This is a genomic window from Gillisia sp. JM1, assembly GCF_000424645.1.
Taxonomy (GTDB): Bacteria; Bacteroidota; Bacteroidia; order Flavobacteriales; family Flavobacteriaceae; genus Gillisia.
In genome coordinates, this window is sequence record NZ_AUKH01000007.1 from 230,685 (window position 1) to 346,027 (window position 115,343).

Annotated in this window: 100 protein-coding genes and 2 pseudogenes (2 of these 102 cut by a window edge); 52 read left to right on the forward strand and 50 right to left on the reverse strand. The window is 35.5% G+C overall.

The window, feature by feature from the left end; genetic code table 11:
* From bioA to H033_RS0101075, 11 genes are all read right to left on the reverse strand, one after another.
* Positions 1-1,193: the 5' portion of an adenosylmethionine--8-amino-7-oxononanoate transaminase gene (bioA, locus tag H033_RS0101025; RefSeq protein ID WP_026836662.1), read on the reverse strand. 73 nt of this gene lie to the left of the window's left edge; only the first 1,193 of its 1,266 coding nucleotides appear in the window; the start codon lies at positions 1,191-1,193; the stop codon falls past the left edge of the window.
* 28 nt (positions 1,194-1,221) lie between these two features.
* A complete protein-coding gene (gene bioD / locus H033_RS0101030; RefSeq protein ID WP_026836663.1) occupies positions 1,222-1,845 on the reverse strand; it encodes a dethiobiotin synthase in 624 nt (207 codons plus the stop codon).
* A complete protein-coding gene (locus H033_RS0101035) occupies positions 1,838-2,254 on the reverse strand; it encodes a putative signal transducing protein (RefSeq protein ID WP_026836664.1) in 417 nt (138 codons plus the stop codon). The genes bioD and H033_RS0101035 overlap by 8 nt, the downstream gene beginning before the upstream one ends.
* Positions 2,251-3,414: an aminotransferase class I/II-fold pyridoxal phosphate-dependent enzyme gene (locus H033_RS0101040; RefSeq protein WP_026836665.1), complete on the reverse strand. Its 1,164-nt coding sequence runs from the start codon at positions 3,412-3,414 to the stop codon at positions 2,251-2,253. The genes H033_RS0101035 and H033_RS0101040 overlap by 4 nt, the downstream gene beginning before the upstream one ends.
* A gap of 280 nt (positions 3,415-3,694) precedes the next feature.
* Complete coding sequence (gene mnhG / locus H033_RS0101045) at positions 3,695-4,114, reverse strand: monovalent cation/H(+) antiporter subunit G (RefSeq protein ID WP_026836666.1); 420 nt, start codon at positions 4,112-4,114, stop codon at positions 3,695-3,697.
* Complete coding sequence (locus tag H033_RS0101050) at positions 4,111-4,383, reverse strand: cation:proton antiporter (RefSeq protein ID WP_026836667.1); 273 nt, start codon at positions 4,381-4,383, stop codon at positions 4,111-4,113. Before H033_RS0101050 ends, mnhG begins: the two co-directional genes overlap by 4 nt.
* Positions 4,380-4,856 carry a Na+/H+ antiporter subunit E gene (locus H033_RS0101055; protein WP_034885986.1) on the reverse strand — a complete coding sequence of 159 codons (477 nt, stop codon included), beginning with the start codon at positions 4,854-4,856 and terminating at the stop codon, positions 4,380-4,382. Before H033_RS0101055 ends, H033_RS0101050 begins: the two co-directional genes overlap by 4 nt.
* On the reverse strand, positions 4,846-6,378 hold the full coding sequence (locus H033_RS0101060; protein ID WP_026836669.1) for a proton-conducting transporter membrane subunit: 1,533 nt from the start codon (positions 6,376-6,378) through the stop codon (positions 4,846-4,848). Before H033_RS0101060 ends, H033_RS0101055 begins: the two co-directional genes overlap by 11 nt.
* Entirely contained in the window at positions 6,375-6,728 is a 354-nt protein-coding gene (locus H033_RS0101065; protein WP_026836670.1) for a Na+/H+ antiporter subunit C, read from the reverse strand. The genes H033_RS0101060 and H033_RS0101065 overlap by 4 nt, the downstream gene beginning before the upstream one ends.
* 3 nt (positions 6,729-6,731) lie before the next feature.
* Complete coding sequence (locus H033_RS0101070) at positions 6,732-7,145, reverse strand: Na+/H+ antiporter subunit B (RefSeq protein WP_026836671.1); 414 nt, start codon at positions 7,143-7,145, stop codon at positions 6,732-6,734.
* Positions 7,146-7,176: 31 nt separating this feature from the next.
* Positions 7,177-9,483, reverse strand: a complete 2,307-nt coding sequence (locus tag H033_RS0101075; protein WP_026836672.1) for a putative monovalent cation/H+ antiporter subunit A — start codon at positions 9,481-9,483, stop codon at positions 7,177-7,179.
* 510 nt (positions 9,484-9,993) lie between these two features.
* Here H033_RS0101075 and H033_RS22420 point away from each other — a divergent pair.
* From H033_RS22420 to H033_RS0101095, 4 genes are read left to right on the forward strand one after another with little or no spacing between them, the layout of a single operon-like run.
* Complete coding sequence (locus tag H033_RS22420; protein WP_410503513.1) at positions 9,994-10,215, forward strand: hypothetical protein; 222 nt, start codon at positions 9,994-9,996, stop codon at positions 10,213-10,215.
* Complete coding sequence (locus H033_RS0101085) at positions 10,199-10,723, forward strand: hypothetical protein (RefSeq protein WP_026836674.1); 525 nt, start codon at positions 10,199-10,201, stop codon at positions 10,721-10,723. Before H033_RS22420 ends, H033_RS0101085 begins: the two co-directional genes overlap by 17 nt.
* A gap of 3 nt (positions 10,724-10,726) precedes the next feature.
* Positions 10,727-10,936: a helix-turn-helix domain-containing protein gene (locus H033_RS0101090; protein WP_026836675.1), complete on the forward strand. Its 210-nt coding sequence runs from the start codon at positions 10,727-10,729 to the stop codon at positions 10,934-10,936.
* A 51-nt stretch (positions 10,937-10,987) separates the two neighbouring features.
* Complete coding sequence (locus tag H033_RS0101095) at positions 10,988-12,760, forward strand: M61 family metallopeptidase (protein WP_026836676.1); 1,773 nt, start codon at positions 10,988-10,990, stop codon at positions 12,758-12,760.
* A 442-nt stretch (positions 12,761-13,202) separates the two neighbouring features.
* Here the strand turns inward: H033_RS0101095 and H033_RS0101105 are convergent, their stop codons facing one another.
* The 6 genes from H033_RS0101105 to H033_RS0101130 all read right to left on the reverse strand — a co-directional run bounded on the left by H033_RS0101105 (position 13,203) and on the right by H033_RS0101130 (position 22,498).
* Positions 13,203-13,490 (reverse strand): FoF1 ATP synthase subunit delta/epsilon, encoded by a 288-nt coding sequence (locus H033_RS0101105; RefSeq protein WP_026836678.1) that lies wholly within the window; start codon positions 13,488-13,490, stop codon positions 13,203-13,205.
* An 81-nt stretch (positions 13,491-13,571) separates the two neighbouring features.
* Positions 13,572-15,083, reverse strand: a complete 1,512-nt coding sequence (atpD, locus tag H033_RS0101110; RefSeq protein ID WP_026836679.1) for a F0F1 ATP synthase subunit beta — start codon at positions 15,081-15,083, stop codon at positions 13,572-13,574.
* A gap of 300 nt (positions 15,084-15,383) precedes the next feature.
* Positions 15,384-18,143, reverse strand: coding sequence for a TonB-dependent receptor (locus H033_RS0101115; RefSeq protein WP_026836680.1), 2,760 nt, complete (start codon positions 18,141-18,143; stop codon positions 15,384-15,386).
* Positions 18,144-18,233: 90 nt separating this feature from the next.
* Positions 18,234-20,084 carry a glutamine--fructose-6-phosphate transaminase (isomerizing) gene (glmS, locus tag H033_RS0101120; protein ID WP_026836681.1) on the reverse strand — a complete coding sequence of 617 codons (1,851 nt, stop codon included), beginning with the start codon at positions 20,082-20,084 and terminating at the stop codon, positions 18,234-18,236.
* A 3-nt stretch (positions 20,085-20,087) separates the two neighbouring features.
* Positions 20,088-21,671 carry a DUF4270 domain-containing protein gene (locus H033_RS0101125; protein WP_026836682.1) on the reverse strand — a complete coding sequence of 528 codons (1,584 nt, stop codon included), beginning with the start codon at positions 21,669-21,671 and terminating at the stop codon, positions 20,088-20,090.
* Between the two features lie 14 nt (positions 21,672-21,685).
* A complete protein-coding gene (locus H033_RS0101130; protein ID WP_026836683.1) occupies positions 21,686-22,498 on the reverse strand; it encodes a glycogen/starch synthase in 813 nt (270 codons plus the stop codon).
* 101 nt (positions 22,499-22,599) lie between these two features.
* Here H033_RS0101130 and panC point away from each other — a divergent pair, with 101 nt between their 5' ends.
* From panC to H033_RS0101160, 6 genes are read left to right on the forward strand one after another with little or no spacing between them, the layout of a single operon-like run.
* Positions 22,600-23,451: a pantoate--beta-alanine ligase gene (panC, locus tag H033_RS0101135; RefSeq protein ID WP_026836684.1), complete on the forward strand. Its 852-nt coding sequence runs from the start codon at positions 22,600-22,602 to the stop codon at positions 23,449-23,451.
* 9 nt (positions 23,452-23,460) lie between these two features.
* Positions 23,461-23,811 (forward strand): aspartate 1-decarboxylase, encoded by a 351-nt coding sequence (gene panD, locus H033_RS0101140; protein WP_026836685.1) that lies wholly within the window; start codon positions 23,461-23,463, stop codon positions 23,809-23,811.
* Between the two features lie 3 nt (positions 23,812-23,814).
* Positions 23,815-24,780 carry a YbhN family protein gene (locus tag H033_RS0101145; RefSeq protein ID WP_026836686.1) on the forward strand — a complete coding sequence of 322 codons (966 nt, stop codon included), beginning with the start codon at positions 23,815-23,817 and terminating at the stop codon, positions 24,778-24,780.
* A gap of 37 nt (positions 24,781-24,817) precedes the next feature.
* Positions 24,818-25,966 carry an alpha/beta hydrolase gene (locus tag H033_RS0101150; RefSeq protein ID WP_026836687.1) on the forward strand — a complete coding sequence of 383 codons (1,149 nt, stop codon included), beginning with the start codon at positions 24,818-24,820 and terminating at the stop codon, positions 25,964-25,966.
* A gap of 41 nt (positions 25,967-26,007) precedes the next feature.
* Positions 26,008-27,372: a DNA repair protein RadA gene (gene radA, locus H033_RS0101155; RefSeq protein ID WP_026836688.1), complete on the forward strand. Its 1,365-nt coding sequence runs from the start codon at positions 26,008-26,010 to the stop codon at positions 27,370-27,372.
* A 42-nt stretch (positions 27,373-27,414) separates the two neighbouring features.
* Complete coding sequence (locus H033_RS0101160; RefSeq protein WP_026836689.1) at positions 27,415-28,548, forward strand: M23 family metallopeptidase; 1,134 nt, start codon at positions 27,415-27,417, stop codon at positions 28,546-28,548.
* Here H033_RS0101160 and H033_RS0101165 read toward each other — a convergent pair.
* The 5 genes from H033_RS0101165 to H033_RS0101185 form a co-directional block, all read right to left on the reverse strand.
* A complete protein-coding gene (locus tag H033_RS0101165) occupies positions 28,545-29,579 on the reverse strand; it encodes an aldo/keto reductase (protein ID WP_026836690.1) in 1,035 nt (344 codons plus the stop codon). The two genes, H033_RS0101160 and H033_RS0101165, sit on opposite strands and share 4 nt — an antisense overlap.
* Before the next feature lie 41 nt (positions 29,580-29,620).
* Entirely contained in the window at positions 29,621-30,400 is a 780-nt protein-coding gene (locus H033_RS0101170; RefSeq protein ID WP_026836691.1) for an exodeoxyribonuclease III, read from the reverse strand.
* A 94-nt stretch (positions 30,401-30,494) separates the two neighbouring features.
* A complete protein-coding gene (locus tag H033_RS0101175) occupies positions 30,495-33,485 on the reverse strand; it encodes a GEVED domain-containing protein (protein WP_026836692.1) in 2,991 nt (996 codons plus the stop codon).
* 121 nt (positions 33,486-33,606) lie between these two features.
* A complete protein-coding gene (locus tag H033_RS0101180; protein WP_026836693.1) occupies positions 33,607-35,145 on the reverse strand; it encodes a glycine--tRNA ligase in 1,539 nt (512 codons plus the stop codon).
* 64 nt (positions 35,146-35,209) lie between these two features.
* Positions 35,210-36,091, reverse strand: coding sequence for a hypothetical protein (locus tag H033_RS0101185; RefSeq protein WP_026836694.1), 882 nt, complete (start codon positions 36,089-36,091; stop codon positions 35,210-35,212).
* 62 nt (positions 36,092-36,153) lie between these two features.
* Here H033_RS0101185 and H033_RS0101190 point away from each other — a divergent pair, with 62 nt between their 5' ends.
* Both H033_RS0101190 and H033_RS0101195 read left to right on the forward strand, forming a co-directional pair.
* Positions 36,154-36,834 carry a ComF family protein gene (locus tag H033_RS0101190; protein ID WP_026836695.1) on the forward strand — a complete coding sequence of 227 codons (681 nt, stop codon included), beginning with the start codon at positions 36,154-36,156 and terminating at the stop codon, positions 36,832-36,834.
* A gap of 45 nt (positions 36,835-36,879) precedes the next feature.
* A complete protein-coding gene (locus tag H033_RS0101195; RefSeq protein ID WP_026836696.1) occupies positions 36,880-38,490 on the forward strand; it encodes an Ig-like domain-containing protein in 1,611 nt (536 codons plus the stop codon).
* Here H033_RS0101195 and H033_RS0101200 read toward each other — a convergent pair.
* The gene (locus H033_RS0101200; RefSeq protein WP_034885990.1) at positions 38,477-39,250 is read right to left on the reverse strand and encodes an amidohydrolase; all 774 of its coding nucleotides are present in this window, start codon (positions 39,248-39,250) and stop codon (positions 38,477-38,479) included. The two genes, H033_RS0101195 and H033_RS0101200, sit on opposite strands and share 14 nt — an antisense overlap.
* A gap of 103 nt (positions 39,251-39,353) precedes the next feature.
* Between H033_RS0101200 and H033_RS0101205 the strand changes: the two genes are divergently transcribed.
* On the forward strand, positions 39,354-39,872 hold the full coding sequence (locus H033_RS0101205; RefSeq protein ID WP_026836698.1) for a DUF1440 domain-containing protein: 519 nt from the start codon (positions 39,354-39,356) through the stop codon (positions 39,870-39,872).
* Positions 39,873-39,937: 65 nt separating this feature from the next.
* On the opposite strand, the gene H033_RS22255 is transcribed toward H033_RS0101205, so the two are convergent.
* The 5 genes and pseudogenes from H033_RS22255 to H033_RS22425 all read right to left on the reverse strand — a co-directional run bounded on the left by H033_RS22255 (position 39,938) and on the right by H033_RS22425 (position 43,649).
* Positions 39,938-40,081, reverse strand: a complete 144-nt coding sequence (locus H033_RS22255; RefSeq protein WP_262489295.1) for a very short patch repair endonuclease — start codon at positions 40,079-40,081, stop codon at positions 39,938-39,940.
* A gap of 3 nt (positions 40,082-40,084) precedes the next feature.
* Positions 40,085-40,249 (reverse strand): annotated as a pseudogene (locus H033_RS21900) (very short patch repair endonuclease); the annotation flags it as partial.
* 124 nt (positions 40,250-40,373) lie between these two features.
* Entirely contained in the window at positions 40,374-42,056 is a 1,683-nt protein-coding gene (locus tag H033_RS0101220) for an SWIM zinc finger domain-containing protein (protein WP_026836699.1), read from the reverse strand.
* 136 nt (positions 42,057-42,192) lie between these two features.
* Entirely contained in the window at positions 42,193-42,951 is a 759-nt protein-coding gene (locus H033_RS0101225) for a hypothetical protein (RefSeq protein WP_034885992.1), read from the reverse strand.
* Between the two features lie 291 nt (positions 42,952-43,242).
* A pseudogene (locus H033_RS22425) lies at positions 43,243-43,649 on the reverse strand (very short patch repair endonuclease).
* A 16-nt stretch (positions 43,650-43,665) separates the two neighbouring features.
* On the opposite strand from H033_RS22425, the gene H033_RS0101235 reads away from it, so the two are divergent.
* Positions 43,666-44,445, forward strand: a complete 780-nt coding sequence (locus tag H033_RS0101235) for an Eco47II family restriction endonuclease (RefSeq protein WP_026836701.1) — start codon at positions 43,666-43,668, stop codon at positions 44,443-44,445.
* Here H033_RS0101235 and dcm read toward each other — a convergent pair.
* The 4 genes from dcm to H033_RS0101255 form a co-directional block, all read right to left on the reverse strand.
* Complete coding sequence (gene dcm, locus H033_RS19305) at positions 44,440-45,726, reverse strand: DNA (cytosine-5-)-methyltransferase (RefSeq protein WP_034885993.1); 1,287 nt, start codon at positions 45,724-45,726, stop codon at positions 44,440-44,442. The genes H033_RS0101235 and dcm overlap by 6 nt on opposite strands.
* 120 nt (positions 45,727-45,846) lie before the next feature.
* On the reverse strand, positions 45,847-46,590 hold the full coding sequence (locus tag H033_RS0101245) for a succinate dehydrogenase/fumarate reductase iron-sulfur subunit (RefSeq protein ID WP_026836702.1): 744 nt from the start codon (positions 46,588-46,590) through the stop codon (positions 45,847-45,849).
* 70 nt (positions 46,591-46,660) lie between these two features.
* The gene (locus tag H033_RS0101250) at positions 46,661-48,664 is read right to left on the reverse strand and encodes a fumarate reductase/succinate dehydrogenase flavoprotein subunit (protein ID WP_026836703.1); all 2,004 of its coding nucleotides are present in this window, start codon (positions 48,662-48,664) and stop codon (positions 46,661-46,663) included.
* A gap of 11 nt (positions 48,665-48,675) precedes the next feature.
* Positions 48,676-49,338 (reverse strand): succinate dehydrogenase cytochrome b subunit, encoded by a 663-nt coding sequence (locus tag H033_RS0101255; protein ID WP_026836704.1) that lies wholly within the window; start codon positions 49,336-49,338, stop codon positions 48,676-48,678.
* Between the two features lie 307 nt (positions 49,339-49,645).
* Here H033_RS0101255 and H033_RS0101260 point away from each other — a divergent pair, with 307 nt between their 5' ends.
* From H033_RS0101260 to H033_RS0101270, 3 genes are all read left to right on the forward strand, one after another.
* On the forward strand, positions 49,646-50,563 hold the full coding sequence (locus H033_RS0101260) for a DnaJ C-terminal domain-containing protein (RefSeq protein WP_026836705.1): 918 nt from the start codon (positions 49,646-49,648) through the stop codon (positions 50,561-50,563).
* Complete coding sequence (locus H033_RS0101265) at positions 50,560-50,850, forward strand: chaperone modulator CbpM (protein WP_026836706.1); 291 nt, start codon at positions 50,560-50,562, stop codon at positions 50,848-50,850. Before H033_RS0101260 ends, H033_RS0101265 begins: the two co-directional genes overlap by 4 nt.
* 131 nt (positions 50,851-50,981) lie before the next feature.
* Positions 50,982-52,274: an aminopeptidase P family protein gene (locus H033_RS0101270; protein ID WP_026836707.1), complete on the forward strand. Its 1,293-nt coding sequence runs from the start codon at positions 50,982-50,984 to the stop codon at positions 52,272-52,274.
* 897 nt (positions 52,275-53,171) lie between these two features.
* Here H033_RS0101270 and brnQ read toward each other — a convergent pair.
* Positions 53,172-54,458 (reverse strand): branched-chain amino acid transport system II carrier protein, encoded by a 1,287-nt coding sequence (gene brnQ / locus H033_RS0101280; protein WP_026836709.1) that lies wholly within the window; start codon positions 54,456-54,458, stop codon positions 53,172-53,174.
* Between the two features lie 133 nt (positions 54,459-54,591).
* Between brnQ and H033_RS0101285 the strand changes: the two genes are divergently transcribed.
* Together H033_RS0101285 and H033_RS0101290 are read left to right on the forward strand one after the other, a co-directional pair.
* Positions 54,592-55,353: an alpha/beta hydrolase gene (locus H033_RS0101285; protein WP_051227739.1), complete on the forward strand. Its 762-nt coding sequence runs from the start codon at positions 54,592-54,594 to the stop codon at positions 55,351-55,353.
* 71 nt (positions 55,354-55,424) lie between these two features.
* Positions 55,425-55,685, forward strand: a complete 261-nt coding sequence (locus tag H033_RS0101290; RefSeq protein WP_026836711.1) for a hypothetical protein — start codon at positions 55,425-55,427, stop codon at positions 55,683-55,685.
* Here the strand turns inward: H033_RS0101290 and thiL are convergent.
* Positions 55,682-56,740 carry a thiamine-phosphate kinase gene (gene thiL / locus H033_RS0101295; RefSeq protein ID WP_026836712.1) on the reverse strand — a complete coding sequence of 353 codons (1,059 nt, stop codon included), beginning with the start codon at positions 56,738-56,740 and terminating at the stop codon, positions 55,682-55,684. The two genes, H033_RS0101290 and thiL, sit on opposite strands and share 4 nt — an antisense overlap.
* Positions 56,741-56,984: 244 nt before the next feature.
* Between thiL and H033_RS0101300 the strand changes: the two genes are divergently transcribed.
* The 13 genes from H033_RS0101300 to hflX all read left to right on the forward strand — a co-directional run bounded on the left by H033_RS0101300 (position 56,985) and on the right by hflX (position 67,935).
* The gene (locus H033_RS0101300; RefSeq protein WP_026836713.1) at positions 56,985-57,314 is read left to right on the forward strand and encodes a HesB/IscA family protein; all 330 of its coding nucleotides are present in this window, start codon (positions 56,985-56,987) and stop codon (positions 57,312-57,314) included.
* Positions 57,315-57,532: 218 nt separating this feature from the next.
* Complete coding sequence (sufB, locus tag H033_RS0101305; RefSeq protein WP_026836714.1) at positions 57,533-58,978, forward strand: Fe-S cluster assembly protein SufB; 1,446 nt, start codon at positions 57,533-57,535, stop codon at positions 58,976-58,978.
* A gap of 8 nt (positions 58,979-58,986) precedes the next feature.
* Positions 58,987-59,361 carry a hypothetical protein gene (locus H033_RS0101310; protein WP_026836715.1) on the forward strand — a complete coding sequence of 125 codons (375 nt, stop codon included), beginning with the start codon at positions 58,987-58,989 and terminating at the stop codon, positions 59,359-59,361.
* A 39-nt stretch (positions 59,362-59,400) separates the two neighbouring features.
* A complete protein-coding gene (gene sufC, locus H033_RS0101315) occupies positions 59,401-60,153 on the forward strand; it encodes a Fe-S cluster assembly ATPase SufC (RefSeq protein ID WP_026836716.1) in 753 nt (250 codons plus the stop codon).
* A 204-nt stretch (positions 60,154-60,357) separates the two neighbouring features.
* Positions 60,358-60,462 (forward strand): four helix bundle protein, encoded by a 105-nt coding sequence (locus tag H033_RS22345; RefSeq protein ID WP_316928611.1) that lies wholly within the window; start codon positions 60,358-60,360, stop codon positions 60,460-60,462.
* Between the two features lie 183 nt (positions 60,463-60,645).
* Positions 60,646-61,962: a Fe-S cluster assembly protein SufD gene (sufD, locus tag H033_RS0101325; protein ID WP_026836717.1), complete on the forward strand. Its 1,317-nt coding sequence runs from the start codon at positions 60,646-60,648 to the stop codon at positions 61,960-61,962.
* A gap of 170 nt (positions 61,963-62,132) precedes the next feature.
* Positions 62,133-63,371, forward strand: a complete 1,239-nt coding sequence (locus H033_RS0101330) for an aminotransferase class V-fold PLP-dependent enzyme (RefSeq protein ID WP_026836718.1) — start codon at positions 62,133-62,135, stop codon at positions 63,369-63,371.
* 159 nt (positions 63,372-63,530) lie between these two features.
* Positions 63,531-63,962 (forward strand): hypothetical protein, encoded by a 432-nt coding sequence (locus H033_RS0101335; protein WP_026836719.1) that lies wholly within the window; start codon positions 63,531-63,533, stop codon positions 63,960-63,962.
* Between the two features lie 38 nt (positions 63,963-64,000).
* Positions 64,001-64,423: a SufE family protein gene (locus H033_RS0101340; protein WP_026836720.1), complete on the forward strand. Its 423-nt coding sequence runs from the start codon at positions 64,001-64,003 to the stop codon at positions 64,421-64,423.
* 1 nt (position 64,424) lies between these two features.
* Positions 64,425-64,748 (forward strand): SUF system Fe-S cluster assembly protein, encoded by a 324-nt coding sequence (locus tag H033_RS0101345; RefSeq protein ID WP_026836721.1) that lies wholly within the window; start codon positions 64,425-64,427, stop codon positions 64,746-64,748.
* 37 nt (positions 64,749-64,785) lie between these two features.
* Positions 64,786-65,298, forward strand: coding sequence for a DUF2480 family protein (locus tag H033_RS0101350; RefSeq protein WP_026836722.1), 513 nt, complete (start codon positions 64,786-64,788; stop codon positions 65,296-65,298).
* A gap of 5 nt (positions 65,299-65,303) precedes the next feature.
* Positions 65,304-66,203, forward strand: coding sequence for a DUF3078 domain-containing protein (locus tag H033_RS0101355; RefSeq protein ID WP_026836723.1), 900 nt, complete (start codon positions 65,304-65,306; stop codon positions 66,201-66,203).
* Positions 66,204-66,705: 502 nt separating this feature from the next.
* Positions 66,706-67,935 carry a GTPase HflX gene (hflX, locus tag H033_RS0101360; protein WP_026836724.1) on the forward strand — a complete coding sequence of 410 codons (1,230 nt, stop codon included), beginning with the start codon at positions 66,706-66,708 and terminating at the stop codon, positions 67,933-67,935.
* A 207-nt stretch (positions 67,936-68,142) separates the two neighbouring features.
* On the opposite strand, the gene H033_RS0101365 is transcribed toward hflX, so the two are convergent.
* The 3 genes from H033_RS0101365 to H033_RS0101375 form a co-directional block, all read right to left on the reverse strand.
* Positions 68,143-68,553: a hypothetical protein gene (locus H033_RS0101365; RefSeq protein WP_026836725.1), complete on the reverse strand. Its 411-nt coding sequence runs from the start codon at positions 68,551-68,553 to the stop codon at positions 68,143-68,145.
* Between the two features lie 77 nt (positions 68,554-68,630).
* On the reverse strand, positions 68,631-70,025 hold the full coding sequence (locus H033_RS0101370; protein WP_026836726.1) for a DUF5689 domain-containing protein: 1,395 nt from the start codon (positions 70,023-70,025) through the stop codon (positions 68,631-68,633).
* A gap of 19 nt (positions 70,026-70,044) precedes the next feature.
* Positions 70,045-72,855, reverse strand: coding sequence for a carboxypeptidase-like regulatory domain-containing protein (locus H033_RS0101375; RefSeq protein WP_026836727.1), 2,811 nt, complete (start codon positions 72,853-72,855; stop codon positions 70,045-70,047).
* 96 nt (positions 72,856-72,951) lie between these two features.
* Here H033_RS0101375 and H033_RS0101380 point away from each other — a divergent pair, with 96 nt between their 5' ends.
* Positions 72,952-74,031: an endonuclease gene (locus tag H033_RS0101380; protein ID WP_026836728.1), complete on the forward strand. Its 1,080-nt coding sequence runs from the start codon at positions 72,952-72,954 to the stop codon at positions 74,029-74,031.
* Positions 74,032-74,622: 591 nt separating this feature from the next.
* Here H033_RS0101380 and H033_RS0101385 read toward each other — a convergent pair.
* The 9 genes from H033_RS0101385 to H033_RS0101435 all read right to left on the reverse strand — a co-directional run bounded on the left by H033_RS0101385 (position 74,623) and on the right by H033_RS0101435 (position 87,960).
* Positions 74,623-75,699: a PA0069 family radical SAM protein gene (locus tag H033_RS0101385; RefSeq protein ID WP_026836729.1), complete on the reverse strand. Its 1,077-nt coding sequence runs from the start codon at positions 75,697-75,699 to the stop codon at positions 74,623-74,625.
* 704 nt (positions 75,700-76,403) lie between these two features.
* Entirely contained in the window at positions 76,404-77,186 is a 783-nt protein-coding gene (locus tag H033_RS0101390) for an enoyl-CoA hydratase/isomerase family protein (protein WP_026836730.1), read from the reverse strand.
* Between the two features lie 348 nt (positions 77,187-77,534).
* The gene (locus tag H033_RS0101395; RefSeq protein ID WP_026836731.1) at positions 77,535-78,926 is read right to left on the reverse strand and encodes an IS4 family transposase; all 1,392 of its coding nucleotides are present in this window, start codon (positions 78,924-78,926) and stop codon (positions 77,535-77,537) included.
* Positions 78,927-79,157: 231 nt separating this feature from the next.
* On the reverse strand, positions 79,158-80,621 hold the full coding sequence (locus H033_RS0101400; protein ID WP_026836732.1) for an ATP-binding protein: 1,464 nt from the start codon (positions 80,619-80,621) through the stop codon (positions 79,158-79,160).
* A gap of 47 nt (positions 80,622-80,668) precedes the next feature.
* Positions 80,669-81,217, reverse strand: a complete 549-nt coding sequence (locus H033_RS0101405) for a CopD family protein (protein ID WP_026836733.1) — start codon at positions 81,215-81,217, stop codon at positions 80,669-80,671.
* 5 nt (positions 81,218-81,222) lie between these two features.
* The gene (locus H033_RS0101410) at positions 81,223-84,351 is read right to left on the reverse strand and encodes a WD40/YVTN/BNR-like repeat-containing protein (protein ID WP_026836734.1); all 3,129 of its coding nucleotides are present in this window, start codon (positions 84,349-84,351) and stop codon (positions 81,223-81,225) included.
* A gap of 192 nt (positions 84,352-84,543) precedes the next feature.
* Complete coding sequence (locus H033_RS0101420; protein ID WP_026836735.1) at positions 84,544-85,908, reverse strand: MATE family efflux transporter; 1,365 nt, start codon at positions 85,906-85,908, stop codon at positions 84,544-84,546.
* Positions 85,908-86,942, reverse strand: coding sequence for a ferrochelatase (gene hemH / locus H033_RS0101425; protein WP_026836736.1), 1,035 nt, complete (start codon positions 86,940-86,942; stop codon positions 85,908-85,910). The genes H033_RS0101420 and hemH overlap by 1 nt, the downstream gene beginning before the upstream one ends.
* A 112-nt stretch (positions 86,943-87,054) precedes the next feature.
* Positions 87,055-87,960 carry an AraC family transcriptional regulator gene (locus H033_RS0101435; RefSeq protein WP_026836737.1) on the reverse strand — a complete coding sequence of 302 codons (906 nt, stop codon included), beginning with the start codon at positions 87,958-87,960 and terminating at the stop codon, positions 87,055-87,057.
* A gap of 199 nt (positions 87,961-88,159) precedes the next feature.
* On the opposite strand from H033_RS0101435, the gene hemA reads away from it, so the two are divergent.
* The 6 genes from hemA to hemF are packed head-to-tail and all read left to right on the forward strand — an operon-like array spanning position 88,160 to position 93,325.
* A complete protein-coding gene (gene hemA / locus H033_RS0101440) occupies positions 88,160-89,413 on the forward strand; it encodes a glutamyl-tRNA reductase (protein WP_026836738.1) in 1,254 nt (417 codons plus the stop codon).
* Positions 89,413-90,324: a hydroxymethylbilane synthase gene (gene hemC, locus H033_RS21725; protein ID WP_026836739.1), complete on the forward strand. Its 912-nt coding sequence runs from the start codon at positions 89,413-89,415 to the stop codon at positions 90,322-90,324. Before hemA ends, hemC begins: the two co-directional genes overlap by 1 nt.
* A 5-nt stretch (positions 90,325-90,329) precedes the next feature.
* Positions 90,330-90,992: a uroporphyrinogen-III synthase gene (locus H033_RS21730; RefSeq protein ID WP_026836740.1), complete on the forward strand. Its 663-nt coding sequence runs from the start codon at positions 90,330-90,332 to the stop codon at positions 90,990-90,992.
* Positions 90,989-92,014 (forward strand): uroporphyrinogen decarboxylase, encoded by a 1,026-nt coding sequence (gene hemE, locus H033_RS0101455; RefSeq protein WP_026836741.1) that lies wholly within the window; start codon positions 90,989-90,991, stop codon positions 92,012-92,014. Before H033_RS21730 ends, hemE begins: the two co-directional genes overlap by 4 nt.
* A 6-nt stretch (positions 92,015-92,020) precedes the next feature.
* A complete protein-coding gene (locus tag H033_RS0101460; RefSeq protein ID WP_026836742.1) occupies positions 92,021-92,416 on the forward strand; it encodes a hypothetical protein in 396 nt (131 codons plus the stop codon).
* A 6-nt stretch (positions 92,417-92,422) separates the two neighbouring features.
* A complete protein-coding gene (gene hemF, locus H033_RS0101465) occupies positions 92,423-93,325 on the forward strand; it encodes an oxygen-dependent coproporphyrinogen oxidase (protein WP_026836743.1) in 903 nt (300 codons plus the stop codon).
* A gap of 664 nt (positions 93,326-93,989) precedes the next feature.
* Here the strand turns inward: hemF and H033_RS0101470 are convergent.
* On the reverse strand, positions 93,990-97,595 hold the full coding sequence (locus H033_RS0101470; protein WP_026836744.1) for an ABC transporter permease/M1 family aminopeptidase: 3,606 nt from the start codon (positions 97,593-97,595) through the stop codon (positions 93,990-93,992).
* Between the two features lie 2 nt (positions 97,596-97,597).
* Positions 97,598-98,473, reverse strand: coding sequence for an ABC transporter ATP-binding protein (locus tag H033_RS0101475; protein WP_026836745.1), 876 nt, complete (start codon positions 98,471-98,473; stop codon positions 97,598-97,600).
* 230 nt (positions 98,474-98,703) lie between these two features.
* On the opposite strand from H033_RS0101475, the gene hemB reads away from it, so the two are divergent.
* The 7 genes from hemB to H033_RS0101510 all read left to right on the forward strand — a co-directional run bounded on the left by hemB (position 98,704) and on the right by H033_RS0101510 (position 104,545).
* Positions 98,704-99,678: a porphobilinogen synthase gene (gene hemB, locus H033_RS0101480; protein ID WP_026836746.1), complete on the forward strand. Its 975-nt coding sequence runs from the start codon at positions 98,704-98,706 to the stop codon at positions 99,676-99,678.
* Positions 99,679-99,738: 60 nt separating this feature from the next.
* Positions 99,739-100,095: a hypothetical protein gene (locus H033_RS0101485; RefSeq protein ID WP_026836747.1), complete on the forward strand. Its 357-nt coding sequence runs from the start codon at positions 99,739-99,741 to the stop codon at positions 100,093-100,095.
* Positions 100,096-100,282: 187 nt separating this feature from the next.
* Positions 100,283-100,771 carry a hypothetical protein gene (locus tag H033_RS0101490; RefSeq protein ID WP_231367526.1) on the forward strand — a complete coding sequence of 163 codons (489 nt, stop codon included), beginning with the start codon at positions 100,283-100,285 and terminating at the stop codon, positions 100,769-100,771.
* Between the two features lie 313 nt (positions 100,772-101,084).
* The gene (locus tag H033_RS0101495) at positions 101,085-102,185 is read left to right on the forward strand and encodes a CNNM domain-containing protein (RefSeq protein ID WP_026836749.1); all 1,101 of its coding nucleotides are present in this window, start codon (positions 101,085-101,087) and stop codon (positions 102,183-102,185) included.
* On the forward strand, positions 102,169-102,639 hold the full coding sequence (locus H033_RS0101500; RefSeq protein ID WP_026836750.1) for a methylated-DNA--[protein]-cysteine S-methyltransferase: 471 nt from the start codon (positions 102,169-102,171) through the stop codon (positions 102,637-102,639). Before H033_RS0101495 ends, H033_RS0101500 begins: the two co-directional genes overlap by 17 nt.
* A 39-nt stretch (positions 102,640-102,678) precedes the next feature.
* Positions 102,679-103,842 carry a serine hydrolase domain-containing protein gene (locus H033_RS0101505; protein ID WP_026836751.1) on the forward strand — a complete coding sequence of 388 codons (1,164 nt, stop codon included), beginning with the start codon at positions 102,679-102,681 and terminating at the stop codon, positions 103,840-103,842.
* On the forward strand, positions 103,832-104,545 hold the full coding sequence (locus tag H033_RS0101510) for a 3'-5' exonuclease (RefSeq protein ID WP_026836752.1): 714 nt from the start codon (positions 103,832-103,834) through the stop codon (positions 104,543-104,545). The genes H033_RS0101505 and H033_RS0101510 overlap by 11 nt, the downstream gene beginning before the upstream one ends.
* Positions 104,546-104,953: 408 nt before the next feature.
* Here H033_RS0101510 and H033_RS0101515 read toward each other — a convergent pair whose 3' ends face one another.
* Positions 104,954-106,507 carry an aldehyde dehydrogenase family protein gene (locus tag H033_RS0101515; RefSeq protein WP_026836753.1) on the reverse strand — a complete coding sequence of 518 codons (1,554 nt, stop codon included), beginning with the start codon at positions 106,505-106,507 and terminating at the stop codon, positions 104,954-104,956.
* Between the two features lie 88 nt (positions 106,508-106,595).
* The gene (locus H033_RS0101520; protein ID WP_026836754.1) at positions 106,596-107,132 is read right to left on the reverse strand and encodes a 3-hydroxyanthranilate 3,4-dioxygenase; all 537 of its coding nucleotides are present in this window, start codon (positions 107,130-107,132) and stop codon (positions 106,596-106,598) included.
* 399 nt (positions 107,133-107,531) lie between these two features.
* On the opposite strand from H033_RS0101520, the gene H033_RS0101525 reads away from it, so the two are divergent.
* The 6 genes from H033_RS0101525 to H033_RS0101550 form a co-directional block, all read left to right on the forward strand.
* The gene (locus H033_RS0101525) at positions 107,532-108,635 is read left to right on the forward strand and encodes an isoaspartyl peptidase/L-asparaginase family protein (protein ID WP_026836755.1); all 1,104 of its coding nucleotides are present in this window, start codon (positions 107,532-107,534) and stop codon (positions 108,633-108,635) included.
* Between the two features lie 157 nt (positions 108,636-108,792).
* Positions 108,793-109,626: a phospholipase A gene (locus H033_RS0101530; RefSeq protein WP_026836756.1), complete on the forward strand. Its 834-nt coding sequence runs from the start codon at positions 108,793-108,795 to the stop codon at positions 109,624-109,626.
* Positions 109,627-109,716: 90 nt separating this feature from the next.
* A complete protein-coding gene (locus tag H033_RS0101535) occupies positions 109,717-110,205 on the forward strand; it encodes a GbsR/MarR family transcriptional regulator (RefSeq protein ID WP_026836757.1) in 489 nt (162 codons plus the stop codon).
* Between the two features lie 37 nt (positions 110,206-110,242).
* Complete coding sequence (locus tag H033_RS0101540) at positions 110,243-111,367, forward strand: efflux RND transporter periplasmic adaptor subunit (protein ID WP_026836758.1); 1,125 nt, start codon at positions 110,243-110,245, stop codon at positions 111,365-111,367.
* A 21-nt stretch (positions 111,368-111,388) separates the two neighbouring features.
* Positions 111,389-114,532 (forward strand): efflux RND transporter permease subunit, encoded by a 3,144-nt coding sequence (locus tag H033_RS0101545; protein ID WP_026836759.1) that lies wholly within the window; start codon positions 111,389-111,391, stop codon positions 114,530-114,532.
* Between the two features lie 22 nt (positions 114,533-114,554).
* Positions 114,555-115,343, forward strand: partial view of an efflux transporter outer membrane subunit gene (locus H033_RS0101550; protein WP_026836760.1) — the 5' portion only. Its footprint extends 618 nt past the window's final position; only the first 789 of its 1,407 coding nucleotides appear in the window; its start codon is at positions 114,555-114,557; the stop codon falls past the right edge of the window.

The window sequence follows — 115,343 nt, forward strand, 5'->3', positions numbered from 1 at the left end:
GCTAAGATATATATGGTATTGCCAAGCGGTCTCAAAAACACTCCATTACCCATAAAATGCTGAAAGAGCTTATTTCTTAAGTTGCCATATCGCTCCATTTCCACATTAAGTTCAAAAGCGAGAATAACCCCTAATTGCCTAGGATTTGTAACTTTTGGATGATCTTTAATCTCTTCTAAAAAACCAGAATGTGAATGGATCACTTTCTGTATGTTTTGCTGAATTTCTTCTGAATTCAATAATTCTATTCCTGCCAAGGCAGCAGTACATGCCAATGGATTTGCTGTATAAGTATGGCCATGGAACAAACCTTTTGCAATATCATTGTCATAAAAGGCATTAAAAATTTTCATGGAACATGAAGTAATAGCCATTGGGAGCAATCCCGCAGTAAGCGCTTTAGACATGCAAATGATATCTGGTTGCTCTTCCATATATTCTGAAGCGAAATTCTTTCCGGTTTTCCCAAAACCGGTCATTACCTCATCTGCAACGATTATAATCCCATTTTCTCTGCAAGTTTTTAAGATCGCATTCAATCCATCTGCATCATGCATTTTCATACCAGCGGCACCTTGCACAAGAGGCTCATATATAAATCCTGCAATTGCATTCTCTTTTATCAAATTCTCTAAATTTTGAAGAACTTCAGGGTTATTTTCACCATTGGGAGTAGGAATACGAACCACCTCCAAAAAATGATCTTCGAAAGCGCCGTTATAAACTGAAAGCCCAGAAACTGACATGGCGCCAAATGTGTCTCCATGAAAGCCTTCTTCAAAAGCCAACATTACTTTTCTCTCGTTCCCTAAATTGAAATGATATTGCAAGGCCATTTTGATCCCAATTTCAGTAGAAGTAGAGCCATTATCGCTAAAAAATAACTTTTCTTGGTTTGCAGGTAAGATCTTGATTAGCTCTTCAGAAAGTTGGATTGCTGGTTCATGTGTAAATCCGCTAAATACAACTTGATCTAGTTTCAGCATTTGTTCAGCAACTTTACTTGTAATGTTAGGATTACAATGCCCGTACATAGCGGTATACCAACTGGAAATCCCGTCTATATACTCCTTCCCGCTCTCATCCCAAAGTTTCACTCCCTTTGCCTTCACAATTGCAAGGGTGTCTGGGGAGGTTTTATGCTGAGTTAAAGGATGCCAAAGGTGCTTTTTGTCTCTTTCAGATAATTTCATTTCTTAATACTTAGGGATAAATATGTTTTTAAAGAGTCTTCAGGTTTTCGTGAAAAATAGCAGCATATTCCTTAATTACATTTCGATCAAAATAAGGTTCATTTTCTATTCTTCCAATAAACTTAACACCTGTCATTTCCAAGATCACTTTTTCTGTGCTTTTATTTTCATCTCCATTAAAAATAATTCCAGCAATGCTTAACCCTTTACTTTTTAAAACTTGAATGCTAAGAAGGGTATGATTGATACTTCCTAAATAATGCCTTGAAACAAGAATAATCTTATCTGTGGGCAAAATAAGATCTACAATGGTTTCTTTTGAATTTATTGGAACTAATAAACCGCCAGCGCCTTCAATAACAAAATCTTTAGATGTTAAGGGACGTTTTATCTTTTTGGCAATTAGCTTAACCCCATCTATTTCTGCCGCTGCATGCGGACTCATCGCTGATTTTAATTTTACCCCTTCAGGATAGAAAAAACTTTCCTCATTAGAAATGAGTTTTTCCACCTTTATTGAATCACTATTTTCTAGATCTCCAGCCTGAATTGGCTTCCAGTAGTCTGCTTTTAAAGATTCAGTAATAATGGCCGATGCAATAGTTTTACCAACATCTGTTCCTATACCGGTTATAAAATAAGTGTTATTCATCTAAATTAAATTTTTGTTTACAGGTTTCACACCTGTATTCGTAGCGTGTATAAATTGGTAAGGCTGTGGTTAAAAAGGAGAACAGAAAAAAGAACATAGATTTAAGTCCTCTAACATTGGTGAAAAGTTCCACTTTCTGGCTACCACAAACTGGACATTCAATTTCATGCCCATTATCATCTAAAGAATATTCACTTATGGTGTTTAAGATCTCTAGCGCTTTAGCTTCATCTTCCTGCCAAACCTTTAGTTTTACTCCTCCAATCGCATTACTCACCAATGGATCTGTATCTACCGTAAACTGGTCGTATAAAAAAACTTCGATTCCTTCTGCCTCTAATCTGGATTTGATTATTTGCGCTTCCGAAGAGTATTGAAATACCGCTATTTTGGAAAAGGTTTCTTTCATTTTATAAAAGTAGCCAATAGTTCAAGAAGATCCTTTATCTCTTCTTTTGAATTGTAACTATGCAAACAAAACCTAAGTCTTTCCTTACCCTGCGGGACTGTTGGACTTAAAATAGCTTTTACGTTGAAACCTTTATTTTGAATTTGATTTGCAATATTTTTAACCTCATCATTACCAGAAACTATACAACAATGTATCGCAGAGGTGCTTTCAATAAAATACTCCTGAAGATCATGTCGGTCTAGTTCATAATTAAAAAACAGGATATTCTCTTGAAGGAGTTTTAATTCTGAATTAAATTCACTAGAATCATATTTCTCTAAACTTTCATATGCAGTAATGATAGCAGCTATGGAATGTGGGGAAAGTGCCGTGGTGTAAATAAAGCTTCTAGAGAAGTTCACTAAATACTGCACAAGTAACTCACTACCTAAAATTACTGCGCCATGTACTCCAAGTGCTTTTCCAAAAGTTACAATTCTGGCAAACACCATTTTCTCCAATCCTAAATCCTGAATTAGTCCTTTTCCTTTTTCGCCAGAAACTCCTACTGCATGAGCTTCATCTACTACCAAATGATAATCCCTTTCTTCCGCAAAATTCGCAAAAGCTTTTAGATCTGGACTATCCCCATCCATAGAAAACACTGATTCGGTGACTATGTAAATTTCAGAATTTGTTTCCGAGGTAATTAGATTCAGTCTTTTTTTTAGATCTTCAAGATCATTATGATTGAATTTATAAGCTTTTGCATTGCTCATCCTAATCCCATCCCGAATAGAGGCATGTGCCAATTCATCGTAAAAAATGAGGTCTCCTTTTTGAGGAATGGCTGAGAAAAACCCAATATTAGCATCATAACCAGAATTAAATATCAAAGCAGCATCGGCTTTATGAAAATCTGCGATCTGCTTTTCGGCAACAGGATATAATTTATGATTTCCAGAGAGTAATCTCGAGCCTGTGGCTCCATTTTGAAGGATATTATATTCCTCCAGAATTCTCTGAGTCTTAGAAAATAATTCAGCATTTCCTGCAAATCCCAAATAATCATTAGACGCAAAATCTATCAAATTATTGGAATTACCCAATTCCCTAAAAGCATTTTGTTGCTTTCTGTTTTCAAGGCTTTTCTCTAATTTTAATGGGAATTTATGCATCGCGCTAAATTACAACATTCATAAATCTAAAAAATATGGAATTACTAGAATTTAGTATGCATATTGGTTTAATAAGATTGTCAGGATTATTAGTTGTTGCATGTACTGTTTCTTCAGCAAAAACGAAGTGTAAAAGCATTCCTACAGCTGCAACAATTTTGCGCAGGCAAAGGCTACTTTAGATATTGATAGTAATTATTATGATACCTATTCTTTCGAGATCTTAGAGCGAAAATTACTTCAGAAGAAAAATAAAGCTTTATATGAACAGAAAACAGATCTATTTAAGAGGTTTTTTTTTGATCAATTCCTTTTCCTTTTTTTTACTCTCCTTTAATTCTTCTACATCTTCACTTTTTAACTCCTGAGTGACTTTATCATATTTCCCTTCCAAATCATTCATAATAGAGTGTTTCCATAATTTTACCCCAGAAAAATAACTCGCCCTCCCAATTAAATGTGCACTTATGGGAGCAGTAAGGAGAATAAAAAGAATAATTGCAAAAATTCTTGTAGTAATAGAAAAATCCTGAAAATGGATTGCAGCTGCTAAAAGCAATAATCCAATACCCAAAGTAGCCGCTTTTGTAGTAACCGAAATTCTTAAATAAGCATCTGGCATTCTTAATAGACCAATGCAGGCAAAAAGAATGAAGATAGCTCCGGATAATGAAAATATTGCAACAAAAATATCTGTCATTTTTTATTTCTTTTTTGAATATAATACGAAAAGGCAACTGTACCCAAAAATGCTATAAGCGCTAATATCATTGCGACATCTAAAAAAGATGGCCTATTTGTTAATATACTATACCCAGCAATAAACCCAATTCCTATTGTAATAATAAGATCTAAGGCAATGATCCTATCTACAATACTTGGCCCCTTTAAAAACCTCCAGAGAATAAGCAACATCGAAATTGATAGAATAGGAATTACGATGTAAAATATAAATTCATGTAATGTCATCTCAATATCTCTAGTATACGTTTTTCAAATCCGTTCTTGATACTATCTATAAATTTCTCTCTTGAAGTTATATACATAGTATGTACATATAATACTTTACGATCATCTGAAACATCCAAACTCAAAGTCCCAGGAGTAAGGGTTATCATATTTGCAAGAAGTGTGATCTCCACATTTGTTTTTGCTGAAAGCGGAATTTTCACAATCCCCGGACTCATGTTATAGTGAGGCGTCATTACCTCATAAGCCACTTGTAAATTAGCCTTAATAAGTTCGTATAAAAAGAAGAATATAAAAGCAATCACTTTTGGCAGAATCTTGAAATATTTCGCATTTCCAGAGCCTGTGGTAATCATCCTCAACGTGAAGAAACTAAAAGCAAACCCAAATAGATAATTGGCAAAGGTGAATTCTCCCGTAAGAGCTACCCAAATACCCATTAATATTATGTTGGATAAAAATCTATTCTTCATGATCTATTATTTGTTCTTTTCCCAATACCGCTTCAATATATTGTTGATTATCCATCAGCTCGCCAGCAACTCTAGAAGATACTTGCTGGATATGCTCTGCTCCAAATCCAATATACAAAGATACCAATGATAAAAATATCATAGGCGCAATCATTTGAGCCTTTCTTATCGTTTTTAATTTATCAAAATATCTAAAATTCAAACGTACCGGTAATTCTTTCTTTTCTTTCCAAACAACACTTGCCCAAACCTTTGCAATTACAATAAGTGTAATTAAACTCGCAAAGATGATCGCTACTACAACCCACCATCTTTCGGCTTGGAATCCAGCAATGATCAAAGAAATTTTTGGCCAGAAACCAGATAACGGAGGAATCCCTACTAATGAGAATAATGGGATTGCAATCAATAAACTCAACTTAGGATAATCTGCATACAATCCTCCTAAATTTCTGATACTGTTAGTGCCTCGCATTCTAAATATCAATCCACTTACCATAAAAAGATTTGTCTTTACAATGATGTCATGGATTAGATAAAATATGGTTCCCGCAATGGCCACTTCAGTAAATAAGCCTAAACCTGCAATCATATATCCAATATGACAAATGATAAGATAGGAAAAAACTTTCCTTAAATTATTCTGAACCAAAGCCCCAAGACCTCCACTAAACAGCGTGAGTACGGCCATAATGAGAATAATGTTTTCTATAAATTGATCTCCTACAAATATTAAGGTAAATACTCTAATTAAGGCATATACTCCAACCTTAGTTAACAAACCTCCAAATATTGCTGCAACGGCAGATGGTGGGGTATGATAGGAATCTGGTAGCCAAAAGTAAAGGGGAAACACAGCTGCTTTAATCCCAAAGGCAACCAGAAATAATATCGCGGTGATAGATACTAATCCTCTATTTTCTATGGCTGCAACTTTTAAGGCGAGATCTGCCATATTTAGTGATCCTGTAAGACCATATAATACTGCAATTGCAGTAAGAAAGATCATGGAAGCTAAAATATTAAGTGTAAAATATTTTACTGAACCTTCCAATTGTGCTTTTTCGCCACCAAGGGTAATAAGAACAAAAGAGGAAATTATTATAATCTCAAACCAAACATATAAGTTGAATATATCTCCGGTTAAGAACGCTCCATTTAATCCTAGGAGCAGAAAGTGAAAGATAGGGAAATATCCAAATTTCAATCGAGCAGCAACTACCGAAGCCGAAGAAAAACTGGACACTGCCAGCCCCGAGATCGCGGTTAGCAACACCAATGTAGCCGAAAGTGTATCTGCTACAAATATAATCCCAAATGGTGGTTTCCAATTCCCTGCCAGAACGATTTGTGTTCCATTTTCCCAGATATAACTGAATAACCAAATAGAAACCCCAACATTAATGACGCTCCCAACAATGCTGATTACACGTTGCCAAGAAATTTTTCTCCAGCAAAACATCAAAACGATGCTTAAAAACATTTGAAGCAATAGTGGGTATAATACTAACTGTTGTGTCATGAATCTTTATCTATTGTATTCATTTCATCTAAATCGTCTGTTTTCACCACTTTATAAGCTCTTTTAACCAGAATTATTGCAAAGGACTGCAATCCAAAACTAATTACAATTGCAGTTAAGATAAGAGCTTGTGGAACGGGATCTGCATATACAGATTGAAATACATCTGAATCTGCAGGAATAATTGGAGGACTTCCTTTTACAACTCTTCCAAGTAGAAATATGAGCAAATTTGCACCATTTCCCAAAATAATTATTCCGAGTATCAGCTTAACAAGACTTCTACGTAAGATCATGTAGATCCCCGCTGCGTATAATACTCCAATTAATATTGCTAAAATTACTTCCATGAATTAAGCAGATTCTGTGATTGTAAATATGATGGTTAAAGTAACTCCTACTACCACTAAATAAACTCCAAGATCAAAAAACAATGCTGAGCCCAAAGAACCTATTACTGGTAATTGATCTGGATACCATATCCCTGTCATAAATGGTAGATCAAAAAACAGCACTGGGGTTACACCAGCTAGAAATGCCAATGCTAAACCTACCGGCATTAAAAATCCTGGGTGTATTTTAAGCAGTTCTTTGGTGTTATCTAAGCCTCTGGCAAAGGAATGTAGTACAAACGCAATAGAGGCTATCAATCCGCCTACAAATCCTCCTCCTGGAGAATAATGACCCCTTAGCAATATAAATATTGAAAACATAAGCAAAAGCGGCAAAAGGTAAGTAGATGCTGTTCTTAAAATTATTGTTTTCATCTTTATTAATTTTTATCTATTTCAGATCCCATTATCGCTGATCGGATTTTTTCAATCTTAACTTTAGCAATGCAAAAACTCCAATTGCTGCAATTGCTAGCACAGAAATTTCAAGCATAGTGTCCGATCCTCTAAAATCCACTAAAATAACATTCACTACATTTTTTCCGTGTGCTAGGATATATGCATTTGCGGCATAATAGTCACTCACTTCCTTATTTACCGGTTCTGCTAAAACTTCTAGAATTAGCAGGGTTATAATGGTTCCAAAAGCAAGTGAAAGTACACCATCCCGAATCCTCATCTTATAGTCTGATAATTTGAGATATTTTGGTAATTTATAAAGCACCAATACAAAAAGAATCACCGTAAGCGTATCTATAGAAAACTGGGTCATTGCTAGATCTGGAGCGCTATAAATTACGAATAAGATACAAATGGCATAACCTATAATACCCATTGATGCAACAGCAGCCAGTCTTGATCTTGTAAATACTGTATATCCAATGGCGACAAGCATTACAAGTGAAGTTGCCGCTTCATAAAAAGTAATAGGAGAAAAGGAATTGAAATCTACAGCATAGTTGGCAGTAGTAAATAAAGAATAGCCTGTTAATGCAATAGTAAATACCATTATAGTAGCGACATAATTTCTTAAATAACCATTCTGAAACAAATTTGTCCAGCCATTGGAAAACTTAAAGAAAAAAGCCCACGAATTCGTTACGATGGTTTGAGGGGAAAACTTTTCGAATTTAGCTATCCAAATTTCTAGTTTTTTTGTTGGTTTCAAGGTAAAATATAAAACTGTCCCTAAGGCTATAGTGATTACACTCAGCAATAAAATAACATTAAAACCGTGAAATAATTTTAAATGAATATCCTTTTCATCCAATCCCATAGAACTAACCATCGGTTTTATCAAGGAACCTTCAATTAGTCCAGGAAAAATTCCAAACACTATACAACCAACAGCCAATATCACTGGGGGAAGCCACATTAAAAAACTGGGCATTTTGGTGTTCTCAAATCTTTCGGGAAGGGCTCCTGTAAATGGTTTTATACCAGTAACAAACCCAGCATAAAGCAATAATATTTTGGTGATCACAATTAAGCCCGTCAAAAGGAGGGCCATATTACCAAAATGGAAAGTAGATTCGTAGGTGAGTTCTTTTCCTATAAATCCAATTGTTGGAGGTATTCCTGCACTAGAAAGCGCAGCTAAAAATCCAGCGATTGCGACCGGGAATAAAACTTTTCTTAATCCGCGTAAAACAGTTGTATCTCTTGTCCCGGTTTGGTGATCTATAATACCTGTAACCAGGAAAAGTGTAGCCTTATATAAAGCGTGTACAATAATAAATACCGCTGCCGCAGTAAGCGCATCTACCGTACCTTGACCAATTAAAAAGACCAAAATTCCTAATGCCGAAATGGTCGAATATGCTAGTACCCCTTTAAGATCTGTTCTGAAAAGGGTGTGAATAGCGGAATAGACCATAGTGATAGCCCCAACAATAATTAAGGTGGTATTCCAAAATTCATGATCTCCTAATACTGGAGTTAATCTCATTAGAAGATAGATCCCTGCCTTTACCATCGTTGCAGAATGCAAATATGTAGATACAGGAGTTGGTGCTTTCATTGCTCCCGGTAACCAAAAATGGAAAGGGAATTGCGCCGATTTTGTAAAGGCAGCTCCAAAAATGAGTGCCACTATTAATATATAATACGGATTAGAAGCTATCTCAGGATTCATTGTTAGCATTTCTGCAATGCTATAAGTTCCTGTTATAGATCCTAAAAATAATGATCCAACCAATAAAGAAAGACCTCCAATTCCAGTAATTGCTAAGGCTATTATAGCAGATTTTCTTGATTCCCTACTCGTATTATTAAATCCAATTAGGAAAAATGACGAGATACTAGTTAGTTCCCAAAAAACAAAAAGTGAGATAAGATTATCGGATAGCACAAGACCGAGCATCGCGGCCATAAACATGCTTAGATATCCATAAAACCTATCCAGATATTTGTGACCCATTAAATATGCAGAAGTATATACAAAAACCAGAAATCCGATTCCGGTGATCATTAAGGAAAACAGAAGGGACAGTCCGTCTAAGGTAAAACCAAGATTTACACCAAAAGCTGGAATCCAGGAGTGAAATTGAGTAATGACTTCTCCATCAGAAATTCGCCCAATAAATTGAGCAAAGTATACAAATAGTGCCAATGGAATCCCTGCAGCCAGAATGGAAATTCTTCCTTTAAAAAATTTCCCGGTAAATACCAGGAATATAGAAAAGGCAAAACCTAAAAGTATGGCTAATAGCATAGGTGACTAAAAATTCAATTTCACGCAAATATAATAGTTATTATCGAGGAATGGGAACACTAGCCCCATATAAAATTAAGATCATTTAACAAATTCCATTCTGCTTTTTAGCACGTAAAATTATCTAAAACATAAAATTAATTATTGTTAATCAATAATTTTTTATTAGGTTTGTTATTGATAAACGATAAATTATGAAGCCGCTTATTTTATTAAAAACCATTCTTGATATACTATTAATTCTCCTCATTTTTGGAACCATTCTTTTCATAATTCTAATTAGTGTCCTCCTTTGGATTCCTAAGGAATCTATACCTTTTCGAATACATGAAGATTTAATTGAATCCTTAAATACTCAAGCTTATACAATCTTGAGTCTCGTAATTCTAAGCCGAATTATTTTTATTTATACCATAATCAAATTCAAACATCTGGTCCGGTTATTCTTTAAAGGAGATTTTTTTACTAAGGAGCAAATTAGGATTACCGATATTATCGGTAATCCTAATTATTATAGTTGCAATTCTTAATACAATACCTTCTTTTATTTACAAAACTTTCTTTGAAGAAAGTCCGAGGACAGTAACATATGGCCTCGCTAACATCGATTCTTTCTGGTTTTTACTTGCTGTTGGACTTTTTTTTATCTTTTTAAGCAGAATATTCGATAATGCCAGAATATTGAAAGAAGAAAATGAATTAACTGTACAAAAATATGGAATGGCATCTTAAAGTTATTCTGACAATTATTAATTTGAGTATTCTTGGTTATTTTATCTATTGTTTAATCTGGTTTATAGCTTTATTTTCTCCATTGCTTTCCGAAGACTTAACACTACAATCTGTTATCAAAGAAGAATATTTTTCTAAAGGTTTGGACCTTGCTCCTTATTATATTGGATTGGCTTTTGCTTTTCTTAATTTATTACTACATCTGTATCTAATCGACAAGTTACTTCTTGCAAGAAAGGTGGTTGCCAAAATTTATTCAGGAGTAATCATCTACCAAAATCAGCCGTCAGATTTAAAAAAAGTTGGAGCCGGATTCATTGTATTTGCAAAATTAAAATATTCTTTGTTGATGATCACTGGAGTTTTTTTTTATAATGACATCCATATTTTTATTGCTGCGCTACCTCAATTTCTACTCTTTTATCTCCTAGGAAAACTCATGCTGATAATTGCAATAATATCCTCCAAAAGTGAAATTCTTCAACAGGAAAATGAATTAACTGTCTAGATCATGTCTATAATTATAAACTTAGATGCAGTATTAGAAAAAAGAGGCATGAAAAGCTATGAACTGGCTGAAGCCATAAACATTACCACCGCCAATCTATCTATACTCAAAACAGGTAAAGCCAAAGCAGTTCGGTTCTCCACTTTAGAAGCCATTTGCAAAGTTCTGGAATGTCAACCTGGAGATATTCTGGAATATATCGATGAAGATTAATTAAAGACTTTAGCTTATTCCTTATTTTAGAGCCTAAAACCTAATATTACTATGCGCAAATTTTTATTTCTACTGCTTATTTCTGCTGTCTCATTCGCTCAAACCAACACTTACGAGATCTCTTTCGATAATGCAGTTCATCATGAAGCCAACATAAAAGCAACTTTTCCTAATGTTAAATCACATGAACTTGTTGTTTCCATGAGTAGATCTTCACCGGGAAGATATGCTATTCATGAATTTGCTAAAAATGTCTATGCATTTAAAGCTACAGATAGCAAAGGAAACAAATTGGAATTGACAAGAAAGGATCCATATTCCTGGAATATAACTGGACATGACGGTACCGTGAATGTAGAATACACACTATTTGGAAATCGGGCAGACGGCACCTATTCTCAAATAGACAACACACATGCGCATTTAAATATCCCTGCAACTTTTATGTATGCAGAAGAACTGCAGCACAGACCTTTAGAAATAACCTTCAATTCTCCAGAAGGTTCTAACTGGAAAGTTGCTACCCAACTTAAGCCAGTCGAAGGAAATACGTATATGGCACCAGACATGTATTATTTCATGGATAGCCCAACCGAGTTGAGCGATTTCAGCTTGAGAGAATTTAAGTTAGACGGAAAGAATATTCGATTTGTATTACATCACGATGGTACTGATGCGGAATTGGATGAGTATTTCGATCAAGTAAAGCGAATAGTACAACAAGAAAAACAAGTTTTTGGGGAATTACCAGACTACGATTATGATGAATATACCTTTATCGCATGTTACTTACCTAATGTATCCGGAGATGGAATGGAGCATAGAAACAGTACTATTTTAACTGATACCGAAGGTTTAGCAGATGGGGGAATGAAAGGGAATATAGGCACTGTTTCCCATGAATTCTTTCACTCATGGAATGTAGAGCGAATTAGACCTAACGATCTGGAAGCATTCGATTTTTCTGAAGCTAACATGTCTGGATCTTTATGGTTTGCTGAAGGTTTCACTAGTTACTACACCAATCTAATTCTTCATAGAGCCAATATTTTGACTGCTGAAGAATACATCAAGAGCTTAAATGGCACTTTTAACTACGTTTGGAATTCTCCAGCACATCAATTTTTTAATCCAATAGAGATGAGCTACCAAGCTCCATTTGTAGATGCAGCAACGTCAGTAGATCCTGTAAATAGAGAAAACACTTTTATCTCGTATTATTCCTACGGAAGCGTTCTGGGCTTAGCATTAGATCTAAACCTTAGAAGTAAAGGTTTAAATTTAGACGATTTTATGAAGCAGGTTTGGAATACCTACGGAAAAACAGAGGTTTCCTATACTATTGAGGATCTACACGAAAGCCTTGCCAAATATGCAGGAGCTGCAGTTGCAGATGAATTCTTTGGAAATTATATCTATAAAAGCGAAATGCCTAAGTATGCTGAGCTATTTAAAACAGTGGGTTTAAAGCTGACTCAAGATGTTGATAAAGGATATTTTGGAGCGTCACTGAAAGCTAATGACAGTTTAATACAAATAGCTAGCAATCCTAAAATTGATAGCCCGGCTTATAATGCGAATTTAACTAGTGGAGATCAAATAACTACTGTGAATGAAGATCCTATTTCCTCCATGGAAGATTGGGAGAATATCATAAAAGAAAGCAAACCCGGAACTGTACTGAATATAACTTTCTTGAGGGATGCTAAGCAAGCTAAGTCCAAGGTTACACTTTCTAAAGATCCAACTTATAGCATCAATATAGATGAGAATGCCGATAAAAAAGCAAAAAAAGCAAGAGAGGCTTGGTTAGCGACAAAATAAAAAGAAGCCTGACTCAGGCTTCTTAGAAAATAGCTTTCAAGAGAAAGATCCTTCGACAGGCTCAGGATGACCGTCTAACTTGATTGTCATTCCTACGAAGGAGGAATCTCTTGTAAACACAAATTCTGCTTCGTTGAGATCCTTCGACAGGCTCAGGATGACATTCTTTTTATTTGTCATTCCGACGAAGGAGGAATCTCTTAAAAACACAAATTCTGCTTCATTGAGATCCTTCGACAGGCTCAGGATGACATTCTTTTTATTTGTCATTCCGACGAAGGAGGAATCTCTTGTAAATACAAATTCTGATTCATTGAGATCCTTTGACAGGCTCAGGATGACAACATTTTGTCACATTGAGCATGTCGAAATGTGAGCTTTATATGCAACAAAAAAGCCTGTTGAAATTCAACAGGCTTTTTAAATATAATTATATAGCTAATTAATCAGCTAATACGATTGCTTTATTATCTTTCATTTCAAGCACACCACCTTTAATTGGGTAGAAAAGTACATTGTTAGCTTCTTTTCTAAAAGCTGAAGAAAGACTTTTTAGCATTTCCGGGCTTGCCGCAGCTAAATCGATCTTTACTTCTCCTTCTACTAGAAGTGAAACAATTGCAGTATGATGATTTAACATCTGAAATTCACCATCCATTCCGGGAACTCTTACCGACACTACTTCTGCACCAAATACAACTGCTTCCGGAGTAACTATTTCTAAATACATATTTTTTAGTATTGAGTAGTTAGTATTAAGTAATTAGAAAAATGATTTCTCAATTCTAATATCTCAAACCTAAATACTAGTTTATGATTCAGCCAACATTTTATCTCCTGCCTCAATAGCTTCTTCAATAGAACCTTTAAGGTTAAAAGCAGCTTCTGGATATTTATCTAATTCTCCATCCATGATCATGTTAAATCCTTTGATGGTTTCTTTAATATCTACCAATACTCCTTTTAATCCTGTAAACTGTTCTGCAACGTGGAATGGCTGAGATAAGAAACGTTGTACACGTCTTGCTCTATATACCGCTTGCTTATCTTCTTCAGAAAGTTCTTCCATCCCAAGAATAGCAATGATATCCTGTAATTCTTTATAACGTTGTAACAACTCTTTTACTCGTTGTGCACATCTATAGTGCTCTTCACCTAAAATTTCAGCAGTAAGAATTCTTGAAGTAGAATCCAAAGGATCTACCGCAGGATAAATACCAAGCTCTGCAATTTTACGAGAAAGTACGGTTGTAGCATCCAAGTGAGCAAATGTTGTTGCTGGTGCTGGATCTGTTAAATCATCTGCAGGTACGTAAACCGCTTGTACAGATGTAATAGATCCATTCTTTGTTGAAGTAATACGTTCCTGCATCGCACCCATCTCTGTTGCTAATGTAGGTTGGTATCCTACCGCAGATGGCATACGTCCAAGAAGTGCAGATACTTCAGATCCCGCTTGTGTAAAACGGAAGATGTTATCTACGAAGAAAAGTACATCTTTCCCTTGTCCTTCTCCTGCTCCATCACGGAAATATTCAGCAATGGTAAGTCCAGAAAGTGCAACACGTGCACGTGCTCCTGGTGGCTCATTCATTTGTCCGAATACGAAAGTTGCTTTAGATTCTTTCAAAGCAGCTTTATCTACTTTAGACAGATCCCATCCACCTTCTTCCATAGAGTGCATGAATTCGTCTCCGTATTTAATAATACCAGACTCCAACATCTCTCTTAAAAGGTCATTTCCTTCACGAGTTCTTTCTCCAACTCCAGCAAATACTGAAAGCCCACCGTGACCTTTTGCAATATTATTAATTAATTCTTGAATTAATACGGTTTTACCTACTCCGGCTCCACCAAATAAACCGATCTTTCCACCTTTTGCATAAGGCTCGATTAGATCTATTACTTTAATTCCTGTATATAATACTTCTGTAGAAACAGATAAATCTTCAAATTTTGGAGAATCACGGTGAATTGGCAAACCAGCATCACCTGCTTTTGGCAAAACATCCAATCCATCAATAGGATCCCCGATCACGTTGAATAAACGCCCATAAACTTCTTTTCCTATTGGCATTTGAATTGGAGCTCCAGTTGCTACTACTTCTACTCCACGGCTCAATCCATCGGTTGACTCCATGGCAATGGTTTTTACAGTGTTTTCCCCAATATGGGACTGTACCTCCAACACCAAAAGAGAACCATCTTTTCTGGTAATTTCTAAGGAATCGTAAATATTTGGCAAATCAGCATTATCTGCGTTGAAAACTACATCAACAACAGGGCCTATAATTTGTGCAACTTTACCTGTGATTTTAGACATTATCTAATTCTTTATGTTTAATATTGAAATCTTTAAAATATGTTGGATAAAAATGAATTTATCTTAACCTATTTTCAGGCTGCAAATATAGTTTTTTCTTTATAAAATCATATAGGCTAAAGCACAACTTTTTTTGAAGAATCTAATTTGCATGTAATTGGAAGCCTATAACAATACTAAAACCAGCTACAGAGATATAATTAGCTAAACATCAGATGCGTTTTAAACAAAAAAAACTCTTTAGAATATTGTTCTAAAAAGCTTTTTTCGATAATGAAGAATTCAATAAGTAAAATAAATCTATAGATTATTGAAGGTAATGGATGCATAATACTGCTGACCGATATGGCCGGTACCAAAAGCTGTGAAATATTCATTCCCTCCAATATTGGTAGCTCCCAACTTAAAGGTGGATTTAATAGATGGTACTTTATAATTTACTTGTGCATCTACTACAGAGTATGCAGGCACTTTACCATCTGCGAAAGTTCCTTGCCATAAATAGGTATCACTCCATCTGTAATTCACATTGAAACCGAAGTTGGTAAATACCTCTGTATTTCCGAAAGAAACCTTCACCTTATGGTTTGGCGTATTAAAGCTGGTTCTAAAATCTGGTGCAGAGGATTCATCGAAATCTTCCTTGGAATAGGTATAATTTCCATCAAGATCAAAATTCCCAAACACCTTTGTTCCCAGACCAATAGTTGCTCCGTACGACTTCACATCTGCTGAAGAATTGGTGTAAGTTTGGTAGGCCTTGAAATCGCTTTGTTGTAATGCCAACAAAGAAAGAGCATTGTCTCCTACCTCGCCATAAAAAGGCACTAACACGGTTTCATTAGAAATGAAATCCTGGTAGGTATTGTAATAGGCATTTAAGTCTATGATCACTTTTCCAGTTCTTCCACGGTATCCAACTTCAAAAGCAGTTACTTGTTCTGGCTTCACAATTTCTACATCAGATTTTGCAGGTGCTCCTGTTAACACAGAATTCAAAGAAAAAGAATTTTCATAAGCTGCTCTACCAACAACAGTAGCAGTTGGGCTACCAGTGGCCGCTGCTCCAACTCCGCTTAACGTAAAGGTTCTAACATCTCGATCCAAATTAGATTCGGCAGAACCTACCAATATTGCTCTTCCGGCATCCAGGCCTATAAATAGATCCTGAGTAGTTGGATATCTAAATCCTGTTTGCACCGAGGCCCTAAAATTATGAGATCTATCGGCCCCTGCGGTATAACCTGCAGAAAGTCTTGGAGAGAAGTTTCCATCAAATAATTCGGATTTATCATATCTAATAGATCCTGTTAACTTCAATCTCTCTTCCAATAATTTTTTCTGAATTTGGGTATAAACACCATATTCTGAATATTTAATTGGCCCGTCTGAATCTGTAAATATTGTTCCAGATGAATTTAGCTTATATTGCCTGTATGATCCTCCAACCTGGATATCTGCAAAATCCTGAGTAATATGAGAAAAATTATAATTTGCATCTGCATGTCTTAATTGAGTTGCATCTTGGAATTTAGATCCCGTGGCAAGATTTGGATCACTAATAACCTGATTAAAAGCATTCTGAAATTCTACAGTGCCCGGAACCAATCTTCCGGTATCGGCAGTCTGTCTAGCAAAAGCATGAGCTTGTTCTTCAGGAAGGCCTTGACCCCTTGCGCCTAAAAATGCTCCTGCATATTGCCCAAACCATTGCTGATCTGATTTCCAAAGTCTATTTATATTGATCGCTGTAAAACGGGTGTCATAGGAATCACCGGCATCTTCATCGGTTATATAACCTCTAACAAAGAAATTATCATTCCCGACTTCAATCTTATGTTGTTGCAAAAAGAAATCATTTAAAGCATATCTATTTGCTCCTTGGTAGATTGTAGAACCAATTCCCACTTTTCCCAAATAGCTTATTTCAAAATCATCGGCAAAAGGTCTATAGTGCAGCGCTGTATCAAATTTTATACTTTCTGCATTATAATCGGTAAGACTTGGTTCTGCATATCCAGTTCTACTTACATTTTCACTAGGCAACAAGGCTACAGCTTCCGCGGGAATTAAGCCCGCCGCAGCTAAGGATTGACCAACTCCTCTAATATTTGTGCTAACTTCATCTCCGTAAATATTCAACCCATCATAATTAGGGTCGGCTCTGGTATTTCCAGGACTTAAAACATCTACTTCGCTTACGGCAAACCAATCGGTTCCTTTTAGATAGGAGAAATTAGCTTTAGCTGCAAATTTATCAGAAAATTTATGAGCAACTCTTACACCAAGATCATAAACAGGGTTGGTGCCAGCTGCGTCTTGCGAAGTTATTCCTTGTTTATAATAAGCACTAATTCCTGGAAAATCAAACGGATTCTTACTAGTCATAAATAAGATCCCATTAAAAGCATTTGCTCCATATAGAGCAGAGGATGCTCCAGGAAGTAATTCTATACTATTTACATCCAGCTCTGTCATCCCTAAAAGATTTCCTAATACAAAATTTAGCGCAGGAGAAGAATTGTCCATTCCATCTACAAGTTGAACAAATCTGGTATTTGCAAAGGTTGCAAAACCACGGGTGTTCACAGATTGAAAGGTTAAACTACTAGTATTCACATCTACCCCTTTAAGGTTTTCAAGTCCCGCATAGAAAGTAGCGGCAGTGGTATTTTTGATATCCTTAATCCCGAAACGCTCAACGGTCACAGGCGATTCAAAAATCCTTTCTGGAGTTCTAGAAGCCGAAACCACTATCTCATCTAAAGCATCTCCTTCTAATAATGTAACGTTTACAACCTGGTTATTGGAAGTAATAGAAACCGACTGCGTTTCATATCCAACATTACTAATTTGTAGATTAAATGGAGGGGTTTGGGAGACAGTAAGAATAAAGTCTCCATTAAGATCTGAAACCGTTCCTTGGGAAAGTTCAGGAACCGATATGTTGGCTCCCATAACCGGGGCATTATTATTATCTACAATTCGTCCCGTAACCGTAGTCTGGGCGTGAGTGATAAGACAACATAAAAAAATAAAAAGGATCAGTGATTTTTTCATATTCTGATTTTGAGTTAGTTTACTTAACAATTTAGCTAAATAAACCCCTCAAAATCAGAATACAATAAAAACCTATTAACAGGATGTTAACTATTCAACAGTTACAGATTTAGCCAAGTTTCTTGGTTGATCTACATTTTTACCAAGCATCACTGCAATATGATAAGACAGCAGCTGCATTGGAATGGTAGTTAATAAGGGAGTTAAAGACTCTATGGTATCTGGCACTTCAATTACATAATCTGCAAGTTCCTTTACTTCTGTATCTCCTTCTGTAACAATTCCAATAATTTTTCCTTTTCTGGATTTTATCTCTTGTATATTACTTAAAACCTTATCGTAGTGACCCATTTTGGTAGCAATAACGACAACCGGCATCTGCTCATCGATTAAAGCAATAGGTCCGTGTTTCATTTCGGCTGCCGGATATCCTTCAGCATGAATATAAGAGATTTCTTTAAGTTTTAATGCTCCTTCCAAAGCGACTGGGAAATTATATCCTCTTCCTAAGTAAAGACAGTTAGATACATCTTTATATTTGAAGGCTATCTCCTTTATGTGCTCATTCGTAGTTTCTAAAACTTTTGCAATTTTAGCAGGAATAGCTTCTAACTGCTGCAAGTGATATCTAAAATCTGAATCAGAAATCGTACCTCTATATTTAGCTAATTTTAAAGCCATTAAGGTAAGCACAGTGATTTGAGTGGTAAAGGCTTTTGTTGAGGCAACCCCTATTTCTGGACCCGCATGTGTATATGCTCCTGCATGAGTTTCTCTAGATATTGAGGAACCTACGACATTACAAACTCCAAACACAAACGCTCCCTTTTCTTTAGCAAGTTTTATAGCAGCCATTGTATCTGCAGTTTCTCCACTTTGCGAAATCGCGATCACTACGTCATTTTCATAAATAACTGGATTCCTATATCTAAATTCTGAAGCATATTCCACTTCTACAGGAATTCTAGCAAGATCTTCGAAAATATATTCTGCAACCAGACCTGCATGCCATGAGGTCCCACATGCCACTACCAAAATTCTTTTAGCTTTTGCTATGCGTTCAATATTATCGTCTACTCCAGCCATTCTAATAATGCCTTCATCTACCAACATTCGCCCTCTATAAGTATCTGTTATAGCGCTAGGCTGCTCATAGATTTCTTTCAGCATAAAGTGATCATAACCTCCTTTTTCGATCTGCTCTAAGTTCAACTGCAATTCTTGAACATAAGGATCTACTAAAGTATCATCGTGTATTTTTCTAACTTTGATTTCTTTACCAAGTCTCACTACAGCCATTTCTCCATCTTCAAGATAAATAGCATTGTTCGTGAACTCAATAAATGGTGAAGCATCTGATGCTATAAAGAATTCATTTTCTCCAATTCCAATTGCTAATGGGCTCCCTAATCTTGCAACAACTAATTCGTTTTGTTTTCTTTTATCAAAAACCGTGATCGCGTATGCTCCGATAGTTTGATTAAGTGCAATTTGCACTGCCTTACCTAGCTTCACATCTTCATTGATCATCACATCTTCAATAAGGTTTACCAATACTTCTGTATCGGTATCAGATTGAAAAGTGTAACCCCTTTTTACTAATTCTTTCTTAAGAGAAGAATAATTTTCTATAATCCCGTTGTGGATTATCACAAGATTTTCTGAATTAGAATAATGTGGGTGTGAATTTACATCATTTGGAACACCATGTGTTGCCCAACGTGTATGGCCTATTCCTACATTTCCAGCTTTGGAAGTAGTACCGTTAAATTTAGCTTCTAGATCAGCTACTTTTCCTTTGGTTTTACAAAGATTTAACTCTTTTCCATCAAACAATGCAATTCCAGCACTATCATAACCTCTATACTCTAATCTATGCAATCCTTTTATTACTATAGGATAAGCTTCTCTATGACCTATATAACCTACAATTCCGCACATAATCTAATTGTTTACTTCTGTATAATAAATATTAAATTTTAATCTTTTTTCCGCATTAGGAGATAAATTTCCATGCAACACAGTTCCTTCAGGAGAAATAACAGCTGCACTTGGAACTCTTGAAATACTGTCTATCGGAGTTTTTAAAGCAGAATTTCTTACCAAATTAATGTTTTGAGTAACTACTAGACCCAAGTTTACATTATCGAAGTCGTTATTTAAAACATTCTTTACATGCTCGGTTATTCTAATTTTATAACTAATTCCTGCGCCAGTTTCATCTCTTTCTAACCTACTTGAATGTGTAATGAGAGAATTTAAAGGGCTTAAATTGTTTAGGCTAGGATCTATTAAATAATCGAATAGTTGCTCATTGGTTTTCAAATTGTATAAGTAAATTCTTTCTGGCTCAGCTTCAGCACCTGGAGCTCTGTCCTGATTTACAAAAAAGCTTAGGTTCGCTTCATTAATCAACCAATTATTAGCTCTTAATTCTGCTAATTCCGCTTCATCTTCAAACAATTTGATAACCGTAACTGCTCCTTCTCCACCTTTTAAAAACAAATTCTTAGCTCCAACCTGAGCATTAGTTTCGGCAATTTCTGAAATGATTTCTGTTGGGAAATCTTGAGAAAACGCATTTACTATATTAGGCCCAAAATTCAATTTATACGAAGAGGCTTGTCCTACCATTTCTGTAATATCACCATCCCCATCAGAATCTAACGCATCTGCAACTTGAGAAGTATAATAAATAGTAATTCCCGCATCTGGGTTAGTAATAGAATTGAAATCAAGCAATAACATATTACCACTACCATTTAATGGCTCAGCTTTAAAATAGAGTCCTCTAATAAAGTTGTTGAAATTGTTATTATTAGAAAGTTCTAAAGATCCTTCCTTATTAATAATGTTCTCTTGAAAAAATTGTACTGGTAAATTGACTCTAAGTCTTGGAGTAGCGCGAACAGTATCTAATTCGTTGTCCTGATTGAACTCCCCATGCACAACCTCTTCTTTTGAGGGCAAAAAATTTTCATTCGTATACAAAGGAGCACCAACTAAATTATTTTCAAAAACTGAGCCTTGATCTGAATAGTATTTTTGAACCGATGCAAAATCTGCATCTGGATCAAAATTATTAAGGAAAAAATTGGATCTGCTAACCGTCAACTTGTAGGGAGCATTACCAAAAAGAGAATCCAATTGATAAATAGGGTTTCCATCCTCACCCGCTTCTAAAGCAGTACTAAAATAAGGAAGTGTTAATACCACACTGTCCACAACAGCTTCTTTTCCAAATTGGGGATTAGTACTAGTTAAAGACAATTGAGTTAAAACACTCGCAACTTGCTGCCCATAAACAGGCTCATTATAAACTCCTAATTTATTAACAGGAAGTCCATTTGTCTGAACTGGCCCAATCTTTTTGCTATAACCAATTACTCCAGCCTCATATAAGGGGATGGAATCAAACTGACCAATAAGCCTACCGCCAATGGAATTAAAATCGTTATCACATGAGGTAAATACTAAAGCCAACAGCAATACTATTGGGACTAGACGTGCTCTTTTCAAAAAAATCATTCGGTATAAATTACTTATTGTGATAGAACTTCAGTGTTGTAAAAATCTTGGTATGCAGTAGAAAATTCTTCCGGAGTTTTATAATCTAAAACCGGCTTTTCTAATTTCTTTAAGTACTTTGATAATTCTGCCGGAATATCATCTCCGCCAATAATTACTGCATCAGAGTTATCTATTGCAGTTTTCATCAAGTTAACATAAGTTGGTTTTTTCAAATGCTTTACATTATCTGTATCCAACCCATCGAAAAGAATTTTCTTATGCATGTTTGTATCTAACGACTCATCGAAACTTTGATTGTACACAGAGGTAACAATCTTTGCGCCAGAAAATAAAGGCTCGTTTCCGTAGTAGTTTCTTAGATATAGTGGCAATAATGAAGACAGCCAACCATGAACGTGTATTATATCTGGAGACCAGTTCAATTTCTTAACTGTTTCTATTACTCCTTTAGCAAAGAAAATTGCTCGCTCATCATTATCTGGAAATAAATTTCCTTCCTCATCTGTAAGTGTTGCTTTTCTTTTGAAATAATCCTCGTTATCTATAAAATAAACCTGCATCCGCTCTTTTGGGATAGATGCTACCTTAATAATTAACGGCATATCCAAATCATCGATCACCAAATTCATCCCAGACAATCTAATCACTTCATGCAATTGATGCCTTCTTTCATTGATGTTGCCATAACGCGGCATAAAAATCCTGATTTGTCCTCCTAATCCATTTACCATTCTGGCAGCTTCAAAAGACATAGATGATATATCGGTTTCGGGCAAGTAAGGAATAACTTCAGATGATACGTACAATATCCTCTTATCTTTCATAAATATTTTGCTTTTGCGAATAAAAAACACGCAAAATTACAAAATTTTATGCAGTTTGCCCGTAATATATTAAGTTTGCACGCTGTTAATTTTATAAAAAAATGCAGATTATCAAAGAGAAAGCACCCTTAAGAGAGGTTATTTCTAAATTAAAATTAGAAGATTCCTGCATAGGATTCGTGCCCACAATGGGCGCATTGCATAATGGGCACCTGTCTTTAGTTAGACAAGCAGCTTCAGTTTGCGATGTGGTAATCGTGAGTATTTTTATTAATCCCACACAGTTCGATAACGCTACAGATCTAGATAATTACCCAAGAACACTAGATTCTGACACTCAAAAGTTAAAAGAATTAGGCCTTAACTTGATTATTTTCACTCCAACAACTGCCGAACTCTATAATGATGAAATTGTTTCTGAACATTTTCAATTTGATGGTTTGGAATTTGAAATGGAAGGGAAATACAGAAATGGACATTTTGACGGAGTTGGGACAGTTGTAAAAAAACTTTTTGAGATCGTACAACCCGATAAAGCGTTTTTCGGAGAAAAAGATTACCAGCAGTTACAAATAATAAAAAAACTTGTTAAGCACTACCAACTTTCTTTAGAAGTAATAGGCTGCCCTATCTCTCGAGAAAACAACGGCTTAGCAAGGAGTTCCAGAAACGAACGACTAAGCCCAAAAATTCGACTTGAAGCATCATTTATACACGAAACGCTCTTGAAAGCTAAAGATAAATTTGGCACAGAAAGTGCAAATCAGATATCACAATGGGTTGAAAATGAATTTACATCTCACCCATATTTTAACTTAGAATATTTTGAGATTGCAGATAGTGAAACTTTAAAGCCAATAACAAAAAACCTTGGCGATCAAAAATTTCGTGCATTTATCGCTGTATATTCTGAAAACATTAGGCTTATAGACAACATAGCTTTAAATTATTAATAAAATTGTATGTTAATTCACGTAGTAAAATCTAAAATACACCGCGTAAAATGTACCGGCGCCGATCTTAATTATATTGGAAGCATCACCATAGACCAAGATCTTATGGAAGCTGCTAATATTATTGAAGGTGAAAAAGTTCAAATTGTAAATAATAATAATGGAGAGCGCATAGAAACGTATGCAATTCCAGGCCCAAGAAATTCTGGAGAAATCACTCTTAACGGTGCCGCTGCAAGAAGAGTCGCCAAAGGGGACATCCTTATTCTTATTACCTATGCCATCATGGAGTTGGAGGAAGCTAAATCCTTTAAACCTGCTTTGGTTTTCCCAAACGAAGAAAACAATCTCTTAAATTAATTCTTGAAGAAAACTACAATCAAATTTTTAAAGATCGTACTCCCGCTTTTGCTGGGAGTTTTTTTGATCTGGTTTTCAATTAGAAACTCTACTCCTGTAGAAAGGAAAGAACTTCTGGATAATATTAAATCTGCGAATCCAATTTTTATCCTGATTTCTATAATTTGTGGTTTGCTATCGCATCTTTCTCGAGCTTATAGATGGAAATTTCTTCTCGAGCCCCTAGGCTACAAACCAAAGTTTTTAAACAGTTTTATGGCTGTTATGGTTGCTTACTTGGCAAATTTCGGGATCCCTAGATCTGGAGAAGTCCTTAGAGGTGTAACTATTTCAAGCTATGAAAAAGTCCCTTTTGAAAAAGCTTTTGGAACAATAATTTCAGAAAGAATAGCCGACTTCATTATGCTTTTACTAGTAATTGCAGCTGCCATGATCTTTCAAACAGAATATCTTCTAGCTTATTTTGAAGAAAATAATATCAATCCGTTTTTTACAATTGCAATCTTACTTGGAATTTTAGCAGTGGGAGTGTTCGTTTTAAAACTGATTAGAAATTCTAAAATTGGGATCTTCAAAAAGATTAAAAAATTTGCTAAGGGCCTCCTAGAAGGAATGCGAAGTATCCTAAAAATGAAGCAAAAAGGAGCTTTTATTTTTCACACCCTATTTATTTGGCTAATGTACATTTCTATGTTCTATGCTTTAATATTTACAGTTCCAGAAACTTCCGGACTTCCTTTTGGAGTGGTATTATTAGCTTTTGTAGTAGGTTCTTTCGCCGTTTCGGCTACTAATGGAGGGATTGGTGTATATCCTATAGCAATTGGAGCAAGTCTTATGCTGTTTGGAATTAGCAAACAGGGAGGAGAAGCCTTTGGGTGGATTACTTGGGGAACACAAACCTTGCTAATTATTATTGTAGGAGGATTGTCATTTTTGTTTCTTCCTATTTATAATCGTAAAAAATAAAAAACCTATATTGTGCATGACAATTAAAACTTGACCTATGTACAAAAAATTACTTTTAATCTGTCTGTTTATTGCCCCTAACCTATTTACAGCACAAACTATTTACAAATCTTTAAAATCCTCAAAACTAGGCGAAGAAAGAGAATTAAAAATCCAGCTTCCCCGAAATTACGAGAATAACAAAGAAAAATCCTATCCCGTACTCATCGTTTTAGATGGAGATTATTTATTTGAACCTGTCGCAGGAAATGTAGATTTCTATTCCTATTGGGAAGATATTCCAGAGATGATTGTTGTAGGAATCAATCAAAGTAACACTAGAGATTCAGATGCTTTTTATGATGACCAACGTTTTTTACCTTCAGAATCTGGAGCGAAATTCTTTGAATTTATAGGTATGGAATTAATGACCTATTTAGACTCTCAATATCGCACGGCTCCTTTTAGAGTGATCATGGGACATGACTACACCTCGAATTTCATTAATTATTATCTTCTCAAAGAAAGTCCGCTTTTTCAAGGCTATATTAATATTAGCCCAGATCTGGCACCAGAAATGGCAAATAGAGTTACAGCTGCTTTAACTAAATCTGAAACTAAGATCTGGTATTATCTTGCCACTGCAGAGGAGGATATTCCTTCCTTAAAAGAAGATATTTTAAGTTTCGATAATCAACTGAAGAATATCAAAAACGAAAATTTAAAGTATAATTTCGATAATTTCCCAGAAGGGTCTCATTATACATTGGCTGGAAATGCCATTCCCAAAGCCATAGAGCAGATCTTCGAAGTCTACAGACCTATTTCTATTTTCGACTATAATCGAGTTCTTCTACAAACATCTGTTTCTTCTTATGACTATTTGGTTGAAAAATATGAGAGTATCCAGACCTTATTTCATGTTAACAAACAAATCAGATTAAACGATTTTATGGCTGTATACAATGCTATAGAAAAAACTAAAAAATGGGAAGAGCTTCATGATCTATCTAAACTTGCAGAAGAGCATTATCCAAAAACTATGCTCGCAACTTATTTTGAAGCTAGATTTGAGGAAGAAACAGGGAGTCCAAAAAAAGCAATGCGTAGTTACCAAAAAGGATACGGACAAGAACCCATTTCTTTTTTAACAACAGATTTTATGCTCGATAAAGCAGATAAAATCAAGCAAGATTTCGGATATTAACCGCTTCTTAACAAAGATCAAATTTTCATTCCAATTAAATTATGGCGAAGGTAAAAACCACATTTTATTGTCAGAATTGTGGCACTCAACATTCCAAATGGCAAGGACAATGTTCTGCTTGTAAAGAATGGAACACGCTGGTAGAAGAAGTGATTCAAACTCCAGATAAAATCGATTGGAAATCAACTACTGTTAGGGAAGCGAAAAAGGTTTCTAAACCTCTAAAAATTGCAGAGATCGAAGTTTCTTCAGAAACCAGATTGGACACTAACAATTCAGAATTAAATAGAGTTCTAGGTGGAGGAATTGTTCCAGGATCTCTAACCTTATTGGGAGGAGAGCCAGGAATTGGAAAGAGCACCTTATTATTGCAGATCTCACTTCATTTGAGCCATAAAACTTTATATGTCTCCGGAGAAGAAAGTCAGCAACAAATTAAAATGCGGGCAGAACGCATAAACCCGAATCCTGCTAATTGTTATATACTTACGGAAACTAAAACCCAGAATATCTTTAAGCAAATTGAAGCCTTACAGCCTGAAATTGTAATAGTAGATTCCATCCAAACCTTACATAGCGATTATATAGAAAGTTCTCCTGGTAGTATCTCTCAAGTTCGAGAATGTACTGCAGAATTAATAAAGTTTGCAAAAGAATCAGGGGTGCCTGTAATTTTGATCGGGCACATCACCAAGGAAGGAAGTATTGCTGGCCCAAAAGTGTTGGAACACATGGTAGATACCGTTTTACAGTTTGAAGGTGATAGAAATCATGTATATAGAATTTTGAGAGCCAATAAAAATAGATTTGGATCTACTCATGAGTTGGGGATTTATGAAATGTTAGGTAGCGGATTAAGAGAAGTCTCCAATCCTTCTGAAATATTGATCTCTAAAAATGACGAAGGATTAAGTGGAACTGCAATTTCTGCAACCTTAGAGGGCATGCGCCCACTAATGATCGAGATCCAAGCATTGGTAAGCTCTGCCGTTTATGGAACACCACAGCGCTCTACTACGGGCTACAACGCTAAGAGATTAAATATGCTTTTAGCTGTCCTAGAAAAACGCGCCGGATTTAGATTAGGGGCAAAGGATGTTTTCTTGAATGTTACCGGAGGAATTAGTGTTGATGATCCGGCGATAGATCTTGCTGTTATCGCTGCTATACTTTCCTCTAATGAGGATATTGCAATCCCTAAAGATATTTGTTTTGCTGCTGAAATTGGTTTAGCAGGAGAAATTAGACCCGTGCCAAGAGCAGAGCAACGTATTATTGAAGCTGAAAAATTAGGCTTTTCAAGTATTATGATCTCTACACAAACTAAACTTCCTAAAACAAACTATGCTATTAAAATACAGAAAGTAGCTAAGATTGAAGATGTGGTAAGCTATTTATTTGAATAATCTGGCATAATTACTGTGTTTCACAACTCAAAAATTGGAGCAATGTACAGTAGAGTTTTATGGCTGCTTTTACTCCTTCTAATTCTAGAAGGCTGTTCCGAAATTAATAAAGCCAAAGACATACTCACGAATCCCTCTGCACGACAAGTATACCAAAGGGATTTAAAAATTAATGATGAGTTGTTTGCAATCTGGAAGTCAGAAAAAGAAAAGTCGATAGAAAATAATAGCGTCTCTATTAATTTGCCATATCGCGAATCTGGTAAATTTTTCCCTAAAAGTTTTTCTGTTTATTCTTATTTAATAGAACTTCATAGGGGAGATTTTCTTTCTGTAAAAATTCAGCAAGATTCTACATCATCTCTGACTTTTATTGATGTTTTATCCGTTGAGAATTCAGTCTATAAAAATATTAAAAGTTCAAAATTTGGAGAACAAACACTGCAATTCGAAATTGAAGAAGACAATCTTTACAAGGTTGTAGTTCAGCCTGAAATTGACGCCAGTTCATTTTTTATTATAGAGATAGAAAGGTCTCCATTGTATCTTTTCCCCGTTGCAGGAGGAAAAAACAGTGATGCGCAAAGTTTTTGGGGAGCCCAGCGAGAAGGCGGAAAAAGATCACACGAAGGAATTGATATTTTCGCAAAACGCGGCACGCCTGTAATTGCAACCGTAAATGGCAGAATTACTTCAAGCGGTGAGAAAGGTTTGGGAGGAAAACAGGTGTGGTTGCGCGATATCAAAAGAGGACAATCTATATATTACGCGCATTTAGACAGTATCGCACCTATTAAAAAGTATCAGGTTGAGGCTGGAGATACACTGGGTTTTGTGGGAAATACAGGAAACGCCAGAACCACCGCACCGCATTTACATTTTGGAATTTATCGCAGATATGGAGGAGCAATTAATCCTTACTATTTTATTAAGCAGAATGATTATAAGTTCCCTGAAAAAAGTTCCTTTTTTCCTGAAGATCAGCTGGCAATAGTTAATAACACCGCAAACTTAAGAAATTCCAATTCAGTAAAAAATTCTGAAATTATTCAAAAGCTTTCTGCTGGAGACACGATCCATATTTTAGGAAAAACTGAAGACTGGTATCATATCAAAGCCTCAAATTCTAAGATATCCTCTTTTCTTCATTCTTCTCTGGCAACACCAATGAATTAGGGAGCGGGATTGGGGATTGCTTCGTGTACTTCGTTTATTTCCTGAATGATTTTGTCTGAAAGTTCTAACTCTATACTCCCAATATTTTCTTTTAATTGATCTAGCGTCGTCGCTCCTATAATATTGCTGGTCACAAACGGCTGCATATTCACAAATGCCAATGCCATTTGCGCAGGTTTCAGTTGATGATCGTTAGCGATCTTCACATATTTTTCAATAGCCTTCACCGCTTGAGCATTACCATATCTACTGTATTGAGGAAACAAGGTTAATCTCCCTTTTGCATTCTTATCTTTTAAATATTTCCCACTGAGAGAACCCATTCCTAAAGGTGAATAAGGAAACAAGCCAACATCTTCCCGATGATAAATTTCAGTTAGGCCTATTTCATCTTTTCTATTGAGTAAACTATAAGGATTTTGTACTGTGATGATTTTTGGAGCTCCATTCCTAGCCTCTTCCAAGCATCGCATCACACCATAAGGAGATTCATTAGAAAGTCCAATCTTTCTGATTTTTCCCTCCTTGATGAATTCATTTAAATTAAATAGGATCTCTTTAAAATTATCTTCCCATTCTTCAGATGGATCATCCTTATAACCCCGTTTTCCGAAGAAATTAGAATTTCTTTCAGGCCAGTGTAATTGATATAGATCTATATAATCTGTCTGTAATCGCTTTAAACTCTTAGAAAGCGCATCGTTCAACGCAGCTTTAGAAAAACCTAAGTTGGGCCTAATATGAGCCATCGCTTTTCCTGGCCCAGCAATTTTAGTTGCCAAAACTACTTTATCCCTATTCCCAGTTTTCTTAAACCAAGTTCCTATAATTTTCTCTGTACTTCCCTGAGTTTCTTTACTTGCTGGAGTGGAATACATTTCAGCAGTGTCAATAAAATTTACGCCTTGCTCTAAAGCATAATTTATTTGGGCGTGACCTTCTTCTTCTGTATTCTGTTGGCCCCATGTCATAGAGCCAAGACAGATCTTGCTTACTTTAATGTCGGAATTAGGAAGACTAGTGTATTTCATTATAAGGGATTAAATTTCTTCTGAAGAAGATTTAAAAAGTTTTAGTTTGCGTAATTAGATTCAATTTCCAATAACACTGGGCAATGGTCACTATGCATAGCATCCTGAAGGATCACAGCACGTTTAAGCTTTGTCTCCATAGGCTTAGAAACCAAATTATAATCTATGCGCCAACCTTTATTATTTGCACGTGCGTTAGCCCTATAACTCCACCAAGAATATTGATCTACTGCTTCTTCATTAAAATGACGGAAGGAGTCTATAAAACCGCTATTCATAAAACCATCTATCCACTCTCTTTCTACAGGAAGAAATCCTGAGGTATTTTTTAATCTTATTGGATCGTGTATATCTATGGCTTCATGGCAAATGTTATAATCACCACAAATAATTAAATTCGGAATCTGAGTTTTTAAATTATCTATATATTGCTGAAAATCTGCCATATATTGAAGTTTTAGCTCCAATCTATTAATATTAGTTCCTGAAGGAAGATAAAGGCTCATTACTGAAAAACCATCAAAATCTGCACGAATATTCCTACCTTCAAAATCCATGTAATCTATTCCTGTTCCATATTCTACATGTTTTGGCTCGTGCTTGCTCAAAATAGCTACGCCACTATATCCCTTTTTTTGGGCTGGATACCAATAATTGTATTTATAGCCAGCATCCTCAAATACACTAAGATCCAATTGGTCTTGGGAAGCTTTAATTTCTTGTAAACAAACAACATCGGGATTAGCCGCAGATAACCATTCTATAAAGCCTTTTCTAATAGCTGCTCTAATTCCGTTAACGTTATACGATATTATTTTCATAAACTTTTAAAGTTTCTCAATTTAATAAATAGCATATGCTTTCAATTATTTTGAAGATAAATTAATGTGATTTTAATAATGATAAGTGTGGAAATTACTTAACCAAGAAACGTTTTACAATTCCTACATCCCTAGTTCCAATTCTTAATAGATAAACTCCAGTTGCCGCGTAAGACATATCTATATCATATTGATAGCCTCGTCCACTTAAATTGTTTACCTGATTTTCGATCAATTTTTGACCGAGTAAATTATGAACGGTAATTCGTAAAGGTTGGTCAAATTCAGTTTCTAAGAATATGTTATAAATACCATCTCTAACATCTGGATTAGGGCTTTGTTCAACAATCTCAAGATTCGCTTCATTCAAAAGAAAATCATCAATATTTAAAGTTGAATCTGTAATTCTCACCGTGTAATCGTGGGTAGTACCAAAATCCATCACACTACAAGGATTATTTAAATCGCCTCCAAAACTTGTATCTCCAGCACGAACCCTTAATAAATGCTGACCTAAAGGAGCATCTGCTGGCAAATTAAAGTCGAAAGAAAAAGCCGTATTGGCAGCCGGTATATTTTGAGCAGATATCACCCTTTCAGAATCATCGAAAGCACCATTATCATTAAGGTCAATCCACATAGAGAATTTTTCGTCTTGTGGATTATCAAAAAGTGTTTTTACTGTAACCGTATATGAGCCTATAGAGCGGTCTAAATCGGTAGAAAAACCAATAAAATCGGCATAGCCATTAGTACAAGGTATCCGCTCATTTAAAATATCGCCAAGTTCAAAATACGATAATCCATCTCCAAAACTAGTACAGTCAGAGCCTACAGGAATACAATTTAAATTAGCTACAGATTTTGTTTTAGAATTATTGGTGTTATCTTGATCTTCTTCCAAATTAGTTTCTGCAAAAATTAAATATCTACCAGAAGTAGAAAGATTTGCACTTTGAGAGAATGTATAAACCGCATTTTCACCTACCGGAATCGTTCCTGGAAAAACTTCATTTATTTTTCTATTATTCTCTATTCTATATGCAACAGGGATATTGGATTGTGGTTCCCCTCCAAAATTTTCAATGGTAACTGTAACATCTTCTGATGCGGTTAAATTGAGACCAGTTCTTGGAGAATCTATGGAAGTAATCCCTACATCTTTAGCAAATAAATTCTTAACATCGATCGTGAGAGCATCATTATTCTCATTCTCATCGGTATCTAAATTTGTGGTAGCAACGAACGTATATGTTTGACCAATAGTTCCAAGGTTAGCATTTGTAGCAAATGTAAAATCTACAGAGCTTGTTCCAGGAACGGTACCTGTGAAAGTTTCAGTGATAACGGTTCCTCCATCTACAGAATAACTTACGGGAATATTAGTTTGAGAGGAGACTCCAAAATTTCTAATTGTTACGGTTACCACTTCCGAAGAAGTTAAAGTTGCATTAATAGGTTTTACCAAGGCAACTATACCCACATCGTTTATGAAATCTGGAGCAAGTTTAAAAACTCCCACTCTGTTCTTTCTATCTGGATTGTCAAAATATTCTCCATTATGCCAAAATGTTAGATCGTCTGCAGGATCCACCGTTAAATGCGCATAATCACCATACCTAGTGGAAGGATCGGCACTAATTCCATTTACAATAACTTCTTCCTTAACGGTCATGATACCTTTAGGATCATTTTTAAACCTTCCTGTATATCTAATTGAAGGATAAATTGGAGTTTCGGGACTATCGTCCAAAATTGTAAATCCTAAACCAATATTTCCTTGGGCATCCATACCTATACTACCGGAAAATCTGTCACTTTTAGTTGGAGCATACGTTCCTTCTTGGTACACGATCCAGAGCCCACCGTTGGATGGCTGTCTTAATTCGTACCATCGTATTCCGGCATGTTCTGCAGCAGTTGCGTCTACATCTACCACAAAGTTCAAAACAGCAGTGTTGTAAGTTGGAAACCTTCTATACTGAGTCATATACATCATCGTAGCCTGTAAAGCATCTACATCTGGAGCATTATCTGGTTGTGCTAAATTAGAGAAGGCACCTCCATCGAAAGTTGCAATGAAAGGAGTAACTCCATTTCCTGTTCCTAATTCTTGAGATTCAGCAATTATAGAATTTGCAGGTGAATTCCAATCTACATTAATATTCCACAATTTCAAATGATCTTCAGAAACACCAGCCCAAGCATCATCTTGTAAAAAGATAATAGGAGAATTTCCTCTTGGTGGAAGTTCTCCTCCCATGGCATGAAAACCTGCGGGACTATAAAAACCATTCGTTCTAATCCCAGGCAAAGGAAAAGAAATAACTTTAGCACTCTCCCCTACCAACATTCTATCGCGTTCAAAAACGTAAATCACCTGACTAGTACTTGCCGTATTTGAATTCTTGTTTGTGGTAACATAATACCCGTCACTCCAAACCGAAATTTTTGGATAATCCGGCAATGCCCCATTTGTAGGAAATCTATAGGTATTCCAACCACCATTTACAGGATCGGAAGTTTGTGAAATTGCAACTAAAAAACTTTCTGGCGTATCACTAAATTGAGTGATCAAAAAACGGTCTGCAAATTCATCATAAAGGATTATAGGATCACCTAAATTTTCATTTGTAAATTCCCCTCCAATACTTGAAAGACTTGCTGGAGCTACAATTTGATTTCCTAATTTGTCGAAAATTGAAAATGCCGAATTATAACCATTTACATAATGATTTGGCCCTGCAGCTCCCGTAGGATCTGTGGGTGTAGATCTGGTAACCGCAGCATCAAAAGTAAAAATAGGTGCTTTGGATGGCAATTCTCCCATTTTAGATTGAAGTGCCGCATCTTGTGTTTTTGGAAGACCTTTTCCGGGAACCACTTTATTAATTCCTCTATTCCTTGGATTTACTAATTTATATTCTGTAGAAGGTGCCTTCATTTTTCTGGTAGAAATTGCCGTTACAGGAATTGCCATTGCAGAATCTATATATATAGGCCCGGCTGTTTCTCTTTTTTGCGCGAAGGAATGAAGGGAAAAAAGCAGGAAGAATAGCGCTATATAGGGTATGTTTTTAATCATAATTTAGATCAAGAAGTGACAATTTTACTCTGCCTTAAAAATAAGCAATTATAAAATAAAAGAGGCTATTAATATTATTAACTGCCTCTAATTCTATTTGTAAAAAAAAGAAAATGAATGCCTACTCTGTCATCCAGTGTTTAAAATCTATCTCCTTTTTTATAAGATCTGCCAACTCTGAGATCGCAACGCGTTTTTGTTCCATAGTGTCCCGATATCTAATTGTTACAGAATTATCTTCTAAAGAATCATGATCTACCGTAATACACAATGGCGTACCAGCAGCATCTTGTCTTCTATATCTTCTCCCAATAGCATCCTTCTCATCATATTGAACTTTGAAATCCCACTTAAGATCATCTATGATTTTTTGAGCCATCTCTGGTAAACCATCTTTCTTAACAAGTGGTAATATAGCTGCTTTTGTAGGTGCTAAAATTGCTGGAAGTTTTAATACCGTTCTGGAAGAACCATCCTCTAAGGTTTCTTCCTTTAAAGATGAAGAAAGAACCGCTAAGAACATTCTATCAAGACCTATTGAAGTTTCTATTACATAAGGCACATAATTCTCATTCAATTCTGGATCGAAAAATCTAAGTTTTTTACCCGAGAATTCTTCATGTGCTTTGAGATCGAAATCTGTTCTAGAATGAATTCCTTCCAATTCTTTAAATCCGAATGGAAAATTGAATTCTATATCGGCTGCGGCATTAGCATAGTGCGCTAATTTCTCGTGATCGTGAAATCTGTAATTTTCTTCTCCTAAATTCAGTGAATAATGCCATTTAATACGTTGCTCTTTCCAGTGCTCGTACCATTTCATCTCATCTCCTGGACGCACAAAAAATTGCATTTCCATTTGTTCGAATTCCCGCATTCTAAAAATAAATTGTCTTGCAACAATTTCATTTCTGAAGGCTTTCCCTATTTGAGCAATTCCAAATGGAATTTTCATCCTTCCTGTTTTCTGAACATTTGCAAAGTTCACAAAGATCCCTTGTGCAGTTTCAGGTCTCAAATAAAGGTCTGTAGAAGTATCTGCAGAAGCACCCATTTTGGTGCCAAACATCAAATTAAACTGACGCACTTCTGTCCAATTACGAGAACCAGTATCAGGGTCGGCGATTTCCAATTCTTCAATTAAAGCCTTTACATCTTCAAGATCTTCTTTTGTTAGAGAACTTGCCAAACGCTCTAGGATTCGTTTTCTATCTGCTAAATATCCAACAACTCTTGGATTTGTAGAAACAAATTCTTCTTCATTAAAAGCATCTCCAAAGCGTTTCTTAGCTTTAGCAATCTCTTTTAGCGCTTTGATGTTCAGTTTTTCAGCATAATCTTCTACTAAAACATCTGCGCGGTATCTTTTTTTGGAATCCTTATTGTCTATTAAAGGATCTGTAAAAGCATCTACGTGACCAGAAGCTTTCCATGTTTTTGGGTGCATAAGTATAGAAGCGTCAATTCCCACAATATTCTGATGCAGTTGCACCATACTTTTCCACCAGTACTCTTTAATGTTCTTTTTTAGCTCAGCTCCATTCTGACCGTAGTCGTAAACAGCACTTAAACCATCGTATATCTCACTAGACGCGAAAATATATCCATACTCTTTAGCATGGGAAACCACGTTTTTAAATAAATCTTCTTGTTTTGCCATAGCGCAAAAATAAAAAAACCGCCTAGATTAAAGTCAAGGCGGTTTGTGAAATTTAAAATTTTAATTAATTAAGGTTGAAAGAAGAGGTTCCAATTAACTGAGCTCCTTCATAAACATATACTTTATAAGTACCGTCTAGTAATTTATCTCCTTGAGTTTTAGAAAGTATACACACATCCAACTCTTGATTTTCGTAAAAAACAGTAGAGGTAGCGCTGTACATCATTACTCCACCATCATGCTTTACTGCAATCTGGTCTCCTACCAATTCGTTTTCAGGATTATAAACCTGAACATACATAGTTTTTTCTCCGGATGGAGCCAAATCGTTAGAGCTAATAGTAAAACAAGTTCTTACTTGGTCTATTCTACGTATTTTATCATTCTCTATTAATTTCCCGCTATTCCTAACAATAACTCCTTCACCTTTAAGAGAAGTGATCTTTAATTGAGAAGCCTTGTCTACCTTAGTAGATAAGCTTTGATTGTTAACTTTTAAGGAATCTGACAATCTCACTTTTTGAGCCAATACCGTGTTAGTACTATCTATAGTCACTGCCATCATTCGGTTTTGATTGCTCAAACTATCTACAACTCTAAATAATCTGTCTTTTTCAGTTTTTAAAGCTCCAATCTCTCTTCTATATCTAGAAATCAATACCAGATTTGCTTCAGAGTCTTTTACGGAATCCAATAGTCTAGAGATGCGCTCTCTAGCATTTACCATATCTTGGTCCATTACCTCGTTGGTTGCAATTGCTTCATCGTATTTAACAATCAAGTCATTCAACTCGTCCTCAATAACAGTTTTTTCTTTTACTAGTATTGCTTTATTTTCTTTTTCTTCATTATAAAACTTAACCGTGTAAATACCTAGTGCCACTAGAGCTACGGCCAAAATACCTGTTAAAATCTTAAGAGCGGTATTGCTTTTTGTTTCGGTCATATTAAATGTGATTTAGTTTGTAATTTAATGGTTTAATTAGCGAAATTACAATACATTAACTAATGTTTCAAGATTTAATTAATTTATTTTACCCAAACATCTGCCAAATTTGCGATGCGGAATTGTATAAAAACCAAAATATTCTTTGCACTAATTGTGTAAACGAACTTCCTATCACTAATTTTCATCTAGATAACGAAAATCCTGTAAAAAAAGTATTTTATGGCCGAGTACCTATAGAAAATGCCACTTCTCTTTTAGTTTTTAAGAAGAAAAGCAATGTTCAGAAATTGATACATCGATTGAAATATAGAGGTCATCAAGAAATTGGATCTTATCTAGGCGCTTGGACTGGGGCAGAACTCGCTAAAACAAATTCTTACGAAGGTATAGACCTTGTGATCCCGGTGCCGCTGCATAAAAAGAAACTTAGATCTAGGGGTTTCAATCAGGTAGAAGAATTTGGGAAAGAGATCGCTGCAGCACTTAATATAGACTACGTGGATGATGTTCTTTTGAAGACCTCTTTCTCAAAAACGCAAACACTCAAAACAAGGCTTGCTAGATGGGGAAATATCGAAGAGAGTTTTGTGTTATTTAATTCTGAAAAAATTAAAAACAAACACATCTTGCTGGTAGATGATCTTATTACTACCGGCGCTACTCTGGAAGCCTGTGCAGAGATTCTTTTGGAAGGAGAAAATGTAAAAATCAGCATTGCCACAATGGCTTTTACAGCATGACTAAAACAAAAAATAATTGTTTCTTTGCTTAAAATTTCGGCTTAAATGAAAAAATATTTTTCAGGATTATTGATGATTCTTATTTCCTTCACATTATTGCAATGTGCAAAGAAAGGAACTCCACAAGGTGGGGATTTAGATACCGAGCCTCCAAAATTCTTAAGAGCAACTCCTGAAAATTATTCGACTCAATTCAATAAAGAGGAAATTAGGATCTATTTTGATGAATACATCAAGTTAGCCGATGCGCAAAAACAGATCATCATTTCTCCTCCAATGGCGATTAAACCAGAAATCACTCCACTAGGTTCTCCCAGTAAATATATCAGAATCAGGTTAAATGATACACTCAGAAAAAACACTACCTACTCCATTAATTTTGGAAAAAGCATTATAGACAATAACGAAGGGAATCCTTTGCCTTATTTTAAATATGTGTTTTCTACAGGAGACTACATAGATTCCTTATCGGTGGCAGGAACGGTTTCTGATGCACTTCTTAAAGAAGCAGATCCTTTTATTTCTGTGATGTTATATGATGCAGATGAGACCTACAACGACTCTTTAGTGTTTACTACTCCACCAAGATATATAACCAATACCTTAGATAGCCTTAGAAGTTTCGAACTTACCAATATTAAAGAAGGCAAGTATCATTTGGTGGCTGTTAGAGACCTAAACAACGACTATAAATACAATCCTGGGAAAGAAAAAATAGCATTTTTAAAAGAGACAATTTCTGTACCCACAGACACGTCTTATAATTTACAATTGTTCAAAGAAAAAATTGCATTTGAAGCAGGCCGACCTAAACAGGTTGCTAAACAAAAAATACTAGTTGGTTACAAAGGAAAAACAAACCTAGATAGTATCTCTATAGATCCTTTAAATACAGTGCCATCAGATTTTGAATATCGCTTCACGAAAGTTGTAGATAAAGACAGTTTGTACTTATGGTACAAGCCTATTGTGGAAACAGATAGCTTGAGATTCAAATTCAATTCCCAAAAAGACACTACCAGTTTGATCGCAAGGATTTCAGATATGAAGGCTGATTCCTTAGTAATTAATACAGAACCTTCGGGCACCTTAGAGTTTAATAAAGATTTTCTCATAAAAGCAAACACCCCATTAACAACTAAGGATGATAGTCTTATTAAGATACTTAATAAAGATTCTCTTGAAGTTGCTTTTACATCAGAACTTAAGAATTTAGAGAATTCTATTCATATTAAGTTCAATAAAAATGAAAATGAAACCTATAGTATCCAGATACTCCCAGGAGCGATTACAGATTTTTTTAACGCCGCAAACGATACGATATATAGAACATTGAAGACAAAAACATTTTCTGATTATGGTAATGTTCGTTTGAATTTGCAGAATGTAAAAAGTTACCCGATCATCGTTCAACTTACAGATGAGAAGGGAGTTATAAAAGCTGAAATAAAATCGGAAGATCAAAGCAATATAGCTTTTGAATTGGTTCCTCCAGGGGAATATTTAATTAGAGTGATTTACGATTCTAATGCGAATGGTATATGGGATACAGGTAATTTTTTACTTAAAACTAATCCAGAAGAAATCATCTATTTCCCTGATTTTCTAGAGGTAAGACCAAACTGGGATATCAACCAGACCTTTATTCTAAAGTAAATTTATCACGATCTTGAAGAAATTTAAATTTCTTTCGGGTATCCAAAAGCTGTTTTTTATCCAAAGTCACAACTTTGGTAAACGCTGCTTCTTCTTGATTATTTAAAGGTTTTCCTAAACTGTCATAGACTGCAGAATGGCCGGTATATTCGTGATTATTTACATCTAAACCTGTCCTGTTTACACCAGCACAATAAGACATGTTTTCTATAGCTCTGGCTTGCAACAATACATCCCATGCTAGGATCCTTGGTTTAGGCCAGTTAGCCACATAAATTAATAGATCGTAATCTTCAGTATTCCGTGCCCAAACAGGAAATCTAAGATCATAACAAATTAATGGGCATATTTTCCACCCTTTATATTCTACCTGCAGCCGCTCATTCCCCGCGGAATAGGTTTCATGCTCTTTTGCTAAGGTAAAGGTATGGTGCTTATCATATTTCTGGAAAGTGGCGTCAGGAAAAACAAAATACAACCTATTAAAATATTCGTCTTTTTCTTTGACAATAATGCTTCCGGTAATAGCTGCGTTCTTTTCGCTTGCAACTCGTTGCATCCATTTTAAAGTAGGACCATTTGGAGATTCTGCTAACTTTTCAGCATTCATAGAAAAGCCAGTGCTAAACATTTCCGGGAGTATAAAAAGATCTACCTCGGTATTGACAGATTCTATTTTTTCTTCGAATAGTTTCAGGTTCTTTTTAATATTCTCCCAAAACAGATCTACTTGTAGTAAGGCTATATTTAAATTTTCCATATCTTGTAAAATTATAAAAAATAAGATTCTGGCTATTAAATACGTGTTAAAAGATTGGAAGGAAATTAGAATATAAATAGCTTTATTCTCAAATTGATCAGATATGAATTTAGAAGCTTTTTTACAGAAAGATACTTATACGTCTAATACCTCTCGCGGGCTTATTTCAGGATTTGTTGGAGGTTTGGTGGGTACTGCTGTAAAAATTCTAATAGAAGAATTTCTTCCTGTTAGAAAGATAGAGCAGAAATCGGCACAGTTAAAGATCGTTGATGATCTTTCTACTAAGATCACTGGAACTCCTATAAGTGCAGAAAATGAAGCTTTAGCCGAGCAGTTGGTAAATTTTCCTTTTGGCGCAAGTATTGGAGCTGCTTATGGGTACGGTAAAAAAGATAATGATGTTATGAATATTGCAGATGGAGTGATCTTTGGGGCAACCACGTGGATTTCTACCCACGAAACCTCTTTACCTCTTGTTGGACTTGAACCTAAGTCCAAAAATATCCCAATTAAAATGCAGGCAAACGAGCTTTTTGCTCATATTGCTTTTGGTATCACAACAGAATTTGTGAGAAGTTTTGTTAACGAGCGAATGAAGCGATCTCAAAATAATCTATAAAAAAATCCCGAAGCAAAACTTCTGGGTTTTTTTAATGCTAGTATGGAATTACTTTATACTTGTTTTTAAATTAATTTATTTGCGTCTAGATGCTTTAGAACTATATTTAGAAAAGCTTGTAAGTCTTTTTTAATTTCATTCTCCCAAAACCTAAAAATTGTAAATCCATTTTCTTTAAGGGAAAAATTTACTCCTTTGTCCCTCTGCATATTTCATTCAATTTTAGCAATCCAAAATTTTCTAATGCTCTTAATCTTATCTCTCTTTTCCTTCCAATTGTAACCATGCCAAAAGTTACCATCAATAAATATTACCGTTTTATACTTAAGAAGCACAAGATCTGGTTTTCCCGTTAAATTTTTACAGTTTATTCTATAGCGATAGCCAGCTTTTCTAAAAAGCTATTTCGTTAGGAATCTTTAGCCTTGATTAGTAACAAATACTGGCTTTTTGAGCTTTGCCCAATTTTGTGGAATAAACGGCTTAAAATGTAATTTTCATTTACACTCGGGTTAATTCGTCCATCAATGCTTTTCGCTGTGGATATTGTTTTCTAAATACTTCTATTAATTCATTAACTTGGCCATTTCCTTCTAATTTTTTCATTCTACGTAAATACCTACAAGCTGTTTTATAATGGTTTCTACCGATATATTTTTCAATATAGTTAGTAATTCTTTCACTATAAAGTTCAATTAGTTCAGAAGAATAATCTTTTGATAAATATTGTTCATTCTGCTGAATATTCTCCATAGAAAGGTTTTGTTTTAGCATAAGAAATAACCTATCCCACCATTCTTCATTTATGTAAATTTTTCGAATTAACTCTGAATAGGTCCATCTTTGATTAGGGGTTATTTCTACAATTATTTCTTCTAAAAATGGATGCCAGTTTTCATCCTCAATATTATCTTTTAAGATTTGATAATAATCCTGTTCGGGATGAAAGTTGACAATAAATAAAAACCTTGCGTATTCAATAATTTTGCAAGTTTCTTTTTGAACTTGGGCTACTTTGAGTAACCAATTGTACCATACCTTTACTAATCCCGGTTTGTCTTTTTCATCACATTTAATTCCATCTTTAGAAAGCCCTATAACTCTTTCAAAGTTTTTGCTTTTAAACGCTTTTTCTATCTCTGTTGTTCTAATTGATGGATTTGAAATATACTCATCGATATACTTTTCAACTTCTTTTTCATCTTTGAATTTTCTCAATAAATTCAATTTAAAAGATTGAGCTCTTTCTTGTTCGTATTGACCATTGATGGTGTCCAAACAAGTAAGAATAATATCTGCGTCATGTTTTTCATCAATTAATTCTGCTGCTATTCGGAGTATTCCCAAATGCCAATCCCAATCTTCAAATAAGTTATGTTTAAAGGATGAGATACAATATTCAAAGATTTCTTGTTTAAGTGTTCCAGAAAGTTTTTCTTGGGTTAATTTTGAAAGCAATTCCATTGCAGATTCTACCAAATAACCTAAATCTCCATTGCTATCATCGCCATATTGAAAAGCTTCGGTGATTTCTTCCAATAAAGCGGTTGATATAAAAAATACATTATTAAAGTTTTTATTCACCAAATATTTTTCGGCATTTTCTAAAAACGGTTTAGTGGTATTAACAACGTATATCATCTCCGACCAACCAATCCAACCGTTTCTTCCTGCGGCTGTTTGCAATATGGAATGAATTTGTTTTTGGTAAAACTCTTTCGATTGGTTTTGCCTCAAATGAGCAAAGGATGCTAAAAAGTAGTCTCTAAACTTCTTGTCTTTCTTGCTGTTTTCCTGTACAAATTTCATGAGTTCTTTATGCGAAATTGTTTTTAGCAATTCATTTACTTGTTGAGAAATGGCCTTTGTTTTTTTCTTTTTTGGAAGTGTGAAATCAGGATTAGTTAACTCCAATTTATCTTGTTGTAAATGGAAAATCACTGCAACTATATGCTTACAAACTGCTCCCATATCATATGGACAATCGCAATTATGCACTACAACAATATTATTGCTAATTTTTAATTGAACCGTATACTCGTTGGTACCAAAAACAGTAGCTTCATATTCACCAGCTGTTATTTCAGAAATTTCTGAAATTGCTCCACTTTTAAAATAAGAAAGTCCTCTTTTAAGGATATGCTCTTCAATGAATTGCTCCATTTCCCTTATTGGTATTCTCATATAATCAAACTATTGAATTATCTGTTACTTTTTATAATCAAACCTCTAGGAGCAAGCCCGCCTGAATCAATTCATTTAGGACAGGTAACGGGAAACCTGCCCAGCCGGTCAGGCGGGTTAAACCCTTAGTGAGGGATTAAAATATTTTGGAAATTGGCCTTCTTTCTAAATCATAAATTTCAGTAGAAATTATAACTTGGAACCATTGTTTAAACATTTTGTAATTACGCCTCTGAGGCCATTCTTTCTTGTTAGCATGCCATTCGTTTAATTCCATTTTAAAGAACCTATCATATTTATTTTTGAGCCAATCTTCCACATTCTTTATATTTTCATCTATTAGATATATATTAGACTCATCATTATCAATTTTATCTTCAGGATAAAGAGCGTTAATCCAATCAAAAAACGGTTGTAATGGTTTTATAACAATTGCTTTTCGGTCTATGTAATTCTCTTCAAAATCGTCTGATGTATTATTCCTTTCAATATCCTCTAACATAGAAGCCAAATAGGGCTCTTCTTCTTGTGTAATGACCGCTAAAATGGGATCACTATCTGTTCCTTTTAGTTCGTAATCTATAATGAAATTGGTATACTTTCTAAAACTAGCAATTTTGTAGTCAATCATTTTGCTTAATAGGGCAGTATTTAAATCTTGCTCTGAAGCAGAAGCGATTATTTTTTTAACTTCTTTTTCATTCATTACAATACTCAAGTTCCCAAAATTACATGCAGCTATTGCTAATTCAAAGATATCTTCAATAAACTCTATTTCCTTAATATCATTTTTGAAATTGGCTATAAATTTTTCCAATAATTCAGAATACTTTACATCCTTGTTTTGTGTAAACTTTGTATTTCCAAATAGACTAATTACTTTGTTATTTTTCATAATCTTAAATGCGTTAAATTTATCTCTCCTTGCTTGTTTAATGTAAGTTTAAACACATTTAAATTTTCGTGGATGGAGGTTATAAAATGCTTTACTATCTTGTTATCAATAATTACATCTAAGCAGATTAACGTTTCTTTTTCTCCATCTATTGCGAATATAATTTCATTTTTTTAAATTTTGCTTTCTTGGCTAGAGTAATTGAGTTTAAATTTATCTTGACAGTATAGTCGTTAAATTCTTAGGTGGCTTTTCTAATATGGCCATTTTTAAATTCTTATAAATTTTGCTTCAAATTATCTTCACTAAAACCCTAAAAACTGTATACCCATTTTCTTTAAGGGGAAAATTTACTTCTTTATGCCTTTGCATATTACGTTCAATTTTAGGAATCCAAAATTTTCTATTGCTCTTAATCTTATCCCTCTTTTCCTTCCAATTGTAAACATGCCAGAAGTCACCACCTATAAATATTATGGTTTTATGTTCATTAAGTACAAGATCTGGTTTTCCAATAATTTTTCATAGTTGATCCTATAACGATAGCCGGCTTTCCATAAAGCCTTTCTAAATATTATTTCAGATTTGGTGTCTTTAGATTTAATTTTTGACATATGCTTAGGCCTGGCTCTAGTCTTGTAGAAACCAGATTCTTCATTAAATCTTGGGACTTTTATTTTATTATCTTCGTAATTCATAACTTCCCTTTAAAATATGAATAATATTTCCAATCAAAAAAATAAGTATGTTGATTTTGTTGAAGATGAACACTTATTAAAGTGTATTTCAAATTTATTCAACTCTTATTTAGAGGCTAAAAAAGAATTTACTAAAAAGAAATTTTACAACAATAAAGTAGACATTTTCAAATTGATGTTTGATTCGAAATTCAATGATTTAAACCAAGAGAACTTATTGAAACTTGAAATGTCTAGACAAATCGACAAGTCGGTTAATAATGCAATTGGCACCTTTCATGAAGAAATTCTGGGGGGAATAAGGGGTTATCAAAGTGGTAAGAATAGTGGCTATGATATAAAATCTGATGACGATTCTATTTTTGCTGAAATAAAAAACAAACATAATACAATGAATAGTAGTTCTGCCGAAAGTGCTTTTCAAAAACTTGCTAGATTTGCAGATGATCATAGAAAAGCAAACTGCTATTTAGTACAGATATTAACTAAAAAAAGTTTCTCGAAAAAGTGGGAGGCTATTATAAATGGAAAAGAATATAGCCATAGTAGGGTATATTTAATTTCTGGAGATCAATTTTATTCCCTTTTAAGTGGTGATCCCAATTCTTTTTTTAAACTATATAAAGTATTACCTATAGCTATCGCAGATTTCCTAAAAACTATTGATCCTAAAATTGAAAAAGAAAATTCTATTATAGAGGACATTTCAAAAAGTGCAACAGCCTCAAAGAGAACCGTTTTAGAAGAAATAGCTTTTGAAAATTTCTATTACTATCAAGGATTTAAAAATCTATAGTTCCACTGAAACTTCTTGTTCTTTTAATTCAACTTTCTGAACTGATTGATTAACCAACAATTCTTTATTTAAAAAATTGATTATTGAATATCCAATCTCTTTTGCCAGGTTAACAGGCACTGCATTTCCAATCTGCTTATATTGTTGGGATATTGAACCCTCAAACATCCATTCATCTGGAAAAGTTTGAATTCTCGCATATTCCCGAACCGTAAATGGCCTAGTTTCATCAGGGTGACAACGTTCGGTTTGTTTTTGTGCAGGACTACATGTTAATGTTAGGCAGGGTTCATCCCAACCAATTCTTCTAGCCATTCCGGTTTTCCCTCCTCCAAGATAAAAACTTTTTTGCATATACTCTTTCTGAATATCTAGTGGCAAATCACGCCAATAGCCCTTTGGCGGAATTAAATCCAAAACATCTTTTTTATGTTGAGGGTATTTTGCTCCGTCAGATTTTGGGACTTTCTTAGGAAATAGAACTCCCTTTTTTAAAGCGTCTTTTAAAGTATAAATTTCGGAAAATGGTTTTGGATATTGATATTCAACATCAATATCCTTTCTAATAGCCACAAGAATCAATCGTTCTCTTTTTTGAGGGACATTGTAATTTATGGCCTTTAAAACCTTTACTGGAGTTACAACATTATAACCAATTTCATCTAATATGGAAATCATTCCCTTTAAAGTATTCCCATTATCATGATTAAAAAGGCCTTTGACATTTTCGCCTATACAAATTTTAGGCGTTATTTCTTTTACCGCTCTTGCAAATTCATAAAACAATGTCCCTCTGGCATCTTCTAATCCCAACTTTTTTCCTGCATAACTGAAAGCTTGGCATGGAAATCCACCGGTAACCACATCAATTTCATTTTCATACTTAAAAAAACTCATTTTCCTAATGTCGCCTTCAAGCACTTGCCAATTTGGTCGATTACTTCGTAAAGTTTTACACGCCCATTTATCTATTTCATTTAATGCTTTACATTTTAATCCAGCTTTTTCTAGACCAATGGCTAAACCGCCAGCTCCCGCAAAAAGTTCTAAAACTGAAAATTCTTTTGATGGTACTACAAAATTCCCATTATCGACTTTTTCAAAATATGATTTGAACTCAGGAAAAATTTCTAGCTGTTCTTTTGAATATTTTCTGTAATTACTAATAGGCTCTCTTACAGCAGAAAGCTTGCCGTCATTATCCCAACGGCGGAGAGTGTCCGGATTTTTATCCAAAATTTCAGCAGCTTCAGAAACTGAATAATATTCTTTTATAACCATGTTATGCAACCTTATATATGGTTACAAAAATAATGGTTTTAATGGATTAAAAAAGTATTGTTAACAAAAAAATCCCGAAGTAAAACTTCGGGATTTTTTTGTTATGTATCAGGTATGAATTTACTTCACACTTGCTTTTAAATACTCTCTATTCATTCTTGCAATGTTCTCTAAAGAAATTCCTTTAGGACATTCAAGCTCGCAAGCTCCGGTGTTAGAACAGTTTCCAAAACCTTCCTTGTCCATTTGCTCTACCATTGCCAAAACACGTCTGTCTGCCTCTACTTCTCCCTGAGGAAGTAATGCGAACTGACTAACTTTTGCTGAAGTAAATAGCATAGCACTTGCATTTTTACATGCAGCTACACAAGCCCCACATCCAATACAGGTTGCAGCATTAAAAGAATCGTCTGCATTTTCCTTTTCTATTGGAATCGTATTCGCATCGATGGTGTTTCCCGAAGTGTTTACAGAAATATACCCATAAGCCTGCTGAATTCTATCGAAAGCCGTTCGATCTACTATAAGATCTTTTATTACCGGAAATGCTTTTGCTCTAAAAGGTTCGATAACAATAGTATCTCCATCTTTAAAAGTACGCATATGCAGTTGGCAAGTGGTAATAAACTTATCTGGACCATGTGGTTCTCCATTGATCTGTAATGAACACGAACCGCAAATCCCCTCACGACAATCGTGATCAAATTCTACTGGCTGCTCACCTTTATTTACCAACCCCTCGTTAAGTACATCTAACATTTCAAGAAAAGACATATCTCCGTCTATTCCGTCAATGTTATAATCTACCATTTTACCTTTAGCTGTGGCATTTTCTTGACGCCATATTTTTAATGTAAGCTTCATAATCTTTTAAAGTATTGAGTATAGAGCTAGTAGTATTGAGAACTAACTTCTCAATACTACTAGCTCTATACTATTTATAACTTCTAGTTTTCAATTCAATATTTTCGAATATTAATTCTTCCTTATGAAGAATTGCATCGCTTGGTTTTCCTGTGTACTCCCATGCTGCTGCATACTTGAAGTTTTCATCATCTCTAAGCGCCTCACCATCTGGAGTTTGATGTTCTTCTCTAAAATGCCCACCACAAGATTCTTCTCTGTGTAATGCATCTTTTGCGAAAAGCTCTCCTAATTCAAGGAAATCTGCCACTCTTCCTGCTTTTTCTAATTCGGCATTCTTAGTATCTGCAGATCCTGGAATATTTACATTCTTCCAGAAATCCTCACGTAATTCAGCTATTTCCTTAATAGCCTCGTTAAGATCTACAGCATTTCTAGACATTCCACATTTGTTCCACATGATCTTACCTAATTTCTTATGGTAAAAATCTACAGAATGTTGTCCACCGGCATTCATCAATCTATTAATTTTATCTGAAACCTCTTTTTCAGCCGCATCAAATTCTGAAGTATCAGTTGGGATCTTGCCTGTGCTAATATCTTGAGCTAGATAATCTCCAATAGTATACGGCAATACAAAATATCCATCTGCTAAACCTTGCATTAAGGCTGAAGCACCAAGTCTGTTTGCTCCATGGTCAGAGAAATTTGCTTCTCCGGTTGCATAACATCCTGGAATTGTGGTTTGCAGGTTATAATCTACCCAAAGTCCACCCATGGTATAGTGCACCGCAGGATATATCATCATCGGAGTTTTATATGGATTCTGATCTACGATCTTCTCGTACATCTGGAATAGGTTCCCGTATTTAGACTCTACAACGTCTTTCCCTAATTTTATTATTTCTTCTTTGGAAGGGTTTTTATATCCGGCAGTGAATGCTTCCTCTTTTCCGTAGCGCTCAATGGCACTAGCAAAATCCAAGTAAACGGCTTCTCCTGTTTTATTTACTCCAAAACCAGCATCACAACGTTCTTTTGCAGCTCTGGAAGCTACATCACGTGGCACTAGGTTTCCAAAAGCTGGATATCTTCTTTCTAAGTAGTAATCTCTTTCGTCTTCAACTAAATCTGTTGGCTTTTTCTTACCAGCACGAATTGCTTCTGCATCTTCCTTTGTCTTCGGAACCCAAATTCTACCATCATTCCGAAGAGATTCAGACATCAAAGTCAATTTAGACTGATGATCTCCAGAAACAGGGATACAGGTTGGGTGAATTTGTGTGTAACATGGATTTGCGAAAAATGCCCCTCTACGGTGCGCTCTCCAAGCCGCCATAACGTTACTACCCATCGCATTAGTAGATAAGTAGAATACGTTTCCGTATCCTCCTGAAGCTAAAACCACTGCGTGAGCAGAATGACGCTCTATTGCTCCAGTTAGCATATCTCTGGCTATAATTCCTCTTGCTTTTCCATCAACAAGAACTACATCCATCATTTCATGACGGTTAAATGCCTGGATCTTACCACGGTTTATTTGGCGGTTCATTGCCGAATATGCACCAAGTAATAATTGCTGACCTGTTTGTCCTTTTGCATAAAAAGTACGTGAAACCAATACCCCTCCAAAAGAACGGTTATCTAACATTCCACCATATTCCCTTGCAAATGGAACTCCTTGGGCAACACATTGATCTATAATATTTCCGGAAACCTCCGCAAGACGGTATACATTTCCTTCTCTAGAACGGTAATCTCCTCCTTTTACAGTATCATAGAACAATCTAAAATTAGAATCTCCGTCTCCTTGATAATTTTTTGATGCATTAATTCCCCCTTGAGCAGCAATAGAGTGCGCGCGTCTTGGAGAATCTTGGTAGCAAAATGTTTTTACATTATACCCTAATTCTGCTAAAGTAGCTGCAGCGCTACCTCCTGCTAAACCTGTCCCAATTACAATAACATCTATATTACGTTTGTTGGCAGGGTTAACTAGATTGATATTATTCTTATAGTTGCTCCACTTTTCTTCTAGTGGTCCTTTCGGTATCTTTGAATCTAAAATTGACATAATCTTACCTTTTAAAGGTTATTAAAATAATGAAACGCTGCTATAAAAATAAATCCTAATGGAATAATGATAGCGTATCCAACAGTGAATTTTCTTATACCTTCAGAATATTTATTATTCACGCCCATAGATTGGAATGAAGATGAAAAACCATGAAGTAAATGAAGCATTAAAAACACGAATGAAACTACATAAAGACCAGTTCTCACAGGGCTTACAAATTTCGATACCAACTCACCGTAATATCTCGTGGCGTCTTCTGGATGAGACTCAATATATTTATGTACCAATTCCGGAACCCAAAAATCGTAAAAGTGAAGTCCTAAAAAGGCTAACACCACCGCTCCAGAATAGATCATATTTCTAGACATCCAACTGGAATTTGCACTTCCATTATAGCTTACATAACTTTTAACTCTTGCATTTCTGTTTTGAATTTCCAGCACAAAACCCATAATAAAATGGAATACTACCCCAAAAATCAGGATCGGCTGTAAAATTGCCTGTACTACGAAATTGGTTCCCATAAAATGGGAGATCTCATTAAAAGTATCGGGGCTTATCACCGAAGTTATATTAATAGTAAAGTGTTGAGCTAAAAATAGGACTAAGAAAAGTCCCGATAAGGCCATAGCAAACTTTTTTGCTACTGAAGATTTAAGTAATCCACCCATTGGTTTGATTATTTTTATGAAATTTTAACAGCAAAAATACATCTGAAAATAGTTACACACAAACTTTAAGGAGTATTTCAATGCCAATTTAGAACTAATACAAGGTACTTTAGTATTTGTTGAACCATCTGTAAGCAACACTTGCCTTGATAATGTAATTCTAAGTCGGAAAATATTTTACACACTTTCCAGTTTTCTATTTTTTTTCAAGCTCTTTTAGCTTTTTACACAAACTTAACTCATTGTAAGATCCATTTTTAGTAATTTCAATATCTCATAACCCAATTCGATACTTACTTATATTTCAATGGAATTTATAGACTATTACAAAACATTAGAATTAGACAAATCTGCAACAAAAGCAGATGTTAAGAAAGCATATAGAAGACTTGCTAGAAAATATCACCCAGACTTAAACCCAGATGATGAAAGCTCCAAAAAGCGTTTTCAACAAATAAATGAAGCTAATGAGGTTTTGAGTGATCCAGAAAAGCGCAAGAAATTTGACGAGTATGGGAAAGATTGGCAACATGCAGATCAATTTGAGCAACAAAAACAACAGAGAGGTCAACAAAGAGGTGGGGCTGGCGGATTTGGCGGCGGACAGAGACAATCCTATACCGGTAGTTTTGATGATGATAATTTCTCAGATTTCTTTGAAACCATGTTTGGAGGAGGCGCAAGATCTCGTGGAACAGGAAGATCGCCACAGTTTAAAGGACAGGATTTTAACGCCGAACTTCAGTTAAATCTAACCGATGTTTATTCCAGCCATAAACAAACCCTTACCGTAAATGGAAAAAGCCTAAGACTTACCATACCTGCGGGAGTAGAGAATGGACAAACTATCAAGATTACAGGGCATGGTGGTCCAGGAGCTCAAGGAGGACCAAAAGGCGATCTTTTTATCACTTTTAAAATTTTGAATAATACCAAATTTAAAAGAGAAAAAGAGAATTTACATAGCAATGTAGATCTGGATTTTTACACTGCCTTACTTGGTGGTTATATCACGATAGACACCTATAATGGAAAAGTTAAACTCCCTATTAAACCAGAAACGCAAAGTGGGACTCGGGTAAAGTTAAAAGGTAAAGGCTTTCCTAAATATAAAAAGGAAGGCGAATTTGGAGATCTGTTTATCACTTATAATATCAAAGTGCCTACAGATCTATCGTTAGAAGAGAAGGAATTGTACACCGAATTACAAAAATTACGCTCATGAACTTAGAGGAATTGATTGCAACCGAAGAACTTTGTGAACGCTATAGCGTAGAGCACACTTTTATAAGATCCTTAAATAAGAGCGGTCTAATAGAAGTGATTATTGTGGAAAAAAGAGAATATGTACACTGTAATAACATGGCAAATTTCGAAAAACTAATGCGCCTGCATTTCGATTTGCATATTAATTTGGAAGGCTTGGAAGCCATTAAGCATTTACTGGATAGGCAAAACGAATTGAAAGAAGAAAATTTAGCATTAAGAAACAGGTTAGGTCTTTACGAATAAGCCAATTGTTAAAGAAAACCCAAGTCTTTTACGCTTAGTTTAACAGCATTTGAACTTATCTTTTTTAAATTTGAATTTTTCAGAGCTAACGGGAATTTTTTCCTCGATTCAGCCAAATCTAAATACATTCTATGAAATACGATCTAATAGACAACTCACTTTATACTAAAAACCGCAAAAACTTCATGTCTAAAATGAAGTCTAAGAGTTTGGCGGTTTTTAACTCTAACGATATTTACCCAATAAGCGCAGATAGTACGATGCCGTTTCAACAAGCTCGTGATATTTTTTATCTGAGTGGTGTAGACCAGGATAAAAGCATTTTGGTTTTGTTTCCAGATGCTCCTAATAAAAAACACCGAGAGATCCTTTTTCTAACAGAGACCAATGATCATATTGCTGTTTGGGAAGGTGAAAAGCTAACTAAGGAAAAAGCTTTTGAAACAAGCGGAATTAAAACGGTGTATTGGCTGAAAGAATTCGAAAAAGTATTTTTTGAGATCATGACACAATCTGAAACCATCTATTTCAACACTAACGAGCATTATCGTGCTAACATCGAGACTCAAACCAGAGAAGCCAGGTTTATTGAATGGTGTAAGCAAAAATATCCAGCACACCAGGTTGCCAAGAGCAATCCAATTCTTCAGAGATTGAGATCTGTAAAAGATCAAATTGAACTGGATCAAATGCAGAAAGCATGTGATATTACCGAAAAAGGGTTCCGTAGAACTTTAGGTTTTGTAAAACCAGGGGTTTGGGAATATCAAATTGAAGCGGAGATGATGCATGAATTCTTGAACAACCGTTCTCAAGGCTTTGCATACACTCCAATTATAGCAAGTGGGAATAACGCAAATGTATTGCATTATGTAGAGAATAATCAGCAATGTAAAGCGGGAGATCTCATATTATTGGACACAGGAGCAGAATACGCCAATTACTCCAGTGACATGTCCAGAACAATTCCTGTTTCAGGAAAATTCACCGCAAGACAAAAAGAAGTTTATAATGCAGTAAACAGAGTAAAGAATGATGCTCAAAAAATGTTAGTTCCAGGAACAATCTGGGCAGATTATCACGTAGAGGTTGGAAAACTTATGACTTCAGAATTACTAGGTCTTGGTTTATTAGACAAAGCCGATGTGAAAAATGAAGATCCAGACTGGCCAGCATATAAAAAATATTTTATGCATGGGACTTCTCACCATATTGGTTTAGATACTCATGATTACGGAATATTAACCGAACCAATGCAAGCAAACCAAGTGTTCACTGTAGAACCTGGAATTTATATTCCTGCGGAGGGCTTCGGAATTAGATTGGAAGACGATCTGGTGATTCAAGAAAAAGGAGAACCTTTCAACCTAATGCGCAATATTCCTATTGAAGCAGATGAGATCGAAGATCTTATGAACTCATAGAGTTTTTTTATAATAAAATTTCAGATTAAGCCTGTTGAAAGAATATTTTCAACAGGCTTAATTTTTTAAACTTCATTCTCTTTAACAGAGATTCCTCCTTGCGTCGGAATGACAAAAACCCAAAAATAGAGAAGTCATTCTGTCCCGACACTTCGTGAAAATCAAGATCTGTTAAAGTTCTTTCTACACCAAAATGTCAGGTTGAGCCTGTCGAAACCGAGTTTGAAGCAGGTTTTAAATCAAGCATATTTCGTCAAGCTCAATATGACAACTTATAAAAATTCATATGCACGTTGAACTTGTTGGAAATTATTTGGACAAGCTTAATTTTATTGTCACATCGAGCGGAGTCGAGATGCTTCTGCTTGGACCCTTCGACTCCGCTCAGGGAGACAAAAAAGGATGTGAGGTTGAGCCTGTCGAAACCTTGATTGAAGCAGGTTTTAAATCAAGCATATTTCAACAAGCTCAATATGACAACTTATAAAAATTGAAATGCAAGTTGACCTGTTGGGAATTATTTGGACAAGCTTAATTTTATTGTCACATTGAGCGGAGTCGAGATGCTTCTGCTTGGACCCTTCGACTCCGCTCAGGGAGACAAAAAAAGGATGTCAGGTTAAGCCTTTCGAAACCGAATTTTTAATCAAGCATATTTCGACAAGCTCAATATGACAAGTTGTAAAAATTGAGATACACGTTGAACCTGTTGGAAATTATTTGGACAAGCTTAATTTATTGTCACATCGAGCGGAGACGAGATGCTTCTGCTTGGACCCTTCGACTTCGCTCAAGGAGACAAAAAAAAGATGTCCGGTTGAGCCTGTCGAAACCGAGTTTGAAGCAGGTTTTAAATCAAGCATATTTCGACAAGGTCAATATGACAGCTTAAAAATCTTAGTTTGAGGACTTTTCTAGTGCTAATCTACGCTCATATAAATAAGTCCCGAAAAATGCCAAAGTTGCTGGAATCACCCAACCTAATCCATATTCAGATAAAGGAATATAAAGCTGAATGTTTGAGAACAATTCTTCAGAAACCACATATTTCAACGCATCTGGAAGGCTAAAAAGTGCTGTTGCGATTACGGTCACCATCATAACCGATCTAGTTCTAAAATCCGCAGGCATTACATTCAGCAAGATTAAAACTATAGTTAGTGGATAAACCAACAACAATACTGGGAGCGCAATTTCAATGATTGCATTTACCGATAACGCCCCAATTACAATACCTAAAAAGCAGGCTAAAAATACAGTGATCGAATAAACATGTGGTTTCTTAATTCGCTCTGTCATAAAATCGGCTGTTCCTGTTACAATTCCCACAGCAGTAGTAAAACAAGCCAAGGCAACCAATATTGCGAGACAAATTTGGGCAAAGCTACCCAAGTTAAGAAGACTTATACCCGATAATAGTTCTGTACGGGTTACATCTTGAGGGAATTCTGAATTCACCATTGCTCCGTTAAAAATAAGTCCGCCGTACACCAAAAATAAGCTCAATCCAGACAAAATTGCTGCAGTGGTAATAAGTTGACGGATCTCTACCGGAGAATCATAACCCTTCAGTTTTACTGAAATAATTATCACACCACCCACTACTAAAGATGCAATTGCATCGAAGGTTTGATAGCCTTCAAAAAAGCCTGAAAGGATTGGGAGCTCAGTTAAATTAGTTCCCATAGGCTTATATTCAGTAAAGAATCCAGAAAAGATAATCGCCAATAACAATATTAAAATAGCAGGCGTTAAGAATTTTCCAATATTATTTATAACGGTGGATCGTTTTATTACAAATACAAAAACCAGCAAGAAATAGATGATACTTGTAGTAAGCGGGGAAATATCAAAAAATGGCGCGATAGCAATTTCATGAGTAACGGCTGCAGTTCTAGGGCCAGGCAAAGCCACACTAATTATATAGATAAACATACAGAAGATCAAACTAAAAATGGGAGAGATCTTTTCAGCAAAACTGAACATACTTCCTTGTAGTCTGGCATGGGCAAATATTCCCATTAAAGGCAATCCTACCGCTGAGATCACAAATCCTAAGGCAACTAAATACCATTGAGAACCTGCTAAAAAACCTAAAAAAGGAGGTAAAATTAAATTTCCGGCTCCAAAGAATAATGCAAATAGGGCAAAGCCAACTATTAAACCTTCTTTATTGAATTTCATCTATTTAGACTATTTGTATTTGGCTCGTCGATTGCGATTCACCTGCATCCTTTCCAATTGAAAGTTATAATTAGTTACGGCTCATTTAATATTGCCAATTAAATTATTATAATATATTGTGGAAATGATACAAATGTATAAAAATACCCCACTCTTTTACAGTTCTAAGGGAGCAGGAAATCCCTTAGTTCTTTTACATGGCTTTTTAGAGAGCAGTTCTATTTGGGATCCCTTTATTGACAAGCTCTCAGAAAAAAGACAAGTGATCACCATAGATCTTCCCGGACATGGAAAATCAGGGAATTTTGAAGAGACTCAAAGCATGGATTTGATGGCAGAGGCGGTATATAATATATTACAGAAAATTGAAGTTGAGGAAGTTACCTTAATTGGGCATTCTATGGGTGGTTATGTAAGTTTGGCATTCTGTAAAAAATTCCCTACAATGACCAAAGGACTTGTGCTTCTGAATTCTACACCAGAATCCGATAATGAGGAACGCAGAAAGAATAGAGATCGTGCTATTAAGATTGTAAGAAAGAGCAAAAACTCTTATATAAGTATGGCAATCTCCAATTTACTGAGTGTGGAAAACAGGGAATTATTTCCCGAAGAGTTGAAAAAATTAAAAAAAGAGGCTTTAAGCTTTTCAGAAGAAGGAATTATAGCAGCTTTGAGAGGTATGAAAATTCGTACAGACGAAACTTCAACATTAACTCTTTATAACGGCCCAAAATATATAGTCGCCGGAGTTAATGATTCTATACTTAACTTTACTGATATTGAAATAGTTGCAGATAAAACAAACTGTATCTTTCTACCCCTTTCTGGTGGGCACTTATCCTTTATAGAAAACAAAGGTGAATTAGAAAAATTTATGCATTTCATCGATTAAAAGATGATTTATGTCAATTAATTAACTTTTTTTTAATACTTTTAAATTTGCAAACAAGAAAAATAGCTTATATGAAATCAAAATCCCCGAAAATATTTTCGTTCGCTGAAGCATATTGCAGCATCTTCGGACATAAATTAAAAGTGTCTAAAAATGTTACAGATCATATTCATGAATATCAATGCGCTAAGTGTAGAGTGGAAATGACAGATACCGCAAATGGCTTACTGGCAAAATTAACCCCGAAATTTAAAGAGACCAATAAATTTTTAGCTAATTTTTATAAAAGAAGAAGTAGGAGAAGACAGCGTCAGTTTGCAAAAGCCTCTTAATCTTCCGCATCCTTTTCCATCGCATTCCAACCTTTAGCTATTAAAGGAATCTTGGTATTGTCTCTAGTTATTAAATGCATTCCTTCATTTTCTTCTGTCATATGACCTATTATTGAAAAATTAGGATTCGCCTTGATCTTTTCAAAATCGGTTTGCGAAACTGTGAAAAGTAATTCGTAATCTTCACCACCACTTAATGCAATTGTGGTGCTATCTATTTCAAATTCCTCACAAACTGCAATTACAGTTGGATCCAATGGAATTTTATCTTCAAACAGATTAACTCCCGTTTTAGAATTTTTACATAAATGCATAATTTCAGAAGATAATCCATCACTTATATCGATCATAGAAGTAGGTTTTACTTCTAAAGATTTAAGTAAGCCTGAAATATCTTTTCGAGCTTCTGGCTTCAACTGTCTTTCAATTAAATAGGTGTAGGCATCAAGATCTGGCTGTGAATTTGGATTCACCTTGAAAACCTCTTTCTCACGCTCTAAGATCTGCAAGCCCATATAGGCCGCCCCTAGATCTCCAGTTACTACTAAAAGATCATTTGGTTTTGCGCCGTTTCTATAAACTACATCCTCTTTATCTGCAACCCCTATTGCGGTAATACTAATTAAAAGCCCTTTTGTAGATGATGTGGTATCACCCCCAACAACATCTATATCATATAATTTAGCAGCTAGTTCTATTCCAGAATACAACTCTTCTAGAGCTTCTACAGGGAAACGATTTGAGCAAGCAATTCCAACAGTAATTTGAGTTGCCACGCCGTTCATGGCATAAACATCAGACAAATTTACCATCACTGCTTTATATCCTAAATGCCTCAAAGGCATATAAGCTAGATCAAAATGCACACCTTCTACCAACAAATCTGTAGTAAGGATAGTTTGCTTTCCTTCAAAATTTAAAACAGCAGCGTCATCTCCAATTCCCTTGATAGTTGATGGTAATTTACTATCAAGATTTTTGGTTAAAAGGTCTATCAAACCGAATTCCCCTAATTCTGAAAGTTTTGTTCTACTTTGTTGACTATCTTCTATCATGATCGTTTAAATTTTAGAATGTGCAAAATAACTGAATATTCTCTCAAAAATCAGGGTTTTAATAGCATTTGTGATTTTAAGATAATGTAAAGCAAGCTAACTTATAATGGATTTACTGAGTTAAAAACATGGAACAACCTCATTAGACTTGTCTATATCTCTATTCTTAAAACATATCCCGCAGCTATGGTAAACCGCTTGTTTTGTAGTATATTTGCATCAAATTAGTACTAATCTTTTAAGTATGATAAAGGTAAGCGAAGACGCAAAAAAAAGGATATCAATGCTTATGACCGATGAAGGTTATAATGCTACAATTGATTTTGTGCGCGTAGGTGTGAAAAGTGGAGGTTGCTCAGGTTTATCTTATGAATTGAAGTTTGATAAATCCCAACTAGACGACGATAAACTTTTTACAGATAATGATGTGAAAATTGTTATTGACAAAAAAAGTGTTTTATATCTGGCAGGAACAATTCTTGAATATTCTGGCGGACTAAACGGCAAGGGTTTTGTGTTTAATAACCCAAACGCAGAACGAACTTGTGGATGTGGTGAAAGTTTTTCATTATAATATAAAATTTTAAATCAAGATAGATTTGTATTAAGATTTTTATATAGATTCTTAATAAAATTTTATTACGCAAGAAGAATTTGACAACGCGCACAAGAGTTTAATCATGCTTAGCAAACAAATTGGAGGCTTTATGAGTTACTTATAACAAAGTGACTATAAAGGAAGTGAGTTTAAATAATATTAAACTTTGAATTAAGAATTTTGAATTTCAAAATATGGCATATACTGAAGATGATTTAAAGAAGGAGCTTGAAACCAAAGAGTATGAGTATGGCTTTTATACCGATCTAAAATCGGAAACATTCCCTATTGGTTTAAATGAGGATATTGTTAGGGCTATTTCCAAGAAAAAAGACGAGCCGGAATGGATGACCAATTGGAGATTGGATGCATTTAGAATTTGGCAAGAAATGACAGAGCCAGAATGGGCAAATGTACATTATACGAAACCAGATTTTCAGGCTATCTCCTATTACTCGGCACCACAAACGGTAGACCCAAATAAAACATTAGACGATGTAGATCCAGATCTATTGGCGATGTACAAAAAATTAGGGATCTCTGTAGATGAGCAAAAGAAGATGAACAACGTTGCAATGGATATTGTAGTAGATTCAGTTTCGGTTGCTACAACTTTCAAAAAAACCTTGGGAGAAAAGGGAATTATTTTTATGAGTATTTCTGATGCGATTAAAGAACATCCAGAACTCGTAAAAAAATACCTTGGGACTGTGGTTCCACAGAAAGATAATTTTTATGCAGCTTTGAATTCAGCTGTATTTAGTGATGGTTCTTTCTGTTATATTCCAAAAGGCGTAAAATGTCCAATGGAACTTTCTACTTATTTCAGAATAAATCAAGCTAATACCGGGCAATTTGAAAGAACTCTTTTAGTTGCAGATGAAGGTAGTTATGTAAGTTACCTAGAAGGCTGTACTGCTCCTTCTAGAGATGAGAATCAGTTACACGCTGCGGTTGTGGAGCTTATTGCTTTGGACGATGCAGAGATAAAATATTCTACAGTTCAAAACTGGTTTCCTGGTAATAAAGAAGGAAAAGGTGGAGTTTATAATTTTGTGACCAAACGTGGAATTTGCGAGAAAAACGCAAAGATCTCATGGACACAAGTTGAAACTGGATCTGCGGTTACCTGGAAATACCCATCATGTATCCTAAAAGGCGATAATTCTATAGGTGAGTTTTATTCTATTGCTGTAACCAACAATTATCAGCAAGCAGATACTGGAACTAAAATGATCCATTTAGGGAAGAATACTAAAAGCACCATTATCTCGAAAGGTATTTCTGCTGGGAAATCTCAGAATTCTTATCGAGGATTGGTTCAGATAAATAGTAGGGCAGACAATGCTCGAAATTTCTCCCAATGTGATTCCCTTTTAATGGGAAATGATTGTGGAGCGCATACCTTCCCATATATTGAAGTGAAAAACAAAACTGCTCAAGTAGAGCATGAAGCAACTACCAGTAAAATTGGAGAAGATCAAATTTTTTATTGCAATCAAAGAGGTATAGAAACAGAGAAAGCAATTGCACTTATCGTGAATGGTTTCAGTAAAGAAGTATTGAACAACTTACCAATGGAATTTGCAGTAGAGGCACAAAAATTATTGGAAATATCCCTTGAGGGATCTGTTGGATAAATCGAAGAATGAAGAAGTTTCTACTTTTAATAATCGTTATTTTAATTGCCGTTGCATGTGATAATGAGCCTGAAAAGCAACCAGAAATGGAGATTACTGAAAAAGTAATGGACAGTATTCAGGTATATCAAGGCGATTTTATTTCTGTTGGAAAAATGGCAGTTTTAAAAGGCGATAAATTCGTTTATCAAGTGAAAATGGATTCTGTTGCTTTCAAACTAACAGATAGCTTAAATGCTTTCAAAAAAAGTGAAAACAGCATTGTTACAATAAAAGTTAAAGGACAGGTTAAAGATAATGTACAAGCTACCGGCTATTCAAAATTAATTGAGATAACCGAAGTGGTGGATATAATGGCGAAACCCATTATAGAAAATGAATAAATAATTTATCCGATTTTTTCGGTAAAATATAATAAACACATGCTTAAAATAAAGAATTTAAAGGCCAGCATAGAGGATAAAGAAATCCTTAAAGGAATTAATCTAGAAATTAATCCAGGAGAAGTACATGCAATTATGGGACCTAATGGTTCTGGAAAGAGTACATTAGCTTCTGTAATTGCTGGAAAGGAAGAATTTACAATGACAGGTGGTGAGATCTTGTTTGAAGGAGAAGATCTTGCAGAATTAGATCCTGAAGAAAGAGCTCATAAAGGTGTTTTCTTGTCTTTTCAGTATCCAGTAGAGATCCCAGGAGTTTCAGTAACAAATTTCATGAAAGCATCTCTCAATGCACATAGAAAAGCTCAAGGATTGGGAGATATGCCTGCTAAAGATCTTTTGAAGATGATACGTGATAAATCTGAAGCATTAGAAATAGACCGTAAATTCTTATCTCGTTCTCTAAACCAAGGATTTTCTGGTGGGGAGAAAAAGAGAAATGAGATCTTCCAGATGGCAATGTTAAATCCTAAGTTAGCGATCTTAGATGAAACAGATTCTGGATTGGATATCGATGCTCTTAAAGTTGTTGCCAATGGTGTAAATAAATTGAGAAGCGAGGATAATGCAGTTTTATTGATCACGCATTACCAGCGATTATTAGATTATATAGTTCCAGATTTTGTTCATGTAATGGTAGATGGAAAAATCGTGAAATCTGGTAATAAAGAGTTGGCTTACGAATTGGAAGAAAGAGGTTACGACTGGGTAAAACCAGAGAAAACGGTTTAATAGACTTTTATTTTCCAGGTTTGAGGTTATTAAAGCTTAAATCGGCATAAATTTATGAGGTCATGGCTACCATTAAAAATTTTGAAGATTTAGAGATTTGGAATGAGGCTCGTGATTTATTAAAGGAGATAATTATAATTTCCAAGTCAATCGATTTAAAATTAGATTTTAAGAGATCAAATAAAAACTGCTTCGGGTTCTGTAATGGACAAGATTGCTGAAGATTTTGAAAGAGATGGAAACTTGGAGTTTAGACAATTTCTATCTATAGCAAAAGGTTCCGCTGTAGATGTTAGATCTCAGCTATAGAGAGTCTATGATTCTAAATATATTGATAAAGAACATTATTGAGCTTAAAAAATGATTATGAAAAGCTGAGTAAAAAAATTGGCAGTTTCATATCATATTCAAATAAAAAAGATTTTCAAGGTGTAAAGTTTAAAACTTGAAACTTGAAACCTGCCTTCGGGCAGAAAACTAGATACGCGCACAATGGAATTAAAAGATAAATTAGTATCCTCCTTTATGGCTTTTGAAGAAGCTTTTGATGTGGATACAGATATACATCAATTAAGAAGCGATGCCATTAAGGAATTTGAAACTTTGGGTTTTCCATCTAAAAAAGATGAAGCCTGGAAATACACTTCTCTAAATTCGGTATTGAAATATGATTATAGCGTATTCCCTAAAAAGGAAGATGCTATAGACTATAAGGATATTAAAAAATATCTTATTCACGATATCGATTCTTATAAATTGATCTTTATAGACGGGATTTACTCATCTCATTTATCGCAAACTACACACGATAAAATAGATGTTTGCCTAATGTCTTCGGCTTTAAGCAAGTCCAAGTATAAACCGGTCATAGAGAATTATTTTAATAAAATAGTTCCGAAAAATAGTGGGTTAAACGCATTGAACACTGCTTTTTCTAAAGAAGGCGCATTTATCCATATTCACGATAATAAGTCGGCAGAAAAGCCAATTCAAATAATCAATTTTTCTACAGGTAATGAATCGGCGTTGTTGGTTCAACCTAGAAATCTTATTGTAGTTGGAGAAAATTCTCAGGTTCAAATTATAGAAAGACACCAGAGTTTAACAGATCATCCTGTTTTCACCAATTCTGTAACAGAAGTTTTTGCTGAAAAGAGAGCTATTGTAGATTACTATAAGATCCAGAATGACAGAGATTCTGCTTCGTTAATTGATAATACTTTTATTGAGCAAAAAGAAGAAAGTTATTGCTTTATGCATACATTTTCTTTCGGTGGAAAATTAACCAGAAACAATTTGAATTTTATTCAAAAAGGAGAACGTTCTGAATCTACCTTAAAGGGTATTACTATAATTGAAGGGAAGCAACATGTAGATCATAATACTCTTGTGCACCATACTGCACCTAATTGTGAAAGCCACCAAGACTACAAAGGCATCTTCGCTAATAATTCTGTAGGTGTTTTCAATGGTAGGGTTTTAGTAGATAAAGACGCACAAAAGATCAACGCATTCCAGTCCAACAATAATATTTTATTGGATGATAAAGCTACTATTAATTCGAAGCCTCAATTAGAGATCTTTGCAGATGATGTTAAATGTAGTCATGGATGTACAATTGGACAATTGGATGATGAATCTTTATTTTATATGCGTTCCAGAGGAATTCCGTTAAAAGAAGCTCGTGCCCTTTTAATGTACGCTTTTGCTAATAATGTATTGGAAAGCGTGAAAATTCCCGAGATTAAAAAGAGAATTACGCATCAAATTGCTCTTAAATTAGGAGTTAAATTAGGTTTCGATCTTTAATCTCTCATTGAGGGTTTAATTCCACGTCCCGATAGGTACCGGGATGCCTCGAATTTTTAAAAGTGTTTTCCTCCTGAATCACCGGGACATACCTTGAAGGCTTGCCCTGCGGTTATTGATTTAGGAATAGACTTTATATTATTATTTCTTAAGACTAAAATTGAATCCTTATGAAAGCTGTTGCCAATAAATTGCCATTAGATATCGAAACTATCCGTTTAGATTTTCCAATCTTGAAAAGGAAAGTAAATGGGTATCCTTTGGTATATTTAGATAATGCAGCGACTTCACAAACACCCCAGCAAGTTATAGATGTAATTGTAGATTATTATTCCAATTACAATGCTAATATTCACAGAGGGGTACACAGTCTTTCTCAGGAAGCGACAGATAAATATGAATCTGCAAGAAAAAAGATTCAGCAGCATTTTAATGTGGCCAATTCCCATGAGATCATCTTTACTTCTGGAACCACGCATAGTATTAATTTAGTGGCGAATGGATTTGCGCAGGAGTTAGAAAAAGGGGACGAAGTAATAGTTTCTGCATTAGAACATCATTCTAATATTGTGCCTTGGCAGATGTTATGTGAAAAAACCGGCGCCATTTTAAAAGTAATTCCAATGACCCAAGAAGGGGAGCTGGATATGGACGCTTTTCACAAATTGCTTTCAGCCAAAACTAAAATGGTTTTTGTAAACCATGTATCCAATGCTTTGGGAACCGTCAACCCTATTGAAGAAATCATTGAAGCTACCCATAAAGTGGGAGCTGCTATTCTAGTAGATGGCGCACAAGCTGCACCACATATTAAAGCAGATCTGCAAGCTTTAGATGTAGACTTTTATGTGGTTTCTGCTCATAAAATATGTGGCCCAACAGGAGTTGGAATGTTATACGGAAAAGAAAAATGGCTAAATAAATTACCTCCTTATCAAGGTGGTGGTGAAATGATTGCTACAGTAAGTTTCGAAAAAACTACCTATGCAGAGCTTCCTCATAAATTTGAAGCCGGAACTCCCAATATCTGTGGAGGAATTGCTTTTGGCGCAGCGATAGATTACATGAATGCTATAGGTTTTAAAAACATTGCTGCATACGAGCATCAATTACTAGAATACGCGACCAAAGAACTTCTTGAAATTGAAGGAGTAAAGATCTATGGCACTTCAAAAGAGAAGACTGCCGTAATTTCTTTTAATATTGAAGGGCTTCATCCTTATGACATTGGTACCATAGTAGATAAATTAGGTATCGCCCTTCGTACAGGTCATCATTGTGCTCAACCGATTATGGATTTCTATAAAATTCCAGGTACTGTGCGCGCTAGTTTCTCTTTCTACAACACTTTTGAAGAAGTAGATCTTTTTATTGGCGCTATTAAAAAAGCGAAAATGATGCTTCAGTAGCGTAGCTATAAATCATAAAAAAAACATTGCATTTAAACATCTTTTTTTATTAGGTGCTTGAAAGGCCCTTTCAAAATGTTCAATGGAGTTCTCTAATTAGCTGATAGTTTTTGTATTTTAACTCTTCAATTAAAATAATTTCATTTAAAACCTCCCATTATGAAACTTATACTCCTACTTCTATTCCCCATACTAATGGCTGAAACCTGTTCCCAAAATAATGAACAGAACAATGAAATAAGCTTTAAGTATGAAATGATGACTCGTGGTTCTCGAACTAATTACGCTTTGACGCAAGAAGATATTAAAGTAGTTAGAAATATGGGTGGCGAAACTAAGGCTTCAGAAAAAATGACGTCTAAAGACTGGGAGAACTTGTTGGAAAAAATGGAAGAAATAGATGTTCCTAATATCAGTAAGTTAAAACCACCAAGTGATAAAAGAACTTTTGATGGTGCCGCACATGCCATTCTAACTATTAAGAAGGGAGACGAGGTTTATAGGTCAAATTCTTTCGATCATGGCAATCCGCCTTCCGAGTTAAAATCATTGGTTAAAGCTATACTAAGATTGGGAGAAACAGTTGAATAGCAAATCTCGTTATTGTACTTTTGCATAAAATATCAGGTATGACAATACAAGAAATACAGGAAGAAATTGTTGATGAGTTTTCTATGTTCGACGACTGGATGCAACGATATGAATATATGATCGAGTTAGGGAAATCCTTGCCTTTGATCGAAGAAAAATATAAAGTTGAAGAGAATTTAATTAAAGGCTGCCAAAGTAAAGTTTGGGTACATGCCGATTTAAATGGTGATAAACTGGCTTTTAGTGCAGATAGCGATGCTATAATTACTAAAGGAATTGTAGCTATTCTTATTCGTGCCTATTCCAATCAGCATCCTACAGCTATTTTAGAAGCAGATAATAAGTTTATAGATGAAATAGGTTTAAAAGAGCACCTTTCTCCTACCAGAGCTAATGGCTTAGTTAGTATGATCAAGCAATTAAAAATGTATGCAATCGCATATCAAACGCAATTAGATTAAAATGGAAACAGAAATAAACACTCAGGAATTAGGCGAAAAAATAGTAAGAGTTCTAAAATCTATTTACGATCCAGAGATACCTGTAGATATTTACGAACTTGGGCTTATCTACGACGTAATGGTAAATACAGATTACGATGTAAAGATCTTAATGACCCTAACTACGCCTAATTGCCCGGTAGCTGAAAGCTTACCGAAAGAAGTAGAAGATAAAGTGAAGACCTTAGATGCTGTAAAGGACTGTGAGGTAGAAATCACTTTCGATCCACCTTGGACTCAGGACCTAATGAGTGAAGAAGCAAAACTGGAACTTGGAATGCTTTAATAATTTCCAGCTTTAATTGAAATTTTTAAAATAACCTATGTCTACAGAAATAATTAATAGAGTTGCCAATAGTAAACTAGTCACTTTTGATCTGGAAGATTTCTATCCTAAAGGGGAGCGGGTGCTCTTCGATATTAAAGACTGGCTTCTTGAAGGATTAGTGTTGCGTGAAACTGTTTTTAGAGAAAAGGCATTGGCACATGATTGGAGCAAATACCAAGACACCTATGTCGCTTTGCTATGTTCTACAGATGCGATAATACCAGCTTGGGCATATATGCTACTAGCTACACATTTACAGCCTTTTGCTAAAAAAGTGGTTACAGGTGATCTTGAATTACTAGAAACCGTAATCTATACCGAAATCATTAAAGATCTGGATGTTTCTCCTTTAGAAGGAAAACCGATTATAGTAAAAGGTTGTTCCCACAAACCAGTACCAAAAAATGCATATTTATTATTAATAGAAAAATTACAACCTGTTGCTAAAAGCATATTGTACGGGGAGGCATGTTCTTCTGTTCCTTTATTTAAACAAAAAAAAGCTTAGATAAAATGAACAAATTATTACTTGCTTTAGCGGTATTTGTTACTGCTTCGTCTGTAAATGCACAAGACAAAAAAACACAAGATGTACCACCTAATGGATGGTCTACAAATGGAAATGTGCAATTGTTATTAAATCAGTCTGCTTTCAATAAAGAATGGACAGGCGGAGGAACCTCTAGCATCGCAGGAAACCTTACCCTAAATTACGATTTCAACTATAGAATGAAAGATTTTACTTGGGATAACCGAATTCTTGCAAATTATGGTTTAACCAAATTGAAGGATGATGAGTTTGTACGAAAGACTAGTGACAGAATAGAATTTAATTCTATTGCGGGGAAACAGATCCAAGAAACAAAATGGTATTATTCTTATTTCTTGAATTTTAGATCGCAAATTGCTAAGGGCTATGAATTTAGTGAAGACACAGAAACAGAAGAAACCATTAGAACAGAAACCACCCATTTCCTATCTCCGGGATACCTCCAAACAGGCCCAGGACTCTTATGGAAATATAATGAGAATTTAAGTGTAAATATAGCACCAGCTACTGCCAGACTAATTTTTGTAGATGACGAATTTACAAGTGTTCCTGGATATGTAGATGGAGATTACTTTGGAGTTGACCAAGGAAAGGCTACCAGATTTGAATTTGGTGCTTCTATTGGTGTTTATGCTGAAATGTTCTTGTTAGAAAATGTAACTGCAGAGCATACCTTAAATCTATATTCTAATTATTTAGACAAACCGGGGAATATAGATATAGATTATTTATTGAATGTGAATTTGAGCATTAACAAAAACCTATCTGCTAACGTAATATTCCAAGCAATTTATGATGATAATACCGTGGGTGCATTTCAAATTAGAGAAGTGTTCGGACTTGGGATTAATCACAAATTCTAATAAGCCGCATTCAAATTAAATTTTTCACATTGAGCCTGTCGAGATGTGAAGTTATATTATAAAGATCCGGAGCATTAAATGTTCCGGATCTTTTAGTTTAATATGGTTTTAGAATCCAATTAAATTATATAATCAATGTCTTCACGACACTAGAAGGGATCTCTAGTTAATTGATTCTGCTTTATTGAGATTCTTCAATCCACTACATTACCTTCAGAATGAACTCTGTTTAAAGGCGCTAGACTTGTCACATTTCCCGAGGGATCGGGATGTCGAAATGTGGTTTTCATTAAAAAAGCGTTTCTCGACTTCGACCAAAACATTAAACAAATGTCATCCCGAATGCAATGAGGGATCTCACAAAATTAAACTCTGATTGCTTTAGATCCTAAAGCAGGCTCAGGATGAAATCGATTTCAAAATAAATTTTCATATAGTTAAATTTTTGTTGAATAATCTACTCTAAGATTCCGGTTACAATCTATTGTGTAACTTTGTAATTATGATAGAAAAGAATGATTTAACATACGAGAAAACTGTGCTTATTGGAGTTGTTACCCAGCAGCAGAGTGAAGAAAAACTAAATGAATATTTAGATGAACTTGAATTTCTAACATATACTGCTGGTGGCGAGGTTTTAAAGCGTTTTACCCAGAAAATGGAAAAGCCGAATCCAAAGACATTTATTGGAACTGGAAAGATTGAAGATGTTAGAGTTTTTATTGAAGCTAACAATGTGGGAACTGCCATTTTTGATGATGAACTATCACCTGCACAACAAAAAAACATAGAAAAGATCCTTGATTGTAAGATTCTGGATAGAACGAATCTAATATTAGACATCTTTGCACAAAGAGCTCAAACCAGTAATTCACGAACTCAGGTAGAATTAGCGCAATATCAATATCTATTACCAAGACTTGCCGGAATGTGGACTCACTTGGAACGTCAGCGTGGGGGTATTGGAATGCGCGGTCCTGGGGAAAGAGAGATCGAGACAGATAGACGGATTGTAAGAGATAAAATCACCTTGCTTAAAAAGAAATTGGAAACGATAGATAAGCAAATGGGCGTGCAGCGTGGAAACCGTGGAGCAATGGTTCGCGTGGCGCTTGTAGGTTATACGAATGTGGGGAAATCTACCTTGATGAATGTGATAAGCAAGAGCGAGGTCTTTGCTGAAAACAAATTATTTGCAACCTTAGACACCACTGTAAGAAAAGTAGTAATCAGAAATTTGCCTTTTCTTCTAACCGATACGGTAGGTTTTATTAGAAAATTGCCTACACAGTTAGTAGAATCCTTCAAATCTACTCTGGATGAAGTTCGGGAAGCCGATCTTTTATTGCACGTTGTGGATATTTCACATCCAAATTTTGAAGATCATATTCAATCTGTGAACCAAACCTTGGCGGATATAAAGATTACCAACAAGCCGACTATTATGGTTTTCAATAAGATCGATGCTTTTGTGGAAGAAAAAATAGAAGAAGATGATCTTATTACAGAACATACTCAAGACCACTATTCTTTAGAAGATTGGAAACGCACCTGGATGAATAGGATGGGTGATAACGTATTGTTCATTTCAGCACTGAACAAAGACAATATGGAAGAATTCAGGAAGAAAGTTTACGATACTGTAAGAGAGATCCATATTACCAGATTTCCATATAACAACTTGCTTTATCCAGAATACGAATCCATTACTGAGGACCAAGAAGAGGAATAACTTTTCCCGGAAATTATATTTATAAACCTGCTATCTATAGTGTAGCAGGTTTTTTTTAGTTTCTTACGCCACTCACCGAGCTGGTGCGAAGCTGAAATTTGGCTTGGAGTTAAGGTGAGAAAATGGCATTTTAAAGGAAAAAGTTCTAAAACGGATCCTGTTTACTAGGCTTGGTCTCCATTTGATGTTATCATATACAAATCGCTGCTAACGCTGTAAAATCGCCTCCACCGGTATAAGAAATGGTTCCTCTGGCACCGTTGTGAGGCTAAATATAATTCTATCTTCCAAGGGCAGGTACTGGATTTGGATATCACGCATTTCCCTTTCTTTTCCTGTTCCGCTAAGAATACTTCCCTTAAAAATATTTTCGGTAATTTTCACTAAAATAACCGTATATTCTTCCTCCGGTGTAGAACATTCTGTAATTTTTATTTTGAAATTCTGAATACAATGTACACCTGTTACTCTGTCTTTTGAAATATGGTTTAAAGTAAGAGAATAAACCACCTGTCCATTATCTGAATTCCACCGCCATTTTCCGGAAAGATCCTGAGCCTGAGTGGAAGTAATATATACAAATAACAGTATCGCTATCAATAGTAATTTTTTTTCCATATAGTATAAAATAAAAAATAAAAAAAGAGGGGATGCATACCTATCTTAAATATAGTCAAAAACAATTAAAACAAATCTTAATTTCCTGTTACTCTTATGTTATCAATATCGTAAGTAGTCGTTTTATCTGGTGCTGCACCAAGATATTTGAAAGCCACATGTATAGTTCCTTCAAAACAAGAAATATCGATCTTCGAGTTTTTAAAGTTTGTTCCAAATTGGCTGGTGGGTCCAATAGGAATAGTGGCATCTAATAATTGCCACTCTGTGGTAAGTGGATTTCCTGTAAAACTGTTTGTTATTAATACGGAAAGAAAGATTCCATTATCATAGGAAGCTTTGATATCAAAACTTAAAACTTCATTAGTTGAATTGTTTAGATAAATTCCCGGGGTTATTAACCATGCTTCCAATGGGTTTTCAATAGTTTTAAAAGCAGATATTCTAATATATCTATCGCTATTTAAGATTCCATCTTCAAATCGTTCGTTTCCTCCATTTACATTAATATTTGTCCACCCTCTGCCGTCAAGCATGTTTTCATTGCTTATGCCAACAAAATTCTCTTCAAACAAAACTTTTGGGCCTAAAGCCTCATTGTTTCCACATTGTAAATAATTTGGATCACATCTGGAGTCTTCTTCAAACTGTAAATTTTCTGGAGAATTCAGAATCACTACAAAATGATCATCATAAAAGTTACGAGTTAAAACTCCTTCAATAGTTCCAGAAAACTGTGGCAACAACAACGACTTAAAATCTGAAAAGGTGCTAGTGCTTAAGAAACTTGTGCTTCCTGTCTCACAGCTCTCTATTTGGCGTTCTCCATCAAATCTATCAGTGACCTCAGCCGCAAATGTAAAGCGTTGGCCTTCCCTAATTAAGTTTTTGTTGAATTGAATATTTTCTAAACGAATATAAAGGTTCCTATAAGCTTCAGAAAAATCTAAAATATCAAGACTTACAGGTTCAATTTCTGAAGTGATGGAAGATCTAATAATATGTTCGTCTATCAATGATTGTGGAATCGCCACTACATCTCCTCTATTTTGAATCCCTAGTTGAAAAACCCCATTATTGAACCACAAACTGAGGCCTTCTAATTTTATATAGACTTTCCTACCAAATTCATAAGATTCAAATAAAGAAGTCTCATCTAATAAAATTTGAATTCCAGAAGTAGGATTTGAAGCCTTGTCCTGGAGTACTAGTTTTTTATAAAAATTCCCGGCTTCATCACTGGAAATTACAAAACCTTCGATAATAGTTTCTGTACTCTGAAATGTATAAATTTCAGCAGTTGTAGGATTATAATTTCCTTTGATCGCAGAAATACTTGTTAGATTTCCATTAAATGTGTCCACCACTTCGTTTGTAATTGGAACATCAAAATCATCGGTTTTCACACAAGATTCTAACAATAAAACTATAGTTAATAGTCCAACCCAATTAAAAATTTTAATTCTCTTCATCTTCTTTCAGTTTAAATTTTTAAAATCTTATATATACATTTCCGTAATAGGAAGTTCCTGTTCCATACCAATACTTAGATCCAAAAACAGGTTGTTCCCGATCCCTATCTTCTTTTAAGGTTCTAAAATTTGCGTTTCGAGATTGCTCGAAACCTCCAGTTTTATATACCTCATCCAAAATATTATTAATGCTCACAAAAAATCCGATGTAGTAATCTTTTACTCTCCAAGATTTCCCACCTACAGCATTCAACAAAAAGTAATTATCAAATTGCTCCTGCTTTAAGAGGTCTCGTGCAATATTCTCATCATAATTTAAAAGGGGCAGGTTATCAGAATCTGTAGCAAAATTGCTTGTTCTAGCAAGCGGGCTAACATCTGCAAAAGCATGAGAAAAATAATTGAGCGTTGTGCCAAACCACCAATAATCGGGGTCTCGATATTCAAAACCAATTTGGGCAACTCGTTGCGGGCCGCCTGCAATTCTATAATTTTTTAATTTCGACTCTCCATAATCCTGAGCTTCTATAAAATCGTCGGAAGTAAGCTTTAGGTCTGGGTTATTATTATAAATAAATTGCCCTAGCGCAACTACCGTCTTTAATTTTAAAGTGGATGTAACTTGTGCCTCGGCTCCCATTTCGAGACCTAGATGCTGTTTATCTATCCCGGTTAATACCTCTTGCACAAAGGCTGTTGTGCTATTTCTTCCCAAGCCAGAAAGCCCATCGGCATAATAAAATGATATTTCCGTAGCATCATTTATCTGGGTGAAATATCCCGTAAGTCTAGCTTTCAAAAAGGAACTACGAAAAATATAACTTGCATCAGCCGAATAAATATGTTCGCTCTTTATTCCATCTACCACATTGTTGTTTTGTCTAGAATTAGAAAATGAGTTTTTAAGAGCAGGAGCTTTTGTTAAATAGGCAACATTAATTTCCAATAAATGCCTCCCTGTAATTTTCCATACAGTCCCAGCTTTCGCTCCGTAATCTGTAAATTCTAGAGCTTTACTTTTCCCTAAAGAGTTATCCGGAAAATTTCCGTTTTTATACAATCCTTCGCGCTGATAATTTGTTTGAGATAAATTGAGCGCTGCATAAGAATCCCACTTTTGAGTTCTAATTACTGCATTAATAAATGCTTCTGCAGAAGTTGCTTTCCACTTAAAATTATATTTAAATCTTTCTTCCAGAAGGGCAATTCTGTTTGGATTTAAAAGATCACTTTGTGCCCTATCGCCTTCAGAAAAGAAATCTACATCCAAATATCCTGTGCCGCCTAGAAGGTCTTTTACTTCAGCATAATTTTCACTGCTTAAATTGGAATATTTCAGTTTGGCAGTCAAAAGCAAAAAAGAATTAATACTTGCCGTTAAAATTGAATTTACACTTAACAGCTTATCTTCCACCTTATCTTCAGCAATCACATAAATTGCATTTCCGCCATTATTTAGAGAAGACCTGTTTGCTTCATATAAATCTAGCCAATCGATTTGTCCGTTATCTTGAAAATTTCTTTGAGCACGATATGCTGCTTCAAAATTCTGATTATTAGAAAATCTTAAAAAATAACTAGGCAATTTTTGATAATAGGAAGGATCTGGATTGCTCCCACCACCAACAAAACTTTGTTGTCCATCACTTTGACTTACTAGCCGAGTACCACCAAAATCCAAATGAGTATTTCCTGTTGAACCAAATTGATAAGCGATATTATTGTTTAATTTTATTTTTTCTGAAAGCTTCCAGAAATGATTCAGCATTAAAATAGGCTCTTTTACTTCTTTGATCCTGCTATTTCTGATTTCATCATCCTGAACACCCCAAAAGGAATTATACTTTCTGTCCTTTAGATCAAAAACCTCCTGTGTATTTGCCGAAGATTTCCCGCGAATATTCGGAGTATAAAATCCAGTAAAATTTATACTATGTACGTTATTCAACTTTTTCTCCACAGAAATAAAAAAGGAGTTAGCATCGTATAAAGTACCATCTATATAAGCCTCCTTTGCAAATCTTCTGGCTAGACCAAAAGCATACCACCAACCACCAGGTTTTTCTCCCGAGCTATATGTCGCCATTATCCTCCCTGTATAACTTCTGTTTGCAGCAGCATAAGAAACTTTCGCATTTCTACTATATTGTGATGCTCTCATTATTATATTGGTATTTCCGGCCAGTCCTCCAAATGTAGTTTCACCAGGCATCAAGCCATTTGCAAAAATCTGATTTCGTTGAAGGTCATTAAGTCCGCCCCAATTACTCCATTGTGGTTTTCCATCAAAGAATTTATTCATCTCTAACCCATTTATAGAAACCGTACCATATTCACTTCCTAATCCTCTAGGCTTGAAAAAAGTACTACTGAAATCAAAAGCAGCAGCATTTAGAAAAACATCTCGAGACGCATGAAGTAAGCCTGCAATATTATCTGTTCCTCCTTGATCTTCACTTAACTCAGACTCCGACAAACTAATGGTTGCCAGCTGAATTTGTTCTTTCATAAGATCTGGTTGCAATGGAATTTGACCTAAGTGTTTAAGCTGACCAATATTTATATTTACAGGAATTCTCAATACCGTATATCCGGGTTTTGAAACTTCCAGTATATAAGAAGCAGATTCTAAAGAACTGTCAGAGAAAGAAAAAAAACCATTTGCGTCTGAAATTTTTATATAGGCAGTTCCCTCCAATTTCAGGCGTACCCCTGCAATAGGATCATTAGACAAGGCGTCCACTACGGAACCTGTAAGGGAGGTGTTTTGAGCAGAAATCTTGAGGATGCCCAGAAGCATCATAAATAATAAAAGCTTTCTGCTTTTCATTATAAATCACTCAATTTCAGCAATTAAGGTAACCTTTTTATTAAATTAATTTGAAATTAAATGTACTTTCACTAATAATTTAACTTTTAATAGAACATGAGGAACATTTCTTCTATTATTATAAATTTGAGAAGACTTGTAATTACAATGATTACAGTTCTTATAGTTACATCTAGTTCCTTGGGTCAAGAGAGAAAGAATTATAATATTTACACCGTAGCTTTTTACAATGTTGAAAATCTTTTCGATACCGAAGATGATCCCTTAATTTTCGATGATGATAGAACTCCGCTAGGGAAAGATGTTTGGACTCCAGAAAAATATCAGGATAAAATAAAAAAAATTACCCGTGTGATCTCTGAAATTGGAGTGGAAACTTCTAAAACTGCGCCTGCGATTATAGGTTTATGTGAGGTCGAAAATTTGCAGGTGCTAGTAGATCTGGTTGGTCATCCAGTTTTAGAAAAATTTAATTATCAAATAGTACATTATGATTCTCCAGATATGCGTGGCATAGATGTCGCTCTTTTATATCAAAAATCTTTATTTACGCCCGATGATTCCCAGTCCAGAAGGTTAATGCTTTATGATCTGGATGACCCTACAAAGAGAATCTTTACCAGAGATCAGTTAGTGGTTTCTGGAAAGTTAAATGGAGAAGCAATAAATATAATTGTGAACCATTGGCCATCCCGAAGCGGTGGGGAAGCAAAATCCAATTATAAAAGGGAAAAAGCAGCCTATTTAAACAAGCAGATTATAGATTCTATTTATCAAAAAGATCCTTATTCTAAGATCATCACAATGGGTGATTTTAATGATGATCCTACTAATAAAAGCTTTAAAAAGGTTTTAAAAACAAGCAATAATCGTAAAACCATCGCGGCTCAAGAGATGTTCAATCCTATGGAAAATTTAGCCAAGCAAGGAAAAGGTTCTTTAGCCTATAGGGATAGTTGGAATTTATTCGACCAGATCTTGGTTTCTGAATCATTGTTAGGCAGCCGCAGCGGACTTCAATTTTACCAGGCCGGAATTTTTAACTCACAATATCTGATTACCCTAAACGGACAATTCCGTGGATATCCTTTTAGAAGCTATGATTATAGCGGTTACACCGGAGGGTTTTCAGATCACTTCCCAGTGTTTATATATTTAGTTAATTCAATTGATTAGTTAAGATTATTGGGTTATTCACAATTTTCGTTTGATAACTAAAACACACATTTTTAAGTTTTATGATTGATCTAATTCATTAATATTTATATTTGTTTTATAAGAGAATTAAAAAATCCGCTTGCATGAACAAACGGATCAGTTTAAAAAATTTACAATTCTCTTAAGATCATGTAAATTAAAAGCAAATAGATAGCTTCCATTTTATATAGATTTATGGAGTGCTAATATTAAAAATCGGGATTTCGTAGATCTCGATTTTTTTTTCAATGCTGATTACTCTTTACAGCATGGTATAAATTTAATCTATACTAATTGAATCAACCATAAATTCCATAAACGTTTTCAACAAAGTTTTTAACAGAAGCTCAAATTTAATGTCTTAAAATTGAGTTAAAATTATTGCTCAAATGACTGATAATCAATAGATTGAATCTTAAAGTTAAAAATGAATTTTATACGCCTAAATATAAGGCAATCCCCCTAGAATAGTCTGATACAAGCTTGTTTTGAAGCTATTAACAATTAGCTTATTGCTGACAAAATTTAACGTTCTCCTCTCCATTCTTATGATAATTTTCGATTTTTATTTCAAAATAGCTTCATCTGTCCATCTTTGTATTGTTCATGAAGTTCACAATTGAGCTTTGGCATTTCTCTTCCCGATAAATACTTCTTTCGGGCGATCTTAAATTGTTGAGAAACCTGTTCTGCTAAGTTTCCTGAGCCTTTCATCCGCCTTCCAAATTCACTATCGTTCAAATTTTCACCATGACATTCTGCAATTTGATGCATTACTTTATCTGCTCTATCTGGCATTGCTTTCTGGATCCAATCAGTAAATATCCCACCGATTGCTCCATTTAGCCTTACCATGGTATAGCCAACTCCTAAAGCGCCATTATCAGCAATGGATTTTACAAGCGGCAGGATCTCATGACTATTGATTCCCGGAATAATGGGTGCCATCATTACACTTACGGGGATATTATTTGAGGCTAATTGGTTTAGAGTTTCCAATCTTTTTTTGACAGTTGCTGTTCTTGGCTCCAGGAGCCTACGAGTTTCTTCATTTAAAGAGGTGATAGAAAGATATACTTGCACCAAATTATCTTTAGCCAATTCTTTTAAGATATCAAGATCACGAAGCACCAAGGAATTTTTAGTGATTATCCCAACCGGATGCTTAAACTTCAAGAATGTTTTAAGTAGTTGCCTTGTAATTTCTAATTTTTTCTCTGTTGGCTGATAGCAATCTGTATTTCCAGAAAGCACAATGGGAGCAGCCTTCCATCTTGGACTTTGTAGTTTCTTTTCAAGAAGTTCTACTGAATTCCGCTTAACTAAGATTTTCTGTTCAAAATCTAATCCTGCACTAAAACCCCAATATTCGTGAGAATTTCGTGCATAACAATAGATACAACCATGTTCACATCCTTGGTATGGATTTAAGGAATACCCCATTCCAACATCTGGACTTACCACTTTATTTACAATGGTTTTTGGGAATGTATCTATAAGAACCGTTTTAGAATTGGTAACCTCATCACCTTCCACCGCGCAATAATTCAAAAAATCTGAACGCAACTCATTACTGTGAGCATCAAATTTATTGGATACATTTAATTGAGTTCCCCTTCCTTTTATATATTCTCTCTCTACAGGCATTAAACAAAAAGATGGAATATTTCCATTAAAAAGGAAATATTCCATTTTTTTGTTTTTTAAAAGTAGTTTCTGTCTTCATTTAAAAACTTAGAGCTACTTGACGCATTTTCTAAGTTGCTCCGAATTAGAGACCCTGAAACCAGTTCAGGGTGACGATACCAATTTTAACTTCCGTCAATGTTGGACCCGTGACAAAAAAAATATCTAGCGTAGGTTTTTGACGTATGATTGTTTCTAGATAATTTATCTTCTTAAGAACTTCTTTTTTGCAAGTGTAGTGCTTCCACGGCGTAAAATTTTCGAAGCCCTGCCCGTCCGTTCAGGCGGGCTTGGAGAAAATTTAGTCGTGGAAGTACAGTTCTTATTATGCGGTAGCATAATAAGAAACACCTACAAAAAAGTGTCCTTTTTTTGGTTCGTTTTTTTGGACACGCAAAAAAATGAACAATCTTAAAAATTGAACAAATCTTTATCGACTAAAGGGAGCATTTTACAAATTCTTGAAATCACCTCAATGATAACAAAAAGCGTATTAAAAAACTTGCATAGAATTAGGCGTGTCAATTATCTATAAATCAGCAATTTATACAACACACCAATGGTAACTAGTTTCAGAATCTAAAGATTATTCACTCCATTGGGTTTCGTTCAGAATAACAATTTTGTCGTTGGAAATAAAAGTTTATTAAAACCTCAACGAGTAATTAATTCCCAGGGAAATCTGCTTTACGCTTGTTTAAAAATGCTGAAGTTCCCTCTTCAAAATCGGCGGTACCAAAGCAGCTTCCAAATTCATTAATTTCAGTTTCAAAACCATTAACTCCTGTTTCATAATTTGCGTTTACTGCTTTAATAGCAGAGCTAATTGCAACCAAAGAATTACGCATGATCTTGCCAGCTAGCTTTTCAGCAAAATCAAGTAATTCTTCCTGAGAAACAACGTGATTTACCAGATTATACTGCAACGCTTGGTTGGCATCTATCATTCCGGCGGTCATGATCATTTCCATGGCACGTCCTTTTCCAACTAATTGCGGTAATCTTTGTGTACCTCCATATCCTGGTATTAAACCAAGAGAAACTTCAGGAAGTCCCATTTTTGCATTATCACTGGCAATTCTAAAGTGTGCTGCCATTGCTAGTTCAAGTCCGCCACCTAAAGCAAATCCGTTTACTGCTGCAATTACTGGTTTTGAAAAATTAGCTATAAAATCGAATAACTTAGCCTGACCTTCAGCAGCAAGTGCTTTACCTTCTTTCGGAGAGTAGTCCGAAAACTCACTAATATCCGCTCCTGCAACGAAAGCTTTTTCCCCACTTCCTGTTAGAATAATCACTTTTACATCTTCATCTTCTTTTGCATCTTCAAAAGCAACATGTAATTCTTCTATAGTAGCCTTGTTTAATGCATTTAATTTAGTGGGTCTGTCTATTGTAATTTGAAGGATTCCTTCATTATTTTCAACTAAAATATTTTCAAAATTCATCTTGTATATGTTTTTTAGATTTTTAAATACTCTTATCAGAAAAAGGATCCAAGATCGCTTCGCTTTAAGAAACTAGAGACAAGACTCAATTATAACTAACCGAAACCTTGCGTTCAATAAGATACTCAATTCGGGTATAATCTATCTTTTGAATGTTATAAAACCTCTGAATAATAAAGTTATAACGATTTGAATATTTTTACCGGAAACCGATAATTTTATAATATTAATGATTTTAAATGTCACATCGATCGCAAACTGAATGTTCCTTAAATCTTTCAACTTCGTTAACTTTGAATTCTTTTCCAGAATACTCGGTATAAGAGACCCTGAAACTCCCGAAGTATCCTATCGTGTGGACATATCTTTATGAATGGTCCACCCTTTCATTGCGGCTTTAAAATATTTCAATCCTATCCATAGGGTTGTTATACCTGGATGTCTTTTGCTTTCATACCCTTTCCAACCACCAAGTCTAGCTATCGCCCAAACATATCTTTTTAGCTCTTTTTTCTTATAGTGGTTTTTTTGTTTCTCTGTTTTACCTTCCAGACTTTTTATTTGGTGCTCTAAAAACTCTTGCTCTTCTTCTGTAAAACAGCTATCGGCGCTCATCTCTCTTTCTGGTTCTGCATACGCTAGACGCATTAGGAACAGTTTGATGACGACCTCCATTATCAATAAGCTTAGTTTTCTTACCGATGACCCATACTCCAGCTCTGAAGCCTCAACATTGTAACCCTCTTTTTTTAATATTTTGAACACCTCTTCTATCGTCCATCTCCACTTATACGATTCCACGCACATTTCTGCCATTTCTATTGTCTGTATAGGCAAGGTTGTCAATAGCCTCCAGCATATTTTATCGGGGCCAGTATAGTCCGCCTCTTTGGCCTCTATCAGATATAGTTTTATGCTGGATGCCACTCCTTTGCTCGTTGCGCTGGTTCTTTTGAGTTCCACCTCTTTATATCTGATTTCAATTTTTGCCGTCCTTTTTTTTTTGGTCTTTGCACAGGCATCCACCTGTACCTCATAAAACCCTTGGCAGGGTTGATCTTCCAGGCAACTGAATAATTTTGACCTATCTGCCAATGTTCTATCCACTCGGGCTCTTATCAACAGATCTGTTTGTGCATCTGGTATGATTGCAAACTGTTCGTAAATATCCCCTTCTCTATCTTGTACGATCACCATTCCCTCTACCACATCACGTAGTGAGGCCTGTGTGTTTTTGGACACCTCTATCCATTTATAGGATTCTTTTTCTTCTATGGGCAGTTTACCGTACTGTCTTTCATGCTTTGATTTGAACTCTAAGGGCCTGTTCCAAACTTTAATATCAGAATAGCCGTAGGGGGTACCAGTCACGGCATCCAAGACCAAACTTGGATGAATAAAGAATCCCAATCCTTGGGAGCCCTTTGCATTGGTAGTACCCACAAAGCTATCTTTGTTGATTCTTTTACCATGGCTGCTTAAGTTGATTTCTGTGGTATCTTGGATACAGACAACGAATCTGCCGGCACATGCCGTGCGGCAATTATGAATCAGGTTTTCTATAATATCTTTTTCACTGACCCTGTCGTTCTGCAAAAAACGGTAAACCGCTTTTGCCTCTGATTCATTCCTGCTAATCTGACGGATTGAATGGACGCTCTTACTGAATAGATCCGATAAAATCTTATTGCCTCTGTAAACTAAACGTTTATCCTCTAGGCCTGTGAATCCCCTTTTCATTTTATTAGCAAAACTATTATTAGTCAGCTAAAATATTAAAAAATTGTGTCCACACGATAGGAAGTATCGGGACAGGGTGACGATACTGGTTATAACTTCCGTCATGCTTAACTTGTTTCAGCATCTTTCATACGTCAATTTCCCACGCTAGATAAATCTTTTTATTAATGACCTCAGGGGACAAAAAAATTGTATCCTCAGAACTTTAAATAAAAACGAAACTTGAACATTTTAAGAAGCCTGCTTTGGAAACTTTACGGTAAAGATAGTGCCTTTATCTTTCTCTGAAATAAAAGTGATCTCACCTTGATAAGTTTCTACTATATTTTTAACCATCGCCAGGCCTAGACCCATTCCGCTAGATTTAGTGGTGAATTTTGGCTCAAAGACTTTTTCTTTATCTTCTTTTGAAACTCCTATCCCATTATCTGATACCTGGATAATAACCATTGTATCATCTTCAGACACCTCCACCAAAATTTTTGGATTCTCTACTTCCTGCAAGGCTTGCGTGGCATTTTTAACCAGATTAGTAACCACCCTAATCAACTGAGTCCGATCAAATTTCGCTAGAATCTCTTCTTTTTCTGAATGAAAAACGATGTAATTTTCATTGAAAATATCCAGCGCCAATTTAACGATTTTTGATACATTCAGGATCTCGTTTTGTTGTGCGGGCATCTTTGCGAAATTGGAAAAAGCAGAAGCTATCGCACTCATGGTGTCTATTTGATGGATAAGTGTATTGGTATATTCATCTACTTTTTGATGTACATTTGGATCTTCAGGATCAAATTTTCTTTGAAAACTTTGCACGGTTAAGCGCATTGGTGTTAACGGATTTTTAATTTCATGTGCCACCTGTTTTGCCATTTCCCGCCAAGCTTGTTCCCTCTCTCCTGTAGCAAGTTTAACGGCACTCTCCTCCAACTCATCTATCATACTATTATAAGCTGAGACTAGCGCATAAATCTCTTCAGAAGCATTTTCTATTTGTATTTTCTGAAGGCGTTTGTCTAAACGTGTCTCAATGATCTTTTGTGACACTATTTTAAGTGATTTAGTGATGTATTTAGATAGAAAATAAGACATCAAGATCGCAATAAGGAACATAAAGAGGTAAACCTCACCTAATTTCATTAAAAAATCGTTCAGATCTTTCTGAAGCAGATCGTCATCTTGTAAATATGGAAGAAATAAGATTGCCAACGGCTTAAATTTATTGTCTGTGATATACGTATAAGAAGACTGAAATTTCTGCTCATTCACCTGAGACCGATTTAGATATCTTTTATTTTGGGAATTTTCCAATTCCTTAATAATATGCTTCGAGATTTGCACATTGGTAGTATCCCTAAAGAATGATTCGTTAGATTTTATAAGTAGTTTCCCGTTAAGATCATACACATTAAGCTGCATATCGTGCACTTGTGAGATCTCATAAATTTTGTTGTTCTGCTGAAGGATCACAGGCATATTCTCTGTATTTACCAGATGAGTAGTTCCTTCTAATACAAATTTTATATTCTCCCGAATTGCCTGTTCTTTTCGCTCAAGACGTTCCCGGTGATAAGCTTCAGATTCCTGTTTATATTGAAAAACAGTTACCCCGGCAATAAGTATGGAAGCTCCTAAAACCAATAACATCATAGAGATGAAAATTCGGTTTCTTAAAGATAATTTTAAAAGCTTCATAAAGTATTTTGCGTAGTTATTCTCAAATAATCAATTATCACACCATGTTAAGCATCTGGGCTCTTAGAACGAATTCGCTTGTATATTTTTATACCAAGCATCAACATAGCTGCCAACAGAAATATACCAAGAACTCCATAGATCCAATTAATCGCATCTCGAACGATCACCAAAAAGATCACCGAAAATAAGATCAAAGTAGCCCCCTCATTCCATAAGCGCATCTGGTTGGAAGTCCATTTTATAACATCGTGCTGCATCTCTTTAAATATTAGATGAGATTTGAAGTGATAGGCATATAACAGCACGACAAATCCCAGTTTTACTTGCATCCAATCCTGCTCTACCCAGGCTGGCATCAAATAAAGCATCCAAAAAGCGAAGATACTAGCTAAAATTGCTGAAGGCCAAGTAATAATATACCAAAGCCGTTTGGTCATAAGTTTTAACTGGGTTGTTAAGATGGAACGTTCGGGTTCCTGCCTGGCTGCGGCCTCAATATGATATACAAAAAGTCGCGGAATGTAGAACAAGCCCGCAAACCAGGTAATTATAAATATTAAATGAAGGGATTTAATGTAATTGTAATATTCCATTGATCTTATTGAGCGTCCAAAAATAAATAATTAAGATTCTTCGTATTGAATTGCCTGTTGAAATCTTCCATTTCTTTGTCTATCAACGAATTGAAAGCACTTAATTCCTTTTTTATTTCTGAAGTTAATTCGTTTTTAACGGCGATATCTTGATCTGTTGGTGGAAAATCTCCCATTCCAACTAACGAATTTAAATGTGCCAATTTGTTAGTTAACTTAATCGGGAAATTTAAAGGGTCTTGACCACTTTTATTTTGAGTTTGATATAAAGCTTTCTCGATCTCACTAAAGCGATCTTCCATTTCTTTAGCTTTTCCAACCAAATCCTTTACCTCAGCCTTGCCCTTGTATTGTGTTTGAAATGAATTTAATTGCGCATTTATCTTTCTTATCTTTTTGATAGATTTATGTGCTTCATCTACAGTAGCATTTACATCACTAATGAAATCGTATTGATCCTGAAGTCCTGCAGCATCTGTTTCAGAATTTGGGTTTGCCAGTACAGTAAAAGACTTGCGCTGTTTCTCACCGTTCACATTCAATTCTACCGAATATTCTCCTGGTAGAATTCTTGGCCCTTCAAGATCTGCCCACCAAAGAATCATTCTATCCAGTTTTTCTGCTCCCTTTTGATACATGTCCCAAACAAACATATTTGAGCCTTTCTCTACTTTTAATTTATCCTCTTTAGATTGGTTTCCGAAGGATTTTAAAGTGTCATTAGCCTGATTGAAATAGGTAAGATAAATAGTGTCCTTCTTTTCATCTAGTTCTTCAATATTGAAATAGGTTACTACACCATTTGAATGATTGGTTCCCTCGGTCTTAGAATTGCTTCCGCTCCCCCCACCAATTCTATAGGTTGGCTTAGGCTGATATAAAAACTGTCCTTTTTTATTAGTTGAAGCGTCTTTATATTGGTGCAATACACTAAGATCATCCAAGATCCAAATACTTCTACCCTGAGTTGCTACAATTAGATTGTCCTCTTTTATTGCTAGATCTGTAATAGGAACGATCGGCAAATTCAACTGAAACGCTTTCCAGTTAGCACCTTGATCAAAAGATATATATATTCCCTCTTCAGTTCCTGCATATAATATATTCTTGTTGGTTGGATCCTCACGAATCACTCTTGTAAAATGTTCGACATTAATACCATTAGTTATTTTGGTCCAACTTTCACCAAAATCAGTAGTTTTATAAAGGTAAGGTGCAAAATCTCCAGATTTATAACTGGTTGCTGCTATATAAGCTGTTCCCACTTCATGATCACTGGTTTCTAATGAATTTACTTGTGCCCACTTAGGGAGATCTTTAGGAGTTACATTTTCCCAATTCTTTGCACCGTCCTGAGTTACATGCACCAATCCATCATCACTTCCTACCCAGATCAATCCTTCTTTTATGGAAGATTCTTCAGCAGCAAAAATAGTAGCATAATATTCTACTCCAGTATTATCTTGTGTAATTGGACCACCACTAGAGCCCAATTTAGTTGAATCGTTCCTCGTAAGATCTCCACTTATGGTTTCCCAAGATTGACCTTCATTTGTAGTTACATGAACATGATTAGAAAAAGTATATAATTTATTAGGATCATGCTTAGAGAAGATAATTGGAAAGTTCCATTGAAATCTATATTTCATATCCTCGGCTCCATGTCCCATTGGGTTATCAGGCCAAACATTAATTGCACGTTGTGTATTCTTTTCGTGATTTACTCGAGTTAAAAATCCACCATAGCTTCCTCCATAAACAATTTCATCGTTCTCTGGATCTACCGCAATATGTGCCGATTCTCCTCCCGCTGTAGATTCCCAATTCTCTTCAGAAATAGAATATTCGGTACTTCTATGATCTATTCTAATAGTTGAATTATCCTGTTGTGCCGCGTAAATCCTATAAGGAAAATGATTGTCTGTAGTAAGTCTGTAGAATTGTCCTGTTGGCTGATTGTGATAGGTACTCCAGGTCTCCCCTCCATCGTAAGTTACCTGCGCACCTCCATCGTCACCCATTATTATTCTATCTGGGTTTTCTGGCGCTATCCACATATCATGATGATCTCCATGTGGCGCTCTTGCTGAAGTGAAATTCTCCCCACCATCTTTAGATTTATGATAAGATACATTTACAACATACACCACATCCTCATCTTTCGGGTCAGCATAAATTCTCGTATAGTACCAGGCACGTTGTCTTAATTCGCGATTGCTATTTATATTCTTCCAGGTTTCACCAGCATCTTCACTTCTATAAACTCCTCCTTTATCTTTATTTTCAACAATTGCCCAAACTCTGTTGGAATTCACCGGAGAAACTGTAATTCCCATAATTCCCAAAGTGTCATGAGGGAAGCCCTTATTTTTAGAAATTTCTTTCCAAGTCTCTCCGCTATCGGTACTTTTCCAGAGGGCTGACCCTTCACCTCCACTACTCAAACTATAAGGAGTTCGTTGCACTCTCCAGGTTGAAGCATATAAAATTCTGGGGTTATTAGGATCCATAATAAGATCTACTGCTCCCGCCTGATCATTTACGAAAAGTGTCTTTTTCCAAGTGGCTCCTCCATCTATACTCTTATAAACACCACGTTCTTCAGTTGGTTTATATATATTCCCCAATACCGCTGCGTAAACGATCTCTGGATTGGTAGGATGAATAGAGATCCTTGGGATATGTCTGCTTTTTTCTAAACCTTTAGATTCCCAGGTTTTTCCTGCATCTACAGATTTCCAAACTCCCGAACCAGAGGATACGTTTCCTCTCAAAGTTTTTTCACCACCTCCAGCAAAGATTATATTATGATCACTATTTGCAACACTTATTGCTCCTATACTTCCTCCAAAAAAACCATCTGAAATATTCTCCCATGTTCTTCCGCCATCTGTAGAACGCCAAATTCCACCTCCGGTAGACCCAAAATAGAATAAATTCGGTTCCCCGGGAACTCCCGTAACTGCTGCAGATCTTCCACCTCTGAACGGGCCGATCAATCTATATTTTAAAGCAGCATAGGCTTCTTGATCTATTTCTGTGTCAGCCGATTTTTTATTTCGCTGTGCATTGGTTTCAGTATAAATTCCGAAGAAAAAAAAGAGAAGAAAAAGTTTAAGTATCGTTGCTTTCATTTAAAAAATTTTTGAATAAGATGGCTGATGTATTAGAAAAATCAAGAACCTCGGGGCAAGCCCACGAGTTTGTCCCGATGGTTCGGGAGGATCATACTTTTAAAAATTCGAGGCAAGCCCGCCTGAATGAAATTCTTTTCGGGCAGGCCTCGGGAAATTAAACCCTCAATGAGGGATTAAATATACCAATTTCTAGGTAACCTTTTCAGAAAGCGAGGGCTTTAAACGCAACCTGATCTCTCTGTTCAAAAAATAGGCGGTAACAATTGTGGAAAGGACATCGGCCAATGGAAATGAGATCCAAACTCCTATCTCTCCATAATACATTGGCAAGATCAAAACCAACGGAATAAAGAAAAAACCTTGTCTGGAAAGAGTAAGCAATAATGCCGGAATGGCTTTTCCTATAGCCTGAAAATATGCCGAGCCAATAAGCTGTAAAGCAATAATTGGAGTAGCCGCAAATACCCAACGCATGGCATTCGGAGTATCCCGAACCACATTTGGATTGTCTGTAAATATGCGAACAATATCTTCTGAAAAGGTCATGATCCCTGCAAACACCAATAAACCTAATACTGAAGAATATAGAATAGCGGTATTGATGCTTTCTCTAACTCGACCCCAATTTCCCGCTCCAAAGTTGTAACCCGCAATTGGCAGAAATCCCTGAGTGACTCCTAAAACTGGGAAAAGTGCGAACATGAGCATTCTTCCAATAATTGCATAAACGGTAACCGAATCTTCTCCTCCTAATTCGAAGAGGATATTGTTCATTAAAAGATAGGTAATGCTCACTACGGCTTGTCTTGCTAAGGTTACAAATCCTAAAGAGGAGATTTCTGAAAGTACGGGTAGATCGAAACCAAAATGTGACCAATTTATTTTTAATTCTGAATTCTTAGATAGAAAGAACCAGACCACATAAGAAAAGCAGAAAAAATAAGAAACACTGGTAGCAACGGCTGCTCCCAACATACCCATATCTAATAGGTTTATTAGAATATAATCTAGTATAAGGTTTGTAACGGAAGGAATGATCATAGCGATCATTGCAAATTTTGGTTTCCCTTCAGCTCTTATCACATTGTTCCCCATCATACAAAGCGCTAAAAAAGGCACTCCATAAAGAACAACGGTATAATAGATCTTGGCAGGTTCAAAAATATCTCCTTTCCCCCCAAAAGCTGGGATAATAGAATCTATAAAAGTTAGCCCAACTAGGACTAAAGCAACACTTAAAATTAAAGTAAGGCTTATCTGATTCCCAAAGGTCTTCAAAGCTTTAGAACTGTTGCCTGCTCCCAAAGCTCGGGAGATAATAGAAGAACCTCCAATCCCGATTGCCATCCCTAGCGCGGCAATAAAGAAAGAAACGGGTAAAACAACATTTATGGCAGCAATTGCTATAGACCCGATCCAGTTTCCAACAAAAATGGTATCGACTAGAATATTCAAAGACATTACCAAGATCCCGATGGATGCAGGTAATGCCTGTTTTATTAGAAGTCTCCAAATAGGATCCTTGCCTAAAGCCGCTGAATTTATATGGGCCATTATGCTTCCACAGGATTGGAAAATGCCCATTCATCTACCCATCTGGAAAGTACTTTTACCCAATCTTCTCGAGTATTCAAACAAGGAACAACGGTAAATTTTTCGCCTCCAACTTCGTGAAAGATCTCCTCTCCTTCCATAGCAATCTCTTCCAATGTTTCTAAACAGTCACTTACAAAAGCTGGCGTAACAATGGCTAAATTTTTCATGCCTTGTTTTCCAAATCTTTCTATAGTTCTATCCGTATACGGTTGCAACCATGGATCGAAACCTAATCTAGATTGAAAAGAAACACTATAAGTATTTTCTTTTAGCTGAAGATATTCTGCAACTAATCTTGTGGTTTCAAAACATTGATGTCTATAACAAAATTGGTGTGCCGGAGAGGCTGTTTTGCAGCAGCTTCCATCTATCTGGCAATGAGATTTTGTGATATCGCTTTTACGGATATGTCTTTCTGGAATTCCATGGTAAGAAAATAAGATATGTTGATATTCTACATCTTTCAATTTTTCTTGAACGCTATTTGCAAGAACCCTTACGTAATCTGGATGATTGTAAAATGATGGAACAGATGTAAACTGCATATTCGGGAAAAACTCTTTCCTTAATTCTTCTGCCAGCACCAAGATAGTTTCCGTGGTAGCCATTGCAAATTGAGGATATAAAGGAAATATTAAAACCTCATCTACACCTTGATCATGTAATTCCTGAAGCCCGGATTTCATATTTGGCGTACCGTAACGCATTGCCAGAACAATAGGAACAGAGGTGTTTTCATCTATCTTATCTTTTAATCTTTCAGATAGTACAATTAGCGGTGAACCTTCGTCCCACCAGATTTTTTGATACGCAGCAGCAGATTGTTTAGGACGGGTATTTAAAACAATTCCTTTTACAAGCAAGGTTCTTGCCCATAAAGGAACGTCTATTACACGTTCGTCCATCAAAAATTCCCCTAAATATTTTTTTACGTCTTTTGGATCGGTGCTATCTGGAGATCCCAAATTTACTAGAAGTACGCCTTTACTCATGTTTCTTCGTTTTCAGCAATTTTTTGAAAAAAATAAAATTACGATTATAAAATATTATGCAACCAATTGTTTGGTTGTTTTGATAAATGTGATCATTAGAAAAATCAATACATTAAGAATTGTTTGGGAGCACTAAAGACATCACATACTTTTTAGGAGTGGTTCCAAATTTCTTTTTAAAGGCCGCAATAAAATGACTTGATGTGCTATAGCCAACTTTTAAACCAACTTCATTCACATTGAATTCTCCAGAATCCAATAATTTTCTGGCATATTCCATCTTATAATCAAACAGGAAACTATAAACAGAATCACCATAGATCTGTTTGAAGCCTTCTTTTAGTTTTTTTAAACTTAATCCGATCTCTGTAGAGAGCTCCTGAAGCGAAGGTGGTTCTGCCATATGAGCTATCACAATATCCTTTGCTCTTCTAATCTTCATCACATTCTCCTCGTCTACCAAGAAAGGACATTGCTCTACACTTTTATCCCCTGTTCTATTAAAATAAAGACTTAACAACTCATAGGCCTTGGCTTTAAAATATAGCGATTTTATAGATGGCATTAAATTGAAGTTCATTAACTGATTGAGAACAATAGCCATAGAGGGAGTAATATCGCCATCTTTATAATATTTCTTGTCGCTGTTCTCTTCACTCAAAAAAGGAATATAACTGGCTTCCTGAGAAAACATAGAGTGAAATTTCTTAATAGAGATCACCAAAGAGATTACCCAAGACTTTGGATGTAGATCTAAATTTAAAGGCAAGTCCCGTTGCGGATTATATAGAAGCAAAGAATATTCCTCTTTTAATGGCAACTCGTAGCTGCTATTATTAAATAGAAATTTCCCGTCTCCTTTCACACAAAAATGAAACTGGATGTAGGTACTGTCTATTTCTCTGCTAATTCTTTGTGGTTGATTTTTTTCATTTTGGAACTTTAAAATATAGAAACCATCTTCAATTTTGGTTTCATCTACGAACCCTTCAGCGATATTTTTTTCTTCTGAAATCATAAGAAATTTCGGTTTTTATTTAGAATCAGTCTAAACTAAATATTCTATAGTATTTGTAATCACTACAAATTTAGCGTATTTGCATCAATTAGCGATACATCTAACTATAAATCCCATCAAGCGACATATTTAGTACTTTGAGCGTTACTTTTTAAATAAGCTATCATATACCTTTGCCATCGAATACCTAATTAGGTTCATGGAAAATTATCATATCTCTCGCGGGAAACACTTTTATACAATTGGATTAAGCTATAAAAAAGCCGATGCCGATATTAGAGGACATTTCAGCCTTACGGAAGAAGGAAAATCAAACTTACTGCAACAAGCCAAGATAGAAGGAATAGATGGTCTCATCGTTACTTCTACCTGTAACCGTACTGAATTGTATGGATTTGCACAGCACCCATATCAATTAATCAAATTGCTTTGCCAACATACTCACGGCACTGTGGAGGAGTTCGAAAAAGTGGCTTTTGTTTATAAAAACAGAGACGCCATTTCTCATATGTTTAAAGTGGGAACCGGTTTAGATAGCCAGATACTAGGGGATTTCGAAATTATAAGTCAGTTAAAACTCGCTTTTATAGCTTCAAAAAAGATTGGTGTTGCTAATCCTTTTATGGAGCGTCTGATAAATTCTGTTATTCAAGCAAGCAAGCGAATAAAGAACGAAACACAATTGTCTAGCGGTGCTACTTCAGTGAGTTTTGCTTCGGTTCAATATATTTTAAATGAAGTTGAAAATGTTACCGATAAAAATATTCTTTTATTCGGAACAGGAAAAATAGGTAGGGATACCTGTGAAAATTTGGTGAAACATTCCAAAAACAGTCACATCACCTTAATCAACAGAACCAAGAATAAGGCCGAAAAAATTGCCGGAAAGTTCAATTTACAAGTAAAAGATTACGCCGATCTTCAATCTGAGATTCGCCAAACAGATATTTTAATTGTGGCTACCGGAGCTCAAAACCCTACCATCTCTAAGGAATTGATCTACGCGAAAAAGAAATTATTGATCTTAGATCTTTCAATTCCTAAAAATGTAGCAGACGATGTTATTGGAATGGAAAATGTAACCGTGGTCCATTTAGACCAACTTTCACAAATGACAGATACTACTCTGGAAAGAAGAAAAGAATTTATTCCGCAGGCACAAGAGATCATTAAGGAAGTAGAAGGAGATTTCAATAAATGGTTAGAAATGCGAAAATTTGCACCTACCATTAAAGCCTTAAAGAAGAAGTTGAAAACGATGAAAGATGCAGAACTGGATTTCCAGAGCAAGAAATTAGTAGACTTCAATAGTGAGCAAGCAGAAATAGTAAGCAATAGAATTATTCAAAAAATAATGAATCATTTTGCCAATCACCTTAAAGATGATACTAACACCTCAGATGAAAGTTTGGAACTTATCCAAAAAGTCTTTCAGCTAGAAGATTCCATTTAATGAGCAAAGTTATTAGAATTGGTACCCGCGATAGTGAATTAGCACTGTGGCAGGCAAAGAACGTACAAGCCGCACTTGAGAAACTAGGGCACAAAACAGAATTACTTCCTGTAAAATCTACCGGCGATCTAAACCTTGATCAGCCTTTATATGAAATGGGGATTACAGGTATTTTCACCAAAACACTGGATGTTGCCATGTTAACCGGGAAAATTGATATTGCTGTTCACTCTATGAAAGATGTGCCGACTGCATTACCAAAAGGAATTGTGGAAGCCGCTGTTTTAAAAAGAGCAAATTCAAAAGACATACTTATCCATAAAGGCCTAGATTTTTTGAATTCTGAAGGAACTATTGCCACCGGAAGTTTGAGAAGGAAAGCACAATGGTTAAACAAATATCCAACCCATAGCTCTGTAGATCTTCGCGGAAATGTAAATACCAGATTAAAAAAATTGGAAGACAACAACTGGGACGGCGCCATATTTGCCGCTGCCGGACTAGAACGCATCAATTTAACCCCAGAGAACTCTTTAGATCTGGACTGGATGATTCCAGCTCCAGCTCAAGGCGCCATGCTTGTAGTTGCTATGGAAAATGATACAGAAACTAGAGAGGTTTTAAAAGCCTTGAATCATAGAGAATCTGAAATTTGTGTGCATATGGAACGTGAATTCTTAAAGATTTTGGAAGGTGGATGTACCGCTCCAATTGGAGCTTTAGCAACTATTGAAGGAAATGAGATCTCATTTAAAGCAGCCTTATTCAGTTTAGATGGAAAAAAACAAGTTTCTATAGAAAGAAGGATCGCTATTGAAGACGCACCTAATTTCGGAAAAGAATGCGCCTTAAAAGTGCTAAATAATGGAGGAAGAGTGTTGATGGAAGGAATTAAAGAAGCCTTAAACTAACTAATATGGCTACCTTACTTTCCACAAAGATCCTTGCTGAAAATCAGAAACAATTGATTCTGAATTCCGGAATTGGCCTTGTGGAATATGATGCGATTAACATTGGTTTTGATAACTCTTCATTAGATGCACCAATTCCCAGAAACCTCATTTTTACGAGTCAAAATGGAGTAAAAGGTTTCTTTACTCAATATCCAGAGTTTCAAACCCGGGAACTTAATATTTATTGTGTTGGTGATAAGACCAAGCTTGAGATAGAAAAAAATGGATATTCTGTAGTCGCTTCAGCAAATTCTGCTGAAGAATTAGCTCATATGATAGTGAATGAATTCAATGAAAAACAATTTCTTTATCTCTGCGGATCTAAGCGGAGAGAGGAATTACCCGACCTTCTAAAAAAACAGAATATCTCTATTCAGGAATTAGAAGTATATACCACTACTCTGAATCCTAAAAAATTCAATAGAAATTTTGAAGGCGTACTGTTTTTCAGCCCAAGTGGCGTTCAAAGCTATTGCAAGAAAAATGACTTAAATTCGAGTACCGCTTTTTGTATTGGGGAAACCACTGCCGCCGAAGCTAAAAAACATACTCAAAATATAATTATAGCAAATAAGCCTAGTATTGAAAATGTGATCGTACAGGCGGTTAAAAAATATAAGAAATGATCAAGAACGATTTATTTTTAAGAGCACTAAAAGGAGAGACCGTAGATAGGCCACCAGTTTGGATGATGCGCCAGGCAGGAAGATATTTACCAGATTTCATGAAATTAAAAGAAAAATATGATTTCTTCACCCGTTGTAGAACTCCGGAGTTAGCAACAGAGATCACTGTAATGCCTATAAATCAAGTAGGTCCAGATGCAGCTATTTTATTTAGTGATATTCTTGTGATTCCTCAAGCTATGAATATTGAGGTAGAAATGAAGCCCAGCGTTGGGCCTTGGTTGCCAAACCCTGTGCGTACCAGCAAAGATGTTGAGAAAGTAATTGTACCAAATGTACATGAAGAGTTAGGTTATGTGATGGATGCCATTAAAATGACCAAGCAAGCGCTGAATGATGAGGTGCCGTTGATAGGTTTTGCGGGTTCTCCGTGGACTATTTTATGCTACACTGTACAAGGCCAAGGTTCCAAGAATTTTGATATCGCAAAGAAATTTTGTTTCACAAATCCTGTTGCCGCACATATTTTGCTTCAAAAAATAACCGACACTACCATTGCTTATCTAAAAGCGAAAGTTGCTGCTGGGGTAGATGCGGTGCAGATCTTTGATTCTTGGGGAGGAATGTTGTCACCAACAGATTATCAAATCTTTTCATGGCAATATATGCAACAAATTATAAATGCTTTAAAAGATGAAGTGCCTGTGATCGCATTTGGAAAAGGATGTTGGTTTGCATTAGATGAAATGTCTAAATCTGGAGCTTCGGCATTAGGAATAGATTGGACTTGTTCTGCAAGAAATGCACGTTATTTAACTGGAGGAAAGATCACACTTCAAGGGAATCTTGATCCTACAAGATTATATTCGCCACCTGCAGAGATCAGAAAAATGGTTCATCAAATGATCGATGAATTCGGAAAAGACAGGTATATTGTAAATCTAGGTCACGGAATTTTACCAGATATTCCAGTAGAGAATGCCCGTGCTTTTGTAGATGCGGTTAAAGAATATTCGAAATAATTCATAATGCTTAACAAAGGTCTAAAAGACGAAGAGAACCAAAAGATCAATGAGCTTATTGGCAAATTGATCGCCTTGGAATTTGTTCCTGAATTTTATTATAGTGAACAACGATCAAAGGTTAATGGACTCTTATTTGAAGAGCTAGGTTTTAGAATTTCAGATCTTCAAGCTTGGTCTTCTGAAGAATTGTTGATCAAATTGAAACAATTGAACTTTGACTTTTCAAATTACGAACAATTTGGAGATCTTCTTTTAAAGTTAATTCCTTTAGAAGATGTAGATCATGAATCGCACTTGGCGAAAAGCACGATAGCCGTTTACGAAACAGCACAAATAGAGAGTAAAACATTTTCGTTTAGTTTAATTCAGAAATTAAATCAAGCAAAAGCATTAGTATAGATTCGCATGAAAAATAGATTCCTCCAATATATAGAGCAACTACAAGACTCCATTACTTCCAAATTGGAAGAAGTAGATGGTGGTACAAAGTTTAAAGAAGATCTTTGGAATCGCCCAGAAGGTGGTGGCGGAAGAACACGAGTTATAGAAAATGGCGGGGTTTTCGAGAAAGGCGGAGTGAATATCTCTCAGGTGCATGGCCCACTTCCTCCTGCAATGCAACAATATTTTAAGGTGGGAGAAGTAGATTTTTTCGCCTGTGGATTAAGTTTAGTCCTTCATCCAAAAAGTCCGATGGTGCCTACAGTTCATGCAAACTGGCGTTATTTTGAAATGTACGATAAGAGCGGAACCCTTATAGACAGTTGGTTTGGTGGCGGGCAAGATCTTACACCTTATTATTTATTTGATGAAGATGCAAAACATTTCCATGAGATCTGCAAAAAGGCCTGCGATGCACATCATCCAGATTTTTATACTGAATACAAGCAGAAATGTGACGAATATTTCTGGAATTCACATAGGGATGAAGCCCGAGGAATTGGAGGTTTATTCTTCGATTATTGTAAAGCTTCAGAAAAGATGAGCATGGAAGATTGGTTCAATTTTGTTACCGAAGTGGGAAATAGCTTTTTAGCATCTTATATTCCAATTGTTGAAAAAAGAAAAGAACTCCCATATTCTAAAGAACAAAGTGATTGGCAGGAGATAAGACGTGGCCGCTATGTAGAATTCAATTTAGTACATGATAAGGGTACTTTGTTCGGCTTAAAGACCAACGGCAGGATAGAAAGCATTTTAATGAGTTTACCGCCACATGTGCAATGGGTATACGATCATCATCCAGAATCTGGAAGTGAAGAAGAGCGACTTTTAGAGGTGCTAGCACATCCTAAAGATTGGGTATAGGCTAACATCCCATCCCCAGCCCTTCCCTAGGGGAAGGGAGCAAATATTTTCTCAAGATCAGGGCAAATCTAAATATAGCCTTCATTATTTAAATCAAAAAAGCCTTCCAATTTCACTTTAAAAAGTGAAACTTGAAAGGCTTTAAAGAATTATTCTAATTTAAGTTTTAAAGGCCAGATAGTTTCATATTCAATTATGTGTTATTTATGAGAATGTCAGGTTGAGCGAAGTCGAAACCTAATTTTTACATGCAATGATTCTTCACTTCGCAAATGACATTAGAACATCTACTTGTCATCCTGACGAAGGAAGGATCTCTTTATAATACGATGATCATGCTTCCTTTGAGATTCTTCACTGTGTTCAGAATGACAAATGTGTTGTCATCTTGAATGTGTTTCAAAATCTCATAACTGTAAGTCAACAAAATAATTGAAACTCTGAGTTAAACTATTATTGTCGTAACACCAAAATTTTGTTAATATTCACATTTCGACAGGCTCAATGTGACATTAGAGTCTCTACTTGTCATCCTGACGAAGGAAGGTTCTCTTTTATAATACGATGATAGTACTCCTATGAGATTCTTCACTGCGTTCAAAATAACAATCGTACTGTCATCTTGAACGTGTTTTCAGAATCACATAAAATTTATTTTTTATCCCTATTCTTCAATAGATTTCAAATTATCATCTGAATTTCTATCTATCAATTTATTATATGGATCTATTCCTGCTTTTACTGGTTTTTTATTTGTAATAATTGTGAATTTATTGTCTCCTGGTTCTAACCATTTCAATTCAAAATAAAATGGGTTTTTAATTGTTACTTGTTCATCATTTACCACATCTTCACCAAACAAGCCAATATCCACCAGGTTCTTTTTGGAGTCTATTTCACGTTCTCTTCCTGCATCATCATAATAGATCTTTTTAGAATTCACGGTAAATGTGGTTTCCCATTTGCCGGATTTCAATTCTTTGGTCTTGGCATCGATAACCCTATTTTCATAAAGCACTATTTCCTTAAAGCCATCATCTACTTTATATTTAAGGGAATCTGGGGTTACTTTGTATAAAGCTCTATACAAATCTTCTGAAGTAGCATAATAGCCTTTTTCGTTATATTTGAATTCTTCTAAAAAACTACGAAGTCCAGCATTTACTTTATCCTCTCCCATAACATCCTGTAAATCGTACATGATCATAGAGCCTTTCTCATACCAGATATATTGTCCGGTTTCAACATTAATTAAGGATCGTTCTGGTTTAAAACTGAATTGCCTACTAGATAAGTAGGTATCCAGAGAATTCTTTAAAAATGATTTAATACCATTTTCGCCATATTCCTTTTTCATGGTCATAAGTGAAACATACTCAGCTAAAGTTTCGGAAATAATATTAGCTCCAGAGGTTTTACTAGGAGTTACAATATGCCCCCACCACTGGTGAGCTACTTCATGAGAAGTAATCCTAAACGCATAATTATAATCTTCGGCTTTAGAGAAATCTGCCACGAATCCAAAGTTTTCAGAATAAGGAATGGTGGTAGCAAAGGACTGAGCAAAATTAGAATGTGCTGGAAATTCAATGATCCTAATCACAGAATAAGGGTATTCCAAAAAGTTTTTGGAGTTATAATCTAATGAGATTTTAATTCCCTTAATAAAGTATTCTAAATTCCTCTTATGTTTTGGCGAATGATAGATCTCAATATCTACTTTTTTACCACTAGGAGCGATCCAAAAATCCTTCTTAACCTCATATTCTGCGGAAACAAAACTGAAAAAATAATCGGTTTTCCCCTCTAATTTATAATTAAAATAACTGCGGTCATTTTCCTCCCATTTTTTAGTAAGCACGCCCGGTGCAATAGCTGTTTGCCCTTTTGAAGTACTTATGGTTGCTTCAAAAGTCATATAATTTGCATCCTCATTAAAAAGGTTCTTTTTAAGTGCAATACTATCGGTTCTCGGAGGATACAGAAAATCCAGTTTTTCCAAGCCGTGTTTTATACGAACTCCGTTATCGCTTAAAACGCGATCGTAATGAAAGGATGGGAAAATGGCATCTCTAAAGAAGGTTCCATTGCCTAAAACTGCTGTTTCGGGATCTGCAGAAAATCCTTTGGTGATTGCTTTGGTTTCAATTACTAGCGATGCCGAATCTTTTGGTTGTAAAGGCCGTGGTAATTTGTACATAAAAAGGCGGTACACTGTATCCTTCAAAAATGGTTTCAGCTCTACATCATTGTAAACTACTTTTGTAATTCTGGTATCTGCTATAGGGAATTTCACTTCCATTAAAAGCGTGTCTAGGGCCACATCAAAGTTATTAACCACTTTGAATTCGCCTTTAGCCTCTATCCTTCTGTCTTCAGGAAAAATGTCTATAAATGCTTTGAGATCGGTCACTTGAATATGAGGTTTGCCTATGTATTTACCATATTTCTTTTCAGCATCTGCATTTACTTTTTCGCCATAATTCCCGTCTTCTAAATGATTTAAAACTTTCAGGTTGTAGTAGCTATAAGCCCCAACTGAAGCAAAAGCAAATAAAAACACTAAGGTGTACGCGATGGTCCTTCCTGTAAATCGCTGTTTTGCTAATAGTAAACGCTCCTTTCCTGACGAGAAAAAGCCTCGGTTCCAAAAGAGCTTTCCAATAACTGCTAATATGCAAGTAAGTAAGATCCAATAGGCATTCAACCAGAACTCTCCAACTAAGTAATGTCCAAATCCATTAAGGTCGCTTAAGAATCCTCCTGGAGTTCCCCCAAAGATCACTAATGGGTTCGAGGTTTTAAAGGCAAGAGTTAACAGTAATGGTAAGCCAATATAAATAACTATCACTATAAAATGTCCTAAAAACTTATTGTTCACCAATACATGAATGAAAAATGCCAATAACAACGTCATGATAAAAGATGGGAATATCTTGACAAAATTATATGTGAAATACATCCCCAGTTCGTAATCGAAATAACCATTAAAGGTTTGATATATAATTCCAACCACTATACTAATTACAGTTAGTACTACTGCAACTCCAATGAGTGAAATTATTTTAGAAAGGTATAAGGTGTTATTGCTAACTGGAAGGGCATCGTAAAACTCAAAAGTTTTATTTTGTCTGGTTCTATGAACTGCTTCTCCTGCATAAATGATGAGAATTATCACAGAGAACAATGAAATTCCACCAGCGATCTGAGCGACCATATATCTGGTTAGCGGCATCGAGGGTGTTCCATATATTTGATTGGATTGATAGGCTACAAAACCAGCGATCACAATACCGATTACCATTAAAATAATGAAAACCGTTTCCTTTACAATTGAAAGAAATTCTATTTTACTTAGAGACCATAAATTTTCTCTTCTTGCTTTGCTGTTAAATACCTGAACCACTTTTGCAAGTGCATGACCCGCTTTATATTCTTCTTTATCTTCTTTTGTGTTTTGCTTCTTTTTTGAAGACAAAAAGCCTTTGTAGGAAAAGCGAAATAAGGTGAATACAAAAATACCAATAGCTAATCCTAACCAAATTATCCTGTTGATTAAAAACTTACCAGAAAGAGAGAGTTGTGTAGTATTAAGTTCGTGTACAGACCAATATTTATCTATAAAATTTTGTGCTTCAGCTCCAAAAGGATCTACATAAACACTTAACCATTCGGTATCTAAGTTTGCCAAAAGTCTTGAGGAAACTATGGTAAGAATAAAGATCATGATCCCACCCAGATATAAAATAGGCATACGTTTAAAAAACGTCATTAATCCAAAGAATAAACTTCCAATAAAGAATGCATTAAAGGTTAACAAGTAGACAAATGGATAAAAATAGGAGGCAAAGTTGAAAGATGTATAGATTCCATAATCTGGCCTATCTAAAAATATTCCAATTGCAAATCCGCACATTGCACCTAAAACTGCTGCAATATTCATAAATGTAACTATTGTAAAACTTCCCCAGAATCTACCCAGAATATAATTCTTTTCTGAAACAGGAAATGTAAAATAGGTTTGGGCTGTTCTATGCTCTTCGTCCCTATAAACAGCAACTCCCATTATTGCCGCGTAAAAGAAAAGATATAGCACACTCATACCTCCCAAAACACCCATAATGGCATTCGGACTGTTTGTGAATTGTGCCGTGTTCGATTTTTCAAATACCGCGATTAATAGTGGAATAAGAAAAGCTATAAATATGTAGATATAGGTTGCGGGTCTGCGCATTCTATATTTTAGCTCAAATAAGTAGATCTCTTTCATGATTATACAGTTTGAGGTTGGTTGATACTGTAGAAATAAAAGTCTTCCAGAGTATTATTAACTACTTCGAAACCGTCTCCAGGCTGTGATTCACTATAAACATTTACGTTTAATTGACCACTTCTTAAATAAGCAGATAACACACTGTATTCTTCCTGATATTTTTCTAATTCTTCTTTATCTATTTTCTTTCTGAAAATCCGCCCATTCAGCGAATTTGTCAATTCCAGAGGATGTCCTTGAACCACTACAGAACCTTCATTGAAAACTGCCATATTGGTACATAAATTAACAACATCGTCTACAATATGGGTAGATAAAATAACTACTGCATCTTCCCCTAACTCACTCAATAAATTATGGAAACGATTACGCTCCATAGGATCTAATCCTGCTGTAGGCTCATCTACAATTATCAATTTCGGATTTCCAATCAAGGCTTGTGCAATTCCGAACCTTTGACGCATTCCTCCCGAATAATCCCCTAAATTTCTTTTTCTGAATTTATATAGATTCACCTTATTCAATAGATCTGCTACATAAGCAGTTCTATCGGACTTATTATGAATTCCTTTGATTTTTGCGATATGATTCAACATCATTTCTGCTGAAACTTTTGGGTACACTCCGAAATCTTGAGGCAAGTACCCCAATACTTTCCGAAGTTCTTCTGGCTCACTAAAAACATCTATCCCATCAAATTCAATACTACCAGTATCACTAAGTTGCAATGTGGCGATTGTTCGCATTAAAGTAGATTTACCGGCGCCATTTGGGCCTAATAAGCCAAACATTCCCTTATCTATTTCTAAATTAACATTGTTAAGTGCCTTTGTTCCGTTAGGATACGTTTTATTCAAGTTTTTAATGGAAAGCATAGTTGGTAGTTTAGCTGGGTTTTATCTTTAAACCTATTAGTAACTAATAAGCAGTTACGTTACAATTTTAACCAAATATTCTAAAATATAATCCCGATAGCTATATACCCAAAAATTCTTAAGCATGCTTTATATTTGCAAATGCGAATTAGTTTGCCGTAGATTTTGAAAGTAACTAGTTGCCATAAATTCGTTACTACCTTGAGTTGATTAACAAAAAGTGAATTCCTATGTATCCATTAAGAAGAAATAGAAGACTTAGAACCAACGAAACTATTAGATCATTGGTTAGAGAAAATATAATCTCTCCAAACGATTTTTTAGTGCCATTATTTGTAGTTGAAGGGAAGGGTGTGAAGGAAGAGATCGCATCTATGCCTAACTATTATAGATTCAGTTTGGATTTGTTGGAAAAGGAAGTGAAAGAGCTTTGGAAACTGGGACTTAAATCGGTGTTGCTATTTGTAAAGGTGCCGGACAGTTTAAAAGATAATGCAGGAACCGAAGCTTTAAATGCTGAGGGTTTAATGCAACGAGCGATTAAAACTGTGAAAAATGCCGTTCCTGAAATGTTGGTAATGACAGATATCGCTTTAGATCCTTATTCTTCTTTTGGTCATGATGGAGTAGTTGCCGATGGAAAAATATTGAATGATGACACCACCGCAATTTTAGCTGAAATGTCACTTTCGCACGCCATAGCAGGTGCCGATTTTGTTGCGCCCAGCGATATGATGGATGGAAGGATCTTCGAAATTAGAACATTATTGGAAGATGAAGGTTTTCATGACACGGGAATTATGAGCTACTCTGCAAAATATGCTTCTGCATTTTACGGGCCTTTTCGCGATGCACTAGATTCTGCTCCAGGATTTGGAGACAAAAAAACCTATCAGATGGATCCGGCAAACAGGGAAGAAGCTATTCGTGAAACCTTGATGGATATTGAAGAGGGTGCAGATATCGTAATGGTGAAACCAGGACTGTGTTATTTGGATATTGTTCGTGAAATTAAAAATGCAGTGACAGTTCCAGTAGCAGTGTATCAGGTTAGTGGAGAGTATGCTATGATAAAAGCTGCTTCAGAAAAAGGCTGGTTAGATCATGATGCTGTGATGATGGAGCAATTAACTGCAATTAAACGTGCAGGAGCCAATATGATAGCAAGCTATTTTGCAAAAGATGCCGTAAAATTAATTTCTTAATTGGTTGAAATTTAGTTTAATTTTTTTATTGCGAATTCACTTTTAATGTACATTTGTTAGGTGAAAATCAAGAAGCTACCATTTAGTATCTCATTATTGCTACTTACGTTATTTAATGTAGTTAGCAGTTCGGCATTTTCATTCCCTTCAGAAACTCTGGATCTAAATTCCAGGAATTCTTACACCTTAAAAATACAACAGAACACCAAGGCTATCTTTACTGAAGAAGCCTCGGTTTCCGTAGTTATAGAAATAGCCTCAAACCAAGACTATTTCAATTCAGGCGGGATTGGTATAAATTCCTTTGATTCTTCTGAATCTCTTAGCCATACTTATACTTATAATCTGTGGTTACATAACCCAGATCTTAAGCATCTACTCTCACAACATATTTTTCCATTTCAGTTTTTTTGGTAAGGTTTTTTCTAGTTGAATTCTCGAAAATTTGGTCTTTATAATTACTTGAGATCTATCTGTTCTTGTTTTCAACTCTTCAGAAAAATATTAAACAAAACAATTAATGAAAACCCCTTTTTTGAGTGCAAGCTTTATAGCCATTTACAAGAAAGATGTTTTCTAGAACACTACTTAAAATTAAATTAAAATGGAAAATTCATCAGCTATCATGGGCATCGCCTTATTGGCTTTATTTGTTGGACCTATAATCTATATGATCGTACGCCACTCATCAAAAGAAAAAATAGTAAAGAAAAGATTACACAGCCTTGCAACTGAAAACAACATGAAGTTGGATCAGATTGAAATAACTAATTCCTTGTTACTTGGCTTGGACAGTAACGCTAAAAAATTCTTGATAATAGATCCATCAGACCATACTAAATATGAAGTGATAGATCTTAAAAATGTAGGACAGAGTGTTGTTGCCAAATCTGGACATCAACAAAAAATAGGAAATAAGAATAAACTTGCCTTAACACATATTGGATTGGAATTACTGAAGAATAATTCTAAAGAGAAAGTAAAAGAAGTAATTTTTTATGATGAAGATGACAACGATAGTTTAGATGCCGATGCACAATTATTCATGGCAAATAAATGGGATAAACTCATTAAATCCAATCTTTCCGCTTAATCCCATCGGTGGATTCGATTCCGGATGCTCATCCTTAGCAGGTAGACGGAATGATTTAAAGAAAGAGCAATTTATAAGCTGTTATCGGTGGTTCTTGCCGGTAACAGCTTATTTAAATCAAGAACTCAGAGTAATCCCATGAAGTATGTCCCATTCGCTATAGGAAGGAATACAGTTTTAAAATTCAGAAGTATCCCGATGCTTATCGGGACGGGGATTAAACCCTCAATGACGAACTAAACGGCTTTACCAATACTTTAGGAAAAATGTAGTAAAGAATCCTTATTTTAGTATCCTAAAACTAAATGCAACAATGGGCTTACTTATTCTTTATGCTACTCTTGCCATTTTTTTTTCATTTTTATGCTCTATTCTGGAAGCGGTTTTACTTAGCATAACTCCTACTTTTATCCGTATTAAAAAAAAGGAAGGAAAAGCCTATGCAACCACTTTAACACATTTCAAGAACGATATAGATAAACCTCTCATCGCCATTTTAACTTTAAACACGGTTGCCCATACTGTGGGAGCAATTCTTGTAGGAGTGCAGGCGGAGAAGGTTTTTGGAGGCGGAGGAAATTCAGTAGGAATCGTATCAGCTGTTATGACCCTGGCAATATTAATTCTTTCTGAAATAGTTCCAAAAACTATTGGAGCAACGTACTGGCAATCGCTTGGAAAATTTACTGTTATATGTTTAAAAATCTTATTATTTCCATTGAAATACACAGGGATTCTTTGGTTGATGATGCTTACCACCAAACTAATTGGGAAATCGGCACACGTAAGTACCATGAGTAGGGAGGAGTTTATGGCAATTACCGATGCAGCGGAAGAAGAAGGCTTTTTTGAAGAAAAAGAAACTACTGTTATCAAAAATCTGCTTGTGTTCAAATCGGTCGAGGCAAAAGATGTAATGACGCCATTTTCTGTCGCCACCATAGAAGATGAGTCTACCAGCATTGAAGATTTTCACCGCGCGAATAAAAATTTAAAATTTTCCAGAATCCCAGTTTATAAAGGCAAGCCCAATAATATTACGGGTTTCGTGCTTAAAGATGATATTCTTGAGGAAATGATAGACGAAAGAGGCCCGGAACCTTTAAGTATTTTAACAAGGGATGTTTTCATTACCAATCCCAACACCCCAATTCCAGAGCTTTTCGAGATTTTTATTAAAAGAAAAGCTCATATTTCAATAGTAGCCGATCAATATGGAAACACCATCGGATTGGTAACAATGGAAGACATCATTGAAACCCTCTTAGGCCTTGAGATCATGGATGAAAATGATAACATAGAAGATATGCAACTTATGGCTCGACAAAACTGGGAAAAGCGAGCTAAAAAACTTGGACTTATTCAGCAAAATGATTCGGAAATAAAATCGGCTAACAATGACGGTAAGTCTTAAAACTCCACTGGGGATCTGTGATATAACTGGTGATGAAAATGGAGTTTCAGAAATTAGGATCGTAGATGAAGAAAGAGAAATAAGCGTTAATATTCCTGGATTTATAATTCCTGCAGTTGATCAACTTAAGGCTTATTTTAATGGGCAGCTTCAGCATTTTGACTTTAAGTTAAACCCAAAAGGAACACCGTTTCAAAAAAAAGTCTGGGAAGCATTAAACAAAATTCCATTTGGAGAAACATGCTCGTATTTACAACTTTCTAAAGAGTTGGGGGATGTAAAAGCCATTCGTGCTGTGGCTTCAGCAAATGGGAAAAACCCATTGTGGATAGTCACTCCTTGCCACCGGGTGATTAGAAGTGATGGTTCTTTAACCGGTTATGCGGGTGGACTTTGGAGAAAAAAATGGTTGTTAGACTTTGAAAACCCTCCTTTGCAACAAGAACTATTTTAAAATTCACTCTTAAGATAAAAAGCCCTATTTTTAGTAACTATGAGGTTATTCTTGAAAATTATCGGCGCGTTTTTAGCTACTATACTCTTAGTAGTGATTCTATTATATTTGTTCAATTATGATTATATCCTAAAAGGAATTCAAGTTATCTATTTAAAAGGTCATAATACCGCTTATATAGATGACTATCCCGAATTTGAAAATCGTGTAATTGAAGCAGATTCTTCTGTGACCTCTCCATGGCCAACTCATAGGAACTACAATGAAACTAAACCAACTGATAAACTAACAGATCTCAACAATGAGTTAGGGACTGTCGCTTTTCTTATAATTAAAAACGACAGTATTTGGTATGAAGATTATGCAGAAGATTACGAGTTGCTTTCAAAAACCAACTCATTTTCTATGGCAAAATCTATAACTGTTGCTCTACTCGGGAAGGCCATCAAGGATGGATATATCAAGGATCTAAACCAACCGGTAGGGGATTTCTTTCCAGAATTCAATAAAGGATTGGAGTCAAAACTAACCGTGGGCGATCTGGCATCTATGTCCTCTGGATTAGACTGGGATGAAGATTATTTTAATCCCTTTTCTCAAACTGCCAGAGCTTATTTTGGCGATGATATTAGAAAAGAAGCCTTGAATCTAAAAGTAGTAGAAGAACCTGGAATTTCCTTTGAATATTTAAGCGGGAACACCATTTTATTGGGGATTGTAATAGAAAAGGCCACTGGAAAGAATCTCTCCAATTACCTGAGCGAGAGTTTTTGGAAACCAATGGGAATGGAGTATGATGCCCTTTGGCAATTGGACAGCGAAGAAAATGGAATGGAAAAAGCTTATTGCTGTATTGCTTCCAATGCCCGGGATTTCGCCCATTTTGGCAAACTATTTAAAGACAACGGAAAGTGGAATGGACAACAATTACTGGATCCAGATTTTGTGAAAAAGGCAACCAATGCAAGATTTAAAGATTCTCCGCAATATGGATATGGCTTTTGGTTAAATGATTACAAAGACAAAGATATTTTTTACATGCGCGGAATATTAGGTCAATATGTAATTGTGATCCCTGAAGATGACCTTATTATAGTGAGGTTAGGACATGATCTAATACGAAGAAAAGAAGGTGAAAATCACTCGAAAGATTTCTTTATTTATATAGATGAAACCTATAAAATGTTGAAAAATGCTTCATAAAATATCAATAGAACACATCCTTTTTCTGGATATAGAAACAGTTCCCGAGACCCGAACTTTCCAGGAGCTCTCCCCTATAAAACAACAGCTGTGGGAAGAGAAATCCAAGTATCAGCGAAAAGAAGAATTTACGGCAGAAGAATATTATGTGCGCGCAGGAATCTGGGCCGAGTTTGGTAAAATAGCATGTATCTCGGTAGGGTTTTTCAAAAGCAAAGAAGATTCCAGAACTTTTAGATTAACAACATTTAAAGGAGAGGAAGAAAAAATTCTGAAAGATTTTTCCAACTTATTAAGTACACACTTTTATAAAGATCATCATCTTTTATGTGCCCATAATGGCAAGGAATTCGATTTTCCTTTCATTGCCAGAAGAATGCTTGTACATGGCCTTTCCCTTCCACCTAAACTGAATCTCTTCGGAAAGAAACCTTGGGAAGTGCCGCATTTAGACACCTTGGAATTATGGAAGTTTGGAGACTATAAACATTATACTTCTCTTAAACTACTTACCAATGTGCTTGGTATTCCATCACCTAAAGACGACATAGATGGCTCTGAAGTTAGAGGTGTGTTTTATGAAGAGCGAAATATTAACAGGATCGCAGTTTATTGCGAGAAGGATGTGGTAGCAATTGCACAGATTATTTTAAAATTTAGACAAGAGGAACTTTTAGAAGAATCTGAAATCATTTCAGTTTAAATAAGACTTCAACAGGCTTTTTATTGTGTTACATTTTAATCATGTTAGACTTCGATATGCTCAGTTTGGAAACTTCAAATGACATCCTGAGACCCGTGATAAAAAATTGTCTAGCGGAGTAAATTGACGTATGAAAGATGCTGAAACGAGTTCAGCATGACGGAAGTTAAAACCAGTATCGTCACCCTGTCCCGATACTTCGGGAGTTTCAGGGTCTCATATTCGGAGTAAATTTGAAAATACGTCAATGGTAGCCTTTCCAAGTCTGAAGATTTAAAAAAGCTGTTTTCAACAAAGACAATTAAAGCCTTATTTGAAAGACTATTCCAACTATTATAAACAAAAAAACCACCTTTTTCAAGGTGGTTTTTTCTAATATCTAAAATCTTAGATCTCTATTCTAAATTACTATAAATCGAACTTAATTCCTTGCGATAATGGCAATTCTGTTGTATAATTAATAGTATTTGTTTGTCTTCTCATATACACTTTCCAAGCATCAGATCCAGACTCACGTCCACCACCAGTTTCTTTCTCACCACCAAAAGCGCCTCCAATTTCTGCTCCGCTGGTTCCAATATTTACATTGGCAATTCCACAATCAGATCCGTTAACAGACAAGAAGTGTTCTGCCTCTCTTAAGTTATTGGTCATAATCGCAGAAGAAAGACCCTGCTTCACTCCATTCTGTAATTCCATTGCATCTTCAATATTTCCAGAATATTTCATCATGTATAATACAGGAGCAAAAGTTTCATGCTGAACGATCTCGTAAGAGTTCTTAGCTTCAGCAATTGCTGGTTTCACATAACAACCACTTTCGAAACCTTCACCTTCTAAAACCCCACCTTCAACAATGATGTTTCCTCCTTCTTCAACAACTTTAGCCAAAGCATTTTGGTAATTTTTCACCGCATCTTTATCTATAAGTGGTCCCATGTGGTTATTTTCATCTAAAGGGTTTCCAATGCTTAATTGCTTGTAAGCGGCAACAACAGCATCTTTTACTTTATCGTAAATAGATTCGTGAATTATAAGTCTTCTTGTAGAAGTACAACGTTGACCTGCAGTTCCCACGGCACCAAATACAGCACCAATAACGGTCATTTTAATATCGGCATCTGGAGTTACAATAATTGCATTGTTACCACCTAATTCCAATAAAGAATTTCCAAGACGTTCCGCTACCTTAGAAGCAACGATCCTACCCATTCTGGTAGATCCAGTTGCAGAAATAAGCGGAATACGATTATCTGTAGTCATCATTTCTCCTACTTTATAATCTCCAGTCACGAGACAAGAAATTCCAGCAGGCACATTGTTTTCTTCAAATACTCTTGCAGCTATTTTTTGACAAGCTACAGAAGTAATTGGTGTTTTTTCAGATCCTTTCCAAACACAAGCATCTCCACAAACCCAAGCCAAAGCTGTATTCCAAGACCAAACAGCCACGGGGAAATTAAAAGCAGAAATAATTCCTACTACTCCAAGTGGGTGGTATTGTTCGTACATTCTATGTCCAGGTCGCTCAGAATGCATGGTAAGTCCGTGCAATTGTCTAGATAATCCAACCGCGAAATCGCAGATATCTATCATTTCTTGAACCTCTCCTAAACCTTCTTGGTAAGATTTACCCATTTCATAAGAAACCAATTTTCCTAGTGGTTCTTTCAAACGGCGTAACTCTTCATTGAATTTTCTAACTATTTCTCCACGTAATGGTGCAGGCATTGTTTTCCAGCTTTTGAAACCTTCGGTAGCAGCATTCATCACTTTCTCATAATCTTCTTTAGAGGTAGTCTTCACTTTCCCTATCAACGAACCATCTACAGGCGAATATGATTCAATAATTTCACCACTTCCAAAAAATTCTGCTCCGGTAGAAGTTCCTTCATTAATATCTTTAATCCCTAGGTCTTTCAAGGCCTGTTTAATGCCAAACTTTTCTGCTATATCACTCATTTAATCGTGTTTTTATCTTTAATTATAACTAGTAGTTGCGAAAATAATAAATATAAAAGGAAACCCGTCCCTAATCTACTTTCATTCTCTAAGAATTAATAAACCGCTCGTCTACAGGCATCACAGTCCCACAGTTATCACAAGTTCGCAATTCCTTGCTGCCATAAAAATGCTTAAAATGACCTAGGAAATCGGTTTCTATATCATGCAATGGGAAATACACTTCATAAAGTTTATGGTTGCAATTATCGCAAAACCAAAGCAAGCCATCATCTCCTTCTTCACCCAAACGCTTCCGCTCTACGACAAGGCCTATAGATCCCGCTTCCCGAACAGGGGAATGAGGTATTTTCCCGGGATGTAAATACATATCTCCAGGTCCCAGCTTCATAATCTCCTTCTTGCCATCATCTTGAACATGAATTTCGATATTCCCTTCTAACTGAAAGAACAATTCTTCTGTTTCATTATAATGATAATCCTTTCTAGCATTTGGCCCTGCCACTATCATTACTATATAATCGTCACTTTCTTTATATAAATTTTTATTTCCCACCGGCGGCTTTAACAAATCTCTATTTTGTTCCACCCATTTCGTAAGATTAAAAGGCTTATTTATTGGCATAGTCTCTCATTTTATAAATGTTGTTTAAAATTAATCATTCTCACACAGATAGTTGTGAAGCTTATCTAAATGTTTTGGGCATGTTCGCTACCGCGAAACGCGCTATTTGTTACAAGTCCTCGCCCCGATCACGATCGGTGCTCCGGGCTTTTCACTACTATCGCTCATGCAAAAGACACAATCATATGAATCAAGAACCTCGGGGCAAACCCACGAGATTACCCGATGGTTCGGGAGAAAAATACTTTTAAAAATTCGAGGCAAGCCCGCCTGAATGAAATTCTTTTCGGGCAGGCCTCGGGGGAATTAAACCCTACAATGAGGAATTAAAACAAACCAACTTCAAAACTGTTTATAATTTTAGTACTTTTATTTCAAACATCTCAACACCCAAAATTTATGAAAAGATTACTACTACTTCTCTCTATTACGCTTTGTTTAGCGTGTAACAATGCTTCCGAAGAAAGAAAACCAATAGATAAACCTCAGAAAAAAACCACTTCAGACAAAGTAGAAGCCGATAATTTTGGGATCGCGATTCACGGGGGCGCAGGAACTATTTTAAAAGAAAACATGTCCGATTCTTTGGAAACCGCCTATATAGCTGTTTTAGAAGAGGCAGTAAGAGCAGGTCACGAAATTCTTGCAAATGGAGGGACTTCTATAGATGCCATTCAACGCACAATTAATATCATGGAAAATTCACCGCTTTTTAACGCAGGGAAAGGAGCAGTTTTCACCAATCAGGAAACCAATGAAATGGACGCCGCCATTATGGATGGGGAAACCCTGAATGCTGGAGCTGTAGCAGGTGTAACCACTGTAAAAAACCCAATTAATCTTGCGTTTCAGGTAATGGAGAATTCACCACATGTGCTTCTTTCCGGAAAAGGAGCCGAACAGTTTGCACAAGAACGCGGATTGGAAATAGTAGATCCTTCCTATTTCTATACAGAAAACAGATTTCAATCGCTTCAAAAAGTAAAAGAAGCTGAAAAAATGAAAGCAGACAGCACAGATAACAGAACTGCTTTTTACGATCCATACATCAAAGAATCCAAGTTTGGAACGGTGGGTTGCGTCGCTTTAGACAAAAACGGTAATATCGCCGCAGGAACTTCCACCGGAGGGATGACCAACAAAAAATGGAATAGAATTGGAGATGTGCCAATTATTGGTGCGGGTACCTATGCAAATAACGCTACTTGTGCTGTTTCTGGAACTGGTTGGGGAGAATATTTTATGAGAGGAGTTGTAGCCTACGATATCTCAGCCATGATGGAATACAAAAAGATGAGCCTAAAAGAAGCAGCCAGAAAGGTGATCCAAGGAAAATTAACTGAGCTAGGTGGCGAAGGTGGAATTATTGCCATAGATAATAAAGGGAATATTGCGATGGAATTTAATTCTGCGGGAATGTATCGAGCTGCAATGAATAAAAAAGGAGATTTAACGATAGGCATTTATAAAGAAAACGAGAATCTTGAAGAAGTAAACGAGTAAGCACAAATCTATATAAAAATCTAAGCTCCAATTACTTGGAGCTTAGATTTTGTTATAATTAACTAACAAGAATTGGGAGTTTATAGTTTACTTGGAAAGTTAAAAGTACCTTTGCCGACTTAAAATTTCGTGCATTTATTGCATCAAGATTCTATTTATGAAAAGAATACTTTTTTCTTGCTTTATTCTTACAGCATTTCTTAACCAAACCTCAACATTTGGTCAGCGTTTAACGAGAGAACAAGTTTATGATACCATTCAAGAAATGCCATCATTTTCTTCTTATCAGGATAACTTTTTTATTACTGGAGTTCCTACCAATAAATCGGTAACTAAGGTTAATTCCGATATAAAATATCACATCAGTTTCAAACAATTGATCACTAGAACTACTTTACCTCTTAACTCGTATTTATTTGTAACCTACTCTCAAAGCGCATTTTGGAGTGTCTACAGTAAATCCAGCCCTTTTGAAGAGATCAACTTTAATCCAGGAATAGGTTTAGGAAAACCCGTTTTCAATAAAGAAGGTAATATTTTTGGACTTGCAGAATTAAAATTTGAACATCAATCCAACGGAAGAGATAGTTTAGATAGTAGAAGTTGGAACAGAATTACGGGAATATTCCACACCCCATTAGGAAGGCGCACCATTTTGAGCGCCAAAGCTTGGCTACCTTTTGCTTACACCGAAAATCACCCAGATTTACTAGATTATATAGGCTTAGGAGAAGTTAAGGTTGAACAAACAATTCTTGCAAACCGCTTAATTGCCAGTGTTACTGTGAGAAAGGGCTTAAAAGATTGGAAAGGATCTGTAAGCTCAAGAATCTACTACAAACTATTTAATAATTCCGGGAACCAATACCTTATGTTGGAATGGTTTGCCGGGTATGCAGAAAGTCTTATAGATTATAATAAATATACCAGTATGGTGAGACTTGGGTATGTAATTAAATCTTCAGATTTAGATATTTTAAAGACTAGATAATATTCCCCTAAATTATTTAACAAAATCTTAGTTTTTAATTAGTTCGGATTTTACCGAACTAATACTAATTTTGCATTTCAAATTTTAGAAATGCAAAAGGAATTAATAGAAAGGAAGAATAAGCTGGTAGAAAGATTAGGCGTTTTTATTGAGAATGAAGACAATATGGCTCCCCTGGAAGCTAGAATTTTCTCAACTCTTATTCTTACTGGAAAAGGTGGTATTACTTTCGAAAACTTAGTGAAAGATCTTAATGCCAGCAAAAGCACTATCTGTACACATTTAAATACGCTGCAAGCATCTGGCAGAGTAAGCTATTTTACCAAACCGGGAGATAGAAAACGCTATTTCAATGTTACTCCAAATAGACTTCTTCAAGTTATGAATGAAATGCTGGCGAAGTGGAATATGCAGTATGATATCCACTCAGATATTATTGAATATAAAAAAGAAGCCAATAGCCAAAACACTATAGACGCTGAGGAGTTTGAACTTCATTTTCATGAAAACTATCTTTTATTTCTGGAAGAAGTAAGCAATGCTGTTAACAAGTTGAAGAAAAATATCGCAGAATTATAATCTAATCATCCTATTACGCCTATCAAATAAAGACATCATGAAGAATATTATAAAATCATTAATTGTATCCATAGGACTAATATCTCTTGCCTCCTGCGGAGAAGGAAAAGATCAGAATGCTGCTCAGGCTGCACAACCAAAGCCCTATCCTGTTTATGAAGTGCCCACAAAAACAGTTACTGGATTTACTACTTACCCTGCAAGTATAGAAGGCATTGTGAATAGTGAGATAAGAGCAAAAGTTTCAGGTTATATCACTAAAGTCTTGGTAGATGAAGGTGAACAAGTAAAAGCAGGACAGATATTATTTAAACTAGAAACTCAATCTTTATCTCAAGATGCTGCTGCTGCTAAGGCCAATGTAAATGCCGCACAAGTTGAGGTGGATAAACTGAAGCCTCTGGTAGAAAAGAACATTATAAGTTCTGTTCAATTAGAAACTGCTACAGCAAAACTTCAACAAGCACAAAGTGGTTATAATAGCATCCTGGCAAATATTGGATATGCAAATATAAAAAGCCCGGTAGACGGTTATGTAGGTGCTATACGTAAAAGGGAAGGAGCTTTAATTAGCGCTTCAGATCAAGATCCACTAACCACCGTTTCAGACATTAATAAAGTATACGCCTATTTCTCTATGAATGAATCAGATTATTTAGATTTTATTCAAGATGCAGAGGGAACTACTATTCAAGATAAAATAGATAATATTCCGGCAGTACGATTGAAACTTGCTAATGGAAGTCTTTATGATCAAGAAGGAAAGATACAAACCATCAACTCTGTGATCAATCCCAATACAGGGTCTATTTCCTTTAGAGCTATTTTCGATAATCCTTCAAGATTATTAACCAACGGCAATAGTGCTATACTGCAAATTCCAAAAATATACAAAGATGTTTTAGTTATTTCACAAGAATCCACTTACGAGCAACAAGGAAATACACTGGTGTTTAAATTACAGAATAATGATTCTGTAGTTTCTTCTATTGTTAAGGTAAAGGCTAAAGTTGACAATCTTTATGTTATTGAATCTGGAGTAGAACAAGGAGATAGTGTGGTTGCAAAAGGAACAGATAAATTAAGAAGTGGCACAAGAATAAGTCCGCAACCGGTTGCATTTGATTCTGTTGCAAAACCCCTGGAGAAAGTATTTAACTAACCAGAGAAGAAAGAAAATATCATGATTAAAAAATTTATTGAACGTCCAGTTCTCTCAACGGTAGTTTCCATTATTATTGTAATACTAGGAATCCTAGGGTTAACAAATCTGCCTATTACTCAATACCCTGATATTGCACCTCCAACTATTACGGTAAGTACTGCTTACCCGGGCGCCAGTGCAGAAACTATTCTGGAAAGTGTAATTGTACCTATAGAAGAGCAAATTAATGGGGTGGAGGGAATGACCTATATAACCTCTACTGCCACCAATAATGGTACTGCTTCTATCACTGTATATTTTGACCAAAATGTAGATCCAGATATTGCCGCGGTAAACGTACAGAACCGTGTAGCAAGAGCCAATCCATTATTACCGGCAGAGGTAAAACAAACCGGGGTAACCACACAGAAGCAGCAAACCAGTGCGTTGATGTATCTTTCATTTTTTAGCACCAATACAGATTACGATGACACTTTTATTCAGAATTACCTTAAAATAAATGTGATTCCAGAGATCCAGAGGGTGAATGGAGTTGGTAATGTGTCCGTATTTGGAGGGAAAGATTACGCGATGAGAATTTGGTTACAGCCAGAAAAATTGAAAGCTTATAATCTTATGCCCTCAGATATCACCGCAGCGCTAAGAGAACAAAGTTTAGAAGCTGCAGCGGGTTCCTTAGGTGAAAATAACGGAGAAACATTTTCTTACACTATTACATATAGCGGAAGATTTAAGACAGAAGATCAATATAGTAACATTGTAATTAAAGCTTTAGGAGACGGACAGTTTTTAAGACTGAAAGATGTTGCTGAAATTGAACTAGATGCACAATCTTATGATGGTGGTTCTACTACTAATGGATATCCTGCAGTAAACATGGGAATCTTCCAAACAAAAGGATCTAATGCACAAGAAATTATTATTACGATTAAAGAACAACTGGAACTTATAGAAAAAGATCTTCCAGATGGAATAGAAATTTTTATTCCTTACGATACCAATAACTTCTTGAATGCCTCTATAGAAAAAGTAGTAACCACTTTAATGGAAGCGTTCTTACTTGTATTTCTTGTAGTGTTCATATTCCTTCAGGATTTTAGATCTACTCTTATTCCTGCCATTGCAGTTCCTGTATCTATTATTGGAACATTCTTTTTCTTGAACCTCTTTGGATATTCCATTAACCTTCTTACCCTTTTTGCTTTAGTATTAGCCATTGGTATTGTGGTAGATGATGCCATTGTGGTGGTGGAGGCCGTTCACGCTAAAATTGATGAAGGTGCCAATGATGTTAAAAAGGCTACCGTTAATGCTATGGATGATATATCTGGAGCTATTATTTCTATTACCTTAGTAATGGCAGCTGTATTTATTCCGGTTACTTTTATTAAAGGACCAACTGGAGTTTTCTACGAGCAATTTGGAGTAACTCTCATTATAGCCATTATAATTTCAGCAATAAACGCTTTAACCTTAAGTCCTGCTCTTTGTGCTTTGTTATTAAAACCACACGAAAAAAAGCAAAAAGGAAAAGAGAAAAAGAACTTTCTTCAACGCTTTTATACTGGATTTAACCGCGGATTTAATGCTACCATCCACAGATATGGACAATCATTAGGCTTCTTATTCAAACATAAATGGATCACTCCCGTAATTCTCCTAATTGCTGTTGGAGGGATCTGGTGGGCTTCTTCTACAACCCCAACTGGATTTGTACCAGACGAAGATCGGGGAATTATATTTATGAACGTAGAGCTTCCTGCGGGCGCATCTCTTGATAGAACCGATGAGGTGAATCAAAAACTTTACGAAAAGATCTCTCAACTTCCCGAAGTTAAAGGAGCATCTGTTATTAACGGTAGAAGTTTGATTAGTGGAGCTGGTAGTAATTATGGTCTTGGGTTTATAAAGTTGAATGATTGGGATGAGCGTGAAGATGATAGCCAGTCTATCGAAGCCGTAACCGAAAAATTATTCGGGATTGCAGCTACTATACCTGAAGCGAACGTTATATTCTTCTCACCTCCAAGTATTCCCGGGTTTGGTAACTCCTCTGGTTTTACGGTGAACTTATTAGATAGATCTGGATCTAGTTTTGAAGAATTAGATAAAGTGAATCAGGAATTCATGCAAAAATTAACTTCAAGACCAGAAATACAATATGCGCAATCTTCCTTCAACACCCACTATCCTCAATACGAGATAGAATTAAATGTTCCGGTAGCTAAGAAGTTCGGAGTTCCAATTAGCAGTATTTTCTCTACGCTACAAGGATATATTGGTGGAGTTTATGCTTCAGACTTTTCGAGGTTTGGTAAACAATACCGCGTATACATTCAGTCTTTACCAGAAGATAGAGCTACCAAAGATGCACTTAATGAGCTATATGTTAGAACTGAAAGCGGTGAAATGGCACCAATCACCGAGTTTATGACTCTAAAACGGGTATATGGTCCGCAATCTGTTACAAGGTTTAACTTGTTCAACTCTACAACCCTTACTGGAGCTGTAAATCCAGGATATAGCTCTGGAGATGCAATTGCTGCAATAGAGGAAGTGGCTAAAACATTACCTAGCAATTATAGTACTGCATACTCTGGATTAACGCGTGAAGAAGTTAGTGCGGGAAATCAAACCACAACGATCTTTATTCTCTCAATCATATTTGTATATTTCTTACTAGCTGCTCAATATGAAAGTTATTTATTGCCACTTTCGGTTCTTTTCTCATTACCACTAGGGGTTTTTGGAGCATATCTCACTACAAAGCTTACTGGTTTGGAGAATAATATATATTTCCAGATCGCTTTAATAATGCTGATAGGACTACTTGCCAAAAATGCCATTCTAATCGTGGAGTTTGCTATACAGCGGAGAAAGAATGGAGAATCTATTGTAGATGCTGCTATAGATGGTGCAAAAGCACGTTTGAGACCTATTTTAATGACTTCTTTTGCCTTCATTCTTGGTTTGACGCCCTTGGTTTTAGCCAACGGTGTTGGAGCGCAAGGTAACCGTTCTATTGGTACAGGTGCTGTTGGTGGACTATTGATAGGAACTATAACCGGGGTGTTTGTTATTCCAATTTTATTTATGTTTTTCCAATGGTTACAGGAAAAAGTTGGTAAAAAACCGGAGCCAGATACAATAGAGAGTGAATAATCTGAACAAGAAATTTAATACAATGAAAATCTTATATAAATCAAAATTCTTAATTCTTGTGATGCTTGCCCTAAGCTTACAATCTTGTTTTGTAGCTAAAGAATACAAGCGGCCAGAGAACGTTGTTCCCCAGGAAAATCTATATAGAACAGATGAGTTACCTCAAGATAGCCTGAATATGGCTGAGGTTTCTTGGAGAGAAATGTTTAAAGATCCTGTCTTGGATTCTTACATAGAGAAAGGACTTCAGAATAACTTGGATGTGCGTATTGCTATTCAGCAAATATTATCCGCAGAGGCTTATGTAAAGCAGGGAAAAGCCGGATACCTTCCAACTTTAGGATTGGGGACAAGTTTAAATCATCAAATCCTGTCTAAAAACAGTCAGTTTGGCTCTTTTTTCGATGGAAGTATTACCCAATATGAAGCAACCGGAAACCTTTCCTGGGAGGCAGATATCTGGGGAAAAATAAGAAGTAATAAACGAGCATTTGAGGCTTCCTATCTTCAAAGTGTTGCGGCACATCAAGCAATAAAGACCAGGTTAATTGCCAATATTGCCACTAGTTATTATCAATTATTGGCTTTAGATGAACAAAAGAGGATCACAGAAACTACAATAGAGACAAGGAAAAAAGGTTTAGAAACCACTCAGGCTTTAAAGGAAGCTGGTAATTTGACTGAAGTTGGAGTGAAGCAAACTGAAGCTCAAGTTTACACTGCAAAAGCTATTTTGATAGATATCAACAATGAAATTAGATTGTTAGAGAATTCACTTTCTATTCTTCTTGGCGAAGCGCCTCAAAATATT

Coding starts and splice junctions, on each gene's coding strand:
- H033_RS0101460 (WP_026836742.1), top strand. CDS start 92,021: ATGCTTAACAAAGGTCTAAAAGACGAAGAGAACCAAAAGATCAATGAG.
- H033_RS0101490 (WP_231367526.1), top strand. CDS start 100,283: ATGGAAAATTCATCAGCTATCATGGGCATCGCCTTATTGGCTTTATTT.
- H033_RS0101260 (WP_026836705.1), top strand. CDS start 49,646: ATGGAATTTATAGACTATTACAAAACATTAGAATTAGACAAATCTGCA.
- H033_RS0101165 (WP_026836690.1), bottom strand. CDS start 29,579: ATGAAATACACTAGTCTTCCTAATTCCGACATTAAAGTAAGCAAGATC.
- H033_RS0101035 (WP_026836664.1), bottom strand. CDS start 2,254: ATGAAAGAAACCTTTTCCAAAATAGCGGTATTTCAATACTCTTCGGAA.
- H033_RS0101220 (WP_026836699.1), bottom strand. CDS start 42,056: ATGAGAATACCAATAAGGGAAATGGAGCAATTCATTGAAGAGCATATC.
- H033_RS0101060 (WP_026836669.1), bottom strand. CDS start 6,378: ATGACACAACAGTTAGTATTATACCCACTATTGCTTCAAATGTTTTTA.
- H033_RS22345 (WP_316928611.1), top strand. CDS start 60,358: ATGGACAAGATTGCTGAAGATTTTGAAAGAGATGGAAACTTGGAGTTT.
- H033_RS0101385 (WP_026836729.1), bottom strand. CDS start 75,699: ATGCCTGTAGAGAGAGAATATATAAAAGGAAGGGGAACTCAATTAAAT.
- bioD (WP_026836663.1), bottom strand. CDS start 1,845: ATGAATAACACTTATTTTATAACCGGTATAGGAACAGATGTTGGTAAA.
- hemH (WP_026836736.1), bottom strand. CDS start 86,942: ATGAGTAAAGGCGTACTTCTAGTAAATTTGGGATCTCCAGATAGCACC.
- H033_RS0101405 (WP_026836733.1), bottom strand. CDS start 81,217: ATGGAATATTACAATTACATTAAATCCCTTCATTTAATATTTATAATT.
- panC (WP_026836684.1), top strand. CDS start 22,600: ATGCAGATTATCAAAGAGAAAGCACCCTTAAGAGAGGTTATTTCTAAA.
- H033_RS0101335 (WP_026836719.1), top strand. CDS start 63,531: ATGAAACTTATACTCCTACTTCTATTCCCCATACTAATGGCTGAAACC.
- H033_RS0101545 (WP_026836759.1), top strand. CDS start 111,389: ATGATTAAAAAATTTATTGAACGTCCAGTTCTCTCAACGGTAGTTTCC.
- H033_RS0101105 (WP_026836678.1), bottom strand. CDS start 13,490: ATGTATTTAGAAATAGTTACTCCGGAAGCAGTTGTATTTGGTGCAGAA.
- H033_RS0101285 (WP_051227739.1), top strand. CDS start 54,592: ATGTATAAAAATACCCCACTCTTTTACAGTTCTAAGGGAGCAGGAAAT.
- H033_RS0101055 (WP_034885986.1), bottom strand. CDS start 4,856: ATGAAGAATAGATTTTTATCCAACATAATATTAATGGGTATTTGGGTA.
- H033_RS0101205 (WP_026836698.1), top strand. CDS start 39,354: ATGAATTTAGAAGCTTTTTTACAGAAAGATACTTATACGTCTAATACC.
- H033_RS0101115 (WP_026836680.1), bottom strand. CDS start 18,143: ATGAAAAAATCACTGATCCTTTTTATTTTTTTATGTTGTCTTATCACT.
- H033_RS0101235 (WP_026836701.1), top strand. CDS start 43,666: ATGAATAATATTTCCAATCAAAAAAATAAGTATGTTGATTTTGTTGAA.
- H033_RS0101540 (WP_026836758.1), top strand. CDS start 110,243: ATGAAGAATATTATAAAATCATTAATTGTATCCATAGGACTAATATCT.
- H033_RS0101250 (WP_026836703.1), bottom strand. CDS start 48,664: ATGTCAATTTTAGATTCAAAGATACCGAAAGGACCACTAGAAGAAAAG.
- H033_RS0101380 (WP_026836728.1), top strand. CDS start 72,952: ATGAGGAACATTTCTTCTATTATTATAAATTTGAGAAGACTTGTAATT.
- H033_RS0101290 (WP_026836711.1), top strand. CDS start 55,425: ATGAAATCAAAATCCCCGAAAATATTTTCGTTCGCTGAAGCATATTGC.
- hflX (WP_026836724.1), top strand. CDS start 66,706: ATGATAGAAAAGAATGATTTAACATACGAGAAAACTGTGCTTATTGGA.
- H033_RS0101500 (WP_026836750.1), top strand. CDS start 102,169: ATGACGGTAAGTCTTAAAACTCCACTGGGGATCTGTGATATAACTGGT.
- hemC (WP_026836739.1), top strand. CDS start 89,413: ATGAGCAAAGTTATTAGAATTGGTACCCGCGATAGTGAATTAGCACTG.
- sufC (WP_026836716.1), top strand. CDS start 59,401: ATGCTTAAAATAAAGAATTTAAAGGCCAGCATAGAGGATAAAGAAATC.
- panD (WP_026836685.1), top strand. CDS start 23,461: ATGTTAATTCACGTAGTAAAATCTAAAATACACCGCGTAAAATGTACC.
- mnhG (WP_026836666.1), bottom strand. CDS start 4,114: ATGACAGATATTTTTGTTGCAATATTTTCATTATCCGGAGCTATCTTC.
- sufB (WP_026836714.1), top strand. CDS start 57,533: ATGGCATATACTGAAGATGATTTAAAGAAGGAGCTTGAAACCAAAGAG.
- glmS (WP_026836681.1), bottom strand. CDS start 20,084: ATGTGCGGAATTGTAGGTTATATAGGTCATAGAGAAGCTTATCCTATA.
- H033_RS0101530 (WP_026836756.1), top strand. CDS start 108,793: ATGAAAAGAATACTTTTTTCTTGCTTTATTCTTACAGCATTTCTTAAC.
- H033_RS0101435 (WP_026836737.1), bottom strand. CDS start 87,960: ATGATTTCAGAAGAAAAAAATATCGCTGAAGGGTTCGTAGATGAAACC.
- H033_RS0101390 (WP_026836730.1), bottom strand. CDS start 77,186: ATGAATTTTGAAAATATTTTAGTTGAAAATAATGAAGGAATCCTTCAA.
- H033_RS0101475 (WP_026836745.1), bottom strand. CDS start 98,473: ATGCTTTCCATTAAAAACTTGAATAAAACGTATCCTAACGGAACAAAG.
- H033_RS0101370 (WP_026836726.1), bottom strand. CDS start 70,025: ATGAAGAGAATTAAAATTTTTAATTGGGTTGGACTATTAACTATAGTT.
- H033_RS0101350 (WP_026836722.1), top strand. CDS start 64,786: ATGTCTACAGAAATAATTAATAGAGTTGCCAATAGTAAACTAGTCACT.
- H033_RS0101270 (WP_026836707.1), top strand. CDS start 50,982: ATGAAATACGATCTAATAGACAACTCACTTTATACTAAAAACCGCAAA.
- H033_RS0101225 (WP_034885992.1), bottom strand. CDS start 42,951: ATGAAAAATAACAAAGTAATTAGTCTATTTGGAAATACAAAGTTTACA.
- H033_RS0101200 (WP_034885990.1), bottom strand. CDS start 39,250: ATGGAAAATTTAAATATAGCCTTACTACAAGTAGATCTGTTTTGGGAG.
- H033_RS0101420 (WP_026836735.1), bottom strand. CDS start 85,908: ATGGCCCATATAAATTCAGCGGCTTTAGGCAAGGATCCTATTTGGAGA.
- H033_RS0101050 (WP_026836667.1), bottom strand. CDS start 4,383: ATGACATTACATGAATTTATATTTTACATCGTAATTCCTATTCTATCA.
- H033_RS21730 (WP_026836740.1), top strand. CDS start 90,330: ATGGCTACCTTACTTTCCACAAAGATCCTTGCTGAAAATCAGAAACAA.
- H033_RS0101505 (WP_026836751.1), top strand. CDS start 102,679: ATGAGGTTATTCTTGAAAATTATCGGCGCGTTTTTAGCTACTATACTC.
- H033_RS0101180 (WP_026836693.1), bottom strand. CDS start 35,145: ATGGCAAAACAAGAAGATTTATTTAAAAACGTGGTTTCCCATGCTAAA.
- H033_RS0101345 (WP_026836721.1), top strand. CDS start 64,425: ATGGAAACAGAAATAAACACTCAGGAATTAGGCGAAAAAATAGTAAGA.
- H033_RS0101355 (WP_026836723.1), top strand. CDS start 65,304: ATGAACAAATTATTACTTGCTTTAGCGGTATTTGTTACTGCTTCGTCT.
- H033_RS0101410 (WP_026836734.1), bottom strand. CDS start 84,351: ATGAAAGCAACGATACTTAAACTTTTTCTTCTCTTTTTTTTCTTCGGA.
- H033_RS0101245 (WP_026836702.1), bottom strand. CDS start 46,590: ATGAAGCTTACATTAAAAATATGGCGTCAAGAAAATGCCACAGCTAAA.
- H033_RS0101515 (WP_026836753.1), bottom strand. CDS start 106,507: ATGAGTGATATAGCAGAAAAGTTTGGCATTAAACAGGCCTTGAAAGAC.
- H033_RS0101170 (WP_026836691.1), bottom strand. CDS start 30,400: ATGAAAATAATATCGTATAACGTTAACGGAATTAGAGCAGCTATTAGA.
- H033_RS0101075 (WP_026836672.1), bottom strand. CDS start 9,483: ATGCTATTAGCCATACTTTTAGGTTTTGCCTTTTCTATATTCCTGGTA.
- H033_RS0101190 (WP_026836695.1), top strand. CDS start 36,154: ATGTTTCAAGATTTAATTAATTTATTTTACCCAAACATCTGCCAAATT.
- H033_RS0101095 (WP_026836676.1), top strand. CDS start 10,988: ATGCGCAAATTTTTATTTCTACTGCTTATTTCTGCTGTCTCATTCGCT.
- H033_RS0101525 (WP_026836755.1), top strand. CDS start 107,532: ATGAAAAGATTACTACTACTTCTCTCTATTACGCTTTGTTTAGCGTGT.
- thiL (WP_026836712.1), bottom strand. CDS start 56,740: ATGATAGAAGATAGTCAACAAAGTAGAACAAAACTTTCAGAATTAGGG.
- H033_RS0101300 (WP_026836713.1), top strand. CDS start 56,985: ATGATAAAGGTAAGCGAAGACGCAAAAAAAAGGATATCAATGCTTATG.
- H033_RS0101185 (WP_026836694.1), bottom strand. CDS start 36,091: ATGACCGAAACAAAAAGCAATACCGCTCTTAAGATTTTAACAGGTATT.
- radA (WP_026836688.1), top strand. CDS start 26,008: ATGGCGAAGGTAAAAACCACATTTTATTGTCAGAATTGTGGCACTCAA.
- H033_RS0101150 (WP_026836687.1), top strand. CDS start 24,818: ATGTACAAAAAATTACTTTTAATCTGTCTGTTTATTGCCCCTAACCTA.
- H033_RS0101470 (WP_026836744.1), bottom strand. CDS start 97,595: ATGAAAGAGATCTACTTATTTGAGCTAAAATATAGAATGCGCAGACCC.
- H033_RS0101330 (WP_026836718.1), top strand. CDS start 62,133: ATGAAAGCTGTTGCCAATAAATTGCCATTAGATATCGAAACTATCCGT.
- H033_RS0101040 (WP_026836665.1), bottom strand. CDS start 3,414: ATGCATAAATTCCCATTAAAATTAGAGAAAAGCCTTGAAAACAGAAAG.
- H033_RS0101265 (WP_026836706.1), top strand. CDS start 50,560: ATGAACTTAGAGGAATTGATTGCAACCGAAGAACTTTGTGAACGCTAT.
- sufD (WP_026836717.1), top strand. CDS start 60,646: ATGGAATTAAAAGATAAATTAGTATCCTCCTTTATGGCTTTTGAAGAA.
- H033_RS0101510 (WP_026836752.1), top strand. CDS start 103,832: ATGCTTCATAAAATATCAATAGAACACATCCTTTTTCTGGATATAGAA.
- hemB (WP_026836746.1), top strand. CDS start 98,704: ATGTATCCATTAAGAAGAAATAGAAGACTTAGAACCAACGAAACTATT.
- H033_RS0101195 (WP_026836696.1), top strand. CDS start 36,880: ATGAAAAAATATTTTTCAGGATTATTGATGATTCTTATTTCCTTCACA.
- H033_RS0101175 (WP_026836692.1), bottom strand. CDS start 33,485: ATGATTAAAAACATACCCTATATAGCGCTATTCTTCCTGCTTTTTTCC.
- hemF (WP_026836743.1), top strand. CDS start 92,423: ATGAAAAATAGATTCCTCCAATATATAGAGCAACTACAAGACTCCATT.
- H033_RS0101130 (WP_026836683.1), bottom strand. CDS start 22,498: ATGAAAGATAAGAGGATATTGTACGTATCATCTGAAGTTATTCCTTAC.
- H033_RS0101310 (WP_026836715.1), top strand. CDS start 58,987: ATGAAGAAGTTTCTACTTTTAATAATCGTTATTTTAATTGCCGTTGCA.
- H033_RS0101495 (WP_026836749.1), top strand. CDS start 101,085: ATGGGCTTACTTATTCTTTATGCTACTCTTGCCATTTTTTTTTCATTT.
- H033_RS0101395 (WP_026836731.1), bottom strand. CDS start 78,926: ATGAAAAGGGGATTCACAGGCCTAGAGGATAAACGTTTAGTTTACAGA.
- hemE (WP_026836741.1), top strand. CDS start 90,989: ATGATCAAGAACGATTTATTTTTAAGAGCACTAAAAGGAGAGACCGTA.
- H033_RS0101070 (WP_026836671.1), bottom strand. CDS start 7,145: ATGAAAACAATAATTTTAAGAACAGCATCTACTTACCTTTTGCCGCTT.
- H033_RS0101340 (WP_026836720.1), top strand. CDS start 64,001: ATGACAATACAAGAAATACAGGAAGAAATTGTTGATGAGTTTTCTATG.
- H033_RS0101065 (WP_026836670.1), bottom strand. CDS start 6,728: ATGGAAGTAATTTTAGCAATATTAATTGGAGTATTATACGCAGCGGGG.
- H033_RS22255 (WP_262489295.1), bottom strand. CDS start 40,081: ATGCAGAGGGACAAAGGAGTAAATTTTTCCCTTAAAGAAAATGGATTT.
- H033_RS0101160 (WP_026836689.1), top strand. CDS start 27,415: ATGTACAGTAGAGTTTTATGGCTGCTTTTACTCCTTCTAATTCTAGAA.
- H033_RS0101125 (WP_026836682.1), bottom strand. CDS start 21,671: ATGATTTTTTTGAAAAGAGCACGTCTAGTCCCAATAGTATTGCTGTTG.
- brnQ (WP_026836709.1), bottom strand. CDS start 54,458: ATGAAATTCAATAAAGAAGGTTTAATAGTTGGCTTTGCCCTATTTGCA.
- H033_RS0101375 (WP_026836727.1), bottom strand. CDS start 72,855: ATGAAAAGCAGAAAGCTTTTATTATTTATGATGCTTCTGGGCATCCTC.
- H033_RS0101535 (WP_026836757.1), top strand. CDS start 109,717: ATGCAAAAGGAATTAATAGAAAGGAAGAATAAGCTGGTAGAAAGATTA.
- atpD (WP_026836679.1), bottom strand. CDS start 15,083: ATGTCTAAAATCACAGGTAAAGTTGCACAAATTATAGGCCCTGTTGTT.
- hemA (WP_026836738.1), top strand. CDS start 88,160: ATGGAAAATTATCATATCTCTCGCGGGAAACACTTTTATACAATTGGA.
- dcm (WP_034885993.1), bottom strand. CDS start 45,726: ATGGTTATAAAAGAATATTATTCAGTTTCTGAAGCTGCTGAAATTTTG.
- H033_RS0101400 (WP_026836732.1), bottom strand. CDS start 80,621: ATGAAGCTTTTAAAATTATCTTTAAGAAACCGAATTTTCATCTCTATG.
- H033_RS0101090 (WP_026836675.1), top strand. CDS start 10,727: ATGTCTATAATTATAAACTTAGATGCAGTATTAGAAAAAAGAGGCATG.
- H033_RS0101365 (WP_026836725.1), bottom strand. CDS start 68,553: ATGGAAAAAAAATTACTATTGATAGCGATACTGTTATTTGTATATATT.
- H033_RS0101255 (WP_026836704.1), bottom strand. CDS start 49,338: ATGGGTGGATTACTTAAATCTTCAGTAGCAAAAAAGTTTGCTATGGCC.
- H033_RS0101520 (WP_026836754.1), bottom strand. CDS start 107,132: ATGCCAATAAATAAGCCTTTTAATCTTACGAAATGGGTGGAACAAAAT.
- H033_RS0101085 (WP_026836674.1), top strand. CDS start 10,199: ATGGAATGGCATCTTAAAGTTATTCTGACAATTATTAATTTGAGTATT.